This window comes from Blastococcus sp. SYSU DS1021, from assembly GCF_054050995.1.
The window spans coordinates 1-93482 of record NZ_JBJHAL010000019.1; the positions used below are offsets into that span (position 1 = coordinate 1).

98 protein-coding genes and 1 tRNA gene are annotated in these 93482 nt (G+C 74.2%); 46 read left to right on the forward strand and 53 right to left on the reverse strand.

Features of this window, described 5'->3' with window-relative positions:
- Window positions 1–143: 143 nt before the first annotated feature.
- The 6 genes from ACI8AP_RS14435 to ACI8AP_RS14460 form a co-directional block, all read right to left on the reverse strand.
- Window positions 144–1163, reverse strand: coding sequence for an ABC transporter substrate-binding protein (locus tag ACI8AP_RS14435; protein WP_456590045.1), 1020 nt, complete (start codon window positions 1161–1163; stop codon window positions 144–146).
- Window positions 1164–1246: 83 nt separating this feature from the next.
- On the reverse strand, window positions 1247–2092 hold the full coding sequence (locus ACI8AP_RS14440; protein WP_456590046.1) for an ABC transporter ATP-binding protein: 846 nt from the start codon (window positions 2090–2092) through the stop codon (window positions 1247–1249).
- On the reverse strand, window positions 2089–3195 hold the full coding sequence (locus ACI8AP_RS14445; RefSeq protein WP_456590047.1) for a FecCD family ABC transporter permease: 1107 nt from the start codon (window positions 3193–3195) through the stop codon (window positions 2089–2091). Before ACI8AP_RS14445 ends, ACI8AP_RS14440 begins: the two co-directional genes overlap by 4 nt.
- On the reverse strand, window positions 3192–4247 hold the full coding sequence (locus tag ACI8AP_RS14450) for a FecCD family ABC transporter permease (protein WP_456590048.1): 1056 nt from the start codon (window positions 4245–4247) through the stop codon (window positions 3192–3194). The genes ACI8AP_RS14445 and ACI8AP_RS14450 overlap by 4 nt, the downstream gene beginning before the upstream one ends.
- Window positions 4248–4338: 91 nt before the next feature.
- A complete protein-coding gene (locus ACI8AP_RS14455; protein ID WP_456590049.1) occupies window positions 4339–5052 on the reverse strand; it encodes a mycothiol-dependent nitroreductase Rv2466c family protein in 714 nt (237 codons plus the stop codon).
- A gap of 110 nt (window positions 5053–5162) precedes the next feature.
- A complete protein-coding gene (locus ACI8AP_RS14460) occupies window positions 5163–5657 on the reverse strand; it encodes a glutathione peroxidase (protein ID WP_456590050.1) in 495 nt (164 codons plus the stop codon).
- Window positions 5658–5749: 92 nt separating this feature from the next.
- Here ACI8AP_RS14460 and ACI8AP_RS14465 point away from each other — a divergent pair, with 92 nt between their 5' ends.
- Window positions 5750–5950 carry a hypothetical protein gene (locus ACI8AP_RS14465; protein WP_456590051.1) on the forward strand — a complete coding sequence of 67 codons (201 nt, stop codon included), beginning with the start codon at window positions 5750–5752 and terminating at the stop codon, window positions 5948–5950.
- A gap of 10 nt (window positions 5951–5960) precedes the next feature.
- On the opposite strand, the gene ACI8AP_RS14470 is transcribed toward ACI8AP_RS14465, so the two are convergent.
- Window positions 5961–6365, reverse strand: a complete 405-nt coding sequence (locus ACI8AP_RS14470) for a DUF2237 family protein (protein WP_456590052.1) — start codon at window positions 6363–6365, stop codon at window positions 5961–5963.
- A 55-nt stretch (window positions 6366–6420) separates the two neighbouring features.
- On the opposite strand from ACI8AP_RS14470, the gene ACI8AP_RS14475 reads away from it, so the two are divergent.
- The gene (locus tag ACI8AP_RS14475; RefSeq protein WP_456590053.1) at window positions 6421–8388 is read left to right on the forward strand and encodes an acetoacetate--CoA ligase; all 1968 of its coding nucleotides are present in this window, start codon (window positions 6421–6423) and stop codon (window positions 8386–8388) included.
- A gap of 20 nt (window positions 8389–8408) precedes the next feature.
- On the opposite strand, the gene ACI8AP_RS14480 is transcribed toward ACI8AP_RS14475, so the two are convergent.
- Window positions 8409–9578, reverse strand: coding sequence for an epoxide hydrolase family protein (locus tag ACI8AP_RS14480; RefSeq protein WP_456590054.1), 1170 nt, complete (start codon window positions 9576–9578; stop codon window positions 8409–8411).
- A gap of 59 nt (window positions 9579–9637) precedes the next feature.
- On the opposite strand from ACI8AP_RS14480, the gene ACI8AP_RS14485 reads away from it, so the two are divergent.
- Both ACI8AP_RS14485 and ACI8AP_RS14490 read left to right on the forward strand, forming a co-directional pair.
- Window positions 9638–10594, forward strand: coding sequence for a helix-turn-helix transcriptional regulator (locus tag ACI8AP_RS14485; RefSeq protein WP_456590055.1), 957 nt, complete (start codon window positions 9638–9640; stop codon window positions 10592–10594).
- A 103-nt stretch (window positions 10595–10697) separates the two neighbouring features.
- On the forward strand, window positions 10698–11954 hold the full coding sequence (locus ACI8AP_RS14490; RefSeq protein ID WP_456590056.1) for an acyl-CoA dehydrogenase family protein: 1257 nt from the start codon (window positions 10698–10700) through the stop codon (window positions 11952–11954).
- Window positions 11955–12028: 74 nt separating this feature from the next.
- Here ACI8AP_RS14490 and ACI8AP_RS14495 read toward each other — a convergent pair whose 3' ends face one another.
- The 10 genes from ACI8AP_RS14495 to ACI8AP_RS14540 form a co-directional block, all read right to left on the reverse strand.
- Window positions 12029–13048, reverse strand: coding sequence for a DNA polymerase III subunit beta family protein (locus tag ACI8AP_RS14495; RefSeq protein WP_456590057.1), 1020 nt, complete (start codon window positions 13046–13048; stop codon window positions 12029–12031).
- 34 nt (window positions 13049–13082) lie between these two features.
- On the reverse strand, window positions 13083–14195 hold the full coding sequence (locus tag ACI8AP_RS14500; RefSeq protein ID WP_456590058.1) for an FUSC family protein: 1113 nt from the start codon (window positions 14193–14195) through the stop codon (window positions 13083–13085).
- A 91-nt stretch (window positions 14196–14286) separates the two neighbouring features.
- Window positions 14287–15525: an MFS transporter gene (locus ACI8AP_RS14505; protein WP_456590059.1), complete on the reverse strand. Its 1239-nt coding sequence runs from the start codon at window positions 15523–15525 to the stop codon at window positions 14287–14289.
- A gap of 46 nt (window positions 15526–15571) precedes the next feature.
- On the reverse strand, window positions 15572–15916 hold the full coding sequence (locus tag ACI8AP_RS14510) for a TfoX/Sxy family protein (RefSeq protein WP_456590060.1): 345 nt from the start codon (window positions 15914–15916) through the stop codon (window positions 15572–15574).
- A gap of 44 nt (window positions 15917–15960) precedes the next feature.
- Window positions 15961–16626, reverse strand: a complete 666-nt coding sequence (locus tag ACI8AP_RS14515; RefSeq protein ID WP_456590061.1) for a maleylpyruvate isomerase family mycothiol-dependent enzyme — start codon at window positions 16624–16626, stop codon at window positions 15961–15963.
- A 4-nt stretch (window positions 16627–16630) separates the two neighbouring features.
- Complete coding sequence (locus ACI8AP_RS14520) at window positions 16631–17338, reverse strand: DUF4386 domain-containing protein (RefSeq protein WP_456590062.1); 708 nt, start codon at window positions 17336–17338, stop codon at window positions 16631–16633.
- Window positions 17335–17802: a nitroreductase family deazaflavin-dependent oxidoreductase gene (locus ACI8AP_RS14525; RefSeq protein WP_456590063.1), complete on the reverse strand. Its 468-nt coding sequence runs from the start codon at window positions 17800–17802 to the stop codon at window positions 17335–17337. Before ACI8AP_RS14525 ends, ACI8AP_RS14520 begins: the two co-directional genes overlap by 4 nt.
- 84 nt (window positions 17803–17886) lie before the next feature.
- Window positions 17887–18579 carry a TetR/AcrR family transcriptional regulator C-terminal domain-containing protein gene (locus ACI8AP_RS14530; protein WP_456590064.1) on the reverse strand — a complete coding sequence of 231 codons (693 nt, stop codon included), beginning with the start codon at window positions 18577–18579 and terminating at the stop codon, window positions 17887–17889.
- A gap of 61 nt (window positions 18580–18640) precedes the next feature.
- Complete coding sequence (locus tag ACI8AP_RS14535) at window positions 18641–20350, reverse strand: glycoside hydrolase family 13 protein (protein ID WP_456590065.1); 1710 nt, start codon at window positions 20348–20350, stop codon at window positions 18641–18643.
- Window positions 20351–20387: 37 nt separating this feature from the next.
- A complete protein-coding gene (locus ACI8AP_RS14540) occupies window positions 20388–20777 on the reverse strand; it encodes a VOC family protein (RefSeq protein WP_456590066.1) in 390 nt (129 codons plus the stop codon).
- 121 nt (window positions 20778–20898) lie between these two features.
- Between ACI8AP_RS14540 and ACI8AP_RS14545 the strand changes: the two genes are divergently transcribed.
- From ACI8AP_RS14545 to ACI8AP_RS14555, 3 genes are read left to right on the forward strand one after another with little or no spacing between them, the layout of a single operon-like run.
- On the forward strand, window positions 20899–22254 hold the full coding sequence (locus ACI8AP_RS14545) for an MFS transporter (RefSeq protein ID WP_456590067.1): 1356 nt from the start codon (window positions 20899–20901) through the stop codon (window positions 22252–22254).
- Entirely contained in the window at window positions 22242–22634 is a 393-nt protein-coding gene (locus ACI8AP_RS14550) for an FKBP-type peptidyl-prolyl cis-trans isomerase (protein WP_456590068.1), read from the forward strand. Before ACI8AP_RS14545 ends, ACI8AP_RS14550 begins: the two co-directional genes overlap by 13 nt.
- 41 nt (window positions 22635–22675) lie before the next feature.
- Complete coding sequence (locus tag ACI8AP_RS14555) at window positions 22676–23380, forward strand: DsbA family oxidoreductase (RefSeq protein ID WP_456590069.1); 705 nt, start codon at window positions 22676–22678, stop codon at window positions 23378–23380.
- Here ACI8AP_RS14555 and ACI8AP_RS14560 read toward each other — a convergent pair.
- From ACI8AP_RS14560 to ACI8AP_RS14570, 3 genes are all read right to left on the reverse strand, one after another.
- Complete coding sequence (locus ACI8AP_RS14560; protein ID WP_456590070.1) at window positions 23365–24327, reverse strand: NAD(P)H-dependent flavin oxidoreductase; 963 nt, start codon at window positions 24325–24327, stop codon at window positions 23365–23367. The genes ACI8AP_RS14555 and ACI8AP_RS14560 overlap by 16 nt on opposite strands.
- Before the next feature lie 31 nt (window positions 24328–24358).
- A complete protein-coding gene (locus ACI8AP_RS14565) occupies window positions 24359–24601 on the reverse strand; it encodes an acyl carrier protein (RefSeq protein WP_456590071.1) in 243 nt (80 codons plus the stop codon).
- Between the two features lie 68 nt (window positions 24602–24669).
- The gene (locus tag ACI8AP_RS14570) at window positions 24670–24888 is read right to left on the reverse strand and encodes a hypothetical protein (protein ID WP_456590072.1); all 219 of its coding nucleotides are present in this window, start codon (window positions 24886–24888) and stop codon (window positions 24670–24672) included.
- Between the two features lie 73 nt (window positions 24889–24961).
- Between ACI8AP_RS14570 and ACI8AP_RS14575 the strand changes: the two genes are divergently transcribed.
- Window positions 24962–25291 carry an ArsR/SmtB family transcription factor gene (locus ACI8AP_RS14575; RefSeq protein WP_456590073.1) on the forward strand — a complete coding sequence of 110 codons (330 nt, stop codon included), beginning with the start codon at window positions 24962–24964 and terminating at the stop codon, window positions 25289–25291.
- Window positions 25288–25824, forward strand: coding sequence for an SRPBCC family protein (locus tag ACI8AP_RS14580; protein WP_456590074.1), 537 nt, complete (start codon window positions 25288–25290; stop codon window positions 25822–25824). Before ACI8AP_RS14575 ends, ACI8AP_RS14580 begins: the two co-directional genes overlap by 4 nt.
- Here ACI8AP_RS14580 and ACI8AP_RS14585 read toward each other — a convergent pair.
- A complete protein-coding gene (locus ACI8AP_RS14585) occupies window positions 25800–26975 on the reverse strand; it encodes an NADH:flavin oxidoreductase/NADH oxidase (protein ID WP_456590075.1) in 1176 nt (391 codons plus the stop codon). The two genes, ACI8AP_RS14580 and ACI8AP_RS14585, sit on opposite strands and share 25 nt — an antisense overlap.
- 200 nt (window positions 26976–27175) lie before the next feature.
- On the opposite strand from ACI8AP_RS14585, the gene ACI8AP_RS14590 reads away from it, so the two are divergent.
- From ACI8AP_RS14590 to ACI8AP_RS14605, 4 genes are all read left to right on the forward strand, one after another.
- The gene (locus tag ACI8AP_RS14590; RefSeq protein ID WP_456590076.1) at window positions 27176–28990 is read left to right on the forward strand and encodes a phosphoenolpyruvate carboxykinase (GTP); all 1815 of its coding nucleotides are present in this window, start codon (window positions 27176–27178) and stop codon (window positions 28988–28990) included.
- A 173-nt stretch (window positions 28991–29163) separates the two neighbouring features.
- A complete protein-coding gene (locus ACI8AP_RS14595; RefSeq protein WP_456590077.1) occupies window positions 29164–30378 on the forward strand; it encodes an MFS transporter in 1215 nt (404 codons plus the stop codon).
- 11 nt (window positions 30379–30389) lie between these two features.
- Entirely contained in the window at window positions 30390–31643 is a 1254-nt protein-coding gene (locus ACI8AP_RS14600) for an alpha/beta fold hydrolase (RefSeq protein WP_456590078.1), read from the forward strand.
- A complete protein-coding gene (locus ACI8AP_RS14605; RefSeq protein ID WP_456590079.1) occupies window positions 31640–32308 on the forward strand; it encodes an acVLRF1 family peptidyl-tRNA hydrolase in 669 nt (222 codons plus the stop codon). Before ACI8AP_RS14600 ends, ACI8AP_RS14605 begins: the two co-directional genes overlap by 4 nt.
- A 147-nt stretch (window positions 32309–32455) precedes the next feature.
- On the opposite strand, the gene ACI8AP_RS14610 is transcribed toward ACI8AP_RS14605, so the two are convergent.
- Window positions 32456–33466, reverse strand: a complete 1011-nt coding sequence (locus ACI8AP_RS14610; RefSeq protein WP_456590080.1) for a zinc-binding dehydrogenase — start codon at window positions 33464–33466, stop codon at window positions 32456–32458.
- 183 nt (window positions 33467–33649) lie between these two features.
- On the opposite strand from ACI8AP_RS14610, the gene ACI8AP_RS14615 reads away from it, so the two are divergent.
- Window positions 33650–36121: a transglycosylase domain-containing protein gene (locus ACI8AP_RS14615; RefSeq protein WP_456590081.1), complete on the forward strand. Its 2472-nt coding sequence runs from the start codon at window positions 33650–33652 to the stop codon at window positions 36119–36121.
- On the opposite strand, the gene ACI8AP_RS14620 is transcribed toward ACI8AP_RS14615, so the two are convergent.
- The gene (locus tag ACI8AP_RS14620) at window positions 36062–36949 is read right to left on the reverse strand and encodes a YhjD/YihY/BrkB family envelope integrity protein (RefSeq protein ID WP_456590082.1); all 888 of its coding nucleotides are present in this window, start codon (window positions 36947–36949) and stop codon (window positions 36062–36064) included. The genes ACI8AP_RS14615 and ACI8AP_RS14620 overlap by 60 nt on opposite strands.
- A gap of 11 nt (window positions 36950–36960) precedes the next feature.
- A complete protein-coding gene (locus ACI8AP_RS14625; protein ID WP_456590083.1) occupies window positions 36961–37134 on the reverse strand; it encodes a hypothetical protein in 174 nt (57 codons plus the stop codon).
- A 376-nt stretch (window positions 37135–37510) separates the two neighbouring features.
- Between ACI8AP_RS14625 and ACI8AP_RS14630 the strand changes: the two genes are divergently transcribed.
- Window positions 37511–38590, forward strand: a complete 1080-nt coding sequence (locus ACI8AP_RS14630; protein ID WP_456590084.1) for a C40 family peptidase — start codon at window positions 37511–37513, stop codon at window positions 38588–38590.
- Here ACI8AP_RS14630 and ACI8AP_RS14635 read toward each other — a convergent pair.
- Window positions 38560–39126 carry a hypothetical protein gene (locus tag ACI8AP_RS14635; protein ID WP_456590085.1) on the reverse strand — a complete coding sequence of 189 codons (567 nt, stop codon included), beginning with the start codon at window positions 39124–39126 and terminating at the stop codon, window positions 38560–38562. The two genes, ACI8AP_RS14630 and ACI8AP_RS14635, sit on opposite strands and share 31 nt — an antisense overlap.
- Window positions 39127–39238: 112 nt before the next feature.
- On the opposite strand from ACI8AP_RS14635, the gene ACI8AP_RS14640 reads away from it, so the two are divergent.
- Window positions 39239–39562: a DUF3817 domain-containing protein gene (locus ACI8AP_RS14640; protein ID WP_456590086.1), complete on the forward strand. Its 324-nt coding sequence runs from the start codon at window positions 39239–39241 to the stop codon at window positions 39560–39562.
- A gap of 35 nt (window positions 39563–39597) precedes the next feature.
- Window positions 39598–40920: a serine hydrolase domain-containing protein gene (locus ACI8AP_RS14645; RefSeq protein ID WP_456590087.1), complete on the forward strand. Its 1323-nt coding sequence runs from the start codon at window positions 39598–39600 to the stop codon at window positions 40918–40920.
- Window positions 40921–40991: 71 nt separating this feature from the next.
- Here the strand turns inward: ACI8AP_RS14645 and ACI8AP_RS14650 are convergent, their stop codons facing one another.
- From ACI8AP_RS14650 to ACI8AP_RS14660, 3 genes are read right to left on the reverse strand one after another with little or no spacing between them, the layout of a single operon-like run.
- Complete coding sequence (locus ACI8AP_RS14650; RefSeq protein ID WP_456590088.1) at window positions 40992–41612, reverse strand: pyridoxamine 5'-phosphate oxidase family protein; 621 nt, start codon at window positions 41610–41612, stop codon at window positions 40992–40994.
- 12 nt (window positions 41613–41624) lie between these two features.
- A complete protein-coding gene (locus ACI8AP_RS14655) occupies window positions 41625–42143 on the reverse strand; it encodes a hypothetical protein (RefSeq protein WP_456590089.1) in 519 nt (172 codons plus the stop codon).
- 59 nt (window positions 42144–42202) lie between these two features.
- Entirely contained in the window at window positions 42203–42682 is a 480-nt protein-coding gene (locus ACI8AP_RS14660; protein ID WP_456590090.1) for an Lrp/AsnC family transcriptional regulator, read from the reverse strand.
- 216 nt (window positions 42683–42898) lie between these two features.
- On the opposite strand from ACI8AP_RS14660, the gene pdhA reads away from it, so the two are divergent.
- The 8 genes from pdhA to ACI8AP_RS14700 all read left to right on the forward strand — a co-directional run bounded on the left by pdhA (window position 42899) and on the right by ACI8AP_RS14700 (window position 51323).
- The gene (gene pdhA / locus ACI8AP_RS14665; RefSeq protein ID WP_456590091.1) at window positions 42899–44038 is read left to right on the forward strand and encodes a pyruvate dehydrogenase (acetyl-transferring) E1 component subunit alpha; all 1140 of its coding nucleotides are present in this window, start codon (window positions 42899–42901) and stop codon (window positions 44036–44038) included.
- Window positions 44038–45018, forward strand: coding sequence for an alpha-ketoacid dehydrogenase subunit beta (locus ACI8AP_RS14670; RefSeq protein WP_456590092.1), 981 nt, complete (start codon window positions 44038–44040; stop codon window positions 45016–45018). Before pdhA ends, ACI8AP_RS14670 begins: the two co-directional genes overlap by 1 nt.
- Before the next feature lies 1 nt (window position 45019).
- Window positions 45020–46570, forward strand: a complete 1551-nt coding sequence (locus ACI8AP_RS14675; protein ID WP_456590093.1) for a dihydrolipoamide acetyltransferase family protein — start codon at window positions 45020–45022, stop codon at window positions 46568–46570.
- A gap of 40 nt (window positions 46571–46610) precedes the next feature.
- On the forward strand, window positions 46611–46982 hold the full coding sequence (locus tag ACI8AP_RS14680) for a hypothetical protein (protein WP_456590094.1): 372 nt from the start codon (window positions 46611–46613) through the stop codon (window positions 46980–46982).
- 9 nt (window positions 46983–46991) lie between these two features.
- On the forward strand, window positions 46992–48155 hold the full coding sequence (locus ACI8AP_RS14685; RefSeq protein WP_456590095.1) for an AGE family epimerase/isomerase: 1164 nt from the start codon (window positions 46992–46994) through the stop codon (window positions 48153–48155).
- Between the two features lie 80 nt (window positions 48156–48235).
- The gene (locus tag ACI8AP_RS14690) at window positions 48236–48697 is read left to right on the forward strand and encodes an SRPBCC family protein (RefSeq protein WP_456590096.1); all 462 of its coding nucleotides are present in this window, start codon (window positions 48236–48238) and stop codon (window positions 48695–48697) included.
- A gap of 207 nt (window positions 48698–48904) precedes the next feature.
- Window positions 48905–49054, forward strand: a complete 150-nt coding sequence (locus ACI8AP_RS14695; RefSeq protein WP_456590097.1) for a hypothetical protein — start codon at window positions 48905–48907, stop codon at window positions 49052–49054.
- A 175-nt stretch (window positions 49055–49229) separates the two neighbouring features.
- The gene (locus tag ACI8AP_RS14700) at window positions 49230–51323 is read left to right on the forward strand and encodes a diguanylate cyclase domain-containing protein (protein WP_456590098.1); all 2094 of its coding nucleotides are present in this window, start codon (window positions 49230–49232) and stop codon (window positions 51321–51323) included.
- 3 nt (window positions 51324–51326) lie between these two features.
- Here ACI8AP_RS14700 and ACI8AP_RS14705 read toward each other — a convergent pair whose 3' ends face one another.
- Window positions 51327–52160, reverse strand: a complete 834-nt coding sequence (locus tag ACI8AP_RS14705) for a tyrosine-protein phosphatase (RefSeq protein WP_456590099.1) — start codon at window positions 52158–52160, stop codon at window positions 51327–51329.
- 180 nt (window positions 52161–52340) lie between these two features.
- Here ACI8AP_RS14705 and ACI8AP_RS14710 point away from each other — a divergent pair, with 180 nt between their 5' ends.
- From ACI8AP_RS14710 to ACI8AP_RS14730, 5 genes are read left to right on the forward strand one after another with little or no spacing between them, the layout of a single operon-like run.
- Complete coding sequence (locus ACI8AP_RS14710; protein ID WP_456590100.1) at window positions 52341–53561, forward strand: substrate-binding domain-containing protein; 1221 nt, start codon at window positions 52341–52343, stop codon at window positions 53559–53561.
- A 17-nt stretch (window positions 53562–53578) separates the two neighbouring features.
- Window positions 53579–54376, forward strand: a complete 798-nt coding sequence (locus ACI8AP_RS14715; protein ID WP_456590101.1) for an ABC transporter ATP-binding protein — start codon at window positions 53579–53581, stop codon at window positions 54374–54376.
- Complete coding sequence (locus ACI8AP_RS14720) at window positions 54373–55116, forward strand: ABC transporter ATP-binding protein (RefSeq protein ID WP_456590102.1); 744 nt, start codon at window positions 54373–54375, stop codon at window positions 55114–55116. Before ACI8AP_RS14715 ends, ACI8AP_RS14720 begins: the two co-directional genes overlap by 4 nt.
- Window positions 55113–55997, forward strand: coding sequence for a branched-chain amino acid ABC transporter permease (locus ACI8AP_RS14725; protein WP_456590103.1), 885 nt, complete (start codon window positions 55113–55115; stop codon window positions 55995–55997). Before ACI8AP_RS14720 ends, ACI8AP_RS14725 begins: the two co-directional genes overlap by 4 nt.
- Window positions 55998–56008: 11 nt before the next feature.
- Complete coding sequence (locus tag ACI8AP_RS14730; RefSeq protein ID WP_456590104.1) at window positions 56009–57142, forward strand: branched-chain amino acid ABC transporter permease; 1134 nt, start codon at window positions 56009–56011, stop codon at window positions 57140–57142.
- 63 nt (window positions 57143–57205) lie between these two features.
- Here the strand turns inward: ACI8AP_RS14730 and ACI8AP_RS14735 are convergent, their stop codons facing one another.
- From ACI8AP_RS14735 to ACI8AP_RS14795, 13 genes are all read right to left on the reverse strand, one after another.
- The gene (locus tag ACI8AP_RS14735) at window positions 57206–58075 is read right to left on the reverse strand and encodes a 3-methyladenine DNA glycosylase (RefSeq protein WP_456590105.1); all 870 of its coding nucleotides are present in this window, start codon (window positions 58073–58075) and stop codon (window positions 57206–57208) included.
- A 20-nt stretch (window positions 58076–58095) separates the two neighbouring features.
- Complete coding sequence (locus ACI8AP_RS14740; protein ID WP_456590142.1) at window positions 58096–60039, reverse strand: helix-turn-helix domain-containing protein; 1944 nt, start codon at window positions 60037–60039, stop codon at window positions 58096–58098.
- Window positions 60040–60056: 17 nt separating this feature from the next.
- Window positions 60057–60812 (reverse strand): 3-hydroxybutyrate dehydrogenase, encoded by a 756-nt coding sequence (locus ACI8AP_RS14745; protein ID WP_456590106.1) that lies wholly within the window; start codon window positions 60810–60812, stop codon window positions 60057–60059.
- Window positions 60813–60932: 120 nt separating this feature from the next.
- Window positions 60933–61088: a hypothetical protein gene (locus ACI8AP_RS14750; protein WP_456590107.1), complete on the reverse strand. Its 156-nt coding sequence runs from the start codon at window positions 61086–61088 to the stop codon at window positions 60933–60935.
- Window positions 61085–61336: a hypothetical protein gene (locus ACI8AP_RS14755; protein ID WP_456590108.1), complete on the reverse strand. Its 252-nt coding sequence runs from the start codon at window positions 61334–61336 to the stop codon at window positions 61085–61087. Before ACI8AP_RS14755 ends, ACI8AP_RS14750 begins: the two co-directional genes overlap by 4 nt.
- A gap of 222 nt (window positions 61337–61558) precedes the next feature.
- Window positions 61559–63403, reverse strand: a complete 1845-nt coding sequence (locus tag ACI8AP_RS14760) for an acyl-CoA dehydrogenase (RefSeq protein WP_456590109.1) — start codon at window positions 63401–63403, stop codon at window positions 61559–61561.
- A gap of 137 nt (window positions 63404–63540) precedes the next feature.
- Window positions 63541–63912: a lipopolysaccharide assembly protein LapA domain-containing protein gene (locus tag ACI8AP_RS14765; protein ID WP_456590110.1), complete on the reverse strand. Its 372-nt coding sequence runs from the start codon at window positions 63910–63912 to the stop codon at window positions 63541–63543.
- A complete protein-coding gene (locus tag ACI8AP_RS14770; RefSeq protein WP_456590111.1) occupies window positions 63909–64079 on the reverse strand; it encodes a hypothetical protein in 171 nt (56 codons plus the stop codon). The genes ACI8AP_RS14765 and ACI8AP_RS14770 overlap by 4 nt, the downstream gene beginning before the upstream one ends.
- Before the next feature lie 80 nt (window positions 64080–64159).
- The gene (locus ACI8AP_RS14775) at window positions 64160–64585 is read right to left on the reverse strand and encodes a hypothetical protein (RefSeq protein ID WP_456590112.1); all 426 of its coding nucleotides are present in this window, start codon (window positions 64583–64585) and stop codon (window positions 64160–64162) included.
- Between the two features lie 15 nt (window positions 64586–64600).
- On the reverse strand, window positions 64601–65227 hold the full coding sequence (locus ACI8AP_RS14780) for a TetR/AcrR family transcriptional regulator (RefSeq protein WP_456590113.1): 627 nt from the start codon (window positions 65225–65227) through the stop codon (window positions 64601–64603).
- A 153-nt stretch (window positions 65228–65380) separates the two neighbouring features.
- On the reverse strand, window positions 65381–65554 hold the full coding sequence (locus ACI8AP_RS14785; RefSeq protein ID WP_456590114.1) for a hypothetical protein: 174 nt from the start codon (window positions 65552–65554) through the stop codon (window positions 65381–65383).
- Between the two features lie 53 nt (window positions 65555–65607).
- Window positions 65608–65763: a hypothetical protein gene (locus ACI8AP_RS14790; protein WP_456590115.1), complete on the reverse strand. Its 156-nt coding sequence runs from the start codon at window positions 65761–65763 to the stop codon at window positions 65608–65610.
- On the reverse strand, window positions 65760–66752 hold the full coding sequence (locus ACI8AP_RS14795; RefSeq protein WP_456590116.1) for a ribokinase: 993 nt from the start codon (window positions 66750–66752) through the stop codon (window positions 65760–65762). The genes ACI8AP_RS14790 and ACI8AP_RS14795 overlap by 4 nt, the downstream gene beginning before the upstream one ends.
- A gap of 92 nt (window positions 66753–66844) precedes the next feature.
- Between ACI8AP_RS14795 and ACI8AP_RS14800 the strand changes: the two genes are divergently transcribed.
- The 4 genes from ACI8AP_RS14800 (at window position 66845) to ACI8AP_RS14815 (ending at window position 69703) form a co-directional block, all read left to right on the forward strand.
- Complete coding sequence (locus ACI8AP_RS14800; protein WP_456590117.1) at window positions 66845–67186, forward strand: DUF3140 domain-containing protein; 342 nt, start codon at window positions 66845–66847, stop codon at window positions 67184–67186.
- Between the two features lie 6 nt (window positions 67187–67192).
- Entirely contained in the window at window positions 67193–67900 is a 708-nt protein-coding gene (locus ACI8AP_RS14805) for a methyltransferase domain-containing protein (RefSeq protein ID WP_456590118.1), read from the forward strand.
- Between the two features lie 73 nt (window positions 67901–67973).
- On the forward strand, window positions 67974–69002 hold the full coding sequence (locus ACI8AP_RS14810) for a type III polyketide synthase (protein ID WP_456590119.1): 1029 nt from the start codon (window positions 67974–67976) through the stop codon (window positions 69000–69002).
- 65 nt (window positions 69003–69067) lie between these two features.
- Window positions 69068–69703 (forward strand): response regulator, encoded by a 636-nt coding sequence (locus ACI8AP_RS14815; protein ID WP_456590120.1) that lies wholly within the window; start codon window positions 69068–69070, stop codon window positions 69701–69703.
- Between the two features lie 17 nt (window positions 69704–69720).
- Here the strand turns inward: ACI8AP_RS14815 and ACI8AP_RS14820 are convergent, their stop codons facing one another.
- The 4 genes from ACI8AP_RS14820 to ACI8AP_RS14835 all read right to left on the reverse strand — a co-directional run bounded on the left by ACI8AP_RS14820 (window position 69721) and on the right by ACI8AP_RS14835 (window position 73218).
- The gene (locus ACI8AP_RS14820; RefSeq protein WP_456590121.1) at window positions 69721–71346 is read right to left on the reverse strand and encodes a GAF domain-containing protein; all 1626 of its coding nucleotides are present in this window, start codon (window positions 71344–71346) and stop codon (window positions 69721–69723) included.
- A gap of 197 nt (window positions 71347–71543) precedes the next feature.
- A tRNA-Gly gene (locus tag ACI8AP_RS14825) sits at window positions 71544–71617 on the reverse strand.
- A gap of 52 nt (window positions 71618–71669) precedes the next feature.
- A complete protein-coding gene (locus ACI8AP_RS14830; RefSeq protein ID WP_456590122.1) occupies window positions 71670–72638 on the reverse strand; it encodes a methyl-accepting chemotaxis protein in 969 nt (322 codons plus the stop codon).
- A gap of 1 nt (window position 72639) precedes the next feature.
- Window positions 72640–73218, reverse strand: a complete 579-nt coding sequence (locus ACI8AP_RS14835; protein ID WP_456590123.1) for a PAS domain-containing protein — start codon at window positions 73216–73218, stop codon at window positions 72640–72642.
- Window positions 73219–73365: 147 nt separating this feature from the next.
- On the opposite strand from ACI8AP_RS14835, the gene dcd reads away from it, so the two are divergent.
- Window positions 73366–73950 (forward strand): dCTP deaminase, encoded by a 585-nt coding sequence (gene dcd / locus ACI8AP_RS14840; protein WP_456590124.1) that lies wholly within the window; start codon window positions 73366–73368, stop codon window positions 73948–73950.
- On the opposite strand, the gene ACI8AP_RS14845 is transcribed toward dcd, so the two are convergent.
- From ACI8AP_RS14845 to ACI8AP_RS14855, 3 genes are all read right to left on the reverse strand, one after another.
- On the reverse strand, window positions 73922–75277 hold the full coding sequence (locus ACI8AP_RS14845; protein WP_456590125.1) for an MFS transporter: 1356 nt from the start codon (window positions 75275–75277) through the stop codon (window positions 73922–73924). The genes dcd and ACI8AP_RS14845 overlap by 29 nt on opposite strands.
- Window positions 75278–75460: 183 nt before the next feature.
- Window positions 75461–77758, reverse strand: a complete 2298-nt coding sequence (locus ACI8AP_RS14850) for a (Fe-S)-binding protein (protein WP_456590126.1) — start codon at window positions 77756–77758, stop codon at window positions 75461–75463.
- Window positions 77759–78196: 438 nt separating this feature from the next.
- Window positions 78197–79198 carry a type IV toxin-antitoxin system AbiEi family antitoxin domain-containing protein gene (locus tag ACI8AP_RS14855; protein ID WP_456590127.1) on the reverse strand — a complete coding sequence of 334 codons (1002 nt, stop codon included), beginning with the start codon at window positions 79196–79198 and terminating at the stop codon, window positions 78197–78199.
- 296 nt (window positions 79199–79494) lie between these two features.
- On the opposite strand from ACI8AP_RS14855, the gene dnaK reads away from it, so the two are divergent.
- The 7 genes from dnaK to ACI8AP_RS14890 all read left to right on the forward strand — a co-directional run bounded on the left by dnaK (window position 79495) and on the right by ACI8AP_RS14890 (window position 86624).
- Window positions 79495–81369 carry a molecular chaperone DnaK gene (gene dnaK, locus ACI8AP_RS14860; RefSeq protein WP_456590128.1) on the forward strand — a complete coding sequence of 625 codons (1875 nt, stop codon included), beginning with the start codon at window positions 79495–79497 and terminating at the stop codon, window positions 81367–81369.
- Window positions 81370–81503: 134 nt separating this feature from the next.
- Complete coding sequence (grpE, locus tag ACI8AP_RS14865) at window positions 81504–82133, forward strand: nucleotide exchange factor GrpE (protein ID WP_456590129.1); 630 nt, start codon at window positions 81504–81506, stop codon at window positions 82131–82133.
- 34 nt (window positions 82134–82167) lie between these two features.
- The gene (gene dnaJ / locus ACI8AP_RS14870; protein ID WP_456590130.1) at window positions 82168–83373 is read left to right on the forward strand and encodes a molecular chaperone DnaJ; all 1206 of its coding nucleotides are present in this window, start codon (window positions 82168–82170) and stop codon (window positions 83371–83373) included.
- Window positions 83370–83822, forward strand: coding sequence for a heat shock protein transcriptional repressor HspR (locus ACI8AP_RS14875; RefSeq protein ID WP_456590131.1), 453 nt, complete (start codon window positions 83370–83372; stop codon window positions 83820–83822). Before dnaJ ends, ACI8AP_RS14875 begins: the two co-directional genes overlap by 4 nt.
- The gene (locus ACI8AP_RS14880; RefSeq protein ID WP_456590132.1) at window positions 83819–84295 is read left to right on the forward strand and encodes a MarR family winged helix-turn-helix transcriptional regulator; all 477 of its coding nucleotides are present in this window, start codon (window positions 83819–83821) and stop codon (window positions 84293–84295) included. Before ACI8AP_RS14875 ends, ACI8AP_RS14880 begins: the two co-directional genes overlap by 4 nt.
- A gap of 110 nt (window positions 84296–84405) precedes the next feature.
- Window positions 84406–84888: a MarR family winged helix-turn-helix transcriptional regulator gene (locus ACI8AP_RS14885; protein WP_456590133.1), complete on the forward strand. Its 483-nt coding sequence runs from the start codon at window positions 84406–84408 to the stop codon at window positions 84886–84888.
- A gap of 53 nt (window positions 84889–84941) precedes the next feature.
- Entirely contained in the window at window positions 84942–86624 is a 1683-nt protein-coding gene (locus ACI8AP_RS14890) for a DHA2 family efflux MFS transporter permease subunit (RefSeq protein ID WP_456590134.1), read from the forward strand.
- A gap of 60 nt (window positions 86625–86684) precedes the next feature.
- Here the strand turns inward: ACI8AP_RS14890 and ACI8AP_RS14895 are convergent, their stop codons facing one another.
- Complete coding sequence (locus ACI8AP_RS14895) at window positions 86685–87122, reverse strand: OsmC family protein (RefSeq protein ID WP_456590135.1); 438 nt, start codon at window positions 87120–87122, stop codon at window positions 86685–86687.
- A gap of 75 nt (window positions 87123–87197) precedes the next feature.
- Complete coding sequence (locus tag ACI8AP_RS14900) at window positions 87198–87668, reverse strand: MarR family winged helix-turn-helix transcriptional regulator (RefSeq protein ID WP_456590136.1); 471 nt, start codon at window positions 87666–87668, stop codon at window positions 87198–87200.
- A gap of 216 nt (window positions 87669–87884) precedes the next feature.
- On the opposite strand from ACI8AP_RS14900, the gene clpB reads away from it, so the two are divergent.
- Window positions 87885–90470: an ATP-dependent chaperone ClpB gene (clpB, locus tag ACI8AP_RS14905; protein ID WP_456590137.1), complete on the forward strand. Its 2586-nt coding sequence runs from the start codon at window positions 87885–87887 to the stop codon at window positions 90468–90470.
- 162 nt (window positions 90471–90632) lie between these two features.
- Window positions 90633–91454, forward strand: a complete 822-nt coding sequence (locus ACI8AP_RS14910; protein ID WP_456590138.1) for a hypothetical protein — start codon at window positions 90633–90635, stop codon at window positions 91452–91454.
- A gap of 13 nt (window positions 91455–91467) precedes the next feature.
- On the opposite strand, the gene ACI8AP_RS14915 is transcribed toward ACI8AP_RS14910, so the two are convergent.
- Window positions 91468–91929 (reverse strand): hypothetical protein, encoded by a 462-nt coding sequence (locus ACI8AP_RS14915; RefSeq protein ID WP_456590139.1) that lies wholly within the window; start codon window positions 91927–91929, stop codon window positions 91468–91470.
- A 102-nt stretch (window positions 91930–92031) separates the two neighbouring features.
- Here ACI8AP_RS14915 and ACI8AP_RS14920 point away from each other — a divergent pair, with 102 nt between their 5' ends.
- Both ACI8AP_RS14920 and pyrE read left to right on the forward strand, forming a co-directional pair.
- Window positions 92032–92691, forward strand: a complete 660-nt coding sequence (locus ACI8AP_RS14920) for a fasciclin domain-containing protein (RefSeq protein ID WP_456590140.1) — start codon at window positions 92032–92034, stop codon at window positions 92689–92691.
- Window positions 92692–92746: 55 nt separating this feature from the next.
- Complete coding sequence (gene pyrE / locus ACI8AP_RS14925) at window positions 92747–93349, forward strand: orotate phosphoribosyltransferase (protein ID WP_456590141.1); 603 nt, start codon at window positions 92747–92749, stop codon at window positions 93347–93349.
- The last annotated feature ends 133 nt before the right edge of the window (window positions 93350–93482 follow it).

A 93482-nucleotide genomic window follows, 5' to 3' on the forward strand; every position in this document is an offset into this window, starting at 1 on the left:
CCCCCCCCCCCCCCCCCCCCCCCCCCCCCCCCCCCCCCCCCCCCCCCCCCCCCCCCCCCCCCCCCCCCCCCCCCCCCCCCCCCCCCCCCCCCCCGGGGCCGTGCTGCGCCGAGATCACGTGATCTCGGCAGTGGGGCGGTGCGTCAGGGCGTGACGTCCTCGGCCTCGGTCAGCCAGTCGGCCAGCTCCTGCATGTACTCGGCCTGGGCGGCGTAGTCCATGCCGATGTACTTCCACGGGTAGGCCTGGTCGGCCTGGAGGGCCGGCAGCCGGGCGGCGGTCGGCTGGGTGGCCATCTCCTCGGGGGTCATCCCCCCGCGCAGCGAGTACAGGAGCACGTCGCTGGGGTAGTCGGGCACCTGCTCCCAGCCCACCGGCTTCCAGAAGTAGCCCTCCTCGCCCAGGTCGACGAAGTCGACGCCGAGGTCGGAGTAGAGGCGCAGGGCCGGGTCGTCCTCGGCCTTCCCCATCCACCAGCCCTCCGAGGGGGTGGCGTAGACCGGCAGGACGCTGAGGCCCTTCTCGCCGGCCTCGGTGAGCGCCGCCGCGGCCTCCTCGTACTCGGCGCGGGCCGACTCGATGGTGCCGGAGTCCGCGCCCAGGCTCTCGGCGAGGTCGGCCACCTCCTCCATGACGTCGGCGGCCGACCCGCGGTAGGCGATGGCGACGACGGGGGCGATCTGCTCGAGCTGCTCGAGCTGCTCGGGCGACTCGATGCCGTACGGCGGCGACGACGGGTCCAGCGTCCCCGCCGAGTCCACCGGGTAGACCGAGGTGATGATCAGGTCGGGGTCGGCCGCGGCCAGCTGCTCGAGGTCGATCTGCCCGTAGGTCTCGCCCACGATCTCGACGTCGGAGAGGTCGCGCCCCTCGAACGCGACGTCGTCGGCCGCGGAGGTCTGGCCGAAGGTGGCCACCGGCTCGACGCCGTAGTTCCACAGCGAGGCCATGACGTCGTTGAGGCCGGCGATCCGGGTCGGCGTCTCGTCCAGCTCGACGGTGTTGTCCAGGGCGTCGGTGTACTCCCAGGCCTCGCCGGAGGCGGTCGGCTCCGTACCGGCGCCCGCGTCGGTGTCCGTGTCCTCGGACCCGCAGGCGCTGAGGCCGACGGCCGTGCCCAGGGCCAGGAAGCCGCCGAGCAGGCGGCGAGAGGTGCGGTGCAAGGGGACTCCCTCGGGTGCGGGGATGCATGATCATCCCGATCGAGGGAAGGTTAGCCTGCCCTAAGTCCCGGAGGGAAGGCGGGTCACCGCAGGCGGCGCACCGGCACGACCATCGGCGTCCCCGTCACCGGGTCGGGGAGCACCCGGGCCTCGAGGTCGAACACCTCGGCGAGGAGGTGCTCGGTGAGCACCTCGTGCGGGGTGCCCGAGGCGACGAGCGCACCGTCCTTCATCGCCACCAGCCGCTGGGCGTACCGGGCGGCGAGGTTGAGGTCGTGCAGCACGACCACGACCGTCCGGCCCCGCTCGGCGTGCAGCCGGCCCACCAGGTCCAGGACGTCGATCTGGTGGGAGAGGTCGAGGTAGGTGGTGGGCTCGTCGAGCAGCAGCAGGTCGGTGCCCTGCGCCAGCGCCATCGAGATCCAGGCCCGCTGCCGCTGGCCGCCGGAGAGCGCGTCGACCGGGCGGTCGGCGAGCTCGGCCATGCCCGTCCAGGACAGCGCCTCGGCCACCAGGGCCTCGTCGTCGCGCGACCACTGGCGCAGCCACGTCTGGTGCGGGTGCCGCCCGCGGGCCACCAGGTCGCCGACGCTGAGCCCCTCGGGGGCCACCGGCGTCTGCGGCAGCAGGCCGAGCACCTTCGCCACCTCGCGGGTCGGCGTGCGGGCGATCGACCGGCCGTCCAGCAGTACCTGGCCCGACGCCGGGCGCAGCAGCCGGCCGAGCGCGCGCAGCAGCGTGGACTTGCCACAGCCGTTCGGACCCACGATCGCGGTGAAGGAGCCCTCGGTCAGCGCGAGGTCGAGCCCGTCCACGACGACCTGGTCGTCGTAGGCCAGCCGGAGCTCCTCCGCCGCCAGCCGCACGGGTGCCGGTGGGGCGGCGGGCTCCGCCCGGTGCAGGAGCTCGGTACCCGGGTGGATCGTCATGCTGTCGCTCGCCGCCTTCCACGGACCAGGAGCCAGAGCAGGTAGGGAGCGCCGATCGCGGCGGTGAGGATGCCGACCGGCAGGGCCTGGGGGAGCATCGTCCGGGTCACCAGGTCGGCGGCCACCACGAGCAGCGCGCCGAGCAGCCCCGAGGTCAGCAGCGGCGGGCGCGAGCCGCGGGTCAGCCGCACCGCGATCTGCGGCACGACCAGGGCCACGAACGTGATCGGCCCGGCGGCCGAGACCGCGAAGCCGACGAGGCCCACCGCGAGCAGCACGACCGCGGTCTGCGCCCCGGCCAGCCGCACGCCGAGCCCGCGCGCGGTGTCGTCGCCGAACTGCATGACCCCCAGCGCCCGGCCGGCGGCGAGCGCCGGCGGGAGCAGCACGGCGACGGCGACGGCGAGGGGCAGCGCGTCGTTCCAGGTGCGGGCGTTGAGCGAGCCGGTGATCCACACGTACGCCGACGCGGCGTCGTAGATCTCGGCGCGGGTGAGCAGCCAGTCGACCAGCGCGGCGCCGACCGACCACAGCGCGATGCCGATGAGGACCAGCCGGTACCCGTCGATCCCCGCCCGCCAGGCCAGCACGAACAGCAGCACGCCGGTGACCAGGCCGCCCAGCAGCGCGGCCAGGGGAACGCCGAGACCGCCCAGTACCTCGCCGGTGGAGGTGCCGCTGGTGAGCACGATGGCCGCCACCGCCCCCACCGAGGCGCCGCTGGTGATGCCCAGGGTGTCGGGGGAGGCGAGCGGGTTGCGGGCGAAGGTCTGGAAGAGCGCGCCGGAGACCCCGAGGGCCAGCCCGACCAGCGCGCCGACGACGACCCGCGGGGCGCGCAGCTGCAGGACGATGAACTCCTGCGTCTGCTCGCCCAGGCCGACCAGCGTCCGCAGCACCTCGCCGACGCCGATCGGGTAGTCGCCGCGCCCCATGCTCAGGGCCGAGACCAGCACCAGCGCGGCCAGCGCGGCCACCGGCACGACGACGTCGCGCCAGCGGACGATCGCCGAGACCGGGCCCACGCGCACGGGCGTGCCGCTGCGCAGCGGGGGGCGGGTGGTCGGCGCGGGCCGCGGGCGGGCCGGGGCGGTGGCGGTCACAGGGTGACCGTCCGGCGACGTCGCACGAGCGCGACGAAGAACGGCGCCCCGATGAGCGCCAGGACGATGCCGACCTGCAGCTCCCCCGGGCGGGCCACGACGCGGCCGATCACGTCGGCGGCCAGCAGCAGCGCGGCGCCCAGGAGGCCGGAGCAGGGGATCAGCCACCGGTGGTCGGGGCCGGTGAGCGCGCGGACGACGTGCGGCACGACCAGGCCGACGAAGGCGATCGGCCCGCAGGCGGCGGTCGCGGCGCCGGCCAGCAGGGTGATGGCGGCCAGGCCGATCGTCCGCGCCTGCCAGACGCGCTGGCCCAGGCCGCGGGCGACGTCCTCACCGAGCCCGAGCAGGTTCAGCGCCGGGGCGTTGGCCAGGGCGAGCACCACCCCGGCCGCGATGAACGGGCCCACCTGCCAGGCGATGTCGGCCCCGCGGCCGGCCAGCGAGCCGACCACCCAGAACCGGAAGCTGTCCAGGGTCTGCTCGTCGGTGACGACGACGGCGCGCACCAGGGCGAAGAACAGCGCCGACAGCGCGGCCCCCGCGAGCGCCAGGGTGACCGGTGTGGCCCCGCCGCGCCCGGCCGAGCCGATCGCGTAGACCAGGACCGTGCCGACCAGGGCGCCGGCGAAGGCGAACCAGACGTAGTCACCGGGCGTCCGGATGCCCAGCGCGGCGATGGCCAGCACGACGGCGAGGCTGGCGCCGGCGGTCACGCCGAGCAGCCCGGGGTCGCCCAGCGGGTTGCGGGTGTGTCCCTGCATCAGGGCCCCGGCCACGCCCAGCGCCGCACCGACCATGAGCCCCAGCACCGTGCGGGGGACCCGCAGCTGCCGGACGATCACCGCCTCCTCGGAACCCAGCGCCGAGTCGAGCAGCGACCGCCACACGTCGGCGAGGCCGATGGAGCGCGTGCCGACCGCGATGCTGGCCAGCGCGGCGGCGACGACCAGCACCAGCAGCAGGGCCAGCGTGCCCAGCCGTCGGCCGCGCGCCGGCGGTGCCGGAGGTCGTGCCGAGTCCCGGGCCGGGACGTCGACCGTGGTGGCCACGAGCAGCTCCCGGGACGGACGGCGTGGTCAGATAAGGCTTACCTTAGCTCGCTCGGTCGATCCCGCCACTCCCGCATGGGGCCGCGACAGCTCAGCGCTTCTGCCGGCGGCTCCCGCCGTGCCAGTCCTCCTGCCGGCCGATCTCGCCGGCCTGCACGCCGAAGGCCGGCAGCTGGGGGCGCTCGCGCAGGCTGCGCTTCAGCTCGGCGAAGCCGGGGAACGAAGCGAGCCCCACGACGTGGTCCCACAGCGCGACGGCCTCGTCCTCGGCGGGCAGCCGGCTGATGACCGGCCCGAAGAACGCCACGCCCTCGGGGGGCCGGAAGTGCAGGATCGGCGTCCCGACGTCCTTGCCGGCGAGCCCGAGCGCCTCGTCGGTCTCCGCCTGGATCTGCGCGTCCCAGCTGTCGTCGTCCACGGCATCGGCGAGCGCCGTGGGCAGCCCCGCCTCGGCGAGCGCCGGCTCGGCGAACTCCCGGGTGCCGCGCCGCGCCTCGTCGCCCGGGCTAGCGGGCTGCTCGAAGACGCGTGCGCCGAGCGCCGCGTAGAGCGGGCCGACGGCCTCGGGGCCGTGCTCGGCGCGGGTGCGGGCGGCGACCCGCAGCAGGCGCAGACCCGACGTGTGCCCGGCCTCGTACTCGGGCGGGAAGTGGCTGGCGTAGTCGACGTGGGCGTTGAGCAGCCGCAGCGAGATGAACCGCCACTCGACGGCGTACTCCCGCTGCGCGCTCACCTGCCGGACCCACTTGCTCGTCATCCAGGCGAACGGGCAGACCGGGTCGAACCAGAAGCGCAGATCGGCCATGGCGCGAACCTAGGCGCTCCCGCCCGACCGCGCCGCCCCAGTGCTGGGGCCGCGGTCCCAGCACCGTGCGGCCGGGGTCGCGACCACGAGCCTGGGGTGAGGGGCCGGCGTCAGACCGGCAGGACCGACTCGATGGCGGCCCGGACCTCGGGGGCGTCGGGCTCGGTGCGCGGCCGGAAGCGGGCCACCACCTCGCCCTGGCCGCTGAGCACCCACTTCTCGAAGTTCCAGGCGACATCGCCGTCCTGCCCGTCCACGTCGGGCACGGCGGTGAGCTGCCGGAAGAGCGGGTGCGCGCCCGGGCCGTTCACCTCGGCCTTCTCCGTCAGCGGGAAGGTGACGCCGTAGGTGGCCGAGCAGAACTGCTCGATCTCCTCGGCGGTGCCGGGCTCCTGCCCCATGAACTGGTTGCAGGGCACGCCCACGACGGTGAAGCCGCGGTCGCGGTACTCCTCGTGCAGCGCCTCCAGCGCGGTGTACTGCGGGGTCAGGCCGCAGCGGCTGGCCACGTTGACGACCAGCGCCGGGCCGCCGGCGGTCAGCTCCCGCAGCGTCGTGGCGGCGCCCTGCAGCGTGGTCACGGGCGTGTCGAGGAGGTCGCTCATGCCCGGCCGCAGCGCCGCCGGCCGAGGGTTCATTCCAGGCCGGCCCCCACCGCGGCGCCTAGGGTGGCGGGTGTCCGGCACGAGGAGGTCCCGTGGAGTGGCTGCTGATCACGGCGGCGGTGCTGGTGGTGGTCGCCGCAACCCTCTACGTCCGGCGCGGGCCGCGGCAGGAGGAGTGGCGCGACGAGCTGCCCGACGGCCGCCTCGACCGCGACCGGACGGACGGCCCGGACGCGCGCGGCGCGGTCAACAAGCACAGCTGGATGCTGGGCGGTGGAGGGTCCGGGGGCTGAGCCCGGCGGTTCAGCCCAGACCGCTGGCGTCGTCCGGGACGTCGACGGCGTAGCGGCGCAACGCCTCCAGCGGCACGACCTCCAGGGCGCCGGCGTTGGTGGCGGCCAGCACGACCCCCGCCGCCGCACCCGCCTGGTAGGCCTGCAGCCAGCGGGTGGCGACCACGCACCAGCGATCGCTCGGCCGCAGCCCGGGGAAGCCGTATTCCGGGCGCGGGGTGCTGAGGTCGTTGCCCAGCTCCCGCTGCACCGCCAGGAACTCGGTGGAGACGACGGTGCAGACCGTGTGCCGGCCGAGGTCGTCGGGGCCGCTGCGGCAGTGCCCGTCGCGGTAGAAGCCGGTGACCGGGTCCGTGCCGCAGGGCTCCAGCGGCCCACCGAGGACGTTCCGCTCGCCGGCGGGGTCGGGCAGCACGGGCCCTCCTCGGGTGGGCGTGGTCGGCGGGCGTCCAGGATGGCATGGTGCGGGCGTGAGCGAGATCCCCGAGATCCTCTGGCGGCCCACCGCCGCGTCGATCGCCGGCACCCGGAGCGCCGCCTTCGCCGGCTGGGTGGCGCAGCGCCGCGGCCTCTCCTTCGGTGACCCGGTCGACTACGACGCCCTGTGGCGGTGGTCGATCGAGCACCTCGACCAGTTCTGGGGTGACCTCGCCCGCTGGACCGGCGTGCTCGACGTCCCCGATGACCAGGTGCTCACCCCCCGCGAGATGCCGGGCGCGGTCTGGTTCCCGGGGACGGCGGTCAACTACGCCGAGCAGGTGTTCCGCCAGGCCGCCGACGACCGGCCCGCGCTGATCGCCGTCGCGGAGGACACCGAGCCCGTCGAGATCCCGTGGGCCGAACTCCGTGGCCAGGTGGGGGCCTTCGCCGCCACGCTGCGCCGCCTCGGCGTCCGTCCCGGCGACCGGGTCGCCGGCTATCTGCCCAACGTCCCCGAGACGATCGTCGCCTTCCTCGGCGCGGCCGCGGTCGGGGCCGTCTGGTCGTCCTGCGCGCCCGACTTCGGCACCCGCGCCGTCCTCGACCGGTTCGCCCAGATCGAGCCCACCGTGCTGGTCGCCGTCGACGGATACCGGTTCAACGGGCGAGCGCACGACCGGCGTGAGGTGGTGGCGCAGCTGCGCGAGGCGCTGCCCACGGTGCGGACGACGATCGCCGTCCCCCGGCTCTTCCCCGACGAGGTGCCCGACGGCGCCCTGCCCTGGGCCGACGCCGTCGCCGACCGGCAGGACCCGGCGTTCGAGCCGACGCCGTTCGACGCGCCGCTGTGGATCGTCTACTCGTCGGGCACGACCGGGCTCCCCAAGGGGATCGTGCACGGTCACGGCGGGGTGGTGCTGGAGCACCTCAAGTGGGGGCTGCTGCACCAGGACCTGGCGCCGGGCGCCCGCTTCTACTGGTACACCTCCACCGCCTGGATGATGTGGAACGTCGTCGCCTCCTCGCTGCTGTCGGGCGCCACGGCGGTGCTCCACGACGGAGCGCCCGCCTACCCGACCGTGGACGCGCAGTTCGCCCTCGCCGCGAAGGTCGGGATCACCCTGCTGGGCACCAGCCCCGGGTACCTGGGCGCCTGCCAGAAGGCCGGCGTCCGCCCCGGCGACGACCACGACCTCTCCGCGCTGCGCGTGCTCGGCTGCACCGGCTCCCCCCTGCCCGAGGCCTCCTACCGCTGGGTCTACGACGCCGTGGGCACGGACCTGCAGCTGGTCTCCGCGTCCGGTGGCACCGACGTCGCCACCGGTTTCATCGGGAGCTCACCGCTGCTCCCGGTCACGGTGGGCGAGCTGCAGCGGCCCATGCTGGGTGTGGCCGTGGAGTCGTGGAACGAGCAGGGCGAGCCGGTGGTCGGCGAGCTGGGGGAGCTGGTGGTCACCGAGCCGATGCCCTCAATGCCGCTGTACTTCTGGAACGACCCGGACGGCGCGCGGTACCGGGCGGCGTACTTCGAGCCGTGGCCCGGGGTGTGGCGGCACGGCGACTGGCTGGAGATCACCGAGCGCGGCACCTGCATCATCACCGGCCGGTCGGACTCCACGCTCAACCGCGGCGGGGTGCGCATGGGCACCGCGGACATCTACGCCGCCGTCGAGGCCTTCCCCGAGGTCGTCGACTGCGTCGTGCTCGGGGTCGAGCTGCCCGAGGGCGGCTACTGGATGCCGCTGTTCGTGCAGCTCGCCCCGGGGGAGGAGCTGACCGACGAGCTCGTGGGGCGGCTCCGGGAGGAGATCCGGACGACGGCCAGCCCGCGCCACGTGCCCGACGAGGTCATCGCCGTCCCCGGCGTGCCGCACACCCGCACCGGCAAGCGGCTGGAGGTGCCGCTCAAGCGGCTGTTCCAGGGCGTGGACCCGGCGAAGGCCGTGAACACCGGCACCGTCGACGACGCCGCGCTGGTCGAGCACTTCATCCGGCTGGCGAGGGACCGCACGCACTAGCCGCACCGACCGCCCGGCGGTCAGCGGGCGGTGCGCGCCAGCGTGGCGAAGAAGGCCCGGATGTCGCCGGCGAGGACGTCCGGCCGTTCGAGCGCCGCGTAGTGCCCCCCGCCCTCGAACTCGCTCCAGTGGACGATGGCGTCGTTGTCCCGCTCGGCGAAGGCGCGGATGCTCTTGAAGTCGTCGGAGAAGACCGCGACGCCGACGGGCGAGTGGTTGACGGCCGGCTCGCGCTGCGCGTGGGCCTCCTCGTAGTGGTACCGGCCGACGCTCGCCGAGGTGTTCGTGAGCCACTCGAGGGTGACCTCGGTGAGGATCTGCTCGGTGGTGACGAGGCTCGTGCCGTTGCCGAAGGACTGGAAGAGCTCGTTCCACGCGAGCTGCCCGACGGGGGAGTCCGACAACGCGGCGGCGACGGTCTGCGGGCGCGAGGCGTTGAGCGCGTTGTAGCCGCCGACCGACTGGAACCACTGCAGGTGCTCCAGCGCCGCGTGGTCCTTCGGCTCGAGCTTCTCGAACTCGGCCGGGTCGCCCGAGGGGAACGAGAACAGCTGCAGGACGTGGGCGCCGAGGAAGCCCGCCGGCTCGAGCAGGCCGAGTTCGCGGGCGACCATCGCCCCGGTGTCGCTGCCGTGCGCGCCGTAGCTGTCGTAGCCGAGCCGTCGCATGAGGGAGTCGTAGGTGCGGGCGACGCGGGCCGTGGTCCAGCCGCGGTCCGTGACCGGGGTGCTGAAGGCGAACCCCGGCATCGAGGGCACCACCACGGAGAAGGCGTCCTCGGCCGCACCGCCGTGGGCGACCGGATCGGTCAGCGGGCGGATGAGCTCGAGGAAGTCGACGAAGGAGCCCGGGTAGCTGTGCAGCAGCAGCAACGGGGTGGCGCCGGCCTCCACCGACGGAACGTGCAGGAAGTGGATCGTCTGGCCGTCGATATCGGTGAGGAAGTGCGGGAACTCGTTCATCCGCGCCTCCGCCGCACGCCAGTCGTACGCGGTGCGCCACTGCTCGACGACGTCGACCAGGTAGCTGTTCGGGACGCCGTAGGTCCAGTCGTCGCCCGGGGCGGGTGCCGGGAAGCGGGTGCGCCCCAGCCGGGCGAGGAGGTCGTCGAGGTCGGCCTGCGGGATCTCGACCCGGAACGGCCGGATGCCGGTGGAGGAGGTGGTCGGAGTGTCCGTCGTGGAGGTCATGGGACGAACCTAGGAGGCCAACAGGAACGGTTCGTTCCTGTTGGTGCGAGGATTCTCCGGTGCTCGAGACGTCGGCCCGCCTGCTGGCCCTGCTCGCCCTGCTGCAGGCCCGGCCGGCCTGGTCGGGGCCGGACCTCGCGGACCGTCTGGGGGTGACGACGCGGACCGTCCGCAACGACGTGGAGCGACTGCGCACCCTCGGCTATCCCGTGGAGGCCACCCGCGGCTCGCTGGGGCGCTACCGGCTGGGGGCCGGCGCATCGCTCCCGCCGCTGCTGCTCGACGACGACGAGGCCGTCGCCCTCGCGCTCGGCCTGCGGGCTGCGTCGGCGAGCGCGATCGAGCGCGTCGCGGAGACCAGCGCGCGGGCACTGGCGAAGCTCGAGCAGGTGCTGCCCGCACGACTGCGCCGCCAGGTCGGCAGCCTGACGGCGGCCACCACCCAGATCGCCGACGACGCGGGCACGCCCGAGGAGGATCCGCCGGTCGACCCGACCGTGCTCACCGCGGTGGCGGCGGCGATCCGGGACGTGGAGTGGCTGCGCTTCGAGCACGACGGCGTCCGCGTGCTCGTCGAGCCGTACCGGCTCGTCAGCTGGGAGCGCCGGTGGTACCTGCTGGGTCGCGAGCCGGAGAGCGGCCGCTGGCGGGTGTTCCGGGTCGACCGCCTGGCCCTCGGCCCCCGCACCGGCCGGCGGTTCACCCCGGAGCCCCTGCCCACCGAGGACCTGCGCGCCTACGTCATGCGGGCGGTGGCCTCGGAGGGGTGGGCCGTCCACGCCCGGATCACCGTGCTGGCGCCGGCCGCCGAGGTGCGTGCCCGCATCAACCCGGCCGTCGGCGTCGTCGAGCCGGTCGACGCGCGCACCAGCACGCTCGTGACGGGGGCGGACAGCTTCGAGACGATGGCCGTGTACATCTCGCTGCTCGACCTGGACTTCCGGGTGCTCGAGCCGCCGGAGCTCGTCGAGCGGCTGCGCGTTCTCGCGGCCCGCTACACCGCCGCCACGACGTGACCCACCCGTGAGGCTGCTCACCTCGCGGGTGACGACGGCGTGCCGGGGGAACAGGCAGCCGCCAAGGTGGAGTGATCACCGCCCTCGACGAGGAGGACGCGCCATGACCAGCACCGACGAGATCCGCGAGCCGCAGCCGCCGGTGCTGCTGCCGCCGTGGCACACCCCGGAGCGGGAGGCGCTGCAGGAGCAGGCGCGCCGGTTCGCGATGGAGGAGGTGCTGCCGGTCGCGAACGAGCTCGACCCGCAGAAGGGCGAGATCCCGGCGTCCCTGCTGGCGCGGCTGGCCGAGCTGGGCTACTTCGGCATCACCGTGCCCGCGGAGCAGGGCGGACTGGGCCTCGGCGTCTTCGAGTACTGCATGGTCAGCGAGGAGCTGGCCCGCGCCTGGATGTCGACGGCGAGCATCCTGGCCCGCTCCCAGGGTCTGGGGACGGCGGTCCTCGACGCCGACCGGCGGCACGAGCTGCTGGGCCGTAGCGCCCGGGGGGAGTGGATCGGCGCGATCGCGCTCTCGGAGCCCGACGCCGGCTCCGACCTCGCCGGCGTCTCCACCCGGGCGGTGCTCGACGGCGACGAGTGGGTCGTCACCGGCCGCAAGCGCTGGTGCGGCAACGCCAAGGCCGCCGACTTCATCCAGGTCCTGGTGCGCGAGCGCGACCCGGAGCCGGGGGAGTCGCGCTCGGCCGGGCTGATCAACCTGCTGCTGGAGAAGGAGCGCGGGGAGTTCCCCGAGGGCCTGTCCGGCTCCCCGATCGACAAGATCGGCTACCACGGCTTCCTCACCTGGGACCTCACCTTCGACGGCGTCCGGATCCCCCGGGAGAACGTGATCGACCAGGCGAAGGCCGCCCAGGAGGAGAGCGCCGAGGAGGGGGACGCCGCGAAGCAGGCGGGATTCGCCGAGGCGCAGAAGTTCCTCAACACCGCCCGGGTGCACACCGCGGCCCGGGCCGTGGGGCTGGCGCGCGCGGCGCTGGAGGACTGCATCCGCTACCTGCAGGAGCGCGAGCAGTTCGGTCACCCGATCGGCGACTTCCAGGCGCTGCGCTTCGCCGTCGCGGAGATGGCGGCGCAGATCGAGCAGTCGCGTGCCTTCTACCGCCAGGTCGCCCACCTGCTCGACCTGGGGCTGCCGGTGCACAAGGAGGCGTCGATGGTGAAGCTGGAGGCCACCGAGATGTCGGTGCGGGTGACCAACCAGGCCATGCAGCTGCACGGCGGGAACGGCTACACCACCGAGCGGCAGGTGGAGCGGCACTGGCGGGACGCCCGGCTGACCACGATCTTCGAGGGCACCAGCGAGATCCAGAAGCGGATCATCAGCGACCGGCTGCTCCCCCGCTCGCCGCTGGGCTGAGCCGGCCCCGCGACTGTGCGCTGATCGGGGTGATGAGCTGCCCAAGACCCCGATCAGCGCACAGCGGCGCTAGATCAGTCCAGCGCGATCGGCATCAGCATGCTGAGGTCGCCGGACCGGCCCGGTGCCCGCATGACCAGCGGCGCGATCGGCCCGTCGAGGTCGAGCACCAGCTGGCCGGCGTCCTCGGCGTCCAGGGCCTGGAGCAGGAACTCGCGGTTCACGCCCACCTCGACGTCGCCGAGGCTCAGCACGGTGGCGGCGTGCTCGGTGCCGTCCTCCGGGCTGCGCACCGTCCGGATCGGGGCGGCGGCCAGCTGCTCGCGGAACCGCGCGACGTCGACCTCGACCCGGGAGCTGCCCGACGCCCGCACGATCCGGCGGTAGTCGGGGAAGTCGGCGTCCACGCGGCGCCCGCGCACCGACCTGTCGCCGGCCGCGAGGACGACGTCCGCGCCGTCCACCGAGACGGTCAGGGGGCCGTCGTCGGGCGTCAGGGTCAGCAGCGCCTCGTCGACCAGCGCCACGGGGAGGACGGCGCTGACGGCCGGGCCCTCCACGGCGGCGTCGGCCAGGGTTCGCACCGCCAGGCGGTAGCGGTCGGTGGCCACCAGGCGGACGTCGTCGGCGTCGGCGTCGAGGAGCACGCCGGTGAGCGCCGGGAGTTCGGGGTCGCGGCCGACGGCGAAGCGCACGCCCCGCAGGGCGTCGAGGAAGGTCGCGGTCGTGCTGCGGATGCTGGTCATGAGGCTCTCCTGGGCCAGTAGGGATCGGGCGTGGAAGAGCTCGCGGCGGGCGTCGGCCAGCCCGTCCTCCAGGCGCCGCAGGTGCGCCTCGAGGACGACATCGGCGACGGCCGGGTCGTCCCGGTGCTCGACCACCCGGCGGATCTCGGCGAGCGGCATGGCCACCCGCCGCAGCCGGGCGACGAGCCGGGCGACGACGACCTGCTCGTCGCTGTACCAGCGGTAGCCGCTGCACGGGTCCACGCGGGCCGGCACGAGCACGCCGGCGCCGTCGTAGAACCGCAGGGCGCTCACCGTCAGGCCCGAGTCGCGCGCCATCCGGCCGATCCCCCGCATGCGTTCCTCCACGCCCCGGACCCTCGGGCCTCGACCGGGTCGAGGGTCAAGCATCGCCCGCCGGGCGGACGGACTCCAGCGACCGGCGGACGGCCCCGGCGATGTTTCCGGCGTCGAGCAGGTCGTCGTCGGTGGTGGCCCGGGCGCGGCGCAGCTCGGTGGTGAACTCGGCAAGCGCGGCATCGGCCCGGCGGACGGCCTCGGGGTCGGCCGTCGCGCCGCCGACCGAGCGGAGCACGTCCGCCAGGGCGGCCAGGGCCCGGGATGCCGGAGGTCGCAGCCGCGGCCCCAGCGGGACCGTCTCCAGATCGGCGAGCTCGGTCTCGGCGATCAGCTGGGTGAGGTCCTCGACGAGCAGCGTCAGGCGCTCGAGCGCCCGGGCCTGCCGGTACTGACGGTCGGCCGCCTCCCGGTACCGGGTCGCGCGGCGGTTGCCCCGGCGGGCCTCGTCGGTCAGGCGGACGGCGTCGCGCATGTGGGCCAGCAGCGGGTCGAGCGTGCGGATCCGGCCGCGCCACTCGTCCTGCGTGGGTGGGTGGTCCTGCCGCAACCCGTCGACCAGGTCGTCCAGCTGCCCGGCGAGGGCGTCCCGCAGGGTCGCGAGCGTCTGTTCCGCCGGTGCCAGGGGAAGCGGCGGGAAGGCGGCGGTCACGGCGAGGCCGACGAGCGCCCCCATGAAGGTGAGCCCGAGGTAGCCGAGCACGTACGCCGTCGTGTTCTCGTTGCCGAAGAGCAGGATGAACAACGCGGCCGTGGACAGCCAGCTGCTGGCGCTGCCCAGCCACTCCCACCCGGAGAGCACGACGCTGACGGCGATGACGACGGCGAGGGTGACCAGCCGCTGGCCGATCAGCACGTCGCCGACCAGGGCGACCCCGGCACCCAGCGCGATGGCGGCGACCGTCTGCACCGACGAGCGGACCGAGCCGGCCAGGGTGGACGCGGTGGTGGCGATGACCGCGCCGAGCGGGGCGTAGTACGGGTAGTCCGAGAGGGGGCCGGGGACCAGGAGGGCCAGCCACCAGGCGAGCGTGGCCGCGACGGCGGCTCGCACCGCGAGGCCGATCCGGGGGTGCCGGGCCCAGGTGCGGCGCGCCGCCCCCCACCAGGAGCGGCGGTGCCCGGACCCGTCGCCGGACCGGGAGCTGGAGTGCTGCATCACCGTCCCGTCCGTCGCCGGGAGGTCGTCCTCCCGGACCTGGCATTGCACCACGGCGGGCGGGGACGCGCTGCCGCGGCCGAGCTCGTGGTCAGCCCGTGGGCGCGGCCTCGTCGGCGTGCGCGACGTGGGCCAGCTCGCGCCAGATGAGCGCGAGGATCACCGCCGAGCCGACGAAGGCGAACCAGAACGGCCCGGTGATGCCGCAGACCTTGGCGATGACGCCGCCGAGCGCCTGGCCGGCGACGATCCCGCCGAACACGCCGATGTAGTAGAGGCTGCCCACCCGGCCCTGCAGCTCCGTGGGCACCGCCCGCATGCGGATGGTCCGTGACGTCGTCCCCCAGACGAAGAGGTGCGCGCCGAAGACGAACAGGATCGTCGCCGCGACCCACGGGACCGTGGTCAGCGCCAGGCCCAGGTGCGTGAGGGTCTCGATGACCAGCCCGACGCGCATGAGCAGGGCGAGGTCGGCGCGCCGGGCCAGCCAGTCGTAGGACGCGGTGCCGAGCAGGCCCCCCACCGCCGTCACCGTGGTCAGCAGCCCGAACCCGATCGCGCCGAGCCCCAGCCGGTCGGTCGCGTAGAGCACCAGCACCGACCACGCGGCGCCGTAGGTGACGTTGAAGGTGACGATCGTGATCGTCAGCGTGCGCACCGGGCCGTTGCCCCACGTCCAGCGCAGCCCCTCGACGATCTCCCGGCCGACGTGCCGCCCGCCCGGCGCGCGGGGGAGCGGGGGCAGCGCCATGCGCACCAGCAGCAGCGCGCCGAGCGCCACGCACAGGCCCTGCACCAGGAACGGCCAGGCCGAGCCCGCCGCGAACAGCACCGCGCCCAGCGCCGGACCGGCCATCTGGTTCATGGTCAGCGCACCGGCCATCATCCGGGCGTTGCCGACGCCGAGGTCGGCGCGGTCGACGACCATCGGCAGCAGCGTCCCGGAGGTCGTGTCGGCGAAGACCTCGGCGGTGCCCAGCAGGAACATCGCGGCGAGGACCACCGCGATGCCCGCTCGGCCGGTGACGAGGGCGAGCGTCAGGACGCCGAGGACGACGGCGCGCGCCACGTCGACGGCGATCACCAGCAGCCGGCGGTCCACCCGGTCGGCGAGCACCCCGGCGTAGAGGCCGAACAGCAGCCAGGGCAGCCGCTGCAGCAGGGCGGCGAGCGCGACGAGGAAGGGGTCGCTGGTCTGGGACGCCACCAGCAGCGGCCCGGCGGCCAGCGCGATGCCGTCGCCGAGGTTGGTCACCCAGGAGGAGCCGACCAGCCAGCGGAACGGCGTCCCCATGCGCGCCGGGAGCACTGCTTCGACGACCCGGCCCACGAGGTGAGGAGCTTAGGCGGGTGGGGTGGGGCGGGAGCCCGCCCGGTCAGCGGGCTGCAGCCTGCTCGGCGTTGTGCTCCAGGACGGCGTCGATCCAGAAGTGCAGGTCCTCGTCCGCGGCGAGGGCGGCCCCGTCGACGGCGATCCACCCCTCGCCCATCGACCGGCCGGCGCCCATCTCGGCCCGGTGGGCCCCGGCCACCTCGAGGCAATCGGCATCGCGGCCGCGGGAGACGCGCACCAGCAGGTCGCCGCCGCCGGCCGAGACGCAGGCCACCATCTTCTCGCCGACCATGAACGCGAGGCCGCCGAACATCTTCACCTCGCGGACGGCCTTCTCCGCGGGGAGCGCGTCGCGGACGCGGTCTGCCAGTGCGACGTCGTAGGCCATGCGCGGTCCTCTCCTCCGGGACGCCGGCAGCCTAGGGCCTGCGGTCATCGCTCGGACGGTCTGCGCTCCTCCCCGTCCCGGCGCCCGGACGGTTGCCCCAGCCGGACGCGCAGGACCGGTACGCCGTCGCCGTCGAGGTGGTCGAGCGCGGCCGGGCGGCCGGTCATCGCGAGCAGGAGCGCATCGGCGTTCCCGCGGACGGCGGGGCCGGTGCCGTGCGCCCAGTCGAGGTCGTCCGCCTCGAACCGCAGACCGTCCAGCGTGCCCTTGCGGACGAAGCCACCGTCGGCCACCAAGGTCAGGGACGTCCGCAGGCGCTCCTCGGGGACGTCGCGCGCGATGCCCAGCGGCCAGCGGATGTCCAGGCCGTGCACGAGGAGGTCGGTGAGGGGCGCCTCGGGGCCTGCCCCGGGCGGGGTGAACCGCGCGCCGGCCTTCCGGTGCAGCACCTCGACGAGCTCGCCGAAGGGCCGGCGCGCCTGCTCGCGGGTCACCCGGACGTTCGCCCGGTCGAAGTTCCCCCGGCACGCGAGCATCGCCAGCACGAACTTCGGGGTGCTCACCTCCAGGGGCACGACCAGGTGCGCGACCACGTCGTGCACGGTCCACGCGCTGCAGAGGCTCGGCGTCGCCTGCTGCTCACCGGTCAGCCCCGACAGGAGGGCGGCCAGCTCGCGGCGCTCGCCGGCGATCTCCGCGAACGTGTCCACGCCGTCATCGTGCCAGCGGTGCGCCTGGCCCGGGGCCGGTTGCTGCCCGGGCCGCACGTCGGCCGCGCCACAGGAGCCACAGCGCCAGCAGGACCTCGCCGAGGAAGGTGAACTGCGCGACGGTCGGCCAGGACCCCGCCGAGAGCACCGCCCCGGCGCTGTCGAACGCGTAGCCCAGGCCGGCCACGACCAGGAGCACGCCCAGCCCCCGCGGTGCGGCGCGCCACCGGTGGGCCAGCACCCCGACGAGCACCAGATGGACGCCGAACAGCAGCAGGCCGGTGTTCCAGATGGCGTCGAACCGGTCGATCTCCGCTGCGCCGAGGACGGCATCGGTGGCGAGCAGGTTCGCCGCGGCCGCCAGGTGGCCGATCGCGACGAGGAACACGGCGGTGTACACCAGCCGGCAGACCGCGGCCAGCAGGGACAGCCGGGCGTCGACCGGCGCGAACACCTGGTGGAGCGCCCAGGCGACGACGACGTCGAGGACGGCCACCCCGATCAGGCACAGGATGCCGGCGCGGAACAGACCTTCGGCGGCGAGGACGTCGGTGGCGGTCCGCCCCGGATCGCCGGGCGTCACCAGACCCTCCACGGCGGCGCCGTAGCCGACGGCCGCCAGCGCCGCCATCAGCAGGAGTGCGGTGCCGGCGACGAGGCCCGCGCGGCGGTCCAGCTCCCGCCGCTCGCCGTGCAGCTGCGCCGTCGTCACCGGCCGGCCTCCGATACCCGGAGGAAGTCGACGACGCCGAAGAGCCGGTGCATCCGCTGGTCACCGGGCGGGAAGAACCGGTTCCCCTCGTCTGCCGGAACCAGGCGCGGCCGCTGCACCGGCACCGACCGGCCCTCGTGCTCGACGGTGGCGCTGCCGGCCGCCAGCACGTTGCGCACCCAGTCGGCGCCCGGGCCGTAGGGCAGGGCGAACAGGAAGCCGTCGTCGGTCGGCACCGCGACGGCCGGCGTCCGGTAGGCGGCACCGCTCACCCGGCCGCGGTGGTGCACTACCGACGCGTACGCACCGGGCTGCCCGGCCGTCTCCAGCTGGCGGGGGTTCGTGACGTCGCGGTTGAACCTGCGGACGGCGCGTTGGACGGGCCCCCACTTCGCGCGGAAGGACTGCACGAACAGTGCGGTCAGCAGCAGGAGCAGCGCTGCGCCGATCCGGATGGCACCCATGGCATCTCCCTTACGGTGTAAGGATCCCTTACGCCGTAAGGTAGCGAGCCGGCGCGGACGTGTCCAGGCCGTCGGCCACCGACCTCAGCTGTGGCCGACGCGCCGGTCGAGCCCGTCGAGGAGGAGATCCAGGGCGAACTCGAACTCGGCCTGGTCGTCGCACCAGCCGAGGACCCCCTCGTCCTCGTGGACGGTGTCGGCGAGCATGCCGGCCAGGTGCGGGTACCGGTCGGCCAGCTGCTCGAGCATCGCCATCGCCTCCTGCCCACCGGTCTCCGGATCGGCCGGGGTGAACAGCTCGCGGGTGAAGCCCAGGGCCCGGGAACCGAGCGCGTGCATGGCGTGGTGGGCCAGGTCGTAGGAGAAGCCGCCCGCCCGCAGGATGCCGAGCAGCCCGTCGTAGTAGCCGACGATCTCGGCGTCCATGGCGGTCCGCGTCTCGATGACCGCCGGCGCCCAGGGGTGCCGCAGCAGCACCTGGCGAGCCGTGAGGACGCGGGCCCGCAGCGCCGCCCGCCAGTCCTCCGCCGGGTCCGGGCCGACGCCGTCCACGGCGGCGACGATCTCGCCGATCACCACCTCGACGACGCCGTCGAGGACGGCCTCCTTGTTGGCGACGTGGTGGTACAGCGACATGGCCTCGACCCCGAGCTCCTGGGCCAGCCGCCGCATGGTCAGCGCGGCGAGGCCCTCGCGGTCGGCGAGGTCGACGGCAGCCTGCAGCACCCGCCGGCGGGTCAGCGCCGAGCGGGCGGGAGCGTCGGTACGGGGTGCCATGGACCACCTGTCCGCGGGGGATCGACCCGTACACCGTAAGGAGCGCCGGGCGGTTGGTGGCTCACGGCAGGCGCAGGACGCGGGCCTCCCAGGGGCGCAGCTCGGCGGGGTCGTCGTCGGCCATGTTGCCCAGCACCAGCTCGGCGGCCGGCGCCTCGGGCAGCAGCTCGGCCAACCGGTACGGCGTCCGCGACAGGTTGCAGACGACGAGCAGCTCGACGCCGCCCAGCGAGCGGGTGAACGCGTACACCTCGTCGTGGTCGGGCAGCAGCATGGTGAAGTCGCCCAGGGCGACGACGTCGTCGGTGTGGCGCAGCGCGATGAGCCGCCGGTAGTGGGCGAGCACCGAGGTGTCGTCGTCCCGCTGTGCCGCCACGTTCCACTCCACGTGGTCGGGGTTCACCGCCAGCCACGGCGTCCCGGTGGTGAAGCCGGCGTGCGGCGAGGCGTCCCACTGCACCGGCGTGCGGGCGTTGTCCCGGCTCATGCACCGCAGCGCGGCCAGCACCTCCGCCGGGTCGTGGCCGGCGGAGACGGCGTGCACGTGGTGGTTGAGCGACTCGACGTCGGCGAACTCCTCCAGCGAGGTGAACGGGTAGTTCGCCATCCCGATCTCCTGGCCCTGGTAGACGTACGGCGTCCCCCGGTGCAGGTGCAGCAGGGTGGCGAGGCAGGTCGCCGAGTCGCGGCGGTACTGCGGTGAGTCGTCGCCGAACCGGGACACCGCCCGCGGCTGGTCGTGGTTGTCCCAGTAGAGGGAGTTCCACCCCACCTCGGCCAGGCCGGCCTGCCAGCGGCCGAACGAGGCCTTGAGGTCGCGCATCCGCAGCGGGTGGACGTCCCACTTCGACGTCCCGTGGTCCAGCCCCACGTGCTCGAACTGGAAGACCATGTCCACCTCGCCGCGGGCCGGGTCGGTGAACAGCCGGGCCTGCTCGACGGTCACGCCGGGCATCTCGCCGACGGTCAGCAGCTTCTCGGAGCGCCCGGCGAATACCTCCCGGTGCATCTCCTGCAGGAACTCGTGGATCCGCGGCCCGCACAGGTAGGACGCCGAGCCGTCACCCAGCGACGAGCCGGGCAGCGGGGGCCCGTCGTGCAGCTCGCCGGCCGGTCCGACGTCCTTGCTGATCATGTTGATGACGTCCATGCGGAAGCCGTCGACCCCGCGGTCGAGCCACCACCGCATCATCTCGTACACCGCCTGCCGGACCTCCGGGTTCTCCCAGTTGAGGTCGGGCTGCCGGCGGTCGAACAGGTGCAGGTAGTACTCGTCGCTGGCCTCGTCGAGCTCCCAGGTCGGGCCGGAGAAGAACGACTGCCAGTTCGTCGGCTCCGCGCCCGGGGCGCCCGGTGCCATGCCGCGCCGCGGCGGCCGCCACCAGTACCAGTCGCGCTTGGGCGAGTCCTTCGACGAGCGGGACTCGACGAACCACGGGTGCTGGTCGCTGGTGTGGTTGACCACCAGGTCCATCACCAGCTTGATGCCGCGGGCGTGGAGTGCCTCGATCAGCTCGTCGAGCTGCTCCAGGGTGCCGAAGAGCGGATCGATGTCCTGGTAGTCGCTGATGTCGTAGCCGTTGTCGGCCTGCGGCGAGGGGTAGACCGGCGAGAGCCACAGGACGTCGACGCCGAGGTCGGCCAGGTGGTCGACGTGCAGCAGGATCCCGCCGAGGTCGCCGATGCCGTCGCCGTCGGAGTCGGCGAACGAGCGCGGGTAGACCTGGTAGACGACGGCACGGGTCCACCACGGGGGCTGCTCGACGGGCATGTGCCCAGCCCAGCACGCCGGGCGGCCCGCCGCACGGTCAGGGTGCCGGGAACCCGTGGTGCACGGCCTCCACGTTGTTGCCGTCGGGATCCCGGAAGAAGACGCCGTAGTAGCCCGGGTGGTACTCGGGCCACTCCCGCGGCTCGTGCAGGATCTCCGCGCCCGCCGCCCGCGCCGCGGCGAACACCTCGTCGACGGCCGCGCGCGAGGGTGCCGCCAGCGCCAGGTGCACCGGGCGGTGGCCGGTGTCCTCGGCGGGGCTCGTCCACAGCTGCGGCTGCCCGTCGGGCCCCGCCAGGCCGATCACCGGCCCGTGCGGGGTGTCGATGCGCATCGCCTCGCGGACGCCGCAGGTCGCGAAGACGCGCTGGTAGAAGGAGGCCGCCGCCTCGGCGTCGGCGCACTGCAGGCCCAGGTGGTCGATCATGCCCGCCGACCGTAGCGGCGCGGGCGCCCCTCGGGCACCGGTTCGTCGCGCCGGCCGGAAACCGGGTGGGGATCTGTCGCACCCGTCGTCCAGGATGGGCCCCGACCCCGGGAGGTGACCTGTGACGCTGCCGCGCGCCCTGGCGCCGCTCCGGCACACCTCCTACCGGTTGCTGGCGGCTGCGATGGCGCTGTCGCTGCTCACCCAGGGGCTGTGGGCGATCGCCATGGTCTGGCAGGTCCTCGGCCTCGACGGTGGCCCGGGGGCGTTGTCCCTGGTCGCCGCGCTCAGCTCCGGCGGCATGCTGGTGACGACGCTGCTCGGCGGGGCGCTGGCCGACCGGGTACCCCAGCGGCGGCTGCTGCTGGTCGTCGCGCTGCTGCAGGGCGGCGCGGTCTCCGTGGCGGCCGCGCTGTCGCTCACCGGCGTGCTCGAGCTGTGGCAGCTCGCGCTGGTCTCGCTCGTCGATGGCGTCGCCCTGGGGATGTTCTACCCCGCCTACTCGGCGCTGGTGCCCGCCCTCGTGCCCGAGGAGGACCTGCTCGCGGTCAACGGGCTGGAGGGCGCGGTCCGCCCCGTGCTGGGCCAGGCGGCCGGGCCCGCGGCGGCCGGCTTCCTCGTCGCCGCGTGGTCCCCGGGCGCGGCGCTGGCGGTCACCGCCGCGACCGCCTTCCTCGCCGCCGCCTTCCTGTGGGCCCTGCCCAGCACCCCGGTGCGCCGCCCGCCGGCGGGCGACGGCGACCCGCGGCCCGGCCTGCTCGCCGACGTCCGCGAGGGCGTGCGCTACATGGTCGCCACCCCGTGGCTGCTCGCGACGCTGCTGTTCGCCGCCTTCATGCTGCTGGCCTTCATCGGCCCGTTCGAGGTGCTCGTCCCGTTCGCCATCGCCGACGCCGGCGGCGGGGCCCGCCAGCACGCCTGGGTGCTGGTCGCCTTCGGCTTCGGCGGGGCGCTGGGCTCGCTGCTGGTCGCCTCGTGGCGGCTGCCGCGCCGCTACCTGACGGTGATGACCCTGCTGTGGGGGCTGGGCTGCATCCCGCTGGTCGCGTTCGGCTTCACCACCGACCTCGTCGTCATGCTCGCGGCGGCGGCCGTGGTCGGCGGCACCTCGCAGGCCGGCATGGTCATCTGGGGCACGCTGCTGCAGCGCCGGGTGCCGGGCGAGCTGCTGGGGCGGGTCTCCAGCCTCGACTTCTTCGTCTCGCTGAGCCTCATGCCGCTGTCCATGGCGCTCGCGGCGCCGCTGGCCGAGCTGGTCGGGCGCTCCGGTGCCTTCCTGGTGGCCGGTCTCGCCCCGCCGGTGTTCGCCGTCGTCGCCATCTGGGCCGCGCGCCTCCCCGCCGACGAGATCGCCCACCCCCTCGACGTCGGCGCCCCGACGGCCGCGGAGGAGCCGCCCGGCCCGGCCGCTGCTTGGATGGGGGGTGACGACGCCGGGACAGCCCCGGCGCGGGAGGGAGAACCGTGGCCGAGCTGACCCGACCGGACGTCGAGCCGCCCACCGGGCCGGCGCCCGACGACCTGGTGATCGAGGACCTCGTCGTCGGCGACGGCCCCGAGGCCAAGGCCGGCGACCTGGTGAGCTGCCACTACGTCGGCGTCACCCACGAGGGTGGCGAGCAGTTCGACGCCTCCTGGGACCGGGGCGACCCGCTGGAGTTCCGCGTGGGCGTCGGCATGGTCATCCAGGGCTGGGACGAGGGCATCGTCGGCATGAAGGTCGGCGGCCGCCGCCGGCTCACCATCCCGCCGCACAAGGCCTACGGCGACCGCGGCGCCGGCGGCGTGATCAAGCCCGGCGCCACGCTGGTCTTCGTCGTCGACCTCGTCGGCATCCGCTCCTTCACCGGCGGCTGACCCGGCGGAAGGATCGAGGCGGCGACGACGTTGGGCCAGGCATGCAGGTAGAGGTCTGGTCCGACGTCGTGTGCCCGTGGTGCTACATCGGGAAGCGCCGGCTGGAGTCCGCGCTGGAGAAGTTCCCGCACCGCGACCAGGTCGAGGTCGTGTGGCGCTCCTTCCAGCTCGACCCGAGCGTCCCCGAGGGCGAGACGCACCCCACGCTCCCGGCGCTGGCGCGCAAGTACGGCACGACCGTCGAGCAGATGCGCGAGAACATGGCGCAGGTCGAGCAGGTCGCGGCCGGTGAGGGGCTGGAGTACCACCTCGCCGACGCCGTCAGCGGCAACACCCTGCTGGCCCACGAGCTGCTGCACCTGGCCGCCGAGCACGGCAAGCGCAACGAGCTCAAGGAGCTCCTGCTGCACGCCTACTTCGAGGAGGGCCGGCCGGTCTTCGACGTCGACTCGCTCGTCCCGTTCGGGGTGCAGGTCGGGCTGGACGAGGCCGAGATCCGGGAGGCGCTGACCGACCGCCGCTACCTCGCCGCCGTCCGGCAGGAGGGCGCCACCGCGCAGGCCCTGGGCGCCACGGGCGTGCCGTTCTTCGTCGTCGACCGGAAGTACGGGGCCGCGGGCGCCCAGCCGGCCGAGCTGCTGCTGCAGGTGCTGGAGCGGGCCTGGGCCGACGCCCACCCGCTGGTCACCGTGCCGGCCGCCGAGGGCTGCACCGACGACGGCTGCGCCGTTCAGCCCAGTAGCTGACCGACCGCGCGCAGCGCCTGCTCGGCTCCGGTGTCCAGCTCACGGACGACGTCGGTGGCCGAGCGCTCGGCGGTGACCAGGCCGACGGCCTCCCCGGCGTAGACCGGCGCGGTCGCCGGGTCCCCGGTGCGCCGGCCGTCCACCACGGACTGCCGGGCCTCGGCGTCGTGCACCAGTTCCTCCTCGCGGCCGTGCCAGACCCGGGAGAAGTCGTTGACCAGCGCCCGCCCGGGCCAGCGCTCCGGCCAGGCGAGCCCCTCCGCGACGTCGAAGGCGCGGGTCAGCACGGTCTCCTCGCCGGTCGCCTGCCGCACCCGCTCCCGTGCGGCGGCGGAGTTCAGCCCCTCCGTGCAGGACAGCAGAGCCGTCCCGATCCACACGCCCGCCGCGCCGGCGGCAAGGGCGGCGGCCATCCCGCGGCCGGTCGCGATGCCGCCGGCGGCGACCACCGGGCGATCGGTGAGGGGGAGTACCTCCTGCAGCAGCGGGAGCAGGCCGCGGTGCCCGGTGTGGCCGCCCGCCTCGGTGCCCTGCGCGACCAGAACGTCGACGCCGGCGTCGAGCGCGCCTCGCGCGTCGGCGACGGTGTTGACCTGGGCGCAGACGGCGATCCCGGCATCGTGCAGCGCCGGCACGTAGGGGGCCGGGTCGCCGAAGGAGACCGACACCAGGGCCGGCCGCGCGGCGACCGTCGCCGCGAGCAGGTCGGGCCGGTCGGCGAGCGCCCAGGCCATCAGCCCGACGCCGAACGGCAGCCCGTCGGCGCGCGGGATCGCGCACTGCTCGGCGAGGAAGTCGGCGCTGTGCTTCGCGCTGATCCCGATCATCCCGAGCCCGCCGGCGCGGGACACCGCGGCAGCGAGCCCCCCACCAGCCACGCCGGCCATCGGGGCCCCGATGACCGGCGTGGTGAGGGAGAAGCGGCGGGTCAATGCGGTCGTGAGCACCTGCCCATCGTCTCGCTGACCCACAGCGGAGTCACTGGGTGGCGGGGCCGCCCTGCTCGGTGCCCTGCAGGCGGCCGAGGAACTCGTGGCAGCGCTTCGCGCGCTGGGAGTCCTGCTCCATGACCTCGCGGAAGAACGCCGCGACGTCGTCCAGGCCGGCGTTCTCGGCGTCCCGGACGTACTGGCCGTAGTCGTGCCCGGCCTTGAGCGAGTGGTACTGGACGGAGACGAGGTCGTAGAAGACGTCCTCGAAGCCGGTCTCACCGGTGGCCATCGGTCCTCCTCGGTTCAGGTGTGTGGGACGAGGCCGCCCTACCCCGGAAGAACCGGTTCGTCACACGGTCAGGCCGGCGGGGTCCCGCCGAACGCGCCTCCGGTGACGTCGCTGCCGCCCGCCTCGTCCTCCAGGTTCTGGCTGGTGGGCAGCTCGTCCTCGCCGCTCGACGTCGCGTCGTCCCCGGCCGAGGCGAGGTCGGCGCCCTCGCCGTAGGCGCCCGGATCGGCCTGCAGGGTCCGGGGGTCGTTGAGCGGATCGGGGTTGTCGGGATCGGTGACGGTCATGGACGCCTCCTTTCCCGGGGCGCCGTGCGCCAACCCCTCGACCGATACGTAACACATGTGTTACTCATTGGGCGTGGAGGCGCTCCAGGCACTGGCGGACCCGACGCGGCGCGAGCTGATCGCGCTGCTGGCCGGCGGGGAGCGGACGGCGGGGGAGCTGGCGGCGCCGTTCCCGGTCAGCCGCCCCGCGATCAGCCGGCACCTGCGCGTCCTCCGCGAGAGCGGGCTGGTCCGGGTGCGGGCCGAGGGGCGGGAGCGCCGCTACGCGCTCGACCCCGGGCCGCTGCGCGAGCTCGACGAGTGGCTGGAGCCCTACCGCGACCTGTGGGCGCACCGACTGGACGCCCTGGACACCGAGATCGCCCGCGGCCGGCGGGCGCGCAGGGACGGAGGACCGACATGACCCCACGCGGCAGCGACACCGATCTGGAGACCCGGCGCGGCGTCGTCACCACCGAGCCGGACGGCCGGCAGCGGCTGGAGTTCCGCCGCAGCTGGCCCGACCCGATCGAGGACGTCTGGGCAGCGCTCACCGAGCCCGTCCGCCTGGCCCGCTGGATCGGCACCTACGAGGGCGAGCGCGGCCCCGGTGGCACGGGCACCTTCACGATGACGCACGAGGACGAACCGGTCGGGGAGCCGATGGCGATCGTCGAGTGCGACCCGCCGCGCCGGCTGGTCGTGCAGTGGACCCAGGAGCAGGACGGCCTCGGCGTCTGGCGCATCGACCTGGACCTGTTCGTGGAGGGCGATCGGACCGTCCTCCGCTTCGTGCAGTTCTTCGCCGCCGGCCTCGACGTCACCGACTTCGCGATGGGCTGGCACTGGTACCTCGACAAGCTCGATGCCGAACTCGGCGGCCGCCCGGCCCCGGGCGACTGGGCGGCCTTCCTCGCCGAGACCGGTCCGGGCTACGGGCGACCCGCCGGGGCCTGATCGGTCACCTGGACCGGGTCCGGGCCGGTCCACGGGCCAAGCCGGCCCAGCAGGCGCCCCCGCGAGGCGAGCCGGGGGCCTGCCTGCACCGGGTAGGCGTCGTAGCCGTCGGTGAGGTCCCGGGCGGCGTGCACGGCGAAGTTCGGGTCGTCCTGCGCCTCGCGCGCCACCGCGACCAGGTCCGCGGCGCCGCCGGCGACGATCGCCTCGGCCTGCCGGGCGTCGACGACCAGCCCCACGGCCATCGTCGGGATGTCGGCCTGCTCACGGATCGCCGCGGCGTAGGGCACCTGGTAGCCGTAGCCGATCGGGTGCTCCCAGCCCCCGCCGATGCCGCCGCCGGAGACGTCGACGGCGTCCACCCCGCGGGTGCGCAGCTCCCGGGCGAAGGCCACCGTGTCCTCGATCGTCAGCCCGTCGCCGGAGCCGTCGACGGCGGAGACCCGCACCAGCAGCGGCTTGCCGGCGGGCCAGGCGGCGCGCACCGCGTCCACCACCTCGAGCGGGAACCGCATCCGCGCCTCGCGGGAGCCCCCGTACGAGTCGTCGCGCCGGTTGGTGAGCGGGGAGAGGAACTGGTGCAGCAGGTAGCCGTGCGCGGCGTGCACCTCCACGACGTCGAACCCGGCGGCGTCGGCCCGTCGGGCGGCGGCGGCGAACGCGTCCCGCACCCCCGCCAGCTCCACCTCGGAGAGCGCGTGCGGCACCGGCCATCCGTCCCCGGCCGGCACGGCGGACGCCGAGACGGTCGGCCACGGGGCCTCGCCCGGGCGGGCGTCGTCCTCGGTCACCGGCCCCGAGCCCTCCCACGGCCGGCGGCTGCTGGCCTTGGCGCCGGCGTGCGCCAGCTGGATGCCTGCCGCCGTCCCCTCGGCGTGCAGGAAGTCGACCACCCGGGCCAGCCCGGGTGCGTGGTCGTCGGACCACAGGCCGACGTCGCCGTGGCTGATCCGCCCCTCCGGGGTCACCGCGGTGGCCTCCACGACCACCAGCCCGAAGCCGCCCAGGGCGAACCGCCCGAGGTGCACGAGGTGGTAGTCGCCGACCCGGCCGTCGGTCACCGAGTACTGGCACATCGGGGCCACGGCGAGGCGATTGCGGAGCGTCACGTCGCGGAGACGGAGCGGCGAGAGAAGCGCGGGAGAGCTCACGAAGTGTGGCGAACACCGCCTCCCACCAGCCTGTTCCGAGCTGAGCGGTAGACGTCCTATACGTAACATTTGTCTCGTTACGGGCGCATGTCTGCGCTTGTACGCTGACCCGATCCGCACGGCCGTCCCGCGGCCGCGGCACGTAGGGCACCACCGTCGGAGCGGGAGTCCGCCCCGGCGACGCAGAGGATGGAGACGCCGTGACCACCGTGGCCACCCCAGGTCTGGAGAACGCCCCCACGACGCACGCCCGGCTGCTGGCCTGGGTGCGCGAGATGGCGGAGCTGACGACGCCGGACCAGGTGGTCTGGGTCGACGGCACCGACGAGGAGTGGGAGCGGCTCACCCGCAAGCTCGTCGACGCCGGCACCTTCACGCCGCTGGAGAAGAAGCCCAACTCGTTCTGGTGCGCCAGCGACCCCAGCGACGTCGCGCGCGTCGAGGACCGCACCTTCATCTGCTCGGTCGACGAGGCCGACGCGGGGCCCACCAACAACTGGATGGCCCCGGACGAGATGAAGTCGATCATGACCGAGCTGTACCGCGGGTGCATGCGCGGTCGGACGATGTACGTGATCCCCTTCTGCATGGGCCCGGTCGAGGCCGAGAACCCGATGTTCGGCGTCGAGCTCACCGACTCCGAGTACGTCGTCGTCTCCATGCGGGTGATGGCCCGCATCGGCAGCCGCATCCTCGAGGCGATGGGCTCCGACCGGCCGTTCGTGCCGGCGATGCACTCCCTCGGCGCCCCGCTGGAGCCGGGGCAGGCCGACGTCCCGTGGCCGTGCAGCGACACCAAGTACATCGTGCACTTCCCCGAGGAGCGGGCCATCTGGTCCTACGGCTCCGGCTACGGCGGCAACGCGCTGCTGGGCAAGAAGTGCTACTCGCTGCGGATCGCCTCGGTCATGGCCCGCGACGAGGGCTGGCTGGCCGAGCACATGCTGATCCTCAAGCTCACCAACCCGCAGCAGAAGACCTACTACATCGCCGCCGCCTTCCCCTCGGCCTGCGGGAAGACCAACCTGGCGATGCTCGAGCCGACCATCCCCGGCTGGAAGGTCGAGACCCTGGGCGACGACATCGCCTGGATGCGCTTCGGCGAGGACGGGCGCCTCTACGCCCTCAACCCCGAGTTCGGCCTCTTCGGCGTCGCGCCCGGCACCGGCTGGGACACCAACCCCAACGCCATGCGCACGATCGACAAGGGCAACTCGGTCTTCACCAACGTCGCCCTCACCGACGACGGCGACATCTGGTGGGAGGGGATGACCGACGAGCCGCCGGCCCACCTGACCGACTGGAAGGGCCGGGACTGGACGCCGGAGTCCGGCGAGCTCTCGTCGCACCCCAACTCGCGGTTCTGCACCCCGATCACCCAGTGCCCGATCCTGGCGCCGGAGTACGAGGACCCCAAGGGTGTGCCGATCTCGGCGATCCTCTTCGGCGGCCGCCGCAAGACCACGATCCCGCTGGTCACCGAGGCCCGGGACTGGAACCACGGCGTGTTCATGGGCGCGACGCTCTCCTCGGAGACCACCGCCGCCGCGACCGGCGCCGTCGGCGTCGTCCGCCGCGACCCGTTCGCCATGCTGCCGTTCATCGGCTACAACGCCGGTGACTACTTCGGCCACTGGGTCGAGACCGGCAAGCAGCACGACGCCAGCAAGCTGCCGAAGATCTTCTACGTCAACTGGTTCCGCCGGGACGCCGACGGCGGCTTCCTGTGGCCGGGCTTCGGCGAGAACAGCCGCGTGCTCAAGTGGGTCATCGAGCGCCTCGAGGGCACCGCGGCCGCCGTCGAGACCCCCGTTGGCCACGTGCCGACGGCGGACTCCCTCGACGTCTCCGGCCTGGACATGACCACCGAGCAGGTCGAGCAGGCCCTCGCGGTGAAGCCGGAGGAGTGGCGCGAGGAGATCCCGCAGATCACCGAGTGGTTCGAGAAGTTCGGCGACAAGCTCCCCAGCACCATGTGGGACGAGCTGGAGATCCTCAAGAGCCGCCTGGCGTAAGCCCGGCAGAGGCAGGGCCCGGAACCGCAGCGTCGCGGTTCCGGGCCCTCGCCGTTCCCGCCCAGCGCGCCCAGGCCCCGGTCGTCTGCGTCTGGGGCGTCGTCGCGGCACCGTGTGCCACGGTCGGTTAGCGTGGCGTGGCCCCCTTCCTGCTCCCGGAGGCATCCCCGCCCGTGGCAAATCCGTACCTGCAGGTGCTCCGGACCCCGCATGCCCTGCCCATGGTCCTGTCGGCCTTCATCGGCCGGTTGCCGCTGTCGATGGTGGGGCTGGGCAGCGTCCTGCTCGTGGCGTCGGAGACCGGCTCCTACGGCCTGGGCGGCGCGGTCGCTGCGGTGGGCGCGGTGACGACGGCCATCGCCGGTCCGCTGCTCGGCCGCTGGGCCGACACCCACGGCCAGCGCCGGGTGCTGCTGCCGGTGCTGGTCGTCTTCGTCCTCTCCGGCCTGGTCTTCCTGTTCTCCGTGCGGGAGGCCTGGCCGCTCTGGATCGTCTTCACCTCCGCGGGGCTGGCCGGTGCCTGCATCCCGCCGGTCTCCTCGATGATCCGTGTCCGCTGGACCCATCTGCTGCGCGGGAGCCACCGGCTGCCCACGGCGCTGGCGATGGAGTCCGTCGTCGACGAGTTCGTCTTCATCATCGGCCCGGTGCTGGTCACGTTCCTCTCGACGACGGGCCACGCCACCTCCGGTGTCGTCACGGCGTTCACCCTCGCCACCGTGGGCAGCCTGCTGTTCGCCGCGCAGCGCCGCACCGAGCCCGAACCGCACGGGCACGCCAGCCGGCAGGGGCCCTCGGCGATCCGCACCACCGGCCTGCGCGTGCTCTTCGTGGTCGGCGCGGCGGTGGGGGCGATCCTCGGCACCCTGGAGATCGCGCTGGTGGCGTTCGCCGACGAGCGGGGCGCCATGTCGATGTCCGGCGTCCTCATCGCGGGGCTGGCGCTCGGCTCGATGGCCAGCGGCATCGGCTGGGGCATGGTCCACTGGCGCGTCCCGCTGCGGCGGCGGCTGGTCGTCGCCCTCGCGGTGCTGACGGTGCTCGTCGTCCCGCTCACGCTGATCCAGGACGTGTGGCTGATGGTCCCGTTCGTGATCGTCGCCGGCGTCGCGGTCTCGCCGTCGCTGATCAGCTCCTTCACCCTCGCTGAACTGTTGGTGCCGCGCGCCGCGGTCACCGAGGCGTTCACCTGGATCGGGACCGCGCTGGGCCTGGGCGTGGCCCTCGGGGCGTCCGTGGCGGGCAAGCTCGTCGACGTCGCGGGCGCGAACACGGCGTTCCTGGTGGCCATCGTCGCGGCCGCGGTCGCGGCCGTCGTCGTCGCGCTCTTCCAGCGGCTGCTGCACGTCCCCGCCGAGCACGTCGCCGAGCCCGCGCTCGCCGGCTGACCGGGCTTTCCGTGCCGGAGTACACGCTCCCCGGCGCGCACGTGCGCGACCGGGCGGTGACGGTGCCGCTGCGGTGGGGCGGCGACGACGGCGCGACGATCTCGGTGTTCGTCCGCGAGCTCGTCCACCCCGACAGGCGCGCCGACGACCTGCCCCTCCTGCTCTTCCTGCAGGGCGGCCCGGGCGGCAAGTCGCCGCGACCGACCCGTGGTGGCTGGATCGAGCGCGCGCTCCGCGACTTCCGGGTCGTCCTCCTCGACCAGCGCGGCACCGGGCGCAGCTCGCGCATCACCGGCGCGACGATCGGCCGGTTCCCCGACGCCGGCGCGGCCGCCCGCCACCTGCTGGCGTTCCGGGCGGACTCGATCGTGGCCGATGCCGAGCACGTGCGGGCCACCCTCTACGGCGGCCGGCCGTGGACCACCCTGGGCCAGAGCTACGGCGGCTTCGTCACCCTGACCTATCTCTCGCGCGCGCCCGAGGGCCTCACCCGCTGCCTGGTCACCGGAGGGCTGCCGGGCCTGCGCGCCGACGCCCGCGAGGTCTACCGGCGCACCTATCCCCGCGTCGCCGCGCGCACCCGCCGGCTCTACGAGCGGTTTCCCGACGACGTCGCGCAGGTCGCCGCCGTCGCCGACCGGCTGGCCGCCGCACCCGCGGTCCTGCCCGACGGCGACCGGCTCACCGTGCGCCGCCTGCAGACCGTCGGTCAGGCGCTGGGCATGCGGGACGGCGCCACGGAGCTGCACTGGCTGTTCGAGGAGGCGTTCGACGGCGACGGCGAGCTGTCCGACACCTTCCTCGACCAGGTGGCCCGGCGGACCTCCTACCGGGACGACCCGCTCTACGCGGCGCTGCACGAGAGCATCTACGCGCAGGGGCCCGGCCCGGTCGGATGGGCGGCGCAGGACGAGCGGGGGCCGGAGTTCGACGGCGCCCGCCGCCCGCTGCCGTTCACCGGCGAGATGGTCTACCCGTGGATGTTCGAGGAGATCGCGTCGCTGCGGCCGTTCGCGCCGGCCGTGCACGCACTGGCCGAGCTGGAGGAGTTCCCCGCCCTCTACGACCCGGCGCGGCTGGCCGCCAACGAGGTGCCGGTCGACGCCGCCGTCTACTTCGACGACATGTACGTCGACGCCGGCCTGTCGCTGGAGACGGCCGAGGCGGTCGGCAACGTGCGCACCTGGGTGACCAACGAGCACGAGCACGACGGCCTGCGCGTGGGCGACGTGCTCGACCGGCTGCTCACCCTGCGGTCCCGGTGACCCGCCCGCGGCCCGCCGCCGGGGGCGGCCGGCGGCTGGGGGTGGCGCCCGAGCGGCTGGGTCGCTGGCTGGACGGCGTCGCCACCCGGCACGGCGCCTTCACCGCGGTGGAGCCGGCCGACGACGGGCTGCGGATCACCTGCGCCGACACGACGAGCGTGGTCCTGCGCGCCCCGTTCGGCTGGGTGCCCGAGCCGCCGCTGCTGGGCAGCTTCACCGCCGCCGCCGGTCGGCCCCGGCGCGCCGCGGTGCTGCTGGTGCGCCGCGGCCGGTGGGCGGTCGGCGTCTTCGACGGCGACCAGCTGGTCGTCTCCAAGGTCGACGCGCGGCAGGTTCAGGGCCGGACGGCGGCCGGCGGCTGGTCGCAGCAGCGGTTCGCCCGCCGCCGCGCCCACCAGACCGACGCCGTCGTCGACCACGCGGTCGAGACCGCCGCCCGGGTCCTGCTGCCGCACGCCGACGGGCTGGCGGCGTTGTTCACCGGGGGCGACCGGGGGCTCGTCGACGACGTGCTCGCCGGCCCCCGGCTCCGCGCGTTGGCCGCGCTGCGTCGGGAGCCCGCCCTGGAGGTGGGCGAGCCGACCAAGGTGGTGCTGCTGGAGACACCCAAGCAGTTCCGCGCGGTGCAGGTGGTCATCCGCGAGCCGTCTCCGCCCCTGGGTTGAGCCGGACCGCCGGACGTCTGGCCGCGCCGTGACCCGGCTGGACGTGCGTCGGAGCGGCTGGACCCGGCTGGTGCACGTGCCCGAGCTCATGGGCCGGCTCCCCGGCCGCTGACAGGTGGACTCGTCCGTCCGACTGCTGAGCCGTGCTCAGGGCGTGATGACCAGCCGGATGGGGTCGCCCTGCTTGTGCGCCAGCCGCTCCACGCCCTCAGCGGCGTCGGCGAGGGACAGCGTGCCGGAGATCGACCGCGACAGGTCCAGCCGGTGGTGGCGGATCAGGTTCACCAGCTCGACCACGTGGGCGGGCTCGGAGCCGTAGTGGCCCAGGATCCGCTGGCCGAAGTAGCTGAACTGGGTGCCGTTGCGGATCTCCAGCGGCTGGTCGGTGAGGCCCACCAGCACCAGGGCGCCGTCGCGCTCCAGGCAGCGCACGGCCTGCTCGCGCACCGGCGCCACCCCGGCGAAGTCGAAGGCGAACGCCAGCCCGGCGCCGCCGGTCAGCTCGCGGACGCGGGCGGCGATGTCCTCGGCCGGGTCCAGCGCGAGGTCCGCGCCGAAGTCCAGCGCCCGCTGCCGGGCGGCCGGCACCGGGTCGACGGCGACGATCGGGGCGGCCCCGGCCAGGCGCAGCAGCTGCACCGCGTGCGCGCCGAGGCCGCCGATGCCCCAGACGCCGACGGGCTGGGCGGCCCGCACCTGCGCCGTCCGCACGATCGAGGCCCACGGCGTCGACACCGCGTCGGGCACGATGCACGCCTGCTCGAACGGGAGGTCGTCGGGGATGGGCACGACCGTGTCCGCGGTGGCCAGCGCGTACTGCGCCCAGCCGCCGTCGTAGTCGACGCCGCGGGTGTGCACCCAGCCGTCCTTCTCCTCCCCGGCCTGCAGCAGCACCCGCTGGCCCTCGGCCAGTCCGCTCACCCCGTCACCCAGGTCGGCGACGGTGCCGGCCACCTCGTGGCCGAGGGTCACCTCGTCGCCGGCGAGGAACAGCGGGGACAGCTGCCCCTCGATGAGGTGGACGTCGGAGAGGCAGATGCCGGCCGCGGCGACCCGGATCAGCACCTCGCCGGGGCCGGGCGTCGGCTTGGGCACCTCCTTGACCACGAAGTCACGGGTGCGCACGTTCAGCCGGCCGGCCAGCATCGAATCAGGCATGCCCCCATCCAACGCCGTGGGCACCGCGCCGACGAACCGGGCCCGGCCCGCGACCGGAGGAGCCGGTGGGGCGGGCGGGTCCCCGGTGACGGACGGGACGGTTCCGGTGGCCGTACCCCCGCGCGGGTGGTTGTCATCGGTGATCTTCCCTGCTGAGCTGGGCTTTCTGTCGTGGGGAGGGTCATGGAGTCGCGCACGGGGACCGGTCGCACCCTGCTCACGCTGGCGGGCGCCATCCTGCTGGCCGGGGTACTGCTGGCCGGGTTGCTGCTGCCGTGGGTCGGCGGGCCGGCCCTGGCCGCGCAGAGCTCCTCGGCTCTGCTGGGCGAGCCGCCGGAGGAGTTCTCCGTCGAGGTGCCGGCCCGCAACAGCGTGATGCTCGCGGCCAACGGCGAGGTGATCACCTCGTTCTACCGGGAGAACCGCGACCCGGTGACGTTCGACCGGATCGCCGAGGTGATGCGGCAGGCGCTGGTGGCCGTGGAGGACGCGCGCTTCTACGACCACGGCGGTCTGGACGTGCAGGGCACAGCGCGTGCTCTGGTCACCAACATCGCCGCCGGGGAGGTGGAGGAAGGCGGGTCCACGCTGACCCAGCAGCTGGTGAAGCAGACCCTGCTGCAGTCCGCGCGGACCCCGGCCGACCGCGACGCCGCCATCGAGAAGACCTTCGGCCGCAAGCTGCGCGAGGCCCGGCTGGCGCTGGCGATGGAGTCCACCTACAGCAAGGACGAGCTGCTCACCCGCTACCTGAACATCGTCTACTTCGGGCGCAATGCCTACGGCGTGCAGCCCGCGGCCCAGGCCTTCTTCGGCGTCGACGCCGCCGAGCTGACCCTGCCCCAGGCGGCCCTGTTGGCCGGCCTGGTGCAGAGCCCGTCCGACCACGACCCGTTCACCGACCCCGAGGGCGCGACCGTCCGGCGCAACCAGGTGCTGGCCCGTATGGCCGAGCAGGGCTACATCAGCCCGGAGCAGCAGGCCGAGGCCGAGGCCGCCCCGCTCGACCTGGCTCCCGCTCCCGCACCGCGCCGCGGCTGCGTCGAGGCGTCCGTGGGCGCCTACGTCTGCGACTTCGTCCAGCGGTACCTGATCGAGGAGCTCGGGCTCACCCAGGACGATCTCGAGCGCAACGGCTACGTCGTCCAGACCACGCTGGACGCCGACCTGCAGCGCGCCGGCGACGCCGCCGTGCTGGCCAACCAGCCGCTGGAGAGCTCGCTGGCGGCCACCTTCACCGCGGTGGAGCCGGGCACCGGCCACCTGCTGGCGATGAGCGTCAACCGCATCTTCGGCCACGACGAGCACGACGAGCGGCAGGAGTCGGTCAACCTCAACGCGCTGCCCAGCCGGGGCGCCGGGTCCACGTACAAGGTGTTCGTGGCGGCCGCCGCGCTGGCCCGCGGCTACTCGACCGAGTACACGCTGACCGCCCCCAACCCGTACTACTCGCGCGTCTACCAGGCCGACGGCGGGCCCTACCGGGTTCGGAACGCCGGGAGCTACCGGGCCTCGCTGGACCTCACGACCGCGCTCTACCAGTCCTCCAACACCTACTTCCTGGCCCTCGAGGACGCCCTCGGCAGCGTCGAGGAGCCGGTGCGCATGGCCGAGCGCATGGGTCTCTACGCCCACGGCCCCCGGGGCCTGGCGCAGCGCACGATCGACGAGAACAACGGCTCGTTCGCCTTCGGCCCCGACGCGACGAGCCCGCTGGGGCTGGCCAGCGCCTACTCGACGCTCGCGGCCTCGGGCACCCGGTGCGACGTCGTCCCGGTCACCGGGCTGCTCGACCGGAACGGGGAGCCCGTCCTGGGTGCGGACGGCGAGCCGCTCGTGGACGGCGACCGCTGCACCCCCGAGGCGATCCCGTCCGGGGTGGCGAACACGCTCAACCAGATGCTGCGCAAGGACGTCGAGCCGGGCTACGGCGGCCAGACCGGCCGGCGGGCGTACGTGCCGGGCCACCAGATCGCGGGGAAGACCGGCACCACCCAGGACAACGTCTCGGTGGCGTTCGTCGGGTACACCCCGGAGATCGCCGCCAGCGTGATGGTGTTCAACCCCAAGGAGGCCGAGGACGTCGGCGGCTTCGGGGGCGGCAAGGGCGCCACCATCTGGCACGACGCCATGGCGCCGGTGCTCGGCGCCCGGGGCAGCAGCGACTTCCCGCCCGCGGATCCCGCGGTGGTGCGGGGCAACACGATCCGGGTGCCGTCCTGCGGTGATCCGTTCGCCTGCCAGGAGGTGCTCGGCGACGCCGGTTTCCTCGACGTCGTGGTGCGGGTGGACAGCGACCTGGCCGACGGAGAGCTCGTGGGCACGAGTCCGCCGGCCGGCGGCCGGGCGGTGCGAGGGCAGGTCGTCTCGATCCTGGTGAGCAACGGCTCCCGCTACGTGCCGCCGCCCCCGCCCCCGCCCGCTCCCGAGCCGGTGCCGGCGCCCCCGCCGTCCACGTCCCCGCCGTCCACGTCCCCGCCGTCCACGTCCCCGCCGTCCACGTCCCCGCCGTCCACGCCCCCGCCGTCCACGCCGCCGGTCGTGGCGGAGCCGGACACCGGGACCGGCGGATCCCCGCCCCCGGACGAGCCGACGCTAGGCGAGACCGGGACCTGGCTCGACCGGTCCCCCTACCGGTCCCCGCCGCGGCGCTGACCGCCGCTCCAGCTGCTCGTCGAGCTCCTGGGTGGCCAGCCAGCCGAGCAGCACCACCAGGTGCAGGAGGAACAGCCACACGCCGAGCGCCGCGACCCCACCGACGACGTCGATGTCGCCGAACGGCGCGCCCAGGTCCAGCGGCAGCGCCAGGAACAGCACGAAGCCCTGCAGGAAGCCGGACAGGCAGGCGGCGGTGAACAGCGCGCCCACCATCAGCGCCGGCCACCGCACGCGGCCTCCCCCGACGACCCGGAACCCCCAGGCCAGCGGCAGGGTGAGGGCGGCCAGTACCGCGTAGTAGCCGAGGGCCACCTGCCCGACGACGGCGGCCACCCCGCCGCGGTCGGCGAGGTCGGCCATCTGCCCGGCCGCCAGCAGCAGCGGGTACAGCAGCACCGGGGTGATCAGCAGCAGCGGCAGAGCGGCCAGCCTGCCGCGCCAGCCGGTCATCCCCTCGTGCCGGGAGCCGAAGCGCAGCAGCGCGCGCCGGAGACCCTCGCCGTAGAAGGACATGGGCAGCAGCGCCAGCAGCGCGCCGAGCGGGTCCAGGCCCGTGCCGGCGTCGACCAGGCGGGTCACGGCGGTCGGTGCGTCGAGCGCGCCGGGCAGCAGCTCGGCCAGCCGCTCGCCGAGGGCGTGCACCCGCTCGGGGGAGGTGAGCCAGGAGGTCAGACCGAACGCCAGCAGCAGCAGCGGCACGACGGCGATGCCGGCGTAGAAGGTGAGCCCCGCGGCGATCAGCATGAGGTCGCGTCCCCGCAGCCGGGCGCGTACGCCCCGGGCCAGGTCGCGCAGCCAGGCGACGGCCCGGGAGAACCAGCCCACGCGTGGCGGGTTCAGTCGGTGCCGGTGTTGGAGCCGGTCTCCTCGCAGCTGGCGTCGTGCGGGTTGTCCGCCTGCTCACCGCTGGCGTCGCAGTTCGTCTCCCCGCGCTGGATGTCGGTGTTGTCGCCGCAGGCGACCAGCGACCCGGCGAGCGCGAGCAGCAGGAGGGGCTTCCGGATGTCCATCCACCGATAGTGGTCCCGCGGAGCCGTGCCGAAACGGACCCCGGTGGGGCGTCTACCGCCCCTGCGGAGCGAACGCGCAGGTGGCTGGGACGGCTGTGACAGGACGCGCAGGAGAACTACACGAATGTCGTTCCGGGCATTGTCACGACCGGGTCACGCCGCCTACGGTGAGTGTGTCCGTCGGGGCTTTCTGTCACTACCGAGTGACCTCCGCCGGGCGCCGTCGAGCGAACCGGGCACCCGCACAGGCGCGGGTGCCGGCCAGGCAACGCTGCGGCACGCAGGTGGGACGGACCCCTCCGTCCCGGCGTGCCCGCGCGTGCCCGGCCGGGCCCCCGGCAGGCGGCCGTGGATGAGATCGGAGAGCCGCCGCACCATGGCGACCCCCCTGCGCACGCCCGCTCGCCGCCGCACCGCCGGACGGGTGGGGCTGGCCCTGGCCGGCACCGTCGGCATCCTCCTCGCCACGGTCCCGGCAGCCGCGGATCCCGGCTCCCCCGCAACCTCGGCCGAGGCCGCCCGGCTGGTCGCCGAGCGCGGCCACCAGCTCGAGGTCGTCACCGAGCGGTTCAACGAGGCGCGCGACGCGCTGACGGGCCAGCAGGCGGCCGCGGAGGCCGCGGCCGCACAGCTGGCGCAGGCCACCGCCGACCTCGCCCGCGCCCAGGAGGCGGTCCGCGGCATCGCGCGCAGCGCCTGGACCGGTGAGGGGCTGGGCTCCTTCCAGGCGCTGCTCACCAGCAGCTCGGCCGACGAGTTCGTCACCCGCGTGGCCACGCTGGAGACGATCTCCGGCCACCAGGGTGTCGTCCTCGCCCGCGCCGCCGAGGCCAACGTGGCCGCCGCGCAGGCCCAGGCCACCGCGCACGAGGCCGCGGTCCAGGCGCAGGCCGCCTACGACGCCGTCGCCGGGCAGCAGGCCGACCTGCAGGCGCAGGTCGACGAGTTCCGCGCGCAGTTCGACCAGCTCAGCGCCCAGGAGCGCCAGGCGGTGGCCCAGGCCCACCACGCCGAGGAGCGCGGCACCGAGTCGCAGCGGGCCAGCCGCGACGACCGGGAGCCCACTGCGCCGGCGCCGTCCGCGCCCGTGGTGGCCGACAGCGAGGCGGCGCAGATCGCCGTGGACACCGCCATGGCCCAGCGTGGGAAGCCCTACGTGTGGGCGGCCACCGGGCCCAGCGCCTTCGACTGCTCGGGGCTCACCTCCTACGCCTACCGGGCGGCCGGCATCTCGCTACCGCGCGCCAGCCGGAACCAGGCAGCCACCGGCCAGTCGGTCTCCCGCGACCAGCTGCGCCCGGGTGACCTCGTGTTCTTCTACAGCCCGGTCAGCCACGTGGGCATCTACATCGGCGACGGCCAGATGGTGCATGCGCCCACGTCGGGCGACGTCGTCAAGGTGGCGAGCATCGACTCGATGGGCGGCTACAGCGGGGCCCGGCGCATCGCCGGCTGATCGTGCCGGGTGACCTGCTGCAGCAGGCCCCACACGAAGACCGCGCGCACCCCGCCGGGGAGGCGCACCTCCGCGCGGGTCGGCACCCCCGGGTCGAGGCCGCGCGCACCCGGCAGCCCGACGACGTCGTCGAGCACGTGCTCCCACACCAGCAGCCGGTGCGGGCGGGCCGCCGGCACCGGTGAGCCCGGCGCGCGGGCGAGCTGCTCGTGGAGCACCGCGCCACCGGGCCCGCTGACCACCTCCCACCACAGGTGCGGCCACAGCGGCAGCGGCCAGCGCCGCACCTGGATGTCGAGGTCGCCGACGCGGCGGTCCTCCAGCTCCTCGGGCGGGCCGAGGACCGCGGAGCGCAGGGCCAGCCCGCGGGGTGCCCGGCGCGAGTGCTGCAGCGCCTGCCAGCGGGTGTGCGCCGCGTGCGCCTCCGCCCGGGTCGCGCCCAGCCGCGGCAGCGCCGCGGCGGTGAGATCGGGGCGGAGATCGGCCATCCGGCGCAGCAGCACCAGGCAGAACTCCCGCCGGGCCAGTCCGCGCACGACGCCGACCCTGCCACCGCGGCCGGTGCCGCGTACGTCACACCCGGCGCGGGGACCCCGCGCCCCGCCCGGTCGTTGACGACCGCAGAGCCCGCCGACCCGAGGACGTCCGTTGAACCCGCGCAGCGTCACCACCGCCTTCCGCCTCGTCGCCATCGCCGAGGCGATCACCTGGGTCGGCCTGCTGGCCGGGATGTTCGTCAAGTGGGTGCTGCAGACCTCCGAGGTCGGCGTGCAGGTGTTCGGGCCCATCCACGGCGGGGTCTTCGTCGTCTACGTCCTCGTCGCGCTCGTCACGGCCCGGGTGCTGCGCTGGTCGCTGCCCACCACGGTCCTCGCCCTCGCCGCGTCGGTGCCGCCGCTGGCCACGGTCTGGTTCGAGCGGTGGGCCACCCGCTCCGGTGCGCTGCCCACGCGGGACGCACTGACCGCCTGATCACGCGCCGGGTGCCGGTCGCTACGGTCGCCGGCATGCCCGAGCCCGTCCTCCCCGGCACCGCCCGACTCCTGCTCGCCCGCACCGCCCGGGTCCAGCGCGACGGCCGGGCCCCCGGCCTGGTCGCGGGCGTCGTCCGCGACGGCGGCCTGGCCTGGTCGGCCGGCCGCGGCGAGGTGCCCGGCCCGCACACCGACGTCCAGTACCGGCTCGGGTCGATCAGCAAGACGGTGACGGCGGTCGTGGTCATGCGGCTGCGCGACGAGGGCCGGCTGGGGCTGGACGACCCGCTGGAGCGGCACCTGCCCGGGACGCCGCTCGGCGACCGTACGGTCGGCCAGCTGCTCTCCCACCTCGCCGGCGCCTCGGCCGAGAGCCCCGGCGGCTGGTGGGAGCGCACCCAGGGTGGCTCCCTCGACGACCTGGGCCTGGCGGAGACCGACGTCGTCCTCGGCGCCGCGCGGCGGTTCCACTACTCCAACCTCGGTTTCGGCCTGCTCGGTGAGCTCGTCACCCGGCTGCGCGGCCGCAGCTGGGACGACGCCGTCACCGCCGAGGTGCTCGCCCCGCTCGGCATGGCCCGCACCACGCCGAGACCGGTCGCGCCGGCCGCCGAGGGCCGTGCGGTGCATCCGTGGGCCGACGTCGTGCTGCCCGAGCCCGAGCACCACGCCGGCGTGATGGCCGCCGCGGGGCAGCTGTGGGCGACGCTGACCGATCTGGGCCGGTTCGCCGCGTTCCTGCTCGGCGACACCGGCGACGTGCTCGACCCGGCGACGCTGGAGGAGATGACGGTGCCCGCCGGCGTGGACTCCTCCGCGCCGGGCTGGTCGGCCTACGGGCTGGGCGTGCAGGTGCTGCGCGTGGACGGGCGGACGCTGGTCGGGCACGGCGGCTCGATGCCCGGCTTCCTCGCCGGGGTGTTCGTCGACCGGGAGGAGCAGGCGGGCGCGGTGTCGCTGGCCAACACCACCAGCGGCCTCGATCCGCTGGTGTTCGGGCTCCTGGCCGACCTGCGTGCCGCCGAGCCGCGCATCGTCGAGCCGTGGGCACCCGCGCCGTCGCCGGTGCCGCTGGAGGACCTCGGCATCTGGTTCTGGGGCCCTGCCCCCTACGTCCTCCGGTCGGTCGCCGGCGGCCTGCTGCACCTGGGCCCGCTGCCCGGGCGGTCCGGCCGGGCGAGCCGGTTCGCCCCGGCGGCCGACGGCACCTGGCGCGGGCTGGACGGCTACTTCGCCGGGGAGACGCTGCGCATCGCCGCCGACCACCTGGACCTGGACACGTTCGTCTTCACCCGCACGCCCTACGACCCGGCCGCCCCGGTGCCGGGGGGCGTCGACGAGCGCGGCTGGCGCTGACCGGGCATAGGAAGCCATGCCTACGGTTCTGGTCCAGAATTCGTAGGTAGAGCTTCCTATGCCCGGGGGGATCAGCCGGTCGGGTAGAGGCCCGCCGTGTACTGCTCCCCGTAGTAGCGCTCGATGTCCTCCAGCCGCTCGCCGCGGCGCTCGAGGGCCTGCGCGATCCGGGGCCGGGACGGCACGTCGTGGGCTCCCCAGGTGTCCGGTTCCCAGAGCCCGGAGCGGAGGAACGCCTTGGCGCAGTGGTGGAACACCTGCTCGACCTCGACGACCATGGCCAGCACCGGGCGGTGCCCCTGCACCACCATGCGCCCGAGCAGCACGTCGTCGCGGACGAGGCGGGCCCGTCCGTTGATCCGGAGGGTGTCGCCCCGCCCTGGCAGCAGGTAGACCAGGCCGACGTGCGGGTTGGCCAGGATGTTGCGGAAGCCGTCCGCGCGGCGGTTGCCGGCCCGCTCGGGGATCGCGATGGTCCGGTCGTCGAGGACGAGCGTGAAGCCGGGCGGGTCACCCTTCGGCGAGACGTCGCACGTGCCGTCCGCCGCGCTGGTCGCGACCAGGCAGAAGGGTGAGGCGGCCAGCCACTGCCGGTCGAACTCGTGCAGCGCCGTGCGTTCCTTGGCCACGGCGGCGGGGGCCGGCTCCCCGAGGAGGGCGCGCAGCTCTGCCTCGGTCGTGATCTCCTCCACGACCGGACCCTGTCACGGGCGGTCGAAGGCGTCGATGGTGTTCTTGACGACGAGGCCGTACGCCAGGTGCGGCACCAGGTCGCTGAGCCAGTCCGTCGTCGACCACGTGCGGGGGTCGGTGACGCCGAGCACCGTCATCGGCCCGTTCCCCGCGACCATCGCGCCCAGCGCGGTCAGCAGCGTGCCGACCGGCTTCGACGACAGCAGGCCCGACGCCCGGGCCAGCCCGCCGACCACGCCCACCCCGACGCCGGCCACGATGCCCGTCATCGGGCCGAGTCCCTGGAGGCGGTTCTGCCGGGTCTGGTCGTCGCCGGGGATGGGCACGTGCGCCGTCTCCGCGAGCTTCTCGACGGTCTGCTCGGGGGTGGAGCTGCTGCCGCGGCCGCGCACCACCATGTCCAGGTACGTGACGGCGTTCAGCGCGGTGGTGCCTGCCGCGCCGGCGGCCGCTCCCCGCAGCGCCCAGCCCAGCGTGCTGATGCCGCGCTTGCCCTTGCCCGCCACGCCGAACGGGGTCTTCTTCGTCATGTGGCGCCCGGTACCCGCACGTCAGGGCGGCACACCGGCGGGCCGCCGGTACCGGCGGATCAGCCGGGCGGGGGGCCGGCGGCGCGGCGCAGCAGCGGGCCCACGCGCCGCTCCAGGAACCGGCGCATGGCGAGCGCGGTGTCCACCCGCTGGACGCCGGGGATGGCCAGGACCGCCTCGGTGATCCGCCACAAGTGGTCGGCGTCGGTCGCCACCACGTGCACCAGCAGGTCCGTGGCGCCCGACAGGCCGGTCACCTCGAGGACCTCCGGCAGGGCGGCCAGTGCGTCGCTGACCTCGGCCAGCCCGCGCTGCGCCACCTGCACCGACATGTAGGCGGCCAGCCGGTGGCCCAGCGCCTCCGGGCGGACCCGCTGGTCCAGCGGGCCGAGTACCCCGTTGCTCTCCAGCCGGGCCAGCCGGGCCTGCACCGTGTTCCGGGCCAGGCCCAGCCGTTGCGACAACGCCATGACGCTCGCCCGCGGGTCCTCGGTGAGCGCGAGCAGCAGCCGAGCATCGGTGGCATCGATCTCGGGCACGCTGCGCAGTCTGACAGCTGGACGCCACCCTGGGCGAGCTTTCTGCGCAATCTACTTCAATGCGCCTGCGCAGATCGATGCGCATCAGGGCTGGTCATCGGCGGGCAGGTCGTGCCAGGATGTGTGAGGGCCGCCACATCCGGCGGCCGGAACGTCCAGCACCACCGCGTCGCCGGTGACCCCGGCGGCGGTGGCCGACGGCGAGGAGTGCGACCGGTGACAGCGTTGCCAGAGACCACGGAGATGGTCGACCCCGTCCCGGGGGCCGCCGCGCCCCACCTGCCGCAGCGGTCCGAGCTGGTCCAGCTGCTCACACCGGAGGGCGACCGGGTCGAGCACCCCGGCTACTCCCTGGAGATCACCGACGAGGAGCTGCGGGACCTCTACCGCGATCTCGCCCTGGTGCGCCGGTGGGACGTCGAGGCCACCGCGCTGCAGCGGCAGGGCGAGCTCGGCATCTGGGCCTCGCTGCTCGGTCAGGAGGCCGCGCAGATCGGCGCCGGCCGCGCACTGGCCGCCACCGACATGGCGTTCCCGACCTACCGCGAGCACGGCGTCGCCTGGACCCGCGGTGTCGACCCGCTGCACGTCATCAGCCTGTTCCGGGGCGTCGACAACGGCGGCTGGGACCCCGTGGCCACCGGCTTCAACCTCTACACCGTGGTCATCGGCGCGCAGACCCTGCACGCCACCGGCTACGCCATGGGCCTGCAGCGCGACGGTGCCGAGAGCGCGGCGCTGGCCTTCCTCGGTGACGGCGCCACCAGCCAGGGGGAGGTCAACGAGGCGATGATCTGGGCGGCCAGCTTCTCCGCCCCCGTCGTCTTCTTCTGCCAGAACAACCAGTACGCCATCAGCGTCCCGCTGGAGCGGCAGTCGCGGGTGCCGCTGTACCAGCGCGCGGCCGGTTTCGGCTTCCCCGGCGTCCGGGTCGACGGCAACGACGTCCTCGCCGTCCTGGCCGTGACCCGGCAGGCGCTGCAGGCCGCCCGCGAAGGGCAGGGCCCGACCTTCATCGAGGCGTTCACCTACCGCATGGGCGCGCACACCACCTCCGACGACCCCACCCGCTACCGGCTGGCCAGCGAGCTGGAGGAGTGGAAGCTGCGCGACCCGATCGCGCGGCTGAAGGCGCACCTGTCCCGCTCGGAGAAGGCCGACGCGGCGTTCTTCGACTCCGTCGAGCGCGAGGCCGACGAGCTGGCCGAGCGGATCCGCAGCGGCACCGTCGACATGCCCGATCCCGAGCCGACGGCGATGTTCGACTCCGTCTACGCCGAGCAGACCCCGTGGCTGGCCACCCAGCGCGAGGAGTTCGTCGCGTACCAGGCGAGCTTCGAGGGGAGCGAGCACTGATGGCCACCGAGACGCTCACGATCGGCAAGGCGCTCAACCTCGGCCTGCGCCGCGCCATGGAGGACGACGCCAAGGTCGTGCTCATGGGCGAGGACATCGGCAAGCTCGGCGGGGTCTTCCGCATCACCGACGGCCTGCAGAAGGACTTCGGCGAGGCCCGCGTCGTCGACACGCCGCTCGCCGAGGCCGGGATCCTCGGCACCGCGGTCGGCCTGGCCATGCGCGGCTACCGGCCGGTCTGCGAGATCCAGTTCGACGGCTTCGTCTTCCCCGCCTACAACCAGATCGTCACCCAGGTCGCCAAGATGCACGCCCGCTCGAAGGGCCGGCTGCCGATGCCGATCGTCATCCGCATCCCCTTCGGTGGCGGCATCGGGGCGGTCGAGCACCACAGCGAGAGCCCCGAGGCCTACTTCGCGCACACCGCGGGGCTCAAGGTGGTCGCGGTCAGCAACCCGGTCGACGCCTACTGGGGCATCCAGCAGGCGATCGCCCATCCCGACCCGATCGTCTTCCTCGAGCCCAAGCGGCGGTACTGGGAGAAGGCGGAGGTCGACACCGACGCCACCCCGGACCCGCTGTTCGCCTCCCGCGTCGTCCGTGGCGGCGACGACGCCACCGTGCTGGCCTACGGCCCGATGGTGAAGACGGCGCTGCAGGCGGCGAAGGCCGTCGAGGAGGAGGGGCGGTCGCTGGAGGTCGTCGACCTGCGCACGGTGTCGCCGCTGGACCTGGAGCCGGTGTTCGAGAGCGTGCGGCGGACCGGTCGCTGCGTCGTCGTGCACGAGGCGCCGGTCACCCTCGGTCTCGGCGCGGAGATCGCCGCGCGGGTGACCGAGGCCTGCTTCCACTCCCTGGAGGCGCCGGTGCTGCGGGTCGGGGGCTTCGACACCCCCTACCCGCCGTCGAAGCTCGAGGAGGAGTACCTCCCCGACCTCGACCGGGTGCTGGACGCCGTCGACCGCGCGATGGAGTTCTGAGATGGCGCAGCGTCAGTTCAAGCTCCCCGACGTCGGTGAGGGGCTCACCGAGGGCGAGATCCTGCAGTGGCTGGTGCAGGTCGGCGACACCATCACGGTCAACCAGCCGTTGTGCGAGGTGGAGACGGCGAAGGCCGCCGTCGAGCTGCCCTCGCCGTGGGCCGGCACCGTCGTCGAGCTGCTCCACGAGGCCGGCACGATGGTCGACGTCGGTGCGCCGATCATCACCATCGACGTCGGCGGGGTGGGTGGGGGAGACGCCGCCGGGAGCGCCCCGGCGGCGGCGCCCGCCGACGAGGGATCGGCGGCCGGCGAGGAGCCGGCCGCCGGGCTGATCGGCGGGGCGGCCCCCGGTGGGCGGACCGCCGTCCTGGTCGGCTACGGGCCCCGCACCACCGAGGCGCGCCGCCGCCCGCGCCGGTCAGGCGCCCCGGCCGCCGCCCGGGCGACCGGGCTGCCCGGCGCGGACTACGGCTCCGGCGGGGCCGACCGTCCCCCGCTGCCCTCCGACGACGGCCCGCCGCTGCTGGCCACCGCCCCCGACATGCGCAGCAAGCCGGTGCGCCACGGCGGGCTGGAGGTCGGCCGGCAGGCCGAGGCCGCGGCGCGACGCGAGGACGCCGCCCCGGCCCAGGGCTCCGCGCCCGGCCGGCGGGGGCCCCGCCCGCTGGCCAAGCCGCCGGTGCGCAAGTACGCCAAGGACCTCGGCGTGGACCTCGCGACCATCTCCGGCTCCGGCGCGGGTGGCTGCATCACCCGGGCCGACGTCGACGCCGCCGTCGCCGCGCGCTCCGACGGCGCCGTCGCCGCGCGCTCCGACGGCGGCGGGGCCCCGGCGTCCGTGGCGACCACCGGCGGGGAGCAGCGCATCCCGGTCAAGGGGGTCCGCAAGGCCACCGCGGCCGCGATGGTGGCCAGCGCCTTCACCGCGCCGCACGTCACCGAGTTCCTCACCGTCGACGTCACCCGGATGATGAAGCTGCGCAGCAGGCTGGCCGCACGGCCAGAATTCGCCGAGGTCAAGGTGAGCCCGCTGCTGTTCGTGGCCAAGGCGCTGCTGCTCGCGGCGCGGCGGCACCCGATGGTCAACAGCTCGTGGGACGAGGCGGCGCAGGAGATCGTCGTCCACGGGCAGGTGAACCTCGGCATCGCCGCCGCGACCCCGCGCGGGCTGATCGTGCCCAACATCAAGGACGCCGGGCGGCTGTCCCTGCCCGCGCTGGCCGCGGCCCTCGGCGAGCTCACCGAGACCGCCCGGGCCGGGCGCACGGCACCGGCGGACATGACCGGCGGGACGATGACGATCACCAACGTCGGCGTGTTCGGCGTGGACACCGGTACCCCGATCCTCAACCCGGGGGAGTCGGCGATCCTGGCCTTCGGCGCCGTCCGGGAGATGCCGTGGGTGCACAAGGGGAAGGTGAAGCCCCGCCTGGTCACCCAGCTGGCGCTCTCCTTCGACCACCGGATCATCGACGGCGAACTCGGGTCACGGTTCTTGGCCGACGTCGGCGCGTTGCTGCACGATCCGGGGAGCGCGCTGGCCTACTGACGGCGAGCCGCCCGGTTCGTCGCTCGAGAGGGAGCCCGTCGTGGACCGCCGTGCCCAGGCGCTGGTCGCCCTGCTGCTGTTCGTCGCGCTCACCGGCGCCTCGATCGGGATCGGCGGCTCGCGGCCGCACCTGGACCAGGGCACGGCCCCGTGGCTGCTCCAGGTGCTCGGGTACGTGTGCGCGATCGCCGGCGGGGTCCTCCTGGCGGCCGGAGTCCCGGCCGGCCGGCGGCTCGGGTTCGTCGTGCTCGCCGCGACGGTGGTCATGGTGCTCGTCGACGCGATGACCACGGGTGACGCCGGGGCGAACATCGGCGCGGGGTTCGTCCGGGTGCTCTGCCTCGCGGTCCTCGGGGTGGCGACGGCCCGGTTGGCCGTCGCCGTGGTGGGCGACCGGCGGGCCGCGCACTAGCGTGACCGGGTGATCGATCTCGACCGGCTGCTGGACTTCGCCGCCCGATCCCGGCTGCCGGACGGCTTCGGGTACCTGGGCCCGGACGGTGACCTGCTCGCGGACCGGCCGCAGGAGGGCTGGATCGTCGCGCGGATGACCCACGTCTTCGGGCTGGCCGCCCTGCTGGGGCGGCCAGGGGCGGTCGAGCTGGCCGGGCACGGCGTCGAGGCGCTGCGCAGCGGGCCCCTCCACGACCCGGTGCACGGGGGCTGGTGCGCGACGGCCGCCGACGGCACGAAGGCCGCCTACGTGCACGCCTTCGTCCTCCTGGCCGGTGCCACGGCGACCGCGGCCGGGATCGAGGGCGGGCGCGCGCTGCTGGACGACGCCCTCGACGTGTGGCAGGACCGGTTCTGGGACGAGGACGCGGGCCTGGCGGTGGAGGAGTGGGACCGCACCTGGTCGCGGCTGGACGACTACCGCGGTGCCAACGCCAACATGCACGGCGTCGAGGCGGTGCTCGCCGCCGCCGACGCGGTCGACGACGCGGCCCTGGCCGCCAGGCTGCGCGGGCAGGCGCTGCGCAGTGTCGAGCGCGTGGTGCACGGTTTCGCCCGCGAGCGCGGCTGGCGGCTGCCCGAGCACTTCACGTCCCACTGGGAGCCGCTGCCCGAGCACAACGCGGCGCACCCGGCCGACCCGTTCCGCCCCTACGGGGTCACGATCGGGCACCAGTTCGAGTGGGCGCGGCTCGCGGTGCACCTGCGCGCCGCCCTCCCCGACCCGCCGCGCTGGCTGCTCGACGACGCCGTCGCGCTGTTCGACGCCGCGGCGACCCGCGGGTGGGCGGCCGACGGCGCGGACGGCTTCCCGTACACCCTCGACTGGGACGACCGGCCCGTGGTCGGTGCGCGTATGCACTGGGTGCTGTGCGAGGCGGTGGCGGCGGCGGCGGTGCTCGCCCGCGTGACCGGGGAGCCGGCCTACCGGGCGCTGGCCGACCGCTGGCGTGCGCACGGTGAGGAGCGGTTCGCCGACCCCAGCACCGGCAGCTGGCACCACGAGCTCACGCCGTCGGGGGAGCTCGCCGAGGGCACCTGGGCCGGGCAGCCCGACGCCTACCACCTGGCGCAGATGCTGCTGGTGACGGACCGGCCGGTGCGCGGCAGCATCGCGGCCGCGCTGCGCTGACCTGCTCCTTCCACGTGTCGGTCCGGCGCCCCCGGGGTAGGTGGCGCACGACCGAACAAGCGACACGAGGAGCTGAGAACGTGGCCAGCGTGCAGGAGTTCGTCGACGTCGACGTCCCGATCCGCATCGCCTACGACCAGTGGACGCAGTTCGAGACGTTTCCGCAGTTCATGGGCGGCGTCGAGAAGATCACGCAGATCGACGACACCCACACCCACTGGGTCACCAACATCGACGGCGTGAAGCGCGAGTTCGATGCGGAGATCACCGAGCAGCACCCCGAGGAGCGCGTGGCCTGGACCAGCACCAGCGGTGAGGCCAAGCACGCCGGTGTGGTGACCTTCCACCGGTTGGACGACGCCAAGACCCGGGTGATGATCCAGATCGACTGGGAGCCCGAGGGGCTGGTCGAGAAGGCCGGTGCCGTCCTCGGCTTCGACGACCGGCAGATCAAGGCCGACGCGAAGAAGTTCAAGGAGTTCATCGAGAGCCGCGGCACCGAGACCGGTGCCTGGCGGGGTGACGTGCAGCGCCCGAGCTGAGCCCCCGCCCCGCTACGACGACGGCGCCCACCCCCCTCGGGGTGGGCGCCGTCGTGCGTTCGGGCTCCGACGTGGCGCGACTCACCCGAAAGGATGAGGAACCTTCGGCCATGTCTCACGTTCGCCGACGTTTCGTCGGATTAATATGGTGCACGCCTGCGTTACTACGGCTGCAGGCAGATCACTCCGACGAAAGAGGCAGTAACGATGAGCAGCGTGACGACCAGCTGGCGGCAGCGTCGGCAGGTGGCGCGTACCCGGCGGGCGCTGAACAAGGCGCTGGCCCGCAGCAGCAGCCCGGCGATGCGCGACGAGCTCCTGACGATGGCGAACGGCAGCCACTTCCTCGGCCGCTGAGCCCTGGCCGCGCGGCGCGCGCGGCCCCGGAACACCCCGACCCCGGTCTCCCTCGAGACCGGGGTCGCGTGCGTCCGGGGGCTCGTCCCGCAGGGCGCGGTCCGACCTGCGGGCTCCTCACCCGATCCGGTCGGTTCCGCTCAAGCGGGGGTGGTGGCGCGCCGATCACCGGACCGTGGGCACAGGATCACCTGGCAGCGGCGGCGCGACCGCTGTGCCGCCGGCCGAGGCGCGGGAGACCCCGGGCATCACGATGGCCGGGGTGCTCGCCTACGTCCGCCGCGCGGGTGGGGACGACGCCGTCGCCGCGGTGCTCGACCGGGCCGGGCTCGGCGAGGTCGCCGACCAGGTCGCCGACCAGGCCCGCTGGTGGAGCTACGCCACCCGGATCCGGCTGTTCGCCGCGGCGACGGATGTGCTGGGCGACCCCGACACGATGTTCCACGTGGGCACGGCCGCGATGCGCAGCGGCCTGGGACACTCCCTGCTCCTGGTCCTGCGCGCCCTGGGCACGCCCCGCCAGGTGTTCCGCCAGCTGCCGCGGGCGGCGGCCAAGTTCACCACCGTCTCCCGCATGGAGGTCCGCGAGACCACCGCGACGTCAGCGACGGTCGCCCTGCACCTGGCCGACGGCTACGCCCACTCGGCGCTGGACTGCGCGTACGCCCGCGGGCTGGCGGTGATGATCCCGGCCATCTTCGGTCTGCCTCCCGGCGTCCTCACGCACACCGAGTGCTGCGTCGACGGCACCGGCACCTGCGTCTACCGCCTCACCTGGGAGCGGCGGTCGCGATTCCGCCGCCGGCGGCCCGACGGGGCCGCGGCCGACCCCGAGCTGACGGCGCTGCGGGGGCAGTTGCGCACGCTGCAGTCCGCGGCCGGTGACCTCGTCGCCAGCGACGACCTCGACACCGTCCTCCACCGCATCGTGGCGCGGGCCGGTGAGGCCGTGCTGGCCCCGGCGCACCTGCTGGTCGTCGGCAACCCGGACGGCGGTCCGCCCCTGGTCCACGGCGCCGGCATCCCCGACGACCAGTTGCCGGAGCTGGCCGCGCGGATCCTGTCCGGGGACGACCTGGGCCGCACCGCCGTGGTCGTCGACGTCGCCTCCGCCCGCCGCCGGCACGGCCGGCTCGCCGCGATCTACCCCTCCGGTGACGGCGAGATGGCCGACGAGCACGCGATGCTCGCCGCCTACGCCGGGCACGCGGCGGCGGCGCTGGACCTGCTCATCGCCCTGGAGGACGCGCGCCGGGAGGCCGACCGGGCGGGCGCCCTGCTGGCGCTGGCCCACGAGCTGGCCGGCGCCGGCGACGCGACGGCGGTCAGCCAGGTCGTCGCGGAGGCCCTGCCGCGCGTCATCGGCTGCAGCAGTGCCTCGGTGATGCTCTGGGACCCGGCGACGGGGCAGCTGCAGGGCCGCAGCTCCGCCCGGAGCCAGCCGCTCCGGCGGGAGCACTTCCTGAGGACGCCGCTGCGGCCGGAGGACACCCCGGAGCTGGTCGGCATGCTCACCGACCGCGAACCCCGGATCCTCAGCCTCGCCACCAGCAGCCCGGTGCTGCGCCGGTTCATGACCGACATCGGCGTCTCCGACGTCGTCGCGGTGCCGCTCCTGGCCGGCGCCACCTTCCTCGGCGTCGCGACGGCGAGCTGGGAGTCCGGGACGGCGCCCGAGGAGCTCGGTGGCGACGTGCTCGCCCGGCTGCGGGGTGTCGGTGACCAGGCGGCCACCGCGCTGCAGAAGGCCCGGCTGCTGGAGACCGTGCGCCACCAGGCCACGCACGACGCGCTGACCGGGCTGCCCAACCGCGTGCTCTTCCTGGAGCGGTTGGAGGCGACGCTCGTCGGGACGGGCCCCGACGGCCAGCTCGGGGTGCTCTTCTGCGACCTCGACCGGTTCAAGGACGTCAACGACTCGCTCGGTCACGCGGCCGGGGACGAGCTCTTGCGGCAGGTGTCGGCACGGCTGCGCGCCGCCGTCCGCCCCGGCGACACGGTGGGTCGACTCAGCGGCGACGAGTTCGCCATCGTGCTGCCGGCCCTGGCTGACGCCGACCAGGCGCGGACCCTCGCCGACCGCATCACGGCCTGCTTCGAGGAACCGTTCCGCCTCGACGGCACCCCGGTGCGGGTGGGTACCAGCGTCGGGGTCGCCGTGCTCGGCGCGGAGCGGGCGCGCACCGCCGACGCCCTGCTCCGCGAGGCGGACGCGGCGATGTACCGGGAGAAGGAGCGGCGGAGCCGGTCGGCCCGCGCCGTCCGCTGACCGTCAGTCGCGCAGCCGGGCGCGCAGCGCCGCCTGCTCGTCGGCACCGAACCCGTGGGCGTCCAGCCATCCCGCCGGACCGTCGAACCGTTCGTCGAGCAGGGTCAGCAGCCGGTCCATCGTCTCGGCCCGCGGCGTGTGGCTGGCCACGTCGCGCGTGACCATGTCCTCGGCGTACGTGGGCGAGGTGGCCAGCTTCGCCACCAGCGCGTCGATGACCTCCGCGGTCAGCGCGTAGTCGGCCACGATCTCCTCGTGCGGCACCCCGGCGACCGCCAGCGCGAGGGCGCAGACCACGCCGGTGCGGTCCTTGCCGGCTGCGCAGTGCACCACCGACGCGCCGTCCGGGGCGGAGGTGAGCGCGCGCAGCGCCCCGACGACGTTCTCCGACCGCTGGCCGAGGTAGCCCAGGTAGGACCGCACCGCCGGCGGCTCCACCTCGTCGTGGGCCGCGACCTGCCGGGGCAGCAGCGACTCGGCCCACCCGGCCCCGAGCTCCAGCTGCGGCTCCTCCTCCTCCACCGCGAAGACGTCGGTGTAGTGCCCGCGCTCCGGCAGCAGGGTGAAGTGCCGGTGGGTGACCTCGGGGACGCCGCGCAGCGGGCCGCGCCCCTCGAGCACGATCTCCGCGGTGGTCCGCAGGTCGATCACCTGGCGCAGGCCGATCTCGTGCACCAACCGCCGGACGTCGGCGTCGCTGAGGGTCTGCAGGTTGTCGCTGCGCAGGATCCGCCCGGCCGCCGTTCGCCCGCCGTCGGTGGTGGGCAGGCCCCCGAGGTCCCGCATGTTGGTGGTGCCGTCGAGCCGGATCCAGCGGTCGGTGTTCGTGGAGGTCACGCCTGGGACGGTACGTCCTGAGCCCGGCCGGTGGCCTCTGGGCACCGGACCCCGCAAGGGTGGTGCGCTGCCCCACAATGCAACCCGGCGGTATGGGTCCGGTCCACATGGGCACGTGATCAGCTCGTCCCTACGGTGTGGTGCAGACCACTCGTGCACCCGCACACCGAGGAGATCGCCATGTCCCGCACCCGTTCCCGGACCGCTTGCACCGCGGCGGCCGCAGGTGTCCTCGCGCTCACGGCCGCGTGCGGCAGCCCCGGTGCCCCTGGTGGCGGGGCGGGCAGCGGAGGCGGCGCCGGCGAGGACGGGGCCCCGGTCCAGGTGGGCGTGATCACGTCGACGTCCGGGCCGCTCGCCTCGTACGGCGCGCAGTACCTCCAGGGCTTCGAGGCGTGCCTGGACCACCTGACCGACGGCACCGGTGAGGTGGGCGGCCGGCCGGTGGAGGTGATCCAGCGCGACGATGCCGGAGACCCGGCCAAGGCCGTCGCCGAGGCCACCGACCTGATCGGCCAGGGGGTGCAGATCCTGGCCGGTTCGGCGTCCTCCGGCGTCGCGGTCCAGGTCGCGCCGCTGGCGGAGCAGAACGACGTCCTGTTCATCTCCGGCCCGGCGGCGACCGACGCCGTGACCGGGGTCAACGACAACACCTTCCGGTCCGGCCGGCAGACCTACCAGGACGTGCGCACGGCGCAGTCCTTCATCGGCGAGGCGGCCGGCAAGGAGGTGCTCGTCTTCGCCCAGGACAGCGCCTTCGGCCAGGCGAACGTCGCCGCGGTGACCGCCGTCCTGGGCGACGAGGCCGGCGCCACCGTGACGCCGCTGCTCGTCCCGGCCAGCGCGACCGACCTCACCCCCTTCGCCGCGCAGGCCCGGGATGCCGGCGCCGACCTGACCTTCGTCGCCTGGGCCGGGGAGACCGCGCCCGCGATGTGGCAGGCCATGGGCCAGCAGGGTGTGTTCGACGCGACGAACGTCGTCACCGGCCTGGACCTGCGCGCCTCCTACCCCACCTACGGCGAGCAGGCCACGGACCTCAACTTCCTGTCGCACTTCTTCGCCGAGGCGGTCGACAACGAGATGAGCCAGGCCGTGGCCGAGCGCGTCGAGGCGGCCGGTGGGGAAGTGGACATCTTCACCCCCGACGGCTGCAACGCCGCCCAGATGATCGTGCGCGCGGTCGAGGAGAGCCCCGACGACGTCGCCGGGATGATCTCCGCCCTCGAGGGCTGGAGCTTCGACGGGGTCAAGGGTGAGACGACCATCCGCGCGGAGGACCACGCCCTCGTGCAGCCGATGTTCCAGGCCCGTCTCGAGCAGCAGGGCGGCGAGTTCGTCCCGGTGCTGGTCGACACGCTGGCTCCGGAGGACACCGCTCCTCCGGTCGCCACCTCCTGACGCGGCGAGGGGACCCGGTGTCCACCAGTGCCACGGCGGCACCGGCCGCCCACCCCGCCGGGGGCGCGCCGGTGCTGCAGGTGCGCGGGCTCAGCTGCGCCATCGGCGGGGCGGTGATCGTCGACGACGTCACCTTCGACGTCGCCCCCGGTGAGTTCGTCGCCGTCATCGGCCCGAACGGCGCGGGCAAGACGTCGCTCTTCAACTTGCTCTCCGGGCTGCTCCCCGTGACCGGCGGCACCGTGACCCTCTCGGGGGCGGACATCACCGGCGCCTCGCCCTCGGCCCGGGCCCGGCGGGGTCTGGGGCGGACGTTCCAGGCGTCATCGGTCTTCGCCGGGCTGAGCGTGCGCGAGAACGTCCGGCTGGCCGCGCAGGCCCGGTTGGGCGGGAGCATGCGCCCCTGGCAGCTGGTGCGGCCGGGCGATGCGGCGCAGGAGATCGCCACGCGCTCGCTGGCGCGGGTCGGGCTGGGCGGCCGCGGCGAGGACCTCGCCGGAGCCCTCTCCCACGGGGACAAGCGCAAGCTCGAGCTGGCCATCCTGCTGGCCACCGACCCCGCTGTCGTCCTGCTCGACGAGCCGATGGCCGGGGTGAGCATCGAGGACGTCGCCGGGCTGACCGAGGTGATCGCCTCGGTGCACCGGGAGGAGGGCAAGACGGTGCTGATGGTCGAGCACCACATGGACGTGCTGCTGGGCCTGGCCGACAGGGTCGCGGTCATGCACCACGGCAAGCTCCTGGCGCTGGACACCCCGGAGCGCGTGACCAGCGACCCGGCCGTGCAGCAGGCCTACCTGGGCGAGTCGCTGTGAGCGGGCAGGCGCCGCCGCTGCTCCGTATGTCCGGCGTCCACGTCCGGCTGTCGGGCAGCCACATCCTGCAGGGTGTGGACCTCACCGTCCGCCGCGGCGGGGTGACGGCCCTGCTCGGGCGCAACGGTGCGGGCAAGACAACGACGGTGAAAGCGGTGCTCGGGCTGGTCCCGTCCTCGGGGACCATCGAGTTCACCGGCGGGAACGGCCGGACCGAGCGGATCGACGGGCGGCGGACGCACGAGATCGTCCGCCGCGGGATCGGTTACGCCCCCGAGGACCGGGAGGTCTTCGCCGGCCTGACGGTGGCGGAGAACCTGACGCTGGCCGAGCGACGCGACTCCGACCACCACCACGACCGGGTCTACGAGCTCTTCCCCGAGCTCCGGAAGCGCAGCCGGCAGCTCGCCGGGACGCTCTCCGGCGGTCAGCAGCAGATGGTCGCCATCGCGCGTCTGCTGCTCAACGACAACCAGCTGCTGCTCATCGACGAGCCGACCAAGGGACTGGCGCCGTTGCTGGTGGCCGAGGTCGCCGACGTGCTGGCCCGCGCGGCCGAGGAGGTGACGATCCTGCTCGTCGAGCAGAACCTGACCGTCGTCCAGCGGATGGCGCGCGACGCCGTCGTCGTCGACCAGGGGCGGGTGGCCTGGTCGGGGCCGGCCGCCGACCTGCTGGGCGATGCCGACCGGACCCGCGAGCTGCTCGGCGTGGCCGCCAGCGGGGGAGGGCACCGGTGACCACCTTCGTCCTGCTGGCCATCACGGGGCTGGGCCTGGCAGCGCTCTACTTCCTGGTCGCCTCCGGGCTCTCGCTGATCTTCGGCCTCATGGACGTGCTGAACTTCGCCCACGGCGCGTTCCTCACGATCGGCGCCTACGGGACGTGGTGGGCGGCCGGCAACCTGCCCGGTGCCGGCTCCACGGGCTGGGGTTTCGTCCTCGCCGTGGTCTTCGGGGTCGGGGTCGGCACCCTGGTCGCGGCCCTGATCGAGCTGCTGCTCATCCGGCCGCTGTACCAGCGCCACATCGAGCAGGTCCTCGTCACCGTGGGTCTCAGCCTCGCGCTGGTGGCCCTCGTGCGGGCGGTCTGGGGCTCCGACCCCCGGCCGTTCCCGCGCCCGGAGTGGGCGCAGGGCACCACATCGGTCCTGGGCGCCAACGTGCCCAACGACCGGTTCCTGCTCATCGCCAGCGCGGTGGTGGTCCTGGTGTCCGTGCTCGCGTTCCTCCGCTTCACCCGCGTCGGTCTGATCATCCGGGCCGGGGTGGAGAACCGGACCATGGTGACGGCGCTGGGCATCGACGTCCGCAAGGCGTTCACCCTCGTCTTCGCGATCGGAGGGGCCTTCGCGGCCCTCGCCGGGGCGCTCGGCGGCATCTACCTGGGGTCCATCTCCCCCGGGCAGGGCACCTCCCTGCTGATCTTCGCCTTCATCGTGGTGGTCATCGGCGGCATGAGCTCGATCACCGGCACGGCCGCCGCCGCGGTGCTGGTCGGCCTGGTGCAGCAGTTCGCGAACTACTACGCCGCGAGCGGGGTGGGTGACCTGTCGGTGGTGCTGCTGCTGGCGGTGGTCCTCCTGGCCCGTCCCAGCGGCCTGACGGCGAGGTTGGCGTGAAGGACGGGGCCGTGAACCGGAAGAACGCGCGGCGGCTCGCGCCGCTGGTGGTGCTGGTAGTCCTGGCGCTGCTGCCCTACTCGACCCTGGACCTGCCGGGGATCTTCGACGGGGTCCTCAACAGCCCCGGCACGCTGCAGCTGCTGGCGCTGTGCCTGGTGTTCGGCGGGGTCGCGCTCTCGTTCGACCTGCTCTTCGGCTTCACCGGGCTGCTCTCGTTCGGGCACGCCCTCTACTTCGCGGCCGGCACGTACGGGGCCAACCTGCTGCTGACCGAGCTCGGCTGGGGGCTGGGTGCGGCGGTCGCGGCGACGACCGTGCTCGGCATCGTGCTCCCGCTGGTGATCGGCAGCGTGGCGCTGCGGGTCTCCGGCATCGCCTTCTCCATGGTCACCCTGGCGACCGCCCAGGTCGGGTCGATCATCGTGCTGCAGGACCCGGGTGGGCTCACCGGCGGCGAGGAGGGGCTAGCGGTCGACCGCACCCCGATCCCCGACGCGTTCGTCGGCGTCTTCAACACCGTGAACAAGTACTGGCTGGCGCTGGCCTACCTGGTGCTGGTGTACGCGGTGGTCACCTGGGTGACCCGATCCCGGGCCGGGCGGGTCTGGCAGGCGATCAGGGAGAACGAGCGCCGAGTGGAGGTGCTGGGCCTGCGGCCGTACCGCTTCAAGCTGCTGGTGTTCGTGCTGGCCGGGCTGCTGGCCACTCTCGGCGGCATCGTGCACCTGCTGCTGCTGGGCGGTTCCACGCCCCGGGTGACCACCGCCGACTTCACCATCGGTCTGCTGGTCATGGTGGTGCTCGGCGGCGCCGGCAGCCGGTGGGGCGCGGTGCTCGGCGGCGTGCTCTACACCTACTTGGACAGCCGGCTGACTGCCCTGGCCGCCTCCCCGGCGGTCCAGGACCTCCCCGCCTGGCTGCGGGTGCCGTTGTCCGAACCCCTGTTCATCCTCGGGACCCTCTTCGTCCTCGTCGTCCTCTTCGTGCCCGGCGGCATCGCCGGGCTGGTGGACCGGCTGGGCGCGCGACGCCGCGGCCGCCGCCGCGAGGCCGAGGACCCGCCGCCCGGCCGGGCGGTGGAGCGGCTGCGGGACGAGATCGGTGCCGGGGTCGGCGGGAGCCGACCCCACGACGGGGTCTGACTGAGGACCGACTCTCCCGACGCCTCGGACCAGGAACCCCCTGCCCGACGGGCGGGTGCTCCGCTACGCCAGCAACCGGTCGCAGACGTCGATCAGCCGCTGCCGCAGGACGGCTCCCCGGGCGGCGAACCCGCGCTGCCCGGCCACGTACTCGGCCTTCCCCTCCGGCGTCTCGATCGGGACGGGCGGATAGCCGTGGTCGCGCAGGTCGTACGGCGAGGCCCGCATGTCCAGCTCCCGGATCGCAACGGCCAGCTCGAAGCAGTCGACGACCAGCTCGCCCGGGGTGGCGGGGCTGAGCTTGTAGGCCCACTTGTAGAGATCCATGCCGGCGTGCAGGCAGCCCGGTTGCTCGAGCTGCGGCTGGTTCTCGCGGGTGGGCTGCAGCCGGTTGCGCGGCACGGCCGGTGGGGTGAAGAACCGGAAGGCGTCGTAGTGGCTGCACCGCACCGGGTGCGCCTCGACGACGGCGTCGGTGCCCTCCTGGCCGAGGCGGAGGGGGATCGGGTGCCGGGTCCCGCTGTCCCGGTAGACCATCGCCCACTCGTGCAGGCCGAAGCACCCGGTGAACGCCGGGCGGGCGGCGGTCGCCACGAGCAGCCGCCGGACGAAGCGCACGGTGTCGCCGCGGTCGGCCAGGAAAGCAGCGACATCGAGCCGCACGGTCGCGCCGTCGGTCACGTACCAGCGCCGACCCCCGTGCGGCGCGGGGGCGGCGAGCGCGACGTCCGGGCCGGGGTGCCAGCGGCGGAGCCGGCCGGGCGTCTCGGAGTAGTAGGTGAACAGGAAGTCCAGCACGGGGTGGGTCTCGCCCCGGAGGCGGCGGTCGCGGTGGGGGACAGCCCACCGGTCCACGCGTTCCTCGTGCGAAGCGGCCCGCGCCTGCCACTCCTCGACCGGCAGGACCGGCAGCTGGGCGAGGGTCGGCTGCACCTGCCCAGGGTAGGGCTCGGTCAGCCGGGGCCGACGTGGGTCAGCCGGTGCAGGCGGAGGGCCAGCTGGACCTCCAGAGCGCGGGCCGGGGAGGACCACTCGCGACCGAGCAGCCGGCCGATCCGGTCCAGGCGCTGGGTGACGGTGTTGACGTGCACCTGCAGGCTCTCCGCCGCCCGTGCTGGTGAGCCGCCCGCCGCGAAGAACGCCTCCAGGGTTCCTTCCAGGTCCGTGCCGCGCTTCGCGTCGTACTCGAGCACGGGGGCCAGCGTCGCCCGCACGAAGGCGGGCACGTCGCGCCCCTCACCGACCAGCAGGCCGAAGAAGCCCAGCTCGTCCGCGCTCGCGGAGCCCCCCGCGCGGCCGAGCGCCACCAGGGTCGCCGCGCAGCGCGCCGCCTCCGCGTGCGCCGCGGCCACGGCACCAGGGCCGACGGCCGGTCCGGCGGCGCCGACGGTGACCGCGCCGGCACCGGCGGCCCCGAGCTCCCGATGGACGACGGCGGCCGCGGGGCCGGGATCCTGGCCGGGCAGGCAGAGGACGACGCAGCCACCGTGCAGGCCGGCGAGCCCGCCCCGGGTCGCCGCCAGGTGGGCCGCGGTGGCCAGGGCCCGCGGCCGGCACCGCGCCTCGACCCGGGCGACGACGACGGCGTGCGCGCGGTCCAGATCCGCACCCAGCCTGCGGGCGCGCTCCCGCAGCCCGTCGGGATCACGGAGACCGGGGTTCAGGAGCTCCTCGAGCAGCTCCCCGCGCACCCGGTTCTCCGCCTCGCCCGCCGTCCGGCGGATGAGCAGCAGCAGGGCGGTCACGAGCGCGGCGCGCTCCAGGATGCGCTGGTCGGAGTCGGCCAGCTCCTCCTCGCGGTGCAGCACCAGCCCGCCCAGCAGCTCGCTGTCCACCGTCACGGCTGCGGTCCACCAGGTGCCGTCCTGCACCGTCCGTCCGGTGGCGCGGGCCAGGGTGAGCGCTCCGGCGGGGTCGGGCGGCAGCGCGGTCGCCGAATCGGCACCGGGCGAGGCGGCCCGGCCTTCCTCGTCGAGCACGGTGATGCTGCCCCCGAGGGCCTCCGTCACCGCCGCGGCGACGTCCTCCACCCCGCCGCCGCGCAGGACCACGTCGATGAAGCGGTCGTGGGCGCCGGCCGCCCGCTCCACCGACGCTGTGTGGGCGCGCAGCCGCCGGGTGGCCGCGGACAGCTCGTCCAGCGCCGCCCTGGTCTCCTCGAGGAGCCGGGCGTTGTCCAGGGCGATCGCGGCGTGGGCGGCCAGCGACCCCAGGAGGGACACCTGCGACCGGTCGAAGGTGCGCTCGGCGCGGTCGGCGGCGAACAGGACGCCGACGACCTGGGCGCCGCGGACGAGGGGCACCCCGAGGATCGCGACGAGCCCCTCGTCGTGGACGCCGTCGTTGATCTCGGTGGTGTGCCGGAACCGCGGGTCGGTGAAGTAGCTCGACGTCGCGTACGGCGCGGCGGTCTGGGCGACGAGCCCACCCAGCCCGACCCCCATGGGCAACCGCAGGCCCTGGAACCGGGCCGAGACCGAGCCGTCGGTGACCCGCATGTAGGTGTCCCCACGCAGGGGGTCGTTCAGGGTCAGGTAGGAGACGTCGCTGCCCAGCAGCTGCCGGGCGCGCCGGACGATGGCGGTCAGCACGGAGTCGACGCCGCGCAGCGCCGCGAGGTCGTTCGCGGTGTCGAAGAGGGCGGTGAGTTCGGACTCCCGGCGGCGCCGGGCGGCGAAGGCCTCGCGCACCTCGAGCGCCAGCAGCTTGAGCCGCTCCAGCCCGGCCAGCTCGTCGGCGTCCGCCCCAGCCGCCCGTGCCCGGACCAGGGGGCGTTCGTACTCGATCGCCGCGGCATCGCCGAGCAGCAGCTCGAAGTACTCGGCGGCCCACCCCGCGGCCGGACGCGGGGCGCCACCGGTGGGAGGCGGGGCCGCAGGCTGGGACACGACCGGCATTCTGGCCGGTCGGGCGCTCACCGCGCGCTCCACCCGCCGTCCATCACGAGGGAGGTGCCGGTGACCGAGGCCGCGGCGGGCGAGCACAGCCAGGCGACCGCGTCGGCCACTTCCGCGGGCTCGATGAGCCGCTTCACCGCGGCCGGTGCCAGCATCACCTGCTCCACGACCTGGTCCTCGGACAGGCCGTGCGCCTGCGCCTGCGCGGCGATCTGCCCCTCCACCAGCGGGGTCCGCACGTAGGCGGGGTTCACGCAGTTCGACGTGATGCCCCGGGCGGCGCCCTCCAGCGCGATGACCTTGGACAGCCCCTCGAGGCCGTGCTTCGCCGTCACGTAGGCGGCCTTGTAGGGGGAGGCGCGCAACCCGTGGACCGAGCTGATGTTGACGACGCGGCCCCAGCCGCGGTCGTACATGTGCGGGAGGGCACCGCGGACGAGCCGGAAGGGCGCCTCCAGCATGAGCCGCAGGATGTGGGAGAACCGGTCGACCGGGAACTCGTGGACCGGTGCGATGTGCTGCAGACCGGCGTTGTTGACCAGGATGTCCACGGCCAGGTCGAGGCGGTCCACGGCAGCGAGGTCGGACAGGTCGGCCGTGACCGCCGTGCCGCCCACGTCTCCGGCCACGGCCCGGGCGCCCTCGGCGTCGCGGTCGACGACCACGACGTCGGCGCCGTCGGCGGCCAGCCGGACGGCGCAGGCCCGGCCGATCCCCGATGCGCCGCCGGTGATGAGTGCCCGCCGCCCGACCAGGGGACCGTTGACCGCCATGGTGGGAACGCTAGGCCCACGGTGCGACATGCCCCACGGTTGTGGCGCACACAGCAGGCGCCCACCTGGTGGTGCGAGGGCACACTCGCGGCAGGGTTCGCGACCCGGCTGGAGACTTCCTCAGTCCGACTCGTTGCCCGGGCGGGCGACCGAGTCGTCGCGCTGCGCGTCCTCGTCCGTGGTCAGCTGCACGTCGTCGTCCTGCCGGGCGGGCGTGGAGGCGTCGTCGGCGGTGTCGGGGGACTCCCGGTACCCGGTCGGCTGGGATTCGCTCATCGGCCGTCGTCTCCTGATCGTTCGGTGGGGCCGGTGACCTCGCCGGAGGCGCCGGCCCGGGTGGCGCGGGCGACGTCGCCGTCCGCGCGGGCCGGCAGGTCGTCACCCTGGGCGGCGTCCCGCTCCAGGGCCTGCTCGCGCGTGAGGGGGACGTCGTCGACCGAGGACGTCAGGTCGCTGTTGGCGCCGGTGCCCGACGCGGTCGGTACGTCCTGCTGGATGCGGTCGCTGCCCTGGGGATCGGTCATGCCGGCCTCCTGTCCATCGGCTGTCCTCCCGCCCATGCCCGGCATCGCCCCCGCGAAACGGCCGAGGCCGCCTCCCGGTGGGGGAGGCGGCCTCGGCTGCGGTGCGGAGCCGGTGTGGACCGGTCGTGGGCCCAGAGGGTCCCCGACCGGGACATGGGCAACGGCTCCACGTAGACGGGAACGGCTCCTGGCCGCGGTGCCGTCCGGAGGACGGCAGAGTGCTCAGAAGCAGTTCTCGTCGACCTCCATGAGGGCGTTGTCGGTGTTCTCGACGATGGCCCGCTCGGCGGTCAGCTTCGGCAGCACCTGGCCGGCGAAGAACCGGGTGGCGGCCAGCTTGCCCTCGTAGAAGTGGCGGTCCTTCTCGCTGACCTCGCCGGCCAGGGCGGCGAGCGCCACCTCGGACTGGCGGATCAGCAGCCACGCGGTGACCAGGTCGCCCGTGGCCAGCAGCAGCCGGGAGGTGTTCTGCGCGACCTTGTACAGGGAGGCCATGTCCTCCTGCGCGGCGGTCAGGTGGCCGAACATCGCGGTGAGCATGCCCTGGACGTCGGAGAGCGCGGTGCCCAGCAGCGCCCGCTCCTCCTTGAGCCGGCCGTTGCCGACCTCGCCGTCCACCGTCGCCTGGATCTGCCCGGCGAGCCAGGTCAGCGCGACCCCGCCGTCCTTGACGATCTTGCGGAAGAAGAAGTCCTGGCCCTGGATCGCCGTGGTGCCCTCGTAGAGGGTGTCGATCTTGGAGTCGCGGATGTACTGCTCGATCGGGTAGTCCTGCAGGTAGCCGGAGCCGCCGAGGATCTGCAGCGACTCCTGGGTCAGCAGCTGGGTGGCGCGCTCGGAGCCGAAGCCCTTCACGATCGGCAGCAGCAGGTCGTTGACCCGCTCCGCCAGCTTCGCCTGCTCGCTGGCGGCCTCGCCCGCCGCCGCGGCCTCGGTGACCTGGTCGCGGAAGCTCGCCGCGTACAGGTACAGGGCCCGCATGCCCTCGGCGTAGGACTTCTGCAGCATCAGGGAGCGGCGCACGTCCGGGTGGTGGGTGATCGTGACCCGCGGGGCGTCCTTGGACGTGGCGGTGAGGTCCGCGCCCTGGACCCGGGTCTTCGCGTAGTCCAGCGCCACCTGGTAGCCGGCCGAGAGGGTGGCGATGGCCTTGGCGCCCACGAACATGCGGGCGTGCTCGATGACCTTGAACATCTGCGCGATGCCGTCGTGCACCTCGCCGACCAGCCAGCCCTGCGCCGGGACCGGTCCGTCGCCGAAGGTGAGCTCGCAGGTGGTGGAGACCTTGAGCCCCATCTTCTTCTCGACGTTGGTGACGTAGGCGCCGTTGCGCTCGCCGAGCGCCCCGGTCTCGAGATCGACGTGGAACTTGGGGACGACGAACAGCGACAGCCCCTTGGTGCCGGCCCTCGCGCCCTCGGGGCGAGCCAGGACCAGGTGGATGATGTTGTCGGACAGGTCGTGCTCGGCCGACGTGATGAACCGCTTCACGCCGTGGATGTGCCACGAGCCGTCGGGCTGCTGCACGGCCTTCGTCGTGCCGGCGCCGACGTCGGAGCCCGCGTCGGGCTCGGTGAGCACCATGGTGGCGCCCCACTTGTGCTCGAGCATGAGCTCGGCCAGGCGCTTCTGGTCCGGCGTGCCCAGCTCGTCGAGGATCGCGGCGAACGCGGCGCCCGAGCCGTACATGAAGACCGCCGGGTTGGCGCCGAGGATCATCTCGAAGGCGGCCCAGGTGAGGACGTGCGGAGCGCCGAAGCCGCCGAGGTGCTCGGGCAGGTCGAGGCGGTACCACTCGCCGTCCTCGACGGCCTGGACCGACTTCTTGAACGACTCGGGCAGCGCCACCGAGTTCGTGGCGGGGTCGAACACCGGCGGGTTGCGGTCGGCGTCGACGAAGGAGGCCGCCACGGGTCCCTCCGCCAGCCGGCGCACCTCGCCGAGGATCCCGCGGGCGGTGTCGGCGTCCATCTGCTCGAACGGGCCGGTGCCGAAGCGGTCCTTGGTGTCCAGGAACTCGAACAGGTTGAACTCGAGGTCCCGCAGGTTGGCGGTGTAGTGCGTCATGGCGCTCAGGCTCCCGTGCTCCGGCCGGCGTACGGCGTCGTGCTACTCACGAGTAACAAACGCTATTACTCGCGAGTAGCAACGGCAAGCACCAGGTGCCCGGACACGTTCCGGGCACCGCGTCTGACCCGGAAGGGTCAGCGCTTGCGGCGCCGGGCGCGGAGCACCGCGCCGGCCAGCCACACCAGCAGGCCGCCCAGCGCCGCCGCGACGAGCAGGGCCACCACCAGGGGGCCCTCGACGTCGGTGAAGACGAGGCTGATCTGCACCGACTGGCCGTTGAAGATGACGAACAGCACCAGCACCACGGTGACGAAGATCAGCAGCGCGAGCGCCAACCCCCGCCCGATGGTGCGCCCGGTGTGCCGCTCCCGCGTCGGCGTCGGCGTCGGTTCGGCCCGGCCGGCGGGCTCTGCGGGTCCGGCCGCGCGGTCGCCGGCGGCGGGGGAGCCCAGGCCGACGCTGAGCGGGTCTCGCGCGTCGGCCGGCTCCCGCCCGGGGCCGGTCACCGGGCGTCCGGTTCGGTGTCGGCGGGCGGGTAGGCCGGTCCGGCGATGCCGTCCGCCGGCCCTTCGGTGGCGCCCAGGGAATCGCGGTCCTCGCCGGGCGCCTTCTCCGCGCCGAGCGGCTCGGCCTCGCGGTCGGCACCCGCGTTGTTCGCATCCGGCATGGTCATGGGCCGGTTCTGCCCCTGAGTGGGCGGGTGGAAACCACTCGCCACTGCCCCGCCCGCGCGTGCGCGGCACGGGTGCCCGTTCAGTCCGCCAGCGCGGGACCCGCCTCGTGGGCGGGGTGGCCGGCGGTGCGCTCGCGCTGCTTCATCCGGGCCTCGAACACGTGCCGGTCACCTCCGGCGAGCTCCTCCCGGGCGCGAGCGTCGAACGCGCGGAAGGCGCCCCAGTAGTTCTCGTCGAAGTCCTCGACGATCTGGAAGGTCCACCGGTCGGCGATGACGTTGCGGCCGACGAGGTCGCGGTCGAGGTCCTCGGCGAGGCGGGTCGCGCCGGCCCTGCCGAACAGCTCGACGGACTCCTGCAGCAGCCGGTCGGCCTTGCCGGTCAGCTGGTGGAACGCGTACAGGAAGCCGCGTGCCTGGTCGACGGTCTCCAGGGCCTCGGACAGCTTGCCGAGCGCCTCCACCGTCGTGTCGTCGAGGTCGGGCCGGGTGCGGTCGGTGCTCACCCGCCCATCCTGCGGTCAGGCGCGGGCGACCGCGATCTCGATCAGCCGCTCGGCCAGCTGCCGGCCGTGGGCGGCGGGGCCGTCGGGCCCCAGGAGACCGCCGGAGAGGTACATGCCGTCGATGATCAGGTGGATCTGCGCGGCGAGATCCTCCCCGTCGCCCGGCACGATCTCGTCGGCCAGCCGCTCCAGGCGGGCGTGCAGCTCGAACTTGTAGTCGGCCGCCGCGCTGCGGGCGGGGTGCTGCGGGTCGTCGTACTCGCTGCTGACGTTGGTGAACGGGCAGCCGCGGAACCCGGTGCGGGTGACGTCGCGCTCGACGGCGTCGACGACCGAGAGCAGCGCCGCGCGGGGATCGCCCTCCAGCCGGTCCAGCTCGGCGTCGATGAAGGCCAGCACGGTGGCTGCCTTGCGGCTGAGGTAGGCCCCGACGAGGTCGTCCTTGCTCTTGAAGAGCCGGTAGACCGTCATCTTGCCCAGGCCCGTCTCGCGGACCAGCTCGTCCATGCCCACGCTGCGGGAGCTGCGGCCGGCGAAGAGGCGCTCGGCGGTGTCCAGCACGATCGCCTGCCGCTCGGCGCGGCTGCGGCGAACCGGTGCCGAGGCGTCGTCGGCGGCGGTGAGGGGCAGGGCGGCGGTCACGTCTGCGATGGTGCCCCAGGACGTGACGGAGCAGTTCGCGGCACGCCGACCCTGATCGCTCTGGGTGACGAGGGGCGCCCGGGTTTCCCGTGGCACCGGGGAGCGGTGGTGCCGGTGTGACGCAGTAGCGTCACCGAGCGTGAGCGCGGCGGCTCAGTTCCGGCGGGTGCGACGCGGGTTGGCCAGCAGCCGGGCGACGGCCCGCGCCGAGGACTCGGCAGAGTCGGTCCGCGATCGGTCGGCCGACTCGTCGGTGGTCCGGGTGTGCAGCACGTTGTCCTCCATGCGGCGTTGCGTGCCCGTGCCCTCGTTGCGGGAAACCGGCACGCGGCCCACCGGGGTGAGACGTCGCTCACCCCGTGGACCGGTCAGAGCGCCGGTCAGGTGTCGGGGGTGTCGGCGCCCCCGCTCGCGGCGTCGCTGCGGCCCTCGGCCGGCTCCTCGGGGTGCGGCGTCCGGCCGCTGCCCGCCTGCTCGCCGGCCGGGTCGCCCTCGGCGCGCTCGGCGCTGTGCGGCGTGCGCTGGGATTCGCTCATCGCGGGTCCTCCTCGGATCGGGTCGGGGAGCGGTGTGCCCGGTCCGCCGGCGGGGAAACCGCGGGCCCGCCGACCGGGGTGGCCGGGGGCACGCGGAGCAGCAGCTCGCGCACGGCGTCGTGGTCGGGGAGGGCGCCGCGCGCGCCGGGACCGGTGGTGGAGGACGCGGCCGCCGCGACGGCGTGCCGGACGGCGTCGGGGAGGCCGGCGCCGTCGGCCAGCGCCTGCCCGAGGGCGCCGCAGAAGCAGTCACCGGCACCGGTCGTGTCGACCGGTGTCACCGGGGGCGGCGCCTGCAGCAGCGCCGGCCCCTCCGCGGGCACGACGAGGGCGCCACGCGCGCCGAGGGTGACCACGACGGCGCCCGCCGTCACCCGGCGGGCCAGCCCCGCGAGCTCGGCGGGCGAGCGCTCACCGGGTTCGGCACCGGCCAGCTGCACCAGCTCGTGCTCGTTCGGGACGAGCACGTCGACCCGCTCCAGCAGGGCGGCCGGCAGCGGCACCGGGGGAGCCGGGGTCAGCACGACGGTGCCGGTCGCCGTCCGGGCCGCCGCCTCGACCGCCGGCAGCGGCACCTCCAGCTGCAGGAGCACCACGCGGGCCGACCGCACCGACGGCACGTCGACGTCGGCGGGGCTCAGCTCGGCGTTGGCCCCGGGCACGACCACGATCAGGTTCTCTCCGCTGCCCTGCTCCACCGGGATGGTCGCGGTGCCGGTGGGCGTGCCGATCGTGCGCAGCACCCGGCTCACGTTGACCCGGGAGGAGGCGAGCGCGGCCAGCTGCCGGTCGCCGGCCGGGTCGTCGCCCACCCGGCCCACCATGTGCACGCCGCCGCCGAGGATCCCCGCCGCCGCGGCCTGGTTGGCGCCCTTCCCGCCCGGGGCGAGCGCGGCGGCCCGGGCGACGACCGTCTCGCCGCGGCGCGGCAGCCGGTCGACGGAGACCAGCACGTCCTCGTTCAGGCTGCCGACGACGGTGACGGACACGCAGGACCTCCGGAGGACTGTGCGAGGGGTACCGGACGGCCGTTTCCCGCGGCCGGCGCGACGGTACCGGGAGGACGACGAGCGGAGGAACCATGGCGAGCGACGACCCCGACACGATCCGGCGGGAGTTCGGCGAGGCGGTGAACATGACCGCGGCCGAGCTGGAGCGGTGGCTGGCGAGCGAGGAGTCGCAGGCCGTGGGGCAGAAGGACGGCGACGGCGAGTCCACCGGCCACGCCTCGGGCCGGCGCATCGTGGACCTGCTGCGCACGAAGAAGGACGACCTGACCGACGACGACCTCGCCCACATGCGGAAGGTCCACGGCTACGTGCAGCGGCACCTGGCCCAGGAGCCGGCGAAGGAGGACGTCGAGACGTCGAAGTGGCGGTACTCGCTGATGAACTGGGGCCACGACCCGCTCAAGAAGGGCTAGCCCTCCGTGCGATCCACCCCGCTGACCCGCAACGACCCCGCCCAGTACGACGAGCTCGCCGACCAGTGGTGGCAGCCCTCCGGAGGCTTCGCCGCCCTGCACTGGCTCGCTGCCTCCCGGGCCGAGCACATCCCACCGGCGAGCGGCCCGGGGGCGCTGCTGGTCGACCTCGCCTGCGGTGGGGGGCTGATGGCCCCGCACGCCGCCCGGCTCGGGTACCGGCACGTGGGGGTGGACCTCGGGCTGGAGGGGCTGCGGACCGCGCGGGCGCACGGGGTGCTGCCGGTGCGCGGCTCGGTGCTCGCCGTCCCCCTGGCCGACGGCTGCGCGGACGTCGTCGTCGCCGGCGAGATCCTCGAGCACGTCGAGGACGACGTCGCGGTGCTGGCCGAGTGCGCCCGCCTGCTGCGGCCCGGGGGCGTCCTGGTCGTCGACGCGCTGGCCGCCACGCGGATCGGCCGCTTCCTCATGGTGACGGTGGCCGAGCGGCTCCCCGGTGGCCCGCCGCCCGGCATCCACGACCCGGCGCTCTTCGTCGATCGCGCGCGGCTGCTCGCCGCGGCCGACCGGCTGGGTCTCGAGCTGCGCCTGGTCGGCCTGCGGCCGTCGCTGCGCGACGCGATCGCCTGGCGGCTGGGGCGCCGGGGCTCGGTGCGCATGAAACCGATCCGTTCCACGGCCGTCGTCTTCGCCGGGTACGGCCGGAAGCGGTGAGCGGGCGACGCGACGGCGGCGCACGTACCGTCGAAACCATGATCCCGAGCAGGTCAGCCGTGGGGCCGCGATCGTGACCGCCGCCGTCCTCACCGGGGCGGGCAGCGCGCTGCCCACCACCCTGGACCAGGAGGCCGCCTGGGACGGGTTCTTCGGCACCCACTACGAGGGGGTGCGCGCCGCCCGCCGGATCTTCCTCGGGGCCGGCGTGCGCCGCCGGCACGCGGTGGCCAACCCCGTGGACGAGGACCTCAGCGGCTGGAGCACCGGGGCGCGGATGGCGCGGTACGTCCAGGAGGCCCTCCCGCTGGGCAAGCAGGCCGTCGCCGGGGCGCTGGACTCCGCCGGGCTGGCGCCCGGGGACGTGGGGCTGTTCACCGTCGCCACCTGCACCGGCTACGCGACGCCGGGGCTGGACATCCGCCTGGCCAGCGACCTCGGCATGCCGGCCGGGCTGCAGCGGCTGCTGGTCGGCCACATGGGCTGCTACGCGGCGATCCCGGGCCTCGCGGCCGTCGGCGACTTCGTCACCGCGCGGTCCCGGCCGGCGGTGCTGCTGTGCTGCGAGCTGACCAGCCTGCACGTGCAGCCGGCCCAGGCCGATCTCGAGCAGGTCGTCGCGCACGCGCTGTTCTCCGATGCCGCGGCGGCCGTGGTCGTCGAACCCGGCGCCGGGCGCGGGCGCCGGATCGCCGGGGTCGTCGCGCGCACCGACGCCTCGACCGCCGACCACATGACGTGGGACGTCACCGACCTCGGGTTCCGCATGGGGCTCTCCCCGCGGGTGCCGGACGTGCTGGCGCGGCACGTGGGGAACGTCGTCGACGAGCTGCTCGCCGGAGCGGGTCTGCGCCCCGAGGACGTCGCGGGCTGGGCCGTGCATCCCGGGGGACCCCGCATCATCGACGTCGTCCGCGACGAGCTGGGCCTGCGCGAGGAGCAGGTCGCGGCCTCGCGCCGGGTGCTGGCCGAGCACGGCAACTGCTCCTCGGCCACCGTCCTGCTGGTGCTGCAGGAGCTGGCCGACGTCGACGGGCCGGTCGTGGCCATGGCGTTCGGGCCGGGCCTGACCCTCTACGCGGTGCTGTTGCTGCCCGCGTGACCCCTGGTCGCGGAGCGGCGGCGGTCCTACGCTGCCCTCCCCGGAACCGTGGGAGGGAGGCGGCCGTGGGCGCGTCGCCGCCGGGCGTGCGGGTGTTCCTCGTCGACGACCACGAGGTGGTCCGCCGCGGCGTGGCCGAGGTCCTCGAGGACGACCCCGCCATCACCGTCGTGGGGGAGGCCGGCTCGCGCGCCGAGGCGCTGGCCCGGGCTCCCGCCGTCCGTCCCGACGTCGCCGTCCTCGACATGCGGTTGCCCGACGGGGACGGCGCCACCCTCTGCCGGGAGCTGCGCGCGAGGCTGCCCGGCCTGCGGTGCCTGGTGCTCACCAGCTACGCGGACCGGGCGGCGCGCGACGAGGCGGTGCGCGCCGGCGCGGCCGGGTTCCTGCTCAAGCAGGTGCGCGGCTCGGCGCTGGTGTCGGCGGTGCGCACAGTGGCGGCGGGCGGCGTCCTGACCGAACCCGGACCGCCGCCACCGGCGCGGTCCGGCGGTGACCGGCTGGCGACGCTGACCGACCAGGAGCGCGCCGTCCTGGGGCTGATCGGCGAGGGGCTCACCAACCGCCAGATCGGCGAGCGCATGGGGCTGGCCGAGAAGACGGTCAAGAACTACACCAGTCACGTGCTGGCCAAGCTGGGCCTCGAGCGCCGGACCCAGGCCGCCATCCTGGCCACCGAGCTGCGCGACCGCCGGAGCTGAGCCTGCGCCGGTGCGGGTCAGACGGGGAGTGGCACGACCCAGCGGACCTCCGTCCCCGAGGCCCCGGTGGCGGTCGCCAGCCGGCCACCCCGGCGTTCCGCGCGGTCGGCCAGGTTGGCCAGCCCGCTGCGCACGGTGACCGCCGGCAGCCCGTGCCCGTCGTCGGTGACCACGACGCGCACCTCGTCGGCCAGGGCCACGGTCACCGTCACGCGGGTGGCGCGGGCGTGGCGGACCACGTTGGTGACCAGCTCGCGGACGACGGCGACCACGTCGCCGGCCAGGCCGGGAGGCAGGTCCTCGATCTCGCTGCGCACCCGCAGGTCCGGGCGCACCCCGTGCCCGTCGGTCACCGACCGCACCACGTCGGCGAGCCGTCGCCGCACGGCCGCGGACGAGGAGTCCTCGGCCCCGTGCAGCTCGAAGATCGACTCCCGGATCCGGGCGATGGTGCCGTCGAGCTCGTCCACGTGCCGCGCGATCCGGCTGGCGACCAGCGGCGCGGAGCCCTCCAGCGAGCGGCCGAGCCGGTCCAGCGCCAGGGCGGTCGCGAAGATCCGCTGCACCACGTGGTCGTGCAGGTCCCGGGCGATCCGGTCCCGGTCGGCCTGCACCTGCAGCCGCTGCTCGCGCTGCTGGCTGCGGACCAGCCGCATCGCCACCGCCGCCTGGGTGACGAACGCCGACGCCGGCTCGAGCACCGCGGGGTCGAACGGTGGCCGCTCCCGCAGCCGCATGGCGACCAGGGTGGTCGGCGGAGACGGTCCACCCAGCGGGAGGTGGAGCGCCGGTCCGTACCGGCCGGCGAGCTCACCGACCAGTGGGGCGCGGGTCGTGCCCGGCACCGGCGTGGCGACGTCGTCCACCAGCAGCGGCGTGCCCGAGCGGTGGGCGTCGCCCAGCCGGGTGCCGGCGAGGGGGATGCGCGCGCCCTCGGTCCGGGTGGCCTCGGGGCCCACGGCGGCGGTCACGACCAGGGTGCCCTCGTCACCGGGCACCGGCGCCAGGATGCCGACGGTGTCGGCGCCGGAGAGCTCGGCGATGCGGGCGGCCGCGGTGCGGAGGACCTCGTCGGCGGGGCGCCCCGACAGCAGCGCCGTCGCGATGTCGGTGCCGGCCTGCGACCAGGCCCGGCGCTGCTCGGCCTGCTCCAGCAGCCGGGCGTTCTCGATGGCCAGGCCCGCCACCGCCGCCATGCCCTCGGAGAGCTCCAGGTCGGCCGCGGTGAACGCGCCCCCGCCGCGCTTCTCGGTGAGGTACAGGTGCCCGAAGACGGAGTCGCGGGCGCGGACCGGGAGGCCCAGGAACGACCGCATCGCGGGGTGCCCCGGGGGGACGCCGACCGAGGCGGGGTGGGTGCGCAGGTCGGCCAGCCGCAGCGGGGTCGGGTCCTCCAGGAGCAGGCCGAGGATGCCGGCGCCCTCGGGCGTGCGGCCGATCCGCTCCTGGGCCCCGGGATCCAGGCCGACCGTGACGAACCGGTCCAGCCCGCGCCCGTCGGGCGTGAGCACGCCCAGCGCGCCGTAGCGGGCGTCGACGTGCCGGGCCGCGACCGCGACGATCTCGTGCAGGGTCGCCTCGAGCCGGCCACCCGAGGCCGCCGCCAGCACCGCGGCGGTGAGGGCCGCGGCGTCGTCGCTCATCGAGCGCACCGGTGGTCGGGCGGGGGCACGGCCTGACCGTAGGAGCGCCGACGGGGGCAGGGGAAGCGCTTGGCCCATCGTGGGGCACGGTCGCGTCCCGCCCCAGGGACGAAAGGCCCGGTCCCGTTCCGTGTTCCCCGGCCTGCGCCGGAACGCGCCGAGGCCCCGGTCGGTGCGACCGGGGCCTCGGGAGCTCGTGGAGCGGGTGACGAGAATCGAACTCGCACTGTCAGCTTGGGAAGCTGATGTTCTACCATTGAACTACACCCGCGAACAGCGACGATCCTACCTGGTCGCCTCCCCGCCGCGACAGCCACCTCCGGTCAGCGGCGCATCTCCGCGAGGAAGCCGGTCGCCTCCGACCGCAGCTTCTCCGCCATCTGCGACAGCCCGGTGACGTCCTCGTGGCCGGTGTTCAGCGACGCCGAGCCGTCCACCGCGGCGGCGATGCCGCCGACCAGGCCGTTCATCTCGTCGACGGTGGAGCTGACGCTGCTCATGCCGGCGGCGACACCCTCCGACGCCTGGCGGATCTGCTCCACCTGGGCGGTGACCCGCTCGGTCGCGCGGCCGGTCTGGTCGGCGAGGTCCTTTACCTCGGAGGCGACGACGGCGAACCCCTTGCCGGCCTCGCCCGCGCGGGCGGCCTCGATCGTGGCGTTGAGCGCGAGGAGGCGGGTCTGGGCGGCCACCGAGTCGATCAGCGCGATGATCTCCTTGATCTCGGCCGACGAGCGGGTGAGCGAGCTGATCGTGTCCTGCGCGGTGCCCACCTCGGCGCTCGCCGCGGTCGCGGCGGCGGTGAGCCCGGACGCCGATGCGCTGAGCTCGGTGGCGGCCGTCGCCACCTGCTCGGACATCGAGAGCACCACCGACTCGAAGTCGTCGGCCAGCCGCAGCCGGCTGGTCTGCGCGTCGGTGACGCGCCCGGCGGTCGCCTGCATCGCGGTGCGGGCGTCGTTGATGTCGCTGGCGGTGCGGCGGAAGGAGCCGAGCAGGCCGGTGGTGAGCAGGCGGCGGTGGAACCGGCCCTCGGCTGCGGAGCTCAGCGCGGCCGACGACTCGCGGACGAACGCGTCGGAGACGTCGAGCACCCGGTTGAGCGCGTGGTGGAGGGAGACCAGTTCGGGCACCTGCTCGGTGTCGGCGTCGATGCGGCTGCGGGCCTCGAGGTCACCGCGCGAGGCCGCCTCGCACGCCGCCGTCAGCTGCCGGACGAAGCCGCGGTAGAGCGCCAGCTCCGCGGCGTCCGACCGCCGGCCGTGCTCGCCGCGCGTGGTGCGCACGCCCATGTCAGCTCTCCTCGCGGTTGATGATCGACCAGACGAACTCCTCGTAGCTCTGCCCCTGCTCGGCGAGCACCTCGTCGAGGAGCCTGGAGGAGGCCGCGACCGCGCTGCGCGCGTTCGGGTGCCGGCGCTCCTCGGCCAGCAGCCGCTGGTAGAGGGGCAGCACCCGCCGGACGGCGCCCCGGGAGGGCCGCCGGCGGTTGGAGTGGTAGCCGACGACCCTGCAGTGCGCGTCCTTGGAGGGCGTCACGTGCGCCAGCACCCAGTAGTGGCCCCCGTCGGTGGCGAGGTTGTTGATGTAGGCGAACACCTCCTGGCCGGCGCCCAGGGTGTCCCACAGCAGCTTGAACACCGCCCGCGGCATCTCCGGGTGGCGGATCAGGTTGTGCGGCTGGCCGATCACGTCGTCGCGGTCGTAGCCGCTCACCCGCAGGAAGACGTCGTTGGCGTACGTGATCACGCCGCGCAGGTCGGTCTTGGAGACGATCAGCTCGTCGGCGGAGAAGCTCCGCTCGCGGCCGGTGGGGCGCACGGCGTCACGGGCGCCGCGAGGCGCGGCGGTGGCCGGCCGGGTGTCGAGCACGCAGGTTCCCCTCGGTTTCGTTCGATTGCGTCCCGTTCATCGGCAGTCGGGAGGTCCAACGGGACGTGGGGAGGCGACAGCGCGCCGCGGGCAGCCGGCGCCGTTCGCCCGCACGGCGCGCGGACGCGGTTCCCTAGACTCCGCGCCATGCTGCTGAGCGACCGCGACATCACGGCCGCGATCGCCGGGGGACGCCTCGGCATCGAGCCCTACGACCCGGGGCTGGTGCAGCCGTCCAGCATCGACGTCCGGCTGGACCGGTACTTCCGGGTGTTCAACAACGCCCGCTACACCCACATCGACCCGGCGGAGCAGCAGGACGACCTCACGTCGCTGGTGGAGCCCGAGGGCGACGAGCCGTTCGTGCTCCACCCGGGTGAGTTCGTGCTGGGCTCCACGCTGGAGGTCGTCCGCATCCCCGACGACCTCGCCGCCCGGCTGGAGGGCAAGTCCTCGCTGGGCCGGCTGGGCCTGCTCACCCACTCGACGGCGGGCTTCGTCGACCCGGGGTTCTCCGGGCACATCACCCTGGAGCTGTCGAACGTCGCGAACCTGCCGATCACGCTGTGGCCGGGCATGAAGATCGGCCAGCTGTGCCTGTTCCGGCTGACCAGCGCGGCCGAGCACCCCTACGGCTCGGCGGTCTACGGCTCCCGGTACCAGGACCAGCGGGGGCCCACGCCGTCGCGCTCGTTCCGCAACTTCACCCGCGCGGAGACCCGGCGTCCCTAGCCTCGGCGGGCGGGGCGTCGTCGACGTCGGCCGCTGCCGGGACCTCGACGCCGGCGCTCTCCAGCACCTCGGTGGAGCGGCCCGCGGGTGACCAGCCGGGGACGGTGCGCTCCACCTCGTCGTCGACGAACACCTGCCGCGTGGCGATCCACCCGGCGACGGCGAGCACGGCGACGCCGGTGAGGGCGATGACGAACATGCCGTCGTAGCTGCCGGTCACCCCGCGGAGCACGCCCACGAGCAGCGGGCCGGCCCCGGCGATCACGTAGCCGATGCTCTGGCTGACGGTGGAGAGCGCGGAGACGGTCTCGGGCGTGCGCGCGCGCAGGCCGATGAGGGTGAGCACCATCGAGAAGGTGCCCATGCCGACGGCGATGAGGACCATCCACAGCCACGGGGCGACGGTCGGCGCCGTCCAGAGGCCCACCCAGCCGGTCACGTAGCAGGCGATGAAGAGCAGCAGCAGCGGGCGCTGCAGACGCGGCCGGACGGTCAGCGACGGGATGACGGCGCTCAGCGGCAGCCCGACGACGGAGTTCAGGCCCAGGAGGAGACCGGCGGTCGCCGCGCTCAGCCCCGAATCACGCAGGTACTGCGCCGACCAGCCGATGACGACGTAGGCCTGGAGCGCCTGCACGCCGAAGAAGGCGGTGATCGCCATCGCCGTAGGGCTGTGCACGAGGGCCCGCATCCGGACGGCGGTGTGGCCCTCGCGCGACACGTCGGGCGCGGCCGGCAGAGCCAGCCACACCCCCGCCGCGACGAGCGCCGGCAGCGCCCAGACGACGAGTGCCCAGCGCCAGCCCTCCCCCTCGGCGACGTCGGCGATCGGCTGCGAGGTCACCGCCGCGAGGGTCGCGCCCAGCCCCATCGCGGTGCTGTAGGCGCCGATCAGCGGGCCCGTCCGCCCCGGGAAGTGGCGCTTGACGAGCCCCGGGAGCATGACGTTGCCCAGCGCCCCGCCGGCCATGGCCAGCGCCGTGCCGGCGAGGAAGACCGGGAACGCCTCGGCCAGGCTGCGCAGCCCCAGCCCGACGGTCATCGCCACCAGGGCGCCGGCGAGGACGTGCGCGTCGCGGTAGCGCGCCGACAGCGCGGGGCCGGTGAACCCGATGAGCGCGAAGCAGAGCACCGGCATCGTGGTGATGACCCCGGCCAGGCCGCTGGAGATGTCCAGGCCCCGCTCGAGCTCTTCCAGCACCGGGCCGACGCTGGTGACCGCCGTGCGCAGGTTGAGCGCCGTGAGCACGATGGCCACGGCCATCAGCCCGAGACCGCGACGACGGTCGGTGCCGGCGGTGTTGCGTGCGGGGGCGGTGCGGGTCACCCGGAAAGCGTCCTCCGTGACCGGGTGCACACCGCCCCCGGGTGGGTGCGCGGCGCAACCACCGCGGGGTGCACGGCTCCGGAACGGCGACGGCGCGCACCCCGCGGGATGCGCGCCGTCGCACGGCCCCGTCCGGAGGCTCGCCCCGAGCGTGCGAGGGGTGAGGAGGACGGGGTCCTTCTGCTACTTCGGGTCGTGATCCGTCGCGGCGGAGTCGAGGCCCACGACGTCGTCGTCCTTCGTGCCGACGTCGGCGCCCTGCTCGGCACCCTGCGCGCCGACGGCGACCGGCTGCATCGAGCGCAGCAGGATCTGGCTGACGTCGAGCACCTCGACGTGCTCGCCGGCCTCGCCGTTCTGCTTCTTGCTGGTCAGCGCGTCGCTGAGCATCGTGATGCAGAACGGGCACGCGGTGGAGATGACGTCGGGATCGAGCTCGAGGGCCTCCTCGGTGCGCTCCATGTTGATCCGCTTGCCGATCTTCTCCTCCATCCACATGCGGGCACCGCCGGCACCGCAGCAGAAGCCGCGGTCCTTGCAGCGGTGCATCTCCTGCGTGGACAGGCCCTGGACGGAGTCGAGGATCTCCCGCGGGGGCGTGTAGACCTTGTTGTGCCGGCCCAGGAAGCACGGGTCGTGGTAGGTGACCTTGCGGTCGACCGGGGTGACCGGGGTCAGCCGGCCCTCCTCCACCAGCTTGCCGAGCAGCTGGGTGTGGTGCACGACCTCGTACTCGCCGCCGACCTGCGGGTACTCCCGCCCCAGCGAGTTGAAGCAGTGCGGGCAGGTGGCGACGATCTTGCGGGTGCCCGGCACCCGGCCCTCGAAGACGCCGTTGAGGGTCTCGACGTTCTCCATGGCCAGCTGCTGGAAGAGGAACTCGTTGCCCATGCGGCGGGCCGGGTCGCCCGAGCAGGTCTCGCCGTTGCCGAGCACGGCGAACTCGACGCCCGCGGTGTGCAGCAGCTCGGCGACCGCCTTGGTGACCTTCTTGGCGCGGTCGTCGACGGCGCCGGCGCAGCCGACCCAGAACAGGTACTCGACCTCGTGGGGGAGCGGGCCGTCGGCGACGCGAACCTCGAAGTCCATCTCCTTGATCCAGTCCTCGCGGACGTTGCCGCCCATGCCCCACGGGTTCCCGCGCTTCTCGAGGTTGGTCATCATGACCCCGGCCTCGGACGGGAAGTTGGACTCGATCAGCACCTGGTAGCGGCGCATGTCCTGGATGTGGTCGACGTGCTCGATGTCCACCGGGCACTGCTCGACGCAGGCGCCGCAGTTGGTGCAGCTCCACAGGACGTCGGGGTCGATGACCCCGCCCTCCTCGAGGGTGCCGACCAGCGGGCGGTGCGCCTGGGCGTCGTTGGTGCCCTCGATCCGGGCGTAGCCCGACGCCCAGACCTGCTCGTCGCTGGGCTTGAGGAGGTCGTAGTCGGGCGCGGACTCCGACGCCGTCTTCTCACCGAGCAGGTACGGGGCCTTGGCGTACAGGTGGTCCCGCAGGTCCATGATCACCATCTTCGGCGACAGGGGCTTGCCGGTGTTCCAGGCCGGGCACTGGCTCTGGCACCGCCCGCACTCGGTGCAGGTGGTGAAGTCCAGCATCCCCTTCCAGGTGAAGTCCTCGATCTTGCCGCGGCCGAAGACGTCGTCCTCGCCCGGGTCCTCGAAGTCGATCGGCTTGCCGCCGGAGGTCATGGCGGGCAGCGGGCCGAGCGCCGGGGCGCCGTCGGCCTCGCGCTTGAAGTAGATGTTGAAGAAGGCGCTGAACCGGTGCCAGGCGACACCCATGTTGAGGATGCGGCTGATGACCACCAGCCAGGTCAGCGACACCACGATCTTGATGAAGGCGACGATCGAGACGACGTCGGGGTTGTCCGGGAAGAGGTTCGACGCCAGGCTCGCGAACGGGTGCGACCAGGTCGGGGCGTCGTCCAGGCCGGAGGCGACCTTGGCCGCGCGGATGCTGAGGATGCTGATGCCGACGATCAGGACGACGGCCTCGACGAAGTAGCCCCGGCCCTCGTTGGACCCGGCGAAGCGGCTCCTGCGGCCCTGCCGGCGCGGGTGGTCGAGCTGGCGCCGGACGATCAGGTAGATGATCCCGAGGATTGTGCCGGCGCCGATCAGGTCGACGAAGAGGCTCCAGATCGCCCACTCGCCGATGAGCGGCAGGTGGAAGGCCGGGTTCCACACCTCGCCGAACGCCTCGACCAGCGTCAGGAACAGGCCGTAGAAGCCGACGAAGACGAACCAGTGGGCAACGCCGATGGTCGACCACTTCAGCATCCGGGTGTGGCCGATCGACTCGACCACCAGCGTCTTCAGCCGGCTCTTGACCGGGCCGAAGCGGGTGCCGTCGGGCTGGCCGGTGCGGATGATCCGCACCATCGCCCGGACGGCCCGGTAGGCCATCACGGACGCCACGATCAGGAACAGGACGCTGATAGTCCCCAGGACGATCTGCAGCGGGCCCGTCATGTTTTCCCCTCCCGTACGCCTGGCGGCGTCGGTCGTCTCCCGCCGGCCACGCGGGCGACGGGGCTGTGTGTGGTGCGCGCCCCGGTGCACCGGCCGGTGGGCCGGCGCCCGGAACGCATGCGGGCAGGCGCAGCCCGCACTCCAGGGCACGATAGCGGGCGCGCTCAGAGGCTACTCGCCGGTAACCCTGGGCGCGGCGCCGCGGATCGGCGAGCCCGGCCGAGGCGCTCCGCCCAGGGGTGACCCGTGACACGTCCCGTCGTCGTCCACCGATGTGCGACGTGACTGCAGCGTCCCTCCCCGCCACCTGGGTTCGCCGACCCGGGCCCGCGGCTGTCAGCTCAGGCCCGTGCCGCGGGGGTGGGTGTCGCCACCTCCGGCCCGCGCCCGCCGCCTGAGCGTTGTACGCCTGGGCTCGCGGCTACGGGCTTGGGCTGCTCAGCCCGCGCGCACCCGACCTCGCGCACGGGGGGTGGCGGTGAAGCGGCGTCCCGTGGGCGCCGGTGCTGCCAGGAGTTCGCGCAGCCGTGCTTCGACGCGGGGCCAGTCGCGGTCGACGTCCTCGTCGGCCACCCGGATCACGCGGACGCCCAGCGCCCGGAGTTCGTCTTCCCGCCGCTTCTCCTCCCAGAGCACCTGCGCCGGTGTCCGACCGCGCCACGGGTCCGTGTACTTCACCTTCCCGTCGAACTCGACCGCGACGGCGGCCGCTCCGAACCAGGCGTCGACCACGCCGACGAGGCGCCCCTCCGTCCGGATCTCCACCTGGAGCTCCGGCGCCGGGAATGCCGCCCCGAGGATGCGCAGGCGGCCCCGCGTCTCCAACGGCGATTCGGCGCGCCCGTCGGCGAGGGCCACCGCGCGGGCGGCGCGGCGGGCGCCCGGCCACCTCTGGAGCGCCGCCGCTCCCTGGGTGAGCTGCTGCACAGTGATGCGCTTCCGGAGCAGTGCGGCGTCCAGTGCGACCACCGCATCGTCGAGCGGCCACCGGCGCACCACGTCGAGCAGGGTGCGAGCGGTGGTGGTCACGCGGAGCGGCCCCTCGGAGGTGACGTCGTCCGGCCCGAGCGGCGCCTGGGTGATGCGGTAGCCCCGTCCCTGCCGGGACAGCCCGGGGTCGGTCAGGCGGATCGGACCCGCGGTGGAGCGCCTCGGGACCGGCAGCTCCCAGAGGTGTGCGGCCGTCTCGTGGCTCAGCGCCACGGTCGGGCGGTCGAGCTCCAGCAGGACGGCGAGGCACTCCAGCCGGTGGCGGGTGCCGTCTGTCGTCGCCGAGCGGACGGCTTCGGCGGTGGCGTGGACGCCGCGACGGAGGCGGACCCAGGTGCCCGACGAGAGGAGGCGGCGGATCTCGGGGTGGTCGTAGCCGGCGCGGCGGGCGTCCCGCGCGGTGAACAGGCCCAGCTGGCGCTCGGCGGCGGCGCGGAGGAGCGGGTGCACCGGTGCAGTGCCGAGCGTGCGCGGCGGTCGCGGTGGGTGGGCGGCGGATCTGTGGATCACTGCGCGGACCGCCACGGGCTTGTGGGTGCCACCCCAGCGTCGTGCCGCTGAGGGCGCGGCCACGAGGCTGGGGTGACGCGGCGAGGGAACGTGTGACGCGGGGCCTGGGAACACCGCCGCGCAGCTTGCCGTTACGGTGGACAGGAAAGTTGAGCGCACCACGCGCAATGCGGTCGCGCTCGGCTCCTCGCACGGACCAGTACCACCCCCAGCACACGGAAGAGAGGCCATCTCCCATGGCTCGAGCGGTCGGTATCGACCTCGGCACCACCAACTCCGTCGTCACCGTCCTCGAGGGCGGTGAGCCGACGGTCATCGCCAACTCCGAGGGTTCGCGCACCACCCCCTCGGTCGTGGCCTTCGCCAAGAACGGCGAGGTCCTCGTCGGGCAGTCGGCGAAGAACCAGGCGGTCACCAACGTCGACCGCACCATCCGGTCGGTCAAGCGCCACATGGGTACCGACTGGAAGACCGACGAGATCGACGGCAAGAAGTACACGCCGCAGGAGATCTCCGCGCGCATCCTGCAGAAGCTCAAGCGCGACGCCGAGACCTACCTGGGCGAGCCGGTCACCGACGCGGTCATCACCGTCCCCGCCTACTTCGAGGACGCCCAGCGCCAGGCCACGAAGGAGGCCGGTGAGATCGCCGGGCTCAACGTCCTGCGCATCGTCAACGAGCCGACCGCGGCCGCGCTGGCCTACGGCCTGGACAAGGGCGAGACCGAGCAGACGATCCTCGTGTTCGACCTCGGTGGCGGCACCTTCGACGTCTCGCTGCTCGAGATCGGCGACGGCGTCATCGAGGTGAAGGCCACCGCCGGTGACAACCACCTCGGTGGTGACGACTGGGACGAGCGCGTGGTCAAGCACCTGGTGCAGACGTTCAACGCCTCCAACGGCATCGACCTGTCCAAGGACAAGCTGGCCATGCAGCGGCTGCGCGAGGCGGCCGAGAAGGCCAAGATCGAGCTGTCGGGCGCGCAGTCGACGAACGTCAACCTGCCCTACATCACCGCCGGCGCCGAGGGCCCGCTGCACCTGGACGTCACGATGACCCGCGCCGAGTTCCAGCGGCTGACCCAGGACCTGCTCGACCGCACCCGGGCGCCGTTCAACCAGGCGATCCGCGACGCCGGCATCTCCGTCGGCGACATCGACCACGTGGTCCTGGTGGGTGGCTCGACCCGCATGCCGGCCGTCACCGAGCTGGTGCGCGAGCTGACCGGCGGCAAGGAGCCCAACAAGGGCGTCAACCCCGACGAGGTCGTGGCCATCGGCGCCGCGCTCCAGGCCGGTGTCCTCCGCGGCGAGGTCAAGGACGTCCTGCTGCTCGACGTCACCCCGCTGTCCCTGGGCATCGAGACCAAGGGCGGGATCATGACCAAGCTCATCGAGCGGAACACCACGATCCCGACCAAGCGCTCGGAGATCTTCACGACGGCCGACGACAACCAGCCCTCCGTGCAGATCCAGGTGTTCCAGGGCGAGCGCGAGATGGCGATGTACAACAAGAAGCTCGGCATGTTCGAGCTGACCGGGCTGCCCCCGGCGCCGCGCGGCGTCCCGCAGATCGAGGTCGCCTTCGACATCGACGCCAACGGCATCGTCCACGTCCACGCCAAGGACCTGGGCACCGGCAAGGAGCAGTCGATGACCATCACCGGCGGCTCGGCCCTCCCCAAGGAGGACATCGAGCGGATGATGAAGGACGCCGAGGCGCACGCCGAGGAGGACAAGCGCCGCCGCGAGGAGGCCGAGACCCGCAACCTCGCCGAGTCGCTGCAGTACCAGACCGAGAAGTTCCTGGCCGAGAACGGCGACAAGATCCCGGCCGAGAAGAAGGACGAGCTCGGCGAGGCGCTCACCGAGCTGCGCTCGGCCCTCGGCGGCTCGGACATCGACGCCATCAAGTCCGCCCAGGAGAAGGTGGCCCGGGTGTCCCAGGAGGTCGGCGGGGCGCTCTACGCCCAGCAGGCCGAGGCGGCCGGCGGAGCGCCCGGCGCCGAGGCCGGTGCCGAGGCGGGTGCCGGTGCGGCGGGTGGCCAGGCCACGGGTGACGACGACGTCGTCGACGCCGAGATCGTCGACGAGGACACCGACCGCCGATGACGGACAGGGAAGAGCGGCCGCGGGTCGTGATCCGCGACAGGCGGCGCATCGACCCCATCACTGGCGCAGTGCGGACGCCGGCCGGCGAGCAGCCGGCCGGCGTCCGGCCCGGTACCGACCTCCCAGGGGAGCAGATGAGCGAGCACGACATGCCGGCCGCCGATGAGGCCGCGGGCGCGCAGCAGGGCACGGGGCCGCAGCAGGACCCGGCGGCGCAGCAGGGGACCGAGCCGCAGGGGGGTGCCGCGCCGCAGTCGGCGGCGGACGGCGACCTGGCGCAGCAGCTGACCGAGCGCACCGAGGATCTGCAGCGGGTCACCGCCGAGTACGCCAACTACCGGCGGCGGGTGGACCGTGACCGGTCGCTCGTCGTCGACCAGGCCGCGGAGCGGTTCGCGACCCAGCTGTTCCCGATCGTCGACGACATCGAGCGGGCCCGTGACCACGGCGACCTCACCGGCGCCTTCAAGCTGGTCGCCGACCGCATCCTCGGGTTGCTCGACGGCCTCGGGGTCGAGGCGTTCGGCAAGGCCGGCGACGAGTTCGACCCGTCGCTGCACGAGGCCGTCATGCACGAGACCTCCGCCGAGGTGAGCGTCCCGACGGCCACCACCGTGCTGCGGCAGGGCTTCCGCCGGGGCGAGCGGGTGCTGCGGACCGCCATGGTCGCCGTCACCGAGCCGGAGGCGCCTGCGCGCGCCGAGTCCGCGGCGTCCGCCGAGTCCGGGGAGGCCGCCGAGCCCACCGACCAGGCCGCCGGCTGAGCGGCGTCCGACCGAGCGCGAGAGGGGGCGTCCGATGAGCACCCGTGACTTCATCGAGAAGGACTACTACGGCGCGCTCGGCGTTCCCCAGGACGCCGACGCGGCCGCGATCAAGAAGGCCTACCGCAAGCTGGCCACGGAGCTGCACCCGGACAAGAACCCGGGCAACACCGAGGCCGAGGCGCGGTTCAAGGAGGTCTCCGAGGCCTACGACGTGCTCTCCGATCCCAAGCGGCGCGGTGAGTACGACGACGCGCGACGCCTGTTCGGCGCCGGGGGAGCCGGTGCCCGTGCCGGGTTCCCCGGCGGCTTCCCGGGCGCCGGGCCCGGCGGGCAGCCCTTCGACCTCGGCGACCTGTTCGGCGCAGCCGGCGCCGGGGCGGGCGCCCGGGGGGCCGGTGGCCTGGGCGACATCCTGGGCGGGCTGTTCGGTGGGGCCGGTGGCGCGCGTGCGCGCAGCCAGGCCGCGTCCGGGCCCGCGCGGGGTCAGGACGTCGAGACCGAGGCGACGCTCTCCTTCGAGGAGGCCGTGCTCGGCGTCACCGTGCCGCTGCGGATGCAGAGCCCGGGCAGCTGCCCGACCTGCGCCGGCAGCGGCGCCCGCCCCGGCACCTCCCCGCACACCTGCCCGGTGTGCCAGGGCGCTGGTGTGACCAGTCGGAGCCAGGGCGCCTTCGCCTTCTCCGAGCCGTGCCGCAACTGCCGCGGCAGCGGCCAGGTCGTCGAGGACCCGTGCCCCACCTGCGCCGGGAGCGGGGTCACCAGCCAGACCCGCACCATCACCGTGCGGATCCCGGCGGGGGTCAAGGACGGTCAGCGGATCCGGCTGCCCGGCAAGGGAGCACCCGGGCGGCGCGGTGGCCCGGCCGGCGACCTGTTCGTCGTCGTCCACGTCGCGGAGCACCAGCTGTTCGGGCGCAAGGGCGAGGACCTCACCTTGACCGTGCCGATCACCTTCGCCGAGGCGGCGCTGGGCACCACGCTGACGGTGCCGACCCTGGACGGCACCGTGTCCCTCAAGGTCCCCGCCGGCACCGCGAGCGGCCGCACGCTGCGGGTCCGCGGACGGGGGGTGCCCACCAAGGGCCGCACCGGCGACCTGCTCGTGACCGTCGAGATCGCCGTCCCCGCGCGGCTGACCCCGGCGCAGCGCAAGGCGGTCGAGGCCCTGGCCGAGGAGATGGACGAGGACCCGCGCCCGCAGATCACCGCCGCGGTGCGGCGTGGAGGTGAGGGATGACCAGGCCGTCGGGTGGCCCGCTCGGTGAGGCGGGCCCGGCCGTCGCCGACGACGCCCCGGTGTTCGTGATCTCCGTGGCGGCCCAGCTGGCCGGGATGCACGCGCAGACGCTGCGGCAGTACGACCGGCTGGGGCTGGTCAGCCCCGGCCGGACCTCCGGCGGAGGGCGGCGGTACAGCCCCCGCGACGTCGCACTGCTGCGCGAGGTGCAGCGGCTGTCGCAGGAGGACGGGGTCAACCTGGCCGGCATCAAGCGGATCATCGAGCTGGAGTCCCAGGTCGAGGCGCTGCAGGCCCGGGTGCACGAGCTGCTCGAGGAGCTGCAGCACTCCGAGAACCGGCGGATGGCCGCGGAGGCGGCGATCCCGGCGGCCTACCGGGCCGATCTGGTGCCGCACCGGCGGCAGAGCTCGGCCCTCGTCGTCTGGCGCCCGGGAGGTGCCCGGTGAGCGGGCCGGACGCCGACGCCCACGAGGCCTTCGTCTCGCTGGAGCGGGAGATCGGTCTGCTGCTCCGGCGGTCCCGGGCCATCTCGACCCGGCTGGCGCGCGAGCTGCACCCCGATCTGGACGGCGCCGCGTACGGGCTGCTGGCGCTGTTGCAGGACGCCGGGCCGCTGCGGGCCAGTGACCTGGTCGCGCGGCTGGGGCTGGACAAGAGCACCGTCAGCCGCCAGTTGTCCAGCCTCGTGGAGCTGGGACTGGTCGACCGGGCGGCGGACCCCGACGACGGCCGGGCGCAGGTGCTGAGGCCGTCCGCCGAGGGGGCCGCGCGGCTGGCCGGCATCCGGACGGCCCGCCGGGCCCGCTGGGAGAGCGACCTCGCCGACTGGCCGGCCGAGGACGTCGCGACGCTCGCCATCCTCCTCGAGCGACTGAACCGGATCGGCGAGGCGCGCGAGGCAGAGTCCACGGAGCGCTGACCCGCCCGGGCCGGGCGTGGCCGACGACACAGGAAGCTTCGTTGCAGACCGCAACCATATGATCGTATGGTTGCGGTCTACAAGCGTTTTCTCCGTCCTGAGGACGTCCCATGCCCATGCACCCCGACACACGTGACCGCCTCACCGCCGGCGTCGCCCAGCTGATCCGCGCCGGACGGCACCTGAGCTCCCGCGCGGCCGTGCAACTGCACGGCGACTTGCCGTCGTTCGGCTGGCCCCTGCTCGCCCCGCTCGAGCGGCAGGACGACCTCCGCTGCAGCGCGCTCGCCGCCCTCGCCGGGGTCGACGGCTCCGTCGCCAGCCGGCAGCTGGCCGCCCTGGAGCGGGCAGGCTACGTCCACCGCCGCCCCGATCCCCGCGACGGCCGGGCCGCGCTCTTCCGGCTCACCGACCAGGGAGCCCGGGCGCTCGCCACCTCGCGGGCGCTGCGTGCGGAGTGGGCGCTGACCGCCCTGGCCGGCTGGGACGAGGCGGACGCCCGGCGGCTCGCCGATCTGCTCGATCGGCTGGTGGCCGACATCGACGTCGTCGGCGGGCAGCCGCGCATCGATCCCGTGGCGGCGGCCCGATGACCGCCCGGCCCTCGCTCCCGCCCCGTTCTGCGCCAGTTCCGTCCAGGAGTCCCGTGAGCACCGTCCAGACCTCCGCGCCCGAGGCGCCCGTCGAGCAGCAGGGGAGGATGACGCACCGTCAGGTGCTGGAGGCCCTCTCCGGCATGTTGCTGGCGATGTTCGTGGCGTTCCTGTCCTCGACCGTCGTCTCCAACGCGCTGCCGACGATCATCACCGAGCTGCGGGGCACGCAGAACCAGTACACCTGGGTGATCACGGCGACCCTGCTGGCCTCGACGGCGTCCACGCCGATCTGGGGCAAGCTCGCCGACCTGTTCAGCAAGAAGCTGCTGATCCAGCTGTCGATCGTCATCTTCATCGTCGGCTCGATGCTGGCCGGCCTCGCGCAGTCGGTGGACACGCTCATCGCGTGGCGCGTCCTGCAGGGCCTGGGCCTCGGCGGCCTGCAGGCGCTGGTGCAGATCGCGATGGCCGCGATGATCAGCCCGCGCGAGCGCGGTCGCTACTCCGGTCTGCTGGGTGCCGTCATGGCGGTCGCCACGGTCGGCGGTCCGCTGCTGGGCGGCCTGCTGGTCGACACCAGCTGGCTCGGCTGGCGCTGGTGCTTCTACGTCGGCGTCCCGTTCGCCGCCGTCGCGCTGGTGCTGCTGCAGCGCACCCTGCACCTGCCGGTGACGAAGCGAGCCGTGACGATCGACTACCTCGGTGCCGCCCTCCTCGCCGCTGCGGTCTCGGCCCTGCTCATCTGGGTCACCCTGGCCGGCAGCAGCTTCGCGTGGGCCTCGGTCGAGACGGCGCTGTTCCTCGGCGGGGCGGCGCTGGCAGTGGTGGCGTTCCTCGTGACCGAGCTGCGGGCCGCGGAGCCGATCGTGCCGCTGCGGCTGTTCCGGGACCGCACCACCACGCTCGCCATCATCGCCAGCGTCGCCGTCGGCATGGCGATGTTCGGCTCCACGGTGTTCCTGGGCCAGTACCTGCAGATCTCCCGCGGGTACTCGCCCACTGAGGCCGGGCTGCTCACCATCCCGATGGTCGGCGGCCTGCTGATCTCCTCCACGGTCTCCGGTCTGCTCATCACCCGGTTCGGCCGGTGGAAGTCCTACCTGACGGCCGGTTCGGTCCTGGTCGTCGCCGGCTTCGCGCTGCTCGCGACGATCGATCACGAGACCGACATGGTCCTGCTGAGCTTCTTCCTGTTCGTGCTCGGCGTCGGGATCGGGATGAGCATGCAGAACCTCGTCCTCGCCGTGCAGAACACCGTGGCGGCGACCGATCTGGGGGCGGCGAGCTCCGCGGTCGCCTTCTTCCGCAGCCTCGGCGGCACGATCGGCGTCTCGGTGCTCGGTGCGGTGCTGAGCAACCACGTCGGGAACCTGATCCGGGGCGGCCTGGCCGACATCCCCGGTGCGGCCGAGGCCGCCGCGGCAGGTGGCGGGGACATCGGCCTGGCCGATCTCGCGGATGCGCCGGCGCCGATCCAGGAGCTCATCCGCATCTCCTACGGCGACGCGACCGGCCGGGTCTTCCTGATCTCCGCCGTCGTGGCGGTCGTCGCCGTCCTCGCGGTGCTGTTCATCCGCGAGGTGGCGCTGCGCACCGAGACCGGTGACGAGCGCGAGGCGGCCGAGCGTTCCGACGCCGTGCGCATCGACACCGACGCCATCGAGGGTCGGGACGCCGGGGGCGAGCGCACCGACGAGGTGGCGCACGCCGGATCCGGGGCCGCCACCCGCTGACCTGACCGTCCGACGGCCCGTCTCCCTCGGGGAGGCGGGCCGTCGCCGTTCAGCCGGAGGTCACCCCTCCAGCGAGGCGTCCAGCGTGATCTCGGTACCGGCCAGCGCCTTGCTCACCGGGCAGCCGGCCTTGGCCGCCTGCGCGGCCTTGTCGAAGCCGGCGGCGTCCAGGCCGTCGACCTCGCCGCGCACGGTGAGCTTGACCCCGGTGATCGCCGGGGCTCCGTCCTGCTGGCCGAGCGTGACGTCGGCCGAGACCTCGAGCGACTGCGGGGTGCCGCCGGCCTTGCCGATCTCACTGGAGAGCGCCATGGCGAAGCAGGCGGAGTGCGCCGCCGCGATCAGCTCCTCGGGGCTGGTGGCACCGGCTGCCTCGTCGGCGGTGCGCTTGGGGAACGACACCTCGTAGGTGCCGATCTTGGAGCTGGAGAGCTCCACCTGTCCCGAGCCCTCCTGGAGGGTCCCGTTCCAGGCGGTGCGGGCGGTACGAGTGGGCATGTCGTCCCTTCGGGCCGTGGCCGCCCCTGGCTCGGGCGGCACCGTGGCTGCCCTCCTACCCGCTCGGGCGGAGCCCTACCGTCCGGACTCGGCCTGCTCCGCGGCCGCGCCGTTGACCCGGTCGGTGAGCAACCGGAGCCGGGCCTTCAGGTCGTCGAACTCGCTGGCGTCGAACCCGATCGCGCCGATCATCTCCTCGGAGATGGCCATGGCCTTGTCCTGCAGCGCCCGGCCCGCGTCGGTGAGCGCGATCGAGACCGACCGCTCGTCCTCGACCCGCCGGTGGCGGGTGACCAGCCCCGCGGCCGTCAGGCGCTTGAGCAGCGGCGACAGCGTGCCGCTGTCCAGGGCCAGGCGGGAGCCGAGCTGGCCGACCGTCTGGTTGTCGGACTCCCAGAGGAGCAGCATCACCAGGTACTGGGGGTAGGTCAGACCGATCGCGTCGAGCATGGGGCGGTACCGCGCGGTCACCGCCCGGGACGCGGCGTACAGCGCGAAGCACAGCTGATCGTCGAGTGCGACGCTCGGGGCTGGCAGGGCGGTCATGTCGCCAGTCTAGGGGCTGGCGTCAGCGGACTCGGGACTTTCCGCCCTTGCGCCTCCCCGGATGGGCGACCTAACGGCCGGTGGGGACCCGCGGGGACGGTCGAACGGGCAGAGTTGAGCGGAACAGACTCAACCCATGGTTCGTTGCAGGAGTCGATGGCGCCGCCCACGGACGGACGGCGTCCCCCAGCCACACGAAAGGACGTGCGTCCGAGCATGGAGAGCAAGCTCACGACCCGCTCGCAGGAGGCCGTCGCCGGCGCTCAGCGTCTCGCCGTCGGCCGGGGTCAGGCGGCCCTGGAGCCGCTGCACCTGTTGGTCGCCCTGCTGGAGCAGGCCGACGGCATCGCCGGTCCACTGCTGACCGCGGTCGGTGCCGACCCGGCCGACGTGCGCAGCAAGGCCGACGCCGCGCTGCGCCGCATGCCGAGCGTCAGCGGCGCGACGGTCTCCGCGCCCGCACCCTCGCGCGAGTTCCTCCGGGTGATCAACGCCGCGTCGGAGCAGGCCGGGGCCCTCGGCGACGAGTACGTCTCCACGGAGCACCTGCTGGTCGGGCTGGCCGGCTCGGAGGGCGAGGCCGGGGCCGTGCTCACCAGCGCCGGTGCCACCCGTGACGCGCTGCTGGCGGCCTTCCGCACTGTGCGCGGCAACCGCAAGGTGACCAGCGCCGACCCCGAGGCCACCTACCAGGCGCTCGAGAAGTTCGCCGTCGACCTGACCGAGCGCGCCCGTGACGGCAAGATCGACCCGGTCATCGGCCGCGACACCGAGATCCGCCGCGTGGTGCAGGTGCTCTCCCGCCGGACCAAGAACAACCCCGTCCTCATCGGCGAGCCGGGTGTCGGCAAGACGGCCATCGTCGAGGGCCTGGCCCAGCGGATCGTCGCCGGTGACGTCCCGGAGAGCCTCAAGGGCAAGCGGCTCATGGCGCTGGACCTGGCGTCCATGGTCGCCGGCGCGAAGTACCGCGGTGAGTTCGAGGAGCGGCTGAAGGCCGTCCTGCAGGAGATCACCGAGGCCGAGGGCGAGATCATCACCTTCATCGACGAGCTGCACACCATCGTCGGTGCCGGCGCGACCGGCGACGGCGCCATGGACGCCGGCAACATGATCAAGCCGATGCTCGCCCGCGGCGAGCTCCGCATGGTCGGCGCCACCACGCTCGACGAGTACCGCGAGCACATCGAGAAGGATCCGGCGCTGGAGCGGCGCTTCCAGCAGGTCTTCGTCGGCGAGCCCAGCGTCGAGGACACCATCGGCATCCTGCGCGGCCTCAAGGAGCGCTACGAGGTGCACCACGGCGTGCGCATCACCGACGGCGCGATCGTCGCCGCCGCCACGCTGTCGGACCGGTACGTCACGTCCCGGTTCCTGCCCGACAAGGCGATCGACCTGGTGGACGAGGCCGCCAGCCGGCTGCGCATGGAGATCGACAGCCGGCCGGTGGAGGTCGACGAGGTCGAGCGCGCCGTCCGGCGGCTGGAGATCGAGGAGATGGCGCTGGCCAAGGAGGACGACCCGTCGTCCCTCGAGCGGCTGGCCGCGCTGCGCGAGGACCTCGCCGACAAGCGCGAGGAGCTGGCCGAGCTGACCGCGCGCTGGCAGCAGGACAAGAGCGCCATCACCCGCATCCAGCAGATCAAGGAGGAGCTGGAGCGGCTGCGGCTGGAGGCCGAGCGCGCGGAGCGCGAGGGTGAGCTCGCCCGGGTCGCCGAGCTGCGCTACGGGCGCCTGCCGCAGCTGGAGAAGGCGCTGACCGAGGCCGAGGCGTCGGTCGAGGAGCAGGCCTCCATGCTGAAGGAGGAGGTCGGCCCCGACGACATCGCCGAGGTCGTCCAGGCCTGGACCGGCATCCCCGCCGGCCGGCTGCTGGAGGGCGAGACCCAGAAGCTGCTGCGCATGGAGGAGGAGCTCGGTGGGCGGGTCGTCGGGCAGCCGGATGCGGTGCGGGCGGTCTCCGACGCCGTCCGGCGGGCGCGCTCCGGCGTCGCAGACCCCGACCGGCCGACCGGCTCGTTCCTGTTCCTCGGCCCCACCGGCGTCGGCAAGACCGAGCTGGCGAAGGCGCTGGCGGGCTTCCTGTTCGACGACGAGCGGGCCATGGTCCGCGTCGACATGAGCGAGTACTCCGAGAAGCACTCGGTGGCCCGGCTCGTGGGGGCCCCTCCCGGCTACGTCGGCTACGAGGCCGGCGGTCAGCTCACCGAGGCGGTGCGCCGCCGTCCGTACACCGTCGTCCTGCTCGACGAGGTGGAGAAGGCGCACCCCGACGTCTTCGACGTCCTGCTGCAGGTGCTCGACGACGGGCGGCTGACCGACGGCCAGGGCCGGACCGTGGACTTCCGCAACACGATCCTGATCCTGACGTCGAACCTCGGATCGCAGATCATCGCCGACCAGTCGGTGCCCGAGGAGCGGCGCCGCGACGCCGTGCTGGGCGTCGTGCGGTCGCACTTCAAGCCGGAGTTCCTCAACCGCCTCGACGACGTCGTGGTGTTCCGGGCGCTGGGCAGCGAGGAGCTGACCGGGATCGTCGACATCCAGGTCGGCGTCCTGGCCCGCCGGCTGGCCGCCCGCCGGCTGACCCTGACGGTCACCGATGCCGCGCGCGACTGGCTGGCGCTCAACGGCTTCGACCCGGTCTACGGGGCCCGGCCGCTGCGCCGGCTGGTGCAGTCGGCGATCGGCGACCAGCTGGCCAAGGCGCTGCTGGCCGGGGAGATCCGGGACGGCGACGAGGTCGTCGTCGACTGGCCGGGTGGTGACGTCGAGGGGCTGCGCGTCACCCGCGGCGCGTAACCGCCCGCGGGCGGGCCTGGCCCCCGTCGCCGCGCCCGCCGGGCCCCCTGCGGTCCGGCGGGCGCGCCGTCCGATCGGGTGGGACCGCGTGCCCTGCTGGTCCCCGCCCGCGTCGTCGTCGATGATCGCGGCGACGACGGGGACCGGGGAGGCGGAGGCACGATGACGGCGGGGCAGGACGACCAGCACGGCCAGCAGCAGGGGCAGCCCGAGGGGCAGGGCGACCGGCCGCAGCCGGGGTGGGGTCAGCCCTCGGGCCAGCCGCCCCACGGCCAGCCGCCCCACGGCCAGCCGCCCTACGGGGGTCAGCCCCCGTACGGGGGTCAGCCCCCGTACGGAGGTCAGCCCCCGTACGGAGGTCAGCCGCCGTACGGAGGGCAGCCGCCCTACGGCCAGGGACCGCAGAACCCGTACGGCCAGAACCCGTACGGCCAGAACCCGTACGGCTACGCCCCCGCGCCCTCGGCCCCCACGGGCGGAGGGCCCGGCGCGCCGGCACCCCTGGACCGCCCGGTCACGGTGCGCGCCGGGATCGGCGCCTTCCTCGCCGCACTGGTGCTCAGCGCCGTCGCCGCCGTCGCCACGCTGCTCAACTGGGACGAGTTCGTGGCCTGGACGCTGGACGAGTCGGGCACCGACCTGGAAGGGCCCGAGTTCGAGGGCCTCGACCCCGAGGCGTTCGCCGAGATCATCGGCCAGATCACGATCGGCATCACGGTCCTGATGCTCGCGCTGCAGTTGCTGTTCCTGTGGTTCGCCTGGCAGGGCCGCAACTGGGCGCGGATCGTGCTGTGGGTCCTCGGTGGCCTCACGCTGCTCACCGGCCCGTTCAACGCCGTTGCCAGCGGGCCGCTGCCGTTCGTCAACACGCTCACGTGGTTCCAGCTCGCCCTCACCGCCGCCGGGGTCGTGCTGCTGGCGGCGAAGCCGTCCAACGACTGGTACCGCTTCCGCAAGTGGCAGCGCGCCACCGGGCAGGGCTGAGCCGGGGCGGCCCTCAGCCGGGACCGGCGTTCACCCAGTCCCGCGTCGTGCGCGCCGCCAGGCTGGTCGCCGCCGCGACCGACAGCACCAGCAGGAGGAGCGCGACGACGGTGGTGCCACCCGCGGTGAACATCGTGGACAGCAGCACCACCGCCAGCACGATCGTCGCGACCAGCCCGGTCCACCGGCCCCACCGGCGGCGGCCCGCCAGCGCCCAGGCCGAGACGCCGTAGCCGACCCCGAGGACGAGCGGGACGGTGGTGTTGACCAGCAGGAACTGCTGCGCCTCGTCCCGGGTGAGCCCGCCCTCGGTCAGTACCTCGACGACGCCCTCACGCCCGAGCCAGGTGATCGTCACGTAGAGCACGAGCAGGGCGGCGAGGGTCGCCAGCAGGGCGATGGCGACCCTCGCCGACGGCGGTGCCTGCCGGGTCGGGTCTCCGTCGGCGGGGCGGGGGCGGGGTTCGCGCGGCACGCGTCCAGCCTGGCAGACGGCCGGGCCGCAGCACCGCGCCCGCGGCCGGCGCACGCGCGATCGTGACCCCGCCGTCGCACGGGAACAGACAGGATCACCACCATGACGCGCACCCCGACCCGCGGCGTTCTGCTCATCGCTGTCTCCAGCCTGGCGATCACGCTGAGCGCCTGCGGCTCCGACGCCCCTGCCGGCAGCACCGCCGGCACCACCCCCGTCACCACCAGCTCCGCGCCGGAGACGAGTGCGGCGGCGCCGGCCTTCGACGGGCCGTTCGGCGAGGGCTGCGCAGCGGTGCCCGCCGAGGGCCCGGGCGGCTTCGAGGGCATGAGCGCCGATCCGGTGGCCACCGCGGCCGGCAACACCCCGGCGCTGTCGACCCTCGTGCAGGCCGTGCAGGCCGCGAACCTGGTCGAGACCCTGAACACCACGGAGGACATCACCGTCCTGGCACCGTCGAACCCGGCGTTCGAAGCCCTCCCCCCGGACGCGCTGAACGGGCTGCTCGCCGACACCCCGGCGTTGACCGCGGTGCTCACCCACCACCTCATCCCGGGCCGCCTGGCCCCGGACGAGCTGGCCGGCACGCACGCCACGCTGAGCAACGACGAGGTGACCATCGAGCGCTCCGGCGAGAACTTCACCATCGGCGCCGAGGCGACCATCGTCGGCGAGGAGGCGACGGTGGTGTGCGGCAACGTGCAGACGGCGAACGCGACCGTCTACATCATCGACCAGGTGCTCCAGCCCGCCGGCCTGTGAGGGCCGGTGCGTCGCCCGGACTCCGCCGGGCGAGGCGCTCAGTAGGGTCCGTGCCATGGAGAAGGACCTCGTTCCCCCCCACACCTCGTCCCTCGGCGCGGGCCCCTGGAGCGAGGCCTCGCTGCCCGACCGCGACCGGCTGCTGCAGCTGATCCTCGACCTCGCCGTGGTGCACGGGAAGGTCACGCTCTCCTCCGGGCAGGAGGCCGACTGGTACATCGACATGCGCCGGCTCACGCTGCACCACGAGGGCGCGCCGCTGGTCGGGCGCGTGATGCGGCAGCTCACCGGCGACCTGCGCTACGACGTCGTCGGCGGGCTCACCCTCGGCGCCGACCCGGTCGCCACGGCGATGCTGCACGCCGCCGCGGCGGGCGAGGGCTTCCTCGACGCCTGCGTCGTCCGCAAGGCGGGCAAGGCCCACGGCCTGCAGCGCCGGATCGAGGGGCCGGACGTCGCCGGCCGCGCCGTCCTGGTCGTCGAGGACGTCTCCACCACCGGCGGCAGCCCGCTGACCGCGGCGCAGGCGTTGCAGGAGGCCGGCGCGGAGGTGGTCGCGATCGCGGTGATCGTCGACCGCGGTGGGCGCGCGGCGGTGGAGGAGGCCGGTTTCGAATACCGGGCCGCCTTCACCCTCGCCGACCTCGACCTCGCCTAGCCCGTCCGGGGGGGGGGGGGGGGGGGGGGGGGGGGGGGGGGGGGGGGGGGGGGGGGGGGGGGGGGGGGGGGGGGGGGGGGGGGGGGGGGGGGGGGGGGGGGGGGGGGGGGGGGGGGGGGGGGGGGGGGGGGGG

Bases quoted from the DNA above. Each gene is read 5' to 3' on its own strand.
- dnaK (WP_456590128.1), top strand. From the start codon at position 79,495: ATGGCTCGAGCGGTCGGTATCGACCTCGGCACCACCAACTCCGTCGTC.
- ACI8AP_RS14630 (WP_456590084.1), top strand. From the start codon at position 37,511: ATGGCGACCCCCCTGCGCACGCCCGCTCGCCGCCGCACCGCCGGACGG.
- ACI8AP_RS14695 (WP_456590097.1), top strand. From the start codon at position 48,905: ATGAGCAGCGTGACGACCAGCTGGCGGCAGCGTCGGCAGGTGGCGCGT.
- dcd (WP_456590124.1), top strand. From the start codon at position 73,366: ATGCTGCTGAGCGACCGCGACATCACGGCCGCGATCGCCGGGGGACGC.
- ACI8AP_RS14490 (WP_456590056.1), top strand. From the start codon at position 10,698: ATGACCAGCACCGACGAGATCCGCGAGCCGCAGCCGCCGGTGCTGCTG.
- ACI8AP_RS14615 (WP_456590081.1), top strand. From the start codon at position 33,650: ATGGAGTCGCGCACGGGGACCGGTCGCACCCTGCTCACGCTGGCGGGC.
- ACI8AP_RS14540 (WP_456590066.1), bottom strand. From the start codon at position 20,777: ATGATCGACCACCTGGGCCTGCAGTGCGCCGACGCCGAGGCGGCGGCC.
- ACI8AP_RS14770 (WP_456590111.1), bottom strand. From the start codon at position 64,079: ATGACCATGCCGGATGCGAACAACGCGGGTGCCGACCGCGAGGCCGAG.
- ACI8AP_RS14800 (WP_456590117.1), top strand. From the start codon at position 66,845: ATGGCGAGCGACGACCCCGACACGATCCGGCGGGAGTTCGGCGAGGCG.
- ACI8AP_RS14830 (WP_456590122.1), bottom strand. From the start codon at position 72,638: ATGGGCGTGCGCACCACGCGCGGCGAGCACGGCCGGCGGTCGGACGCC.
- ACI8AP_RS14875 (WP_456590131.1), top strand. From the start codon at position 83,370: ATGACCAGGCCGTCGGGTGGCCCGCTCGGTGAGGCGGGCCCGGCCGTC.
- ACI8AP_RS14710 (WP_456590100.1), top strand. From the start codon at position 52,341: ATGTCCCGCACCCGTTCCCGGACCGCTTGCACCGCGGCGGCCGCAGGT.
- ACI8AP_RS14480 (WP_456590054.1), bottom strand. From the start codon at position 9,578: ATGACCTCCACGACGGACACTCCGACCACCTCCTCCACCGGCATCCGG.
- ACI8AP_RS14885 (WP_456590133.1), top strand. From the start codon at position 84,406: ATGCCCATGCACCCCGACACACGTGACCGCCTCACCGCCGGCGTCGCC.
- ACI8AP_RS14500 (WP_456590058.1), bottom strand. From the start codon at position 14,195: ATGCAGCACTCCAGCTCCCGGTCCGGCGACGGGTCCGGGCACCGCCGC.
- ACI8AP_RS14790 (WP_456590115.1), bottom strand. From the start codon at position 65,763: ATGAGCGAATCCCAGCGCACGCCGCACAGCGCCGAGCGCGCCGAGGGC.
- ACI8AP_RS14625 (WP_456590083.1), bottom strand. From the start codon at position 37,134: ATGGACATCCGGAAGCCCCTCCTGCTGCTCGCGCTCGCCGGGTCGCTG.
- ACI8AP_RS14580 (WP_456590074.1), top strand. From the start codon at position 25,288: ATGACCCCACGCGGCAGCGACACCGATCTGGAGACCCGGCGCGGCGTC.
- clpB (WP_456590137.1), top strand. From the start codon at position 87,885: ATGGAGAGCAAGCTCACGACCCGCTCGCAGGAGGCCGTCGCCGGCGCT.
- ACI8AP_RS14750 (WP_456590107.1), bottom strand. From the start codon at position 61,088: ATGAGCGAATCCCAGCCGACCGGGTACCGGGAGTCCCCCGACACCGCC.
- ACI8AP_RS14610 (WP_456590080.1), bottom strand. From the start codon at position 33,466: ATGCCTGATTCGATGCTGGCCGGCCGGCTGAACGTGCGCACCCGTGAC.
- ACI8AP_RS14525 (WP_456590063.1), bottom strand. From the start codon at position 17,802: ATGGGTGCCATCCGGATCGGCGCAGCGCTGCTCCTGCTGCTGACCGCA.
- ACI8AP_RS14850 (WP_456590126.1), bottom strand. From the start codon at position 77,758: ATGACGGGCCCGCTGCAGATCGTCCTGGGGACTATCAGCGTCCTGTTC.
- ACI8AP_RS14555 (WP_456590069.1), top strand. From the start codon at position 22,676: ATGCAGGTAGAGGTCTGGTCCGACGTCGTGTGCCCGTGGTGCTACATC.
- ACI8AP_RS14565 (WP_456590071.1), bottom strand. From the start codon at position 24,601: ATGGCCACCGGTGAGACCGGCTTCGAGGACGTCTTCTACGACCTCGTC.
- dnaJ (WP_456590130.1), top strand. From the start codon at position 82,168: ATGAGCACCCGTGACTTCATCGAGAAGGACTACTACGGCGCGCTCGGC.
- ACI8AP_RS14740 (WP_456590142.1), bottom strand. From the start codon at position 60,039: ATGCCGGTCGTGTCCCAGCCTGCGGCCCCGCCTCCCACCGGTGGCGCC.
- pyrE (WP_456590141.1), top strand. From the start codon at position 92,747: ATGGAGAAGGACCTCGTTCCCCCCCACACCTCGTCCCTCGGCGCGGGC.
- ACI8AP_RS14645 (WP_456590087.1), top strand. From the start codon at position 39,598: ATGCCCGAGCCCGTCCTCCCCGGCACCGCCCGACTCCTGCTCGCCCGC.
- ACI8AP_RS14910 (WP_456590138.1), top strand. From the start codon at position 90,633: ATGACGGCGGGGCAGGACGACCAGCACGGCCAGCAGCAGGGGCAGCCC.
- ACI8AP_RS14920 (WP_456590140.1), top strand. From the start codon at position 92,032: ATGACGCGCACCCCGACCCGCGGCGTTCTGCTCATCGCTGTCTCCAGC.
- ACI8AP_RS14535 (WP_456590065.1), bottom strand. From the start codon at position 20,350: ATGCCCGTCGAGCAGCCCCCGTGGTGGACCCGTGCCGTCGTCTACCAG.
- ACI8AP_RS14675 (WP_456590093.1), top strand. From the start codon at position 45,020: ATGGCGCAGCGTCAGTTCAAGCTCCCCGACGTCGGTGAGGGGCTCACC.
- ACI8AP_RS14530 (WP_456590064.1), bottom strand. From the start codon at position 18,579: ATGGCACCCCGTACCGACGCTCCCGCCCGCTCGGCGCTGACCCGCCGG.
- grpE (WP_456590129.1), top strand. From the start codon at position 81,504: ATGAGCGAGCACGACATGCCGGCCGCCGATGAGGCCGCGGGCGCGCAG.
- ACI8AP_RS14670 (WP_456590092.1), top strand. From the start codon at position 44,038: ATGGCCACCGAGACGCTCACGATCGGCAAGGCGCTCAACCTCGGCCTG.
- ACI8AP_RS14755 (WP_456590108.1), bottom strand. From the start codon at position 61,336: ATGACCGATCCCCAGGGCAGCGACCGCATCCAGCAGGACGTACCGACC.
- ACI8AP_RS14745 (WP_456590106.1), bottom strand. From the start codon at position 60,812: ATGGCGGTCAACGGTCCCCTGGTCGGGCGGCGGGCACTCATCACCGGC.
- ACI8AP_RS14760 (WP_456590109.1), bottom strand. From the start codon at position 63,403: ATGACGCACTACACCGCCAACCTGCGGGACCTCGAGTTCAACCTGTTC.
- ACI8AP_RS14570 (WP_456590072.1), bottom strand. From the start codon at position 24,888: ATGACCGTCACCGATCCCGACAACCCCGATCCGCTCAACGACCCCCGG.
- ACI8AP_RS14460 (WP_456590050.1), bottom strand. From the start codon at position 5,657: ATGAGCGACCTCCTCGACACGCCCGTGACCACGCTGCAGGGCGCCGCC.
- ACI8AP_RS14455 (WP_456590049.1), bottom strand. From the start codon at position 5,052: ATGGCCGATCTGCGCTTCTGGTTCGACCCGGTCTGCCCGTTCGCCTGG.
- ACI8AP_RS14655 (WP_456590089.1), bottom strand. From the start codon at position 42,143: ATGACGAAGAAGACCCCGTTCGGCGTGGCGGGCAAGGGCAAGCGCGGC.
- ACI8AP_RS14895 (WP_456590135.1), bottom strand. From the start codon at position 87,122: ATGCCCACTCGTACCGCCCGCACCGCCTGGAACGGGACCCTCCAGGAG.
- ACI8AP_RS14900 (WP_456590136.1), bottom strand. From the start codon at position 87,668: ATGACCGCCCTGCCAGCCCCGAGCGTCGCACTCGACGATCAGCTGTGC.
- ACI8AP_RS14820 (WP_456590121.1), bottom strand. From the start codon at position 71,346: ATGAGCGACGACGCCGCGGCCCTCACCGCCGCGGTGCTGGCGGCGGCC.
- ACI8AP_RS14510 (WP_456590060.1), bottom strand. From the start codon at position 15,916: ATGGCCTACGACGTCGCACTGGCAGACCGCGTCCGCGACGCGCTCCCC.
- ACI8AP_RS14440 (WP_456590046.1), bottom strand. From the start codon at position 2,092: ATGACGATCCACCCGGGTACCGAGCTCCTGCACCGGGCGGAGCCCGCC.